The organism is Novosphingobium sp. SG919 (genome assembly GCF_012932495.1).
GTDB classification, from domain to species: Bacteria; Pseudomonadota; Alphaproteobacteria; order Sphingomonadales; family Sphingomonadaceae; genus Novosphingobium; species Novosphingobium rhizosphaerae.
Genome location: NZ_JABCNG010000003.1, coordinates 115,344 through 229,102 on the forward strand (window position 1 = coordinate 115,344; position 113,759 = coordinate 229,102).

Annotated in this window: 103 protein-coding genes, 2 tRNA genes and 1 riboswitch (2 of these 106 cut by a window edge); of the genes, 53 read left to right on the top strand and 52 right to left on the bottom strand. The window is 66.9% G+C overall.

Annotated elements, in window-relative coordinates; genetic code table 11:
• Positions 1–1,380, bottom strand: the 5' portion of a protein-coding gene (guaA, locus tag FHT19_RS13530) for a glutamine-hydrolyzing GMP synthase (protein ID WP_169475578.1). Its footprint begins 192 nt before the window's first position; only the first 1,380 of its 1,572 coding nucleotides appear in the window; it begins with the start codon at positions 1,378–1,380; its stop codon lies off the left edge, out of view.
• Positions 1,381–2,001: 621 nt separating this feature from the next.
• Here guaA and gluQRS point away from each other — a divergent pair.
• Genes gluQRS through FHT19_RS13555 form a run of 5 tightly spaced genes read left to right on the top strand, consistent with a single transcriptional unit; the run spans position 2,002 to position 4,936 of the window.
• Positions 2,002–2,862 (top strand): tRNA glutamyl-Q(34) synthetase GluQRS, encoded by an 861-nt coding sequence (gene gluQRS / locus FHT19_RS13535; protein ID WP_169475579.1) that lies wholly within the window; start codon positions 2,002–2,004, stop codon positions 2,860–2,862.
• Positions 2,859–3,092, top strand: coding sequence for an HIG1 domain-containing protein (locus tag FHT19_RS13540; RefSeq protein WP_168555918.1), 234 nt, complete (start codon positions 2,859–2,861; stop codon positions 3,090–3,092). Before gluQRS ends, FHT19_RS13540 begins: the two co-directional genes overlap by 4 nt.
• Before the next feature lie 18 nt (positions 3,093–3,110).
• Positions 3,111–3,671, top strand: a complete 561-nt coding sequence (locus FHT19_RS13545; protein ID WP_169475580.1) for a cob(I)yrinic acid a,c-diamide adenosyltransferase — start codon at positions 3,111–3,113, stop codon at positions 3,669–3,671.
• Between the two features lie 26 nt (positions 3,672–3,697).
• Entirely contained in the window at positions 3,698–4,567 is an 870-nt protein-coding gene (locus FHT19_RS13550; RefSeq protein WP_169475581.1) for a 3-hydroxyacyl-CoA dehydrogenase NAD-binding domain-containing protein, read from the top strand.
• A 48-nt stretch (positions 4,568–4,615) separates the two neighbouring features.
• On the top strand, positions 4,616–4,936 hold the full coding sequence (locus FHT19_RS13555) for a hypothetical protein (RefSeq protein ID WP_168555915.1): 321 nt from the start codon (positions 4,616–4,618) through the stop codon (positions 4,934–4,936).
• A gap of 19 nt (positions 4,937–4,955) precedes the next feature.
• On the opposite strand, the gene pgeF is transcribed toward FHT19_RS13555, so the two are convergent.
• Together pgeF and pepN are read right to left on the bottom strand one after the other, a co-directional pair.
• Entirely contained in the window at positions 4,956–5,729 is a 774-nt protein-coding gene (gene pgeF / locus FHT19_RS13560) for a peptidoglycan editing factor PgeF (RefSeq protein WP_169475582.1), read from the bottom strand.
• Positions 5,726–8,335: an aminopeptidase N gene (pepN, locus tag FHT19_RS13565; protein WP_169475583.1), complete on the bottom strand. Its 2,610-nt coding sequence runs from the start codon at positions 8,333–8,335 to the stop codon at positions 5,726–5,728. Before pepN ends, pgeF begins: the two co-directional genes overlap by 4 nt.
• A 126-nt stretch (positions 8,336–8,461) precedes the next feature.
• On the opposite strand from pepN, the gene FHT19_RS13570 reads away from it, so the two are divergent.
• Positions 8,462–9,331 carry an SDR family NAD(P)-dependent oxidoreductase gene (locus FHT19_RS13570; protein WP_169475584.1) on the top strand — a complete coding sequence of 290 codons (870 nt, stop codon included), beginning with the start codon at positions 8,462–8,464 and terminating at the stop codon, positions 9,329–9,331.
• On the opposite strand, the gene FHT19_RS13575 is transcribed toward FHT19_RS13570, so the two are convergent.
• Both FHT19_RS13575 and FHT19_RS13580 read right to left on the bottom strand, forming a co-directional pair.
• Entirely contained in the window at positions 9,241–10,164 is a 924-nt protein-coding gene (locus FHT19_RS13575) for a DMT family transporter (RefSeq protein ID WP_169475585.1), read from the bottom strand. The two genes, FHT19_RS13570 and FHT19_RS13575, sit on opposite strands and share 91 nt — an antisense overlap.
• Positions 10,161–11,177: a beta-eliminating lyase-related protein gene (locus tag FHT19_RS13580; RefSeq protein ID WP_169475586.1), complete on the bottom strand. Its 1,017-nt coding sequence runs from the start codon at positions 11,175–11,177 to the stop codon at positions 10,161–10,163. Before FHT19_RS13580 ends, FHT19_RS13575 begins: the two co-directional genes overlap by 4 nt.
• A gap of 87 nt (positions 11,178–11,264) precedes the next feature.
• On the opposite strand from FHT19_RS13580, the gene FHT19_RS13585 reads away from it, so the two are divergent.
• The gene (locus FHT19_RS13585) at positions 11,265–11,561 is read left to right on the top strand and encodes a GNAT family N-acetyltransferase (protein WP_248290460.1); all 297 of its coding nucleotides are present in this window, start codon (positions 11,265–11,267) and stop codon (positions 11,559–11,561) included.
• A 109-nt stretch (positions 11,562–11,670) separates the two neighbouring features.
• Here the strand turns inward: FHT19_RS13585 and FHT19_RS13590 are convergent.
• Positions 11,671–11,745: transfer RNA gene (locus FHT19_RS13590), tRNA-Thr, on the bottom strand.
• Here FHT19_RS13590 and FHT19_RS24770 point away from each other — a divergent pair.
• The 11 genes from FHT19_RS24770 (at position 11,718) to FHT19_RS13645 (ending at position 23,434) form a co-directional block, all read left to right on the top strand.
• Positions 11,718–12,089, top strand: a complete 372-nt coding sequence (locus FHT19_RS24770) for a hypothetical protein (protein WP_348981795.1) — start codon at positions 11,718–11,720, stop codon at positions 12,087–12,089. The genes FHT19_RS13590 and FHT19_RS24770 overlap by 28 nt on opposite strands.
• Before the next feature lie 88 nt (positions 12,090–12,177).
• On the top strand, positions 12,178–12,864 hold the full coding sequence (gene gpmA, locus FHT19_RS13600) for a 2,3-diphosphoglycerate-dependent phosphoglycerate mutase (RefSeq protein ID WP_169475588.1): 687 nt from the start codon (positions 12,178–12,180) through the stop codon (positions 12,862–12,864).
• A 33-nt stretch (positions 12,865–12,897) separates the two neighbouring features.
• On the top strand, positions 12,898–13,395 hold the full coding sequence (purE, locus tag FHT19_RS13605; RefSeq protein WP_168555906.1) for a 5-(carboxyamino)imidazole ribonucleotide mutase: 498 nt from the start codon (positions 12,898–12,900) through the stop codon (positions 13,393–13,395).
• Complete coding sequence (locus tag FHT19_RS13610) at positions 13,392–14,462, top strand: 5-(carboxyamino)imidazole ribonucleotide synthase (RefSeq protein ID WP_169475589.1); 1,071 nt, start codon at positions 13,392–13,394, stop codon at positions 14,460–14,462. The genes purE and FHT19_RS13610 overlap by 4 nt, the downstream gene beginning before the upstream one ends.
• A 3-nt stretch (positions 14,463–14,465) precedes the next feature.
• Positions 14,466–14,990 (top strand): dihydrofolate reductase, encoded by a 525-nt coding sequence (locus FHT19_RS13615; RefSeq protein ID WP_169475590.1) that lies wholly within the window; start codon positions 14,466–14,468, stop codon positions 14,988–14,990.
• Positions 14,987–15,916, top strand: coding sequence for a bifunctional riboflavin kinase/FAD synthetase (locus tag FHT19_RS13620; protein ID WP_179505976.1), 930 nt, complete (start codon positions 14,987–14,989; stop codon positions 15,914–15,916). Before FHT19_RS13615 ends, FHT19_RS13620 begins: the two co-directional genes overlap by 4 nt.
• A gap of 94 nt (positions 15,917–16,010) precedes the next feature.
• A complete protein-coding gene (locus tag FHT19_RS13625; RefSeq protein WP_169475591.1) occupies positions 16,011–17,048 on the top strand; it encodes a glycerophosphodiester phosphodiesterase family protein in 1,038 nt (345 codons plus the stop codon).
• 247 nt (positions 17,049–17,295) lie between these two features.
• A complete protein-coding gene (ileS, locus tag FHT19_RS13630) occupies positions 17,296–20,052 on the top strand; it encodes an isoleucine--tRNA ligase (protein WP_169475592.1) in 2,757 nt (918 codons plus the stop codon).
• Positions 20,053–20,087: 35 nt separating this feature from the next.
• Positions 20,088–20,567 carry a signal peptidase II gene (gene lspA, locus FHT19_RS13635; protein WP_168556104.1) on the top strand — a complete coding sequence of 160 codons (480 nt, stop codon included), beginning with the start codon at positions 20,088–20,090 and terminating at the stop codon, positions 20,565–20,567.
• Between the two features lie 3 nt (positions 20,568–20,570).
• The gene (locus FHT19_RS13640; protein ID WP_168555901.1) at positions 20,571–20,984 is read left to right on the top strand and encodes a DUF3035 domain-containing protein; all 414 of its coding nucleotides are present in this window, start codon (positions 20,571–20,573) and stop codon (positions 20,982–20,984) included.
• A gap of 398 nt (positions 20,985–21,382) precedes the next feature.
• Entirely contained in the window at positions 21,383–23,434 is a 2,052-nt protein-coding gene (locus FHT19_RS13645) for a TonB-dependent receptor (protein WP_168555900.1), read from the top strand.
• Positions 23,435–23,486: 52 nt separating this feature from the next.
• Here FHT19_RS13645 and FHT19_RS13650 read toward each other — a convergent pair whose 3' ends face one another.
• Positions 23,487–24,335 carry a class III extradiol ring-cleavage dioxygenase gene (locus tag FHT19_RS13650; protein WP_169475593.1) on the bottom strand — a complete coding sequence of 283 codons (849 nt, stop codon included), beginning with the start codon at positions 24,333–24,335 and terminating at the stop codon, positions 23,487–23,489.
• 392 nt (positions 24,336–24,727) lie between these two features.
• Here FHT19_RS13650 and FHT19_RS13655 point away from each other — a divergent pair, with 392 nt between their 5' ends.
• On the top strand, positions 24,728–28,093 hold the full coding sequence (locus tag FHT19_RS13655; RefSeq protein WP_168555898.1) for a glycosyltransferase: 3,366 nt from the start codon (positions 24,728–24,730) through the stop codon (positions 28,091–28,093).
• Between the two features lie 47 nt (positions 28,094–28,140).
• On the opposite strand, the gene FHT19_RS13660 is transcribed toward FHT19_RS13655, so the two are convergent.
• Positions 28,141–29,490 carry a HAMP domain-containing sensor histidine kinase gene (locus FHT19_RS13660; protein WP_248290461.1) on the bottom strand — a complete coding sequence of 450 codons (1,350 nt, stop codon included), beginning with the start codon at positions 29,488–29,490 and terminating at the stop codon, positions 28,141–28,143.
• A gap of 17 nt (positions 29,491–29,507) precedes the next feature.
• A complete protein-coding gene (locus FHT19_RS13665; protein ID WP_168555897.1) occupies positions 29,508–30,194 on the bottom strand; it encodes a response regulator transcription factor in 687 nt (228 codons plus the stop codon).
• A gap of 75 nt (positions 30,195–30,269) precedes the next feature.
• Here FHT19_RS13665 and FHT19_RS13670 point away from each other — a divergent pair, with 75 nt between their 5' ends.
• Positions 30,270–30,974: a virulence factor gene (locus FHT19_RS13670; protein ID WP_248290462.1), complete on the top strand. Its 705-nt coding sequence runs from the start codon at positions 30,270–30,272 to the stop codon at positions 30,972–30,974.
• A 56-nt stretch (positions 30,975–31,030) separates the two neighbouring features.
• Here the strand turns inward: FHT19_RS13670 and FHT19_RS13675 are convergent, their stop codons facing one another.
• Together FHT19_RS13675 and FHT19_RS13680 are read right to left on the bottom strand one after the other, a co-directional pair.
• Complete coding sequence (locus FHT19_RS13675; RefSeq protein ID WP_169475594.1) at positions 31,031–31,957, bottom strand: hypothetical protein; 927 nt, start codon at positions 31,955–31,957, stop codon at positions 31,031–31,033.
• Positions 31,954–32,736 (bottom strand): RNA polymerase sigma factor, encoded by a 783-nt coding sequence (locus FHT19_RS13680; protein WP_169475595.1) that lies wholly within the window; start codon positions 32,734–32,736, stop codon positions 31,954–31,956. Before FHT19_RS13680 ends, FHT19_RS13675 begins: the two co-directional genes overlap by 4 nt.
• Positions 32,737–32,988: 252 nt before the next feature.
• Here FHT19_RS13680 and FHT19_RS13685 point away from each other — a divergent pair, with 252 nt between their 5' ends.
• Complete coding sequence (locus FHT19_RS13685) at positions 32,989–36,132, top strand: autotransporter domain-containing protein (RefSeq protein ID WP_168555894.1); 3,144 nt, start codon at positions 32,989–32,991, stop codon at positions 36,130–36,132.
• Between the two features lie 259 nt (positions 36,133–36,391).
• Positions 36,392–36,568 carry a hypothetical protein gene (locus FHT19_RS13690; RefSeq protein WP_168555893.1) on the top strand — a complete coding sequence of 59 codons (177 nt, stop codon included), beginning with the start codon at positions 36,392–36,394 and terminating at the stop codon, positions 36,566–36,568.
• A 21-nt stretch (positions 36,569–36,589) separates the two neighbouring features.
• Here FHT19_RS13690 and FHT19_RS13695 read toward each other — a convergent pair whose 3' ends face one another.
• From FHT19_RS13695 to FHT19_RS13765, 15 genes are all read right to left on the bottom strand, one after another.
• Positions 36,590–37,516, bottom strand: coding sequence for a prephenate/arogenate dehydrogenase family protein (locus FHT19_RS13695; protein ID WP_169475596.1), 927 nt, complete (start codon positions 37,514–37,516; stop codon positions 36,590–36,592).
• Positions 37,513–38,655 carry a histidinol-phosphate transaminase gene (gene hisC, locus FHT19_RS13700; RefSeq protein WP_169475597.1) on the bottom strand — a complete coding sequence of 381 codons (1,143 nt, stop codon included), beginning with the start codon at positions 38,653–38,655 and terminating at the stop codon, positions 37,513–37,515. Before hisC ends, FHT19_RS13695 begins: the two co-directional genes overlap by 4 nt.
• Before the next feature lie 135 nt (positions 38,656–38,790).
• Positions 38,791–41,022 (bottom strand): EAL domain-containing protein, encoded by a 2,232-nt coding sequence (locus tag FHT19_RS13705; RefSeq protein WP_169475598.1) that lies wholly within the window; start codon positions 41,020–41,022, stop codon positions 38,791–38,793.
• A 283-nt stretch (positions 41,023–41,305) separates the two neighbouring features.
• The gene (locus FHT19_RS13710; protein ID WP_168555890.1) at positions 41,306–42,718 is read right to left on the bottom strand and encodes an ammonium transporter; all 1,413 of its coding nucleotides are present in this window, start codon (positions 42,716–42,718) and stop codon (positions 41,306–41,308) included.
• Positions 42,719–42,741: 23 nt separating this feature from the next.
• Positions 42,742–43,080 (bottom strand): P-II family nitrogen regulator, encoded by a 339-nt coding sequence (locus tag FHT19_RS13715; protein WP_168555889.1) that lies wholly within the window; start codon positions 43,078–43,080, stop codon positions 42,742–42,744.
• Between the two features lie 174 nt (positions 43,081–43,254).
• Positions 43,255–44,010: an endonuclease/exonuclease/phosphatase family protein gene (locus FHT19_RS13720; RefSeq protein ID WP_168555888.1), complete on the bottom strand. Its 756-nt coding sequence runs from the start codon at positions 44,008–44,010 to the stop codon at positions 43,255–43,257.
• A 17-nt stretch (positions 44,011–44,027) separates the two neighbouring features.
• On the bottom strand, positions 44,028–44,897 hold the full coding sequence (locus tag FHT19_RS13725) for an alpha/beta hydrolase (RefSeq protein ID WP_168555887.1): 870 nt from the start codon (positions 44,895–44,897) through the stop codon (positions 44,028–44,030).
• A 71-nt stretch (positions 44,898–44,968) separates the two neighbouring features.
• Positions 44,969–46,492, bottom strand: coding sequence for a peptide chain release factor 3 (locus FHT19_RS13730; protein WP_169475599.1), 1,524 nt, complete (start codon positions 46,490–46,492; stop codon positions 44,969–44,971).
• Between the two features lie 13 nt (positions 46,493–46,505).
• Positions 46,506–47,399 (bottom strand): aldose 1-epimerase family protein, encoded by an 894-nt coding sequence (locus FHT19_RS13735; protein ID WP_169475600.1) that lies wholly within the window; start codon positions 47,397–47,399, stop codon positions 46,506–46,508.
• A gap of 125 nt (positions 47,400–47,524) precedes the next feature.
• Positions 47,525–49,915: a phenylalanine--tRNA ligase subunit beta gene (gene pheT, locus FHT19_RS13740; protein ID WP_169475601.1), complete on the bottom strand. Its 2,391-nt coding sequence runs from the start codon at positions 49,913–49,915 to the stop codon at positions 47,525–47,527.
• Entirely contained in the window at positions 49,912–51,012 is a 1,101-nt protein-coding gene (pheS, locus tag FHT19_RS13745; RefSeq protein WP_169475602.1) for a phenylalanine--tRNA ligase subunit alpha, read from the bottom strand. The genes pheT and pheS overlap by 4 nt, the downstream gene beginning before the upstream one ends.
• A 240-nt stretch (positions 51,013–51,252) precedes the next feature.
• A complete protein-coding gene (rplT, locus tag FHT19_RS13750) occupies positions 51,253–51,615 on the bottom strand; it encodes a 50S ribosomal protein L20 (protein WP_022676504.1) in 363 nt (120 codons plus the stop codon).
• Between the two features lie 12 nt (positions 51,616–51,627).
• Entirely contained in the window at positions 51,628–51,831 is a 204-nt protein-coding gene (rpmI, locus tag FHT19_RS13755) for a 50S ribosomal protein L35 (protein ID WP_022676503.1), read from the bottom strand.
• Positions 51,832–52,010: 179 nt separating this feature from the next.
• Positions 52,011–52,916 (bottom strand): hypothetical protein, encoded by a 906-nt coding sequence (locus tag FHT19_RS13760; protein WP_169475603.1) that lies wholly within the window; start codon positions 52,914–52,916, stop codon positions 52,011–52,013.
• Between the two features lie 233 nt (positions 52,917–53,149).
• Positions 53,150–54,049, bottom strand: coding sequence for a homoserine O-succinyltransferase (locus FHT19_RS13765; RefSeq protein ID WP_168555881.1), 900 nt, complete (start codon positions 54,047–54,049; stop codon positions 53,150–53,152).
• A gap of 56 nt (positions 54,050–54,105) precedes the next feature.
• Positions 54,106–54,219, bottom strand: a riboswitch (SAM-I-IV-variant riboswitch).
• 160 nt (positions 54,220–54,379) lie between these two features.
• On the opposite strand from FHT19_RS13765, the gene FHT19_RS13770 reads away from it, so the two are divergent.
• Together FHT19_RS13770 and bfr are read left to right on the top strand one after the other, a co-directional pair.
• Positions 54,380–54,559, top strand: a complete 180-nt coding sequence (locus tag FHT19_RS13770; protein WP_022676501.1) for a bacterioferritin-associated ferredoxin — start codon at positions 54,380–54,382, stop codon at positions 54,557–54,559.
• A gap of 88 nt (positions 54,560–54,647) precedes the next feature.
• Positions 54,648–55,127: a bacterioferritin gene (gene bfr / locus FHT19_RS13775; protein ID WP_168555879.1), complete on the top strand. Its 480-nt coding sequence runs from the start codon at positions 54,648–54,650 to the stop codon at positions 55,125–55,127.
• A gap of 114 nt (positions 55,128–55,241) precedes the next feature.
• On the opposite strand, the gene FHT19_RS13780 is transcribed toward bfr, so the two are convergent.
• From FHT19_RS13780 to FHT19_RS13790, 3 genes are all read right to left on the bottom strand, one after another.
• Positions 55,242–56,525 (bottom strand): amidohydrolase family protein, encoded by a 1,284-nt coding sequence (locus tag FHT19_RS13780; protein WP_169475604.1) that lies wholly within the window; start codon positions 56,523–56,525, stop codon positions 55,242–55,244.
• Positions 56,526–56,611: 86 nt separating this feature from the next.
• On the bottom strand, positions 56,612–57,397 hold the full coding sequence (locus tag FHT19_RS13785) for an SDR family oxidoreductase (protein WP_169475605.1): 786 nt from the start codon (positions 57,395–57,397) through the stop codon (positions 56,612–56,614).
• Between the two features lie 26 nt (positions 57,398–57,423).
• A complete protein-coding gene (locus FHT19_RS13790) occupies positions 57,424–58,215 on the bottom strand; it encodes an inositol monophosphatase family protein (RefSeq protein ID WP_169475606.1) in 792 nt (263 codons plus the stop codon).
• Positions 58,216–58,353: 138 nt separating this feature from the next.
• On the opposite strand from FHT19_RS13790, the gene FHT19_RS13795 reads away from it, so the two are divergent.
• Entirely contained in the window at positions 58,354–59,298 is a 945-nt protein-coding gene (locus tag FHT19_RS13795) for an AraC family transcriptional regulator (RefSeq protein WP_168555875.1), read from the top strand.
• Between the two features lie 23 nt (positions 59,299–59,321).
• On the opposite strand, the gene FHT19_RS13800 is transcribed toward FHT19_RS13795, so the two are convergent.
• Both FHT19_RS13800 and FHT19_RS13805 read right to left on the bottom strand, forming a co-directional pair.
• Positions 59,322–61,817, bottom strand: coding sequence for a TonB-dependent receptor (locus FHT19_RS13800; protein ID WP_169475607.1), 2,496 nt, complete (start codon positions 61,815–61,817; stop codon positions 59,322–59,324).
• Between the two features lie 145 nt (positions 61,818–61,962).
• Positions 61,963–62,898: a ribose-phosphate pyrophosphokinase gene (locus tag FHT19_RS13805; RefSeq protein WP_022676495.1), complete on the bottom strand. Its 936-nt coding sequence runs from the start codon at positions 62,896–62,898 to the stop codon at positions 61,963–61,965.
• Positions 62,899–63,069: 171 nt separating this feature from the next.
• On the opposite strand from FHT19_RS13805, the gene FHT19_RS13810 reads away from it, so the two are divergent.
• Together FHT19_RS13810 and FHT19_RS13815 are read left to right on the top strand one after the other, a co-directional pair.
• Positions 63,070–64,737 (top strand): NAD+ synthase, encoded by a 1,668-nt coding sequence (locus FHT19_RS13810; protein WP_169475608.1) that lies wholly within the window; start codon positions 63,070–63,072, stop codon positions 64,735–64,737.
• A gap of 102 nt (positions 64,738–64,839) precedes the next feature.
• The gene (locus FHT19_RS13815; RefSeq protein WP_169475609.1) at positions 64,840–65,319 is read left to right on the top strand and encodes a hypothetical protein; all 480 of its coding nucleotides are present in this window, start codon (positions 64,840–64,842) and stop codon (positions 65,317–65,319) included.
• A gap of 111 nt (positions 65,320–65,430) precedes the next feature.
• On the opposite strand, the gene FHT19_RS13820 is transcribed toward FHT19_RS13815, so the two are convergent.
• Complete coding sequence (locus FHT19_RS13820; RefSeq protein WP_248290463.1) at positions 65,431–66,543, bottom strand: serine hydrolase; 1,113 nt, start codon at positions 66,541–66,543, stop codon at positions 65,431–65,433.
• Between the two features lie 91 nt (positions 66,544–66,634).
• On the opposite strand from FHT19_RS13820, the gene FHT19_RS13825 reads away from it, so the two are divergent.
• Positions 66,635–67,039 (top strand): hypothetical protein, encoded by a 405-nt coding sequence (locus tag FHT19_RS13825; protein ID WP_248290464.1) that lies wholly within the window; start codon positions 66,635–66,637, stop codon positions 67,037–67,039.
• On the opposite strand, the gene mnmA is transcribed toward FHT19_RS13825, so the two are convergent.
• Positions 67,036–68,178: a tRNA 2-thiouridine(34) synthase MnmA gene (mnmA, locus tag FHT19_RS13830; protein ID WP_248290493.1), complete on the bottom strand. Its 1,143-nt coding sequence runs from the start codon at positions 68,176–68,178 to the stop codon at positions 67,036–67,038. The genes FHT19_RS13825 and mnmA overlap by 4 nt on opposite strands.
• 543 nt (positions 68,179–68,721) lie before the next feature.
• On the opposite strand from mnmA, the gene FHT19_RS13835 reads away from it, so the two are divergent.
• From FHT19_RS13835 to FHT19_RS24280, 6 genes are all read left to right on the top strand, one after another.
• Complete coding sequence (locus tag FHT19_RS13835; RefSeq protein ID WP_110764137.1) at positions 68,722–69,021, top strand: DUF1153 domain-containing protein; 300 nt, start codon at positions 68,722–68,724, stop codon at positions 69,019–69,021.
• A gap of 598 nt (positions 69,022–69,619) precedes the next feature.
• Positions 69,620–70,810 carry an efflux RND transporter periplasmic adaptor subunit gene (locus FHT19_RS13840; protein WP_169475612.1) on the top strand — a complete coding sequence of 397 codons (1,191 nt, stop codon included), beginning with the start codon at positions 69,620–69,622 and terminating at the stop codon, positions 70,808–70,810.
• 47 nt (positions 70,811–70,857) lie between these two features.
• A complete protein-coding gene (locus FHT19_RS13845; RefSeq protein ID WP_168555868.1) occupies positions 70,858–74,037 on the top strand; it encodes an efflux RND transporter permease subunit in 3,180 nt (1,059 codons plus the stop codon).
• A 101-nt stretch (positions 74,038–74,138) separates the two neighbouring features.
• The gene (locus FHT19_RS13850; protein WP_168556099.1) at positions 74,139–75,329 is read left to right on the top strand and encodes a DUF445 domain-containing protein; all 1,191 of its coding nucleotides are present in this window, start codon (positions 74,139–74,141) and stop codon (positions 75,327–75,329) included.
• An 85-nt stretch (positions 75,330–75,414) separates the two neighbouring features.
• Positions 75,415–77,337 (top strand): 1-deoxy-D-xylulose-5-phosphate synthase, encoded by a 1,923-nt coding sequence (dxs, locus tag FHT19_RS13855; protein ID WP_169475798.1) that lies wholly within the window; start codon positions 75,415–75,417, stop codon positions 77,335–77,337.
• A 176-nt stretch (positions 77,338–77,513) separates the two neighbouring features.
• Positions 77,514–77,930, top strand: coding sequence for a hypothetical protein (locus tag FHT19_RS24280; protein ID WP_179505956.1), 417 nt, complete (start codon positions 77,514–77,516; stop codon positions 77,928–77,930).
• A 117-nt stretch (positions 77,931–78,047) separates the two neighbouring features.
• Here the strand turns inward: FHT19_RS24280 and FHT19_RS13865 are convergent.
• Positions 78,048–78,134 (bottom strand) — tRNA-Leu (locus tag FHT19_RS13865).
• A gap of 374 nt (positions 78,135–78,508) precedes the next feature.
• Entirely contained in the window at positions 78,509–78,790 is a 282-nt protein-coding gene (locus FHT19_RS13870) for an integration host factor subunit beta (RefSeq protein WP_022677879.1), read from the bottom strand.
• Between the two features lie 441 nt (positions 78,791–79,231).
• On the opposite strand from FHT19_RS13870, the gene FHT19_RS13875 reads away from it, so the two are divergent.
• From FHT19_RS13875 to FHT19_RS13885, 3 genes are all read left to right on the top strand, one after another.
• Positions 79,232–81,028, top strand: coding sequence for a peptide MFS transporter (locus FHT19_RS13875; RefSeq protein ID WP_169475613.1), 1,797 nt, complete (start codon positions 79,232–79,234; stop codon positions 81,026–81,028).
• Between the two features lie 167 nt (positions 81,029–81,195).
• Positions 81,196–81,879: an NnrU family protein gene (locus FHT19_RS13880; protein WP_169475614.1), complete on the top strand. Its 684-nt coding sequence runs from the start codon at positions 81,196–81,198 to the stop codon at positions 81,877–81,879.
• Between the two features lie 39 nt (positions 81,880–81,918).
• A complete protein-coding gene (locus FHT19_RS13885; RefSeq protein WP_169475615.1) occupies positions 81,919–82,464 on the top strand; it encodes a GNAT family N-acetyltransferase in 546 nt (181 codons plus the stop codon).
• On the opposite strand, the gene FHT19_RS13890 is transcribed toward FHT19_RS13885, so the two are convergent.
• From FHT19_RS13890 to FHT19_RS13935, 10 genes are read right to left on the bottom strand one after another with little or no spacing between them, the layout of a single operon-like run.
• On the bottom strand, positions 82,461–83,168 hold the full coding sequence (locus FHT19_RS13890; protein WP_169475616.1) for a ribonuclease T(2): 708 nt from the start codon (positions 83,166–83,168) through the stop codon (positions 82,461–82,463). The genes FHT19_RS13885 and FHT19_RS13890 overlap by 4 nt on opposite strands.
• Positions 83,169–83,179: 11 nt before the next feature.
• Positions 83,180–84,043, bottom strand: coding sequence for a carboxylating nicotinate-nucleotide diphosphorylase (gene nadC, locus FHT19_RS13895; RefSeq protein WP_169475617.1), 864 nt, complete (start codon positions 84,041–84,043; stop codon positions 83,180–83,182).
• 44 nt (positions 84,044–84,087) lie between these two features.
• Positions 84,088–84,453: an iron-sulfur cluster assembly accessory protein gene (locus FHT19_RS13900; RefSeq protein ID WP_168555861.1), complete on the bottom strand. Its 366-nt coding sequence runs from the start codon at positions 84,451–84,453 to the stop codon at positions 84,088–84,090.
• A 3-nt stretch (positions 84,454–84,456) separates the two neighbouring features.
• Entirely contained in the window at positions 84,457–84,939 is a 483-nt protein-coding gene (locus tag FHT19_RS13905; RefSeq protein ID WP_168555860.1) for an SUF system Fe-S cluster assembly protein, read from the bottom strand.
• Positions 84,936–86,156: a cysteine desulfurase gene (locus tag FHT19_RS13910; RefSeq protein ID WP_169475618.1), complete on the bottom strand. Its 1,221-nt coding sequence runs from the start codon at positions 86,154–86,156 to the stop codon at positions 84,936–84,938. Before FHT19_RS13910 ends, FHT19_RS13905 begins: the two co-directional genes overlap by 4 nt.
• The gene (locus FHT19_RS13915; protein WP_169475619.1) at positions 86,153–86,890 is read right to left on the bottom strand and encodes a SufD family Fe-S cluster assembly protein; all 738 of its coding nucleotides are present in this window, start codon (positions 86,888–86,890) and stop codon (positions 86,153–86,155) included. The genes FHT19_RS13910 and FHT19_RS13915 overlap by 4 nt, the downstream gene beginning before the upstream one ends.
• Entirely contained in the window at positions 86,887–87,627 is a 741-nt protein-coding gene (gene sufC / locus FHT19_RS13920) for a Fe-S cluster assembly ATPase SufC (RefSeq protein WP_169475620.1), read from the bottom strand. The genes FHT19_RS13915 and sufC overlap by 4 nt, the downstream gene beginning before the upstream one ends.
• Complete coding sequence (locus FHT19_RS13925) at positions 87,611–87,997, bottom strand: hypothetical protein (RefSeq protein ID WP_168555856.1); 387 nt, start codon at positions 87,995–87,997, stop codon at positions 87,611–87,613. The genes sufC and FHT19_RS13925 overlap by 17 nt, the downstream gene beginning before the upstream one ends.
• On the bottom strand, positions 87,994–89,502 hold the full coding sequence (sufB, locus tag FHT19_RS13930; RefSeq protein ID WP_169475621.1) for a Fe-S cluster assembly protein SufB: 1,509 nt from the start codon (positions 89,500–89,502) through the stop codon (positions 87,994–87,996). The genes FHT19_RS13925 and sufB overlap by 4 nt, the downstream gene beginning before the upstream one ends.
• Positions 89,499–90,014: an Rrf2 family transcriptional regulator gene (locus tag FHT19_RS13935; RefSeq protein WP_169475622.1), complete on the bottom strand. Its 516-nt coding sequence runs from the start codon at positions 90,012–90,014 to the stop codon at positions 89,499–89,501. Before FHT19_RS13935 ends, sufB begins: the two co-directional genes overlap by 4 nt.
• A 228-nt stretch (positions 90,015–90,242) precedes the next feature.
• Here FHT19_RS13935 and FHT19_RS13940 point away from each other — a divergent pair, with 228 nt between their 5' ends.
• From FHT19_RS13940 to FHT19_RS13990, 11 genes are all read left to right on the top strand, one after another.
• Positions 90,243–90,986: a sterol desaturase family protein gene (locus FHT19_RS13940; protein ID WP_168555853.1), complete on the top strand. Its 744-nt coding sequence runs from the start codon at positions 90,243–90,245 to the stop codon at positions 90,984–90,986.
• Positions 90,983–91,429, top strand: a complete 447-nt coding sequence (locus tag FHT19_RS13945; RefSeq protein WP_248290465.1) for a DUF2141 domain-containing protein — start codon at positions 90,983–90,985, stop codon at positions 91,427–91,429. Before FHT19_RS13940 ends, FHT19_RS13945 begins: the two co-directional genes overlap by 4 nt.
• Complete coding sequence (locus tag FHT19_RS13950; RefSeq protein ID WP_248290466.1) at positions 91,426–92,739, top strand: MFS transporter; 1,314 nt, start codon at positions 91,426–91,428, stop codon at positions 92,737–92,739. The genes FHT19_RS13945 and FHT19_RS13950 overlap by 4 nt, the downstream gene beginning before the upstream one ends.
• Positions 92,736–93,614 carry a CoA ester lyase gene (locus FHT19_RS13955; RefSeq protein ID WP_169475623.1) on the top strand — a complete coding sequence of 293 codons (879 nt, stop codon included), beginning with the start codon at positions 92,736–92,738 and terminating at the stop codon, positions 93,612–93,614. The genes FHT19_RS13950 and FHT19_RS13955 overlap by 4 nt, the downstream gene beginning before the upstream one ends.
• A gap of 128 nt (positions 93,615–93,742) precedes the next feature.
• A complete protein-coding gene (locus FHT19_RS13960; protein WP_169475624.1) occupies positions 93,743–95,317 on the top strand; it encodes a hypothetical protein in 1,575 nt (524 codons plus the stop codon).
• Between the two features lie 211 nt (positions 95,318–95,528).
• Positions 95,529–96,479 (top strand): alpha/beta hydrolase, encoded by a 951-nt coding sequence (locus tag FHT19_RS13965; RefSeq protein WP_169475625.1) that lies wholly within the window; start codon positions 95,529–95,531, stop codon positions 96,477–96,479.
• Positions 96,480–96,489: 10 nt separating this feature from the next.
• A complete protein-coding gene (locus tag FHT19_RS13970) occupies positions 96,490–97,869 on the top strand; it encodes a M48 family metalloprotease (RefSeq protein WP_169475626.1) in 1,380 nt (459 codons plus the stop codon).
• Positions 97,870–97,873: 4 nt separating this feature from the next.
• Entirely contained in the window at positions 97,874–98,707 is an 834-nt protein-coding gene (locus tag FHT19_RS13975; protein WP_169475627.1) for a DsbA family protein, read from the top strand.
• Positions 98,704–99,741 carry a hypothetical protein gene (locus FHT19_RS13980; RefSeq protein WP_169475628.1) on the top strand — a complete coding sequence of 346 codons (1,038 nt, stop codon included), beginning with the start codon at positions 98,704–98,706 and terminating at the stop codon, positions 99,739–99,741. Before FHT19_RS13975 ends, FHT19_RS13980 begins: the two co-directional genes overlap by 4 nt.
• A 12-nt stretch (positions 99,742–99,753) precedes the next feature.
• A complete protein-coding gene (locus tag FHT19_RS13985) occupies positions 99,754–100,944 on the top strand; it encodes a histidine kinase (RefSeq protein ID WP_168555846.1) in 1,191 nt (396 codons plus the stop codon).
• Between the two features lie 103 nt (positions 100,945–101,047).
• Complete coding sequence (locus tag FHT19_RS13990; protein WP_168555845.1) at positions 101,048–101,845, top strand: LytTR family DNA-binding domain-containing protein; 798 nt, start codon at positions 101,048–101,050, stop codon at positions 101,843–101,845.
• Between the two features lie 99 nt (positions 101,846–101,944).
• On the opposite strand, the gene queG is transcribed toward FHT19_RS13990, so the two are convergent.
• On the bottom strand, positions 101,945–103,033 hold the full coding sequence (gene queG / locus FHT19_RS13995; RefSeq protein ID WP_248290467.1) for a tRNA epoxyqueuosine(34) reductase QueG: 1,089 nt from the start codon (positions 103,031–103,033) through the stop codon (positions 101,945–101,947).
• Between the two features lie 60 nt (positions 103,034–103,093).
• Here queG and FHT19_RS14000 point away from each other — a divergent pair, with 60 nt between their 5' ends.
• The 4 genes from FHT19_RS14000 (at position 103,094) to FHT19_RS14015 (ending at position 106,984) form a co-directional block, all read left to right on the top strand.
• On the top strand, positions 103,094–104,050 hold the full coding sequence (locus FHT19_RS14000; RefSeq protein WP_169475800.1) for an ATP-binding cassette domain-containing protein: 957 nt from the start codon (positions 103,094–103,096) through the stop codon (positions 104,048–104,050).
• Positions 104,047–105,279: an ABC transporter permease gene (locus tag FHT19_RS14005; RefSeq protein ID WP_169475630.1), complete on the top strand. Its 1,233-nt coding sequence runs from the start codon at positions 104,047–104,049 to the stop codon at positions 105,277–105,279. The genes FHT19_RS14000 and FHT19_RS14005 overlap by 4 nt, the downstream gene beginning before the upstream one ends.
• Positions 105,280–105,407: 128 nt before the next feature.
• A complete protein-coding gene (gene msrB / locus FHT19_RS14010) occupies positions 105,408–105,935 on the top strand; it encodes a peptide-methionine (R)-S-oxide reductase MsrB (protein ID WP_248290468.1) in 528 nt (175 codons plus the stop codon).
• A 71-nt stretch (positions 105,936–106,006) separates the two neighbouring features.
• A complete protein-coding gene (locus FHT19_RS14015) occupies positions 106,007–106,984 on the top strand; it encodes an esterase-like activity of phytase family protein (protein WP_169475631.1) in 978 nt (325 codons plus the stop codon).
• Positions 106,985–107,063: 79 nt separating this feature from the next.
• On the opposite strand, the gene rpmB is transcribed toward FHT19_RS14015, so the two are convergent.
• Complete coding sequence (rpmB, locus tag FHT19_RS14020) at positions 107,064–107,354, bottom strand: 50S ribosomal protein L28 (RefSeq protein ID WP_168555840.1); 291 nt, start codon at positions 107,352–107,354, stop codon at positions 107,064–107,066.
• Positions 107,355–107,487: 133 nt separating this feature from the next.
• On the opposite strand from rpmB, the gene FHT19_RS14025 reads away from it, so the two are divergent.
• Positions 107,488–107,946, top strand: coding sequence for a nucleoside deaminase (locus FHT19_RS14025; protein WP_211184927.1), 459 nt, complete (start codon positions 107,488–107,490; stop codon positions 107,944–107,946).
• Between the two features lie 59 nt (positions 107,947–108,005).
• Here FHT19_RS14025 and metK read toward each other — a convergent pair whose 3' ends face one another.
• The 5 genes from metK to prfA all read right to left on the bottom strand — a co-directional run.
• Positions 108,006–109,223, bottom strand: a complete 1,218-nt coding sequence (metK, locus tag FHT19_RS14030) for a methionine adenosyltransferase (protein WP_169475632.1) — start codon at positions 109,221–109,223, stop codon at positions 108,006–108,008.
• 42 nt (positions 109,224–109,265) lie between these two features.
• On the bottom strand, positions 109,266–110,900 hold the full coding sequence (lnt, locus tag FHT19_RS14035) for an apolipoprotein N-acyltransferase (protein WP_348981794.1): 1,635 nt from the start codon (positions 110,898–110,900) through the stop codon (positions 109,266–109,268).
• A gap of 122 nt (positions 110,901–111,022) precedes the next feature.
• A complete protein-coding gene (locus FHT19_RS14040; protein WP_169475633.1) occupies positions 111,023–111,976 on the bottom strand; it encodes a DUF4167 domain-containing protein in 954 nt (317 codons plus the stop codon).
• A 209-nt stretch (positions 111,977–112,185) separates the two neighbouring features.
• Positions 112,186–113,064, bottom strand: a complete 879-nt coding sequence (gene prmC, locus FHT19_RS14045; protein WP_169475634.1) for a peptide chain release factor N(5)-glutamine methyltransferase — start codon at positions 113,062–113,064, stop codon at positions 112,186–112,188.
• Positions 113,057–113,759, bottom strand: the 3' portion of a protein-coding gene (prfA, locus tag FHT19_RS14050) for a peptide chain release factor 1 (protein ID WP_168555836.1). It continues 368 nt past the right edge of the window; the window shows 703 of its 1,071 coding nt (coding positions 369–1,071); its start codon lies off the right edge, out of view; its stop codon occupies positions 113,057–113,059. The genes prmC and prfA overlap by 8 nt, the downstream gene beginning before the upstream one ends.

The following is a 113,759-nucleotide window of genomic DNA, read 5'->3' on the forward strand; positions in this document are numbered from 1 at the left end:
ATCGCCCATCACGCCCACGGTGCGCACCGGCAGCAGCACGGCAAAGGCCTGCCAGATCGCGTCATAGAGCCCGGCGTTGCGGATCTCTTCCAGGTAGATCGCATCGGCCTTGCGCAGGATGTCGCAGCGCTCGCGCGTTACTTCGCCGGGGATGCGGATGGCGAGGCCCGGCCCCGGGAACGGGTGACGGCCTACGAAGATGTCCGGCAGGCCCAGTTCGCGGCCCAGCGCGCGCACTTCGTCCTTGAACAGTTCGCGCAAGGGCTCGACGAGCTTCATGTTCATGCGCTCGGGCAAGCCGCCCACGTTGTGGTGGCTCTTGATCGTCACCGAAGGCCCGCCGGTGAACGACACGCTTTCGATCACGTCGGGATAGAGCGTGCCCTGCGCCAGGAAATCGGCGCCGCCCACCTTGCGCGCTTCGGCCTCGAACACGTCGATGAAGGTCTTGCCGATGAACTTGCGCTTGGCCTCGGGGTCGGTCACCCCTTCCAGCCCTTTCAGGAAAAGCGTGGACACATCCACGTGAACCAGCGGAATGTGGTAGTGGTTGCGGAACAGCGACACCACCTGCTCCGCCTCGCCCAGGCGCATCAGGCCATGGTCGACGAACACGCAGGTCAGCTGGTCGCCGATCGCCTCGTGGATCAGCACGGCCGCCACGGCCGAATCGACCCCGCCGGAAAGGCCGCAGATCACGCGGGCATCGCCCACTTGCGCGCGGATTTCGGCAATCTTGGTCTTGCGGAATTCGGCCATCGTCCAATCGCCGGTGCAGCCGCAGACGTGGCGCACGAAATTGGCGATCAGCTTGCCGCCGTCGGGCGTGTGCACCACTTCGGGGTGGAACTGGGTGCCGTAATACTTCTTCTCGTCATTGGCGATCACCGCGAACGGCGCGCCGTCGGACACGGCCACGATGCGGAAACCGGGGGCGAACTGCGTCACCTTGTCGCCATGGCTCATCCACACCTGATGGCGTTCACCAGTGGTCCACAGCCCGTCGAACAGCACGCAAGGCTCGGTCACCGTCAGGAACGCGCGGCCGAATTCGCCCGAATCGCCCGGCTCCACTTTGCCGCCAAGCTGCTCGCTCATCACCTGCTGGCCATAGCAGATGCCCAGGATCGGCAGGCCGCTGTCGAACAGCACCTGCGGCGCGCGGGGGCTGCCATCGGCCGGCACGCTGGCGGGCGAACCCGACAGGATGATGCCCTTGGGCTTCATGCGGTGGAATGCCGCCTCGGCCTGGGTGAAGGGGGCGATTTCGGAATAGACGCCCGCCTCGCGCACGCGGCGTGCGATCAGCTGCGTCACCTGGCTGCCAAAATCGACGATCAGGATCGATTCGGGGGCCGATTCTTCGGGCTGGATAGTCATGGCTGGCCGATAAGGAAGGCGCGGGGAACTGTCCAGCACTTGGCGCAAATTCGCTGCGGGCCTGGCGCGCGTGGCACCAAAGTGGCGCAATGCCACGCAAGTGTTGCTGAATTACCACAAACTCCCCGGTTGCAACACATGAATTGCACTTATTGCAAGTGTAGATGCCAGGATCGCACTTGTAACAAAATCGGCTCGTCTTATGTGAGCCCCAGTTCGCGGCTCCGAGCCTTACCCTGCCGGCGCGACGGACTGAGAGGATCCTGCAAGGTTAAACAATAAACCTTGTTAATTCGCAGGAAATCAGGAGCATACCATGCGCAAGTTCGCAACCGTTATGCTGCCGCTCATCCTCGCTGCTGGTGTCAGCGGCGCGATGTTCACTGCCACGCTTGTCTAAGCGCTGGCGGCAGCACTGAAACATTTCGGGCCGGTCCTCTCAAGCGGCCGCGAAATGGTTTGAATACTTGTAATACCGCCACGCAGCGCGATGTCACCGCATCGCCGCGCGGCACGAAACGCCAAGCGGCGGTCCGGCGGGGCCGCCGTTTTGCGTTTTTGGCAATTGTGTCTTTCCAGATACACTTGTTCCTGAGAGGAAACCTTTTAGGCACCATCCTCATGATCGTGACGCGCTTTGCCCCCAGCCCCAACGGACCGCTGCACCTGGGCCACGCCTGGGCGGCGATCGTGGCGCACGATCGCGCACGGGCGGCAAGCGGCACATTCCTGCTGCGGATCGAGGATATCGACGGCGCGCGCAGCCGCCCGGAACTGGCCGAGGAATTCCGCGCCGATCTCGCCTGGCTGGGCCTGTCGTGGAAGGAAGTGACCCCGCAATCGCAGCGGGTGGAACGCTATCGCGCCGCCGCCGATGCCTTGCGCACGACGGGCCTGCTCTATCCCTGCCGCTGCACCCGCGCCGAAATTGCCGCCAATGCCACCGCGCAAGGGCCAGACGGCCCCCTCTATCCCGGCACCTGCCGCCTTCACCCCATCGAACCCGGCCCCGATGTCGCCTGGCGGCTGGACATGGCCCGCGCCATGGCGCTCGCCGGGCCGCTGGAATGGACCGACGAACGACGTGGGGTGCAGCAAGCGCGGCCCGAGCTGTTCGGAGACGTGGTGCTGTGGCGCAAGGATGCGCCGGCGTCGTATCACCTCGCCGCCACGGTGGACGATGCCGCCGATGGCGTCAGCGTGGTCACGCGCGGGATCGATCTGTTCCGTGCCAGCCATGTGCATCGCCTGCTCCAGGCGCTGCTCGGGCTGCCGGTGCCGCGCTGGCACCATCATGCCGTGCTGGTGGGCCCCGACGGGCGCAAGCTGGCCAAGCGGCGCGGCGCGGCGGGCCTGGCGGAGCGGCGGCAGAACGGCGAAGATGGCCCGGCGCTGGCCGCAGCGCTGCGTGCCGGTCGTTTTGATAGCAGTCTTTTTGACACTGGCATTTGCCTGGCAGACACCATAGACCTTGCACCATGACCTATGTGCTCGTGCCCTTGCTGATCGTGCTGATGGCGCTGACCGTGTGGTCGCTGCTGCGCGGTGTCGTCGCCTTCCTGCGCACCACGCGCGAGGGGCTGGAGCGCGGGGACGAAGGCATCCGCGACATGCAGCTCTTGCAGAACCGCATGATGTTCAACCGCATCAAGTTCCAGGGCCTGGCTATCGTGGTCGTGGTCGTGCTGCTGATGGTTGCCGGCAAGAACTGAACGGGTCCGTTCTATTTCATGGTCAAGCTGAACAAGATCTACACCCGCACGGGTGACGATGGCACGACCGGGCTGGTCGATGGCTCGCGCCGCGCCAAGCACGATGCGCGCATGGCCGCGATTGGCGAGGTTGACGAAGTGAACAGCGCGATCGGCTTGGCCGCGCTGGTCGTGCCGGCCGAGGCGGGCGCGGAATTGACCCGCATCCAGAACGACCTGTTCGACCTGGGCGCGGACCTCGCCACCCCCGGCAGCGATTTCGAACCCGGCGAAATGACGCTGCGCGTGGTGCCGGGCCAGGTGGACTGGCTCGAACACGCGATCGACGCGCGCAACGCCGCACTGCCGCCGCTCACCAGCTTCATCCTGCCCGGCGGCAGCGAAGCGGCCGCGCGCGTGCATCTGGCGCGCGCCATTGCCCGCCGCGCCGAACGCGCCGCCGTGGCCCTGGCCGCGCAAGAGCCGGTCAATCCCTCGGCCCTTGCCTATCTCAACCGGCTGTCGGACTATCTCTTCGTGCTGGCCCGCGCGCTCAATGCCGGGCGTGATCCCCTGTGGGTGCCGGGCGCCAGCCGCTAGACCAACTGAAGAAGGAATTTGCGGGCATGCAGACCGTTGCCGTGATCGGGGCCGGGCAGATGGGCGCGGGCATCGCGCAGGTCATGGCGCAGGCCGGGCTAGCCGTGCTGCTGGCCGACATGAATCTGGCCGCGGCGGAAAAGGGCCGCGACAAGATCGCCAAGGCGCTTGCCCGCCTGGTGGCCAAGGACAAGATCGCGGCCAGCGACGCCGACGCCATCGTCGCCCGCATCACCCCGATCGGCGATTATGCGCCGATGGCCGCTGCCGACCTGATCGTGGAAGCGGCAACCGAGCGCGAAGACATCAAGCAGGCGATCTTTGCTGCCGCGGGCCGGGTGCTGGCCCCCCACGCGATCCTGGCGAGCAACACCAGCTCGATCCCGATCACCCGCATGGCCGCCGGCTCGCCCGATCCGGCCCGCTTCATCGGGTTGCACTTCTTCAATCCGGTGCCGGTGATGAACCTGGTGGAAGTGATTCCGGGCCTGGCCACCTCGGCCGCCACGCTCGACGCGATGCGCGCGCTGGTCGGCCGGCTGAACAAGGAACTGGTGCTTTCGCAGGACGAGGCCGGCTTCATCGTCAACCGTGTGCTGATGCCGATGCTCAACGAGGCGGCTTTCGTGCTGGGCAGCGGCACGGCCAGCATCGCGGATATCGACAAGGCCTGCCGCCTGGGCCTCAACCACCCGATGGGGCCGCTGGAACTGGCCGATTTCATTGGCCTGGATACCTGCGTGGAAATCATCCGCGTGCTGCACACCAGCACCGGCGACAGCAAGTATCGCCCCGCCCCACTGCTGGTGAAGTATGTCGAGGCCGGCTGGCTCGGCCGCAAGACCGGACGCGGGTTCTACGATTACAGCGGCGAGGCCCCAGTTCCCACGCGGTAAGGAACAGGGGAGCCGCGCAGGCGTATCTTCTCCATAAGGAGATACGCCATGAGCAAGGACCTGCCCGACCTTCCCCCCGAAGCGCACAACCAGGAACAGGACGATGCGCCCAGCCAGGCGCAGACCCTGGCCGATGAAGCGCTGGGCCGCGCCACCGCCGTGCTGGGTTCTGCCGAAGACAGCGAGCGCGTTTCCGGCCAGGGAGACGAGGCCGGCTCCACCCCCGACCTGGTCGATCACATGAAGCAGATGGTCTCGTCCGGCCGGATCGACATGGGCGCCTACCGTGGCGAGCGCAACGACGACGACGAGGAAGGCGGCCTGGGCGAAGCGGGCATCGACGACGACACCCCGCGCGGCGCGGAATGATGCCGCGGCTGGCGAGGGATCAGTCCCCCGCCAGCCCGATCAGCGAGATTTCCCGGCCATAGCCCGGCTCGCCCGCATGGGTGGCGCGGCGGAACGAATAGAACCGGTCGGGCTGGGCGTACGTATCTTCGTCCAGCATGCCGACCACCCCCACCCCGAAGGCATGGAGGCGGTGCGCGACATAGCCGGGCAGATCGAACCACGCGTGGCCGGCCTTGCCGGCGCGGAAGAAGCGTTCGTTCTCTGCCGCCTGGGCCACGAAGCGAGCCTCGAACGCGGCATCCACTTCATAGCTTTTCTGGGCAATGCACGGGCCGACAATCGCCGCAATCGCGGCGCGATCAGCGCCCAAGGCTTCCATCGCTTCCACTGTCCGGTCGGTCACGCCATCGATTGCGCCGCGCCAGCCGGCGTGGGCCGCGCCGATCACCCCGGCGTGGGGATCGTGAAACAGCACCGGCGCGCAATCGGCGGTGAGGATGCCGAGCAAGAGGCCGGCCTGGCGCGTGACCAGGGCATCGGCGCGCGGGCGGTCCGCCTCGTTCCAGGCACTGTCCACCACCACCACGTCGGGCGAATGGATCTGATAGGCGCAGACCAGGGTTGCGCCGGGCAGCACCGCGTGGGCGGCGCGGCGGCGGTTTTCTGCCGTGGCGACGGGATCGTCCTCGCTGCCCCAGCCCACGTTGAGCCCGGCATGAATGCCCGTGGACACCCCGCCGCGCCGGCCAAGGAAGCCGTGCGCGGCGCCGGCCAGGGCCGGATGGGTGAGCACTTCGACTTCCACGCTCATGCTTCCAGGCTCTTGCCCACTTGCTCGCGCACGTCGCGCGACAGCTTGGGCGCGGCGGCAATGCGCTCCAGCTCTGCCCGCATGAGCGCGGCGCGGGCCGGCTCGATCCGCCGCCAGCGGCCGAGCGGCGCCACGAACCGCGCCGCGACATTGCCGTTGATCGGATCGAGCGCCAGGATCAGGTCGGCGATCAGGCGATAGCCCGCGCCATCGCCGGCGTGGAACGCTTGCGGGTTGGCGGCAAAGGCCATGTAAAGCGCGCGCACGCGATTGGGATTCGTCAGCGTGAAATCGCGGTGCCCGGCCAGCGCGCGCACATGATCGAGCGCCTTGGGATGGAGCGAGCCGGCCTGGAGCGAAAACCACTTGTCGATCACCAGCCGGTTATCGGCAAAACGATCGTGGAAGTCGGCCAGCGCCGCATCGCGTTCGGGCACGTCGAGCCCGCACAGCAACATCAGCGCGCCCTGGCGATCGGTCATGTTGTCGGCCGCGTCATACTGCGCCTTGGCTCGCTTGGCCGCCTGCGCGGGATCGGCTGCCGCCAGGTAGACCAGCGCCTGGGTCTTGAGCTTGCGCGCGCCGCGCGGCGCGGCATCGAGGCCATAGGGCACCGCGCTGCACCGATCGTGCAAGGCGCGCCAGGCATCGCCCAGTTCGCGGCCCAGCCAGGCCTTGAGTGCCTCGCGCTCGGCATGGACGCGTGCGGGATCGACGGGCGTGATCTGTTCGGCAAGGTACGCCTCGCCGGGCAGCATGACGAGTTCGCCGCGCATCAGATCATCCAGCGCGGGATCGGCCAGGATCGCGCCCAGCGCCCCGCCGATGGCGGTGCGGCCCGCCTCGCGTGCAGCATCGTCCAGCCGGCCTTCGACGGCCGCCACCAGATGCTGCACCACCAGTTGCTGCATCGCTTCATAGCGGGCAAAGGCATCATCGTCGTGCGCCGCCAGGAACACCAGGTCTGCCACGCTTTGCGGCGCGTTGATCGCCACCGGCGCGGAAAAGCCGCGATTGATCGAAAGCACCGGCGCGCTGGCGAACCCCTCGAACGTGAACTGCTGCGCCGCCTCGCTCAGCACGATCAGGTGCTCGCCGCCATGCGTGCCGCGCGCCGCATCGAACAGCGCGGTGCGCAGCGGGATCACCATCGGCTGCTTGACCGGCTGGCCGGGGGTAGGCGGCACAGTCTGCTGCAAGGCCAGGGTCACGGTGCCGCTGGCGGTATCGTGCGTCATCGCCACGTCCACCTGCGGGGTGCCGGCCTGCTCGTACCAGCGGCGGAACTGCTGGAGGTCCAGCCCGGCACCGTCCTCGATCGCCTTGACGAAATCCTCGCAGGTCGCCGCCTCGCCATCGTGGCGTTCGAAATAGAGGTCCGTGCCCGCGCGGAAGCGTTCGGGACCAGCCAGCACGGTCATCATGCGGATCACCTCGGCGCCCTTGTTATAGACGGTCGCGGTGTAGAAATTGCTGATTTCCTGATAGGAATCGGGGCGGATCGGATGGGCGAGCGGCCCGGAATCCTCAGGGAACTGGGCGCTGCGCAAGATGCGCACGTCCTCGATCCGCTTGACCGGGGCCGAGCCCTGGTCGGCCGAAAACTGCTGGTCGCGCAGCACGGTGAAGCCTTCCTTCAGGGAAAGCTGGAACCAGTCGCGGCAGGTGACGCGGTTGCCCGACCAGTTGTGGAAATATTCGTGGGCCACCACGCCTTCGACGCCATCGTAATCGCCATCGGTGGCGGTTTCCGGATCGGCCAGGATATAGCGGGTGTTGAAGATGTTCAGCCCCTTGTTCTCCATCGCCCCGGCGTTGAAATCGGAAACCGCGACGATGTTGAACAAGTCGAGATCGTATTCCCGGCCATAGACCTGCTCATCCCACGCCATCGAGGCGATCAGCGCGCGCATGGCGTGCATGGTGCGGGTTTCATCGCCTGCGCGCACCCAGATCGCCAGGTCTACCTTGCGACCCGAAACCGTGGTGAAGCTATCGCGCGTGGCGACGAGATCGCCCGCCACCAGGGCAAAGAGATAGGAAGGCTTGGGCCAGGGATCGTGCCAGATCGCCCAGTGGGTGCCGTCGTCTTCCTCGCCGCTGTCCATCGGGTTGCCGTTGGACAACAGCACCGGGAACGCCGCCTTGTCGGCCGTGAGCGTGACGGTGTAGCGGCTGAGCACGTCGGGACGGTCGGGGAAGAAGGTGATGCGGCGAAAGCCTTCCGCCTCGCACTGGGTGCAGAGCAGCCCGCCAGAGGCATAGAGCCCGGAAAGCTGGGTATTGGCGGTGGGATCGATCGTGGTCTCGATCGTCACCTGGTGCGCCTCGCCCGGCAGTTCGATCACCAGGTCGTCGCCATCCATGGTCCAGGCATTGTGCGGTTCGCCATCGACGGCCACGCTTTGCGCCACCAGCCCGTCGCCATTCAGGCGCAGCGGCCCGCCTTCCCCGGCCGCGTTGCGCTCCACATCCAGGGTGGCGGTAACCGCCGTGGCCGAAAGATCGAGCAGGAAATCCAGGGCGATATCGGGAACCAGCCAGGCGGGCGGGCGATAATCGGCGCGCTGGATCACGATGGGCGGCTGGCTGGCTGAATCCTTCATGCCCTAGACTTAGGAAGCCGCAGGCCTTGGGGCAATTGAGCAAATCCGAAACAGGGGATAATTGCCGGTTTTAAGCCCCTCCTCTTCGCAAGGAGGGGTTGGGGTGCTGGAGGCCCTGCGCAACGCATGACCGACGAACAAAGCGAACCGGGCCACCTGTTCATCTTCGGCATGGGCTATGCCGCCCAAGTGCTGGCCCATGCCTTGCGCGCGCGGGGCTGGCAGGTGACAGGCACCGGCCGCGCCGGCACGATCGACTTTGCCGATGCCGCCGCCGTCCACGCCGCGCTGGCGCGGGCGAGCCATGTGCTGTCCTCCGTCCCGCCCGCACGCGAAGGCGGCGATCCGGTACTGCAGGCCTATGGCCCGGCGCTCAACGCCTGGCCGGGGCAGTGGATCGGCTATTGGTCTTCCACCGGGGTCTATGGCGATGCGCGCGGCGCCTGGGTGGACGAGACTGCGCCGATCGGCGGCGGGCGCCGTTCTGCCCGCGTGGCGGCAGACCTGGCGTGGCAGGCATGGGATGCGCGCGTGCGGGTGCTGCGCCTGCCCGGCATCTATGGCCCGGGGCGCAGCGTGATCGACAAGCTGCGCGAGGGCACCGCGCACCGCATCATCGCGCGCGAGCAGGTGTTCAGCCGCATCCATGTGGACGACATTGCCGGCGCGACCCTGGCCGCCTTTGCCGGCCCGCCCGGCGTCTACAACCTGGCCGACGAGGAGCCCGCCAGCCAGAACGCCGTGGTGGAGGAAGCCGCCCGCCTCACCGGCCTGCCCCTGCCGCCGCTGCTCACCGCCGACGAAGCCGAGCTATCGCCGATGGCGCGCGGTTTCTATGCCGAAAGCCGCCGCGTGGCCGCCGGCAAGGCGCGGCGCCTGCTTGACTGGCGGCCGATCTATCCCACCTACCGCGAAGGATTGCGCGCCTTGAGCGCCATGACCAGCCCCACCATCGCCAGCGCCGAGCCGGCCACCGCCAGCAGCGACCAGCGATAATTCTCGAACACGGTGGACAGCGCCATCGCCACCACCGGCACGAGCACGCCGTTATAGGCCGCGCGACCCGCACCCATGTCTTTCAACAGCTGGAAATAGAGCGGGAACGTGATCACCGATCCCACCACGCTGAGATAGAGCACGCCGGAAACATAAGGCCAGCCCCAGTCGATCACCGGCGGCCCCGCCAGCGTCAGCGCGACCAGCCCGTCGATCAGCGCGCCAATCGTCATCGCCCAGGCCAGGATCGGCAGGATCGGCCGCGACCGCGCCGCGCCCGAGGCCTGCATGACATTGGCGACCGAGGCCGCCAGGATCGAGACCGTGACCAGCCCGATGCCCAGCCACGGCGCGGTGGTGGCCGGCGCCACGCGCACTTCGTGAACGACGAGCAGGGCAATCCCGGCAAGCGCCACGGCCGATCCCGCCCAGAAGCCGCGCGCCACCCGTTGTCCCAGGAACAGGTGCGCCAACATCGCATTGGGCACCATCAGCAGCGCATAGAGCACGGCGACCAGGCCAGAGGTGATGTGCTGCTCGGCCGGGTAGAGAAACTGGTAGTTGAGCGTGAAGTGAAACACGCCGATGCCCGCCGCCAGTTGCCAGCCCGGGCGATCCAGCATCAGCCGATCGCGGCGCAGCAGGGCCAGCACGAACGTGCCCAGCGCCGCCACGACAAAGCGATAGCAGACCGACCAGCTTGGCGGCACTGCGCCGGCCTGGCCCTTGATCACCAGCCAGGTGGAGCCCCAGATCAGCGCCACGGCCAGGAACGGGACGACCACGCGGGGCCGCCACAGCGTTTCGTCCGCGCTGGCGCTTGCCCCGCTCACAGGTTGCGAATCGCGCGGGCGAGCGCGGCGACATGGGCCGGATCGGTGTTCCACGCCGTGACCAGCCGCGCTGCGCCTGGCGTGCCGGCCGGCGCGGGCCAATCATAGAAGTCGAAGCCGGCGCTGCGCAGCGCGGTCTTTTCCACGTCCGACAAGGTGACGAACAGCTCGTTCGCCTCCACCGCGTGGAGCAGGCGCCCGGCGCATGACGCGGCCAGTTCCTGCGCGGCGGCATTGGCGGCGCGGGCATTTGCCAGCCACAAGTCATGCTCCAGCATGGCCAGGATCTGTGCCGCCAGATAGCGGCCCTTGGATTGCAGGTGGCCGGCGCGCTTGCGGCGGAAACGGATCGTGTCGGCCAGTTCCTCGTCGAACAGTACGATTGCCTCTGCCCCCAGCCCGCCGTTCTTGACGAAGCCAAAGCTCAGGGCATCGACCCCGGCCTGCGCGGTGAGCGCGGCCGGCTCGCAATCGAGGAACGCCACGGCATTGGCAAAGCGCGCGCCATCCATGTGCAGGCCAAGGCCGCGCGTGCGGGCCAGCGATCCGATCGCGGCCACCTCGTGCGGGCGATAGACCCGGCCATATTCGCTGGCCTGGGTGATCGAAATGGCATGGGGCTGCACCTGGTGCACGCCAGGGCGAATCGGATCGATCACGGCAGCGATGCTTTCGGGCGTGAGCAATGCACCATCGCCCTGGGCCAGGATCAGCTTGGCGCCGTGGGTGAAGAATCCCGGCGCGCCACCTTCGTCCATCTCGATATGCGCCTCGCGGTGGCAGACAACGGCGCCGTGCGGCGGCACCATCGCGCTCAACGCCAGGCAATTGGCCGCCGTGCCCGTGGCCACCCACAGCCCCACGCAGGGCGTGCCGAACAGCGTGGAAAACGCCTCTTCCAGCGACCGGCTCAGCGCATCGGCATCATAGGCGAAATCCGGCGCATCGGCCGCTTGCAGCGCGGCCCAGACGCGGGGGTGGACGGATGCGGCGTTGTCGGAGAAGAAATGCATGAAACCGCCCTGCCCGCGAAGGCGTTGTGCGGTCAAGCCACCCCTTTGCCTGGGACCTGCGGCAAGGGGGTTATCGGGAGAACCAGCTTGAGCGAGACCGTTTCGATCACCCATGAGGACCAGGGCAGCCACGGCGTCTATCACGCCGCGGTGGAAGGCGAAGCCGCGCAAGGCGTGCTGACCTGGCGCGAGGCGGCACCCGGCGTGGTCGTGGCCGATCACACCCTGGTGCCCGGCGCCATCGGCGGGCGCGGCGTGGCCGCCCGGCTAGTCGACGCGCTGGTGGCCGATGCCCGCGAACGCGGCTGGAAGATCGTGCCGGCGTGCAGCTATGTGGCGGCGCAGTTCCGTCGCCATCCCGAATGGGCCGACCTGCAGGCGTAAGGAGCCGGCTACTCCACCGCATCCTCGCCCCGGCCTGAGAGCCGGGGTCCCGCCTGCATGAGAGCGCGGGGTGACCAAGCGCTTTTGGATCGGGAGATCAGGCGGGAAATGGTGCTGCTGGGGAGGATTGAACTCCCGACCTCAGCCTTACCAAGGATGCGCTCTACCACTGAGCTACAGCAGCACACCATTTCCGCAAAAGCCCGGCACACAAGCACCGGCTTTTCCTCCAGCGGCGGGTGGCCGTCGGTGGAGGCGCGCTATTGGCCGCAGGCTTTGCCAAAGTCAAGCGGGGTTGCGGACAAAAAATTCCCACGGCAAAGAACCCTTGCCATGACCCTGTCGAAAACCCCGCCGCGATCCAACAGCCGTGAAGAGCGCCTTGCCCAGCGCCTGCGGGAGAATTTGCGCCGCCGCAAGGCGCAGGCCCGCGCCCTGAATGAAGCAGGCCAGGACGCGAGCGCAGAAGCGAGCGTGGAGCCCGGTGCGGACCCGGCAGCAGCCCCGCTTGGCGAAACGCAAGTTTAGGTCCGAAAAGCGGGAGTCGCCTTTCCAAATCGGCCCTGGCCCGCTAGGGGCCGCGTTCTCTTGTCCCTTCTTGCAGCAGGAAGCCTCGATGCCCCGTTTGATCCTGATTCGTCACGGCCAGTCGCAATGGAACCTGGAAAATCGCTTCACCGGCTGGTGGGACGTGGATGTGACCGAAAAGGGCGCGGCCGAGGCCTTTGCCGCCGGCCAGCTGCTCAAGGACAAGGGCGTGCTGCCCACCGTGGCGTTCACCTCGCTCCAGACCCGCGCGATCAAGACGCTGCACCTGGCGCTGGAAGCCGCCGGCCGCCTGTGGGTGCCGGAAACCAAGGATTGGCGCCTGAACGAGCGCCACTATGGTGGCCTCACCGGCCTGGACAAGGCCGAGACCGCCGCCAAGCATGGTGACGAGCAGGTCAAGGTGTGGCGCCGCAGCTTCGACATTCCGCCCCCCGTGCTGGAAGCGGGCAGCGCCTTCGATCTGGCCAGCGACCCGCGCTATGCCGGGATCGCCGTGCCCGCCACGGAAAGCCTCAAGGATACCATCGCCCGCGTGCTGCCGGCCTATGAGGAACTGATCGTGCCCGCGCTCAAGGCCGGGGAAACCGTGATCGTTTCGGCCCATGGCAATTCGCTGCGCGCGCTGGTCAAGCATCTTTCGGGCATTTCCGACGCCGATATCACCGGCCTGGAAATCCCCACCGGCCAGCCGATCGTCTATGAACTGGACGACAACCTGGCCGAAGTGGAACGCTATTACCTGTCGGAGCGCTGAGGCGCACACCGACGCCCGAAGGGGGAGTTTGGGATGAGTGAGAGTGCGGTGCCCGGCGCGCAGGTTGCCATCATCATGGGCAGCCAGTCCGACTGGGAAACGATGAAGAATGCCGCCGCCGTGCTGGAAAAGCTGGGGGTGGCGCACGAATGCCGCATCGTTTCGGCCCACCGCACCCCCGATCGGCTGGTGGACTTTGCCAAGACCGCGCACGTCGCCGGCTTCAAGGTGGTGATCGCCGGGGCCGGGGGCGCGGCGCACTTGCCCGGCATGGTCGCCTCGATGACGCATCTGCCCGTCCTGGGCGTGCCGGTGGAATCCAAGGCGCTCAAGGGCATGGATAGCCTGCTCTCGATCGTGCAGATGCCCGGCGGCATTCCCGTGGGCACGCTGGCGATCGGCGTGCCGGGCGCCACCAACGCCGGCATTCTCGCCGCCTCGATCCTGGCGACGACCGACGACGCGCTGGCCGCACGGCTGATCGCCTTCCGCCAGGCGCAGACCGACGCCGTGGCCGAGCGTCCGCAATGAGAACCTTTGCGCCGGGCGCCACCATCGGGATTCTGGGCGGCGGACAGCTGGGCCGGATGATGGCCATGGCCGCGGCGCAACTGGGCTATACCGCCCATGTCTATGCGCCCGAACCGCGCGGCGAATCCGTGGCCGCGCAAGTGAGCGCGGCCTATACCCAGGGCGCCTATGACGATGAAGCCGCACTGGCCGCCTTTGCGCGCCAAGTGGCTGTCGTCACCTATGAATTCGAGAATGTGGCCGCGGCGCCCTTGGCCGCGATCCTTCCCCATGCCGCGCTGTTTCCGCCCGCCCGCGCGCTGGAAGTGGCGCAGGACCGGGTGAACGAAAAGTCTTTCGTCGAAGGGCTGGGCGGCCGCCCGGCGCCGTGGATGGCGGTGGACGGGCCCGAAGACCTCGCCCGCGCGGTGGCCACGATCGGCGCGCCCGGCATTCTCAAGACCCGGCGCGATGGCTATGACGGCAAGGGCCAGTGGCGCATCATGGCGCCGGCCGATGCGGCAGGCATCGATCTGCCCGCCGTCCCGCTGATCTACGAAGGCTTCGTCCACTTCTTCGGCGAATTTTCGGTGATCCTGGTGCGCGGCCAGGATGGCCAGGTGCAATTCTGGGACTCGGCGCAGAACGAGCACGAGGGCGGCATCCTGGCGCGCTCCACCGTGCCGGCTCCGGCGCAGATCGCCGGCCAGGTGCCCGCGGCGCGCGCGCTCGCCGAAAAGGTCGCGCAGGCGCTCGATTACGTGGGCGTGCTGACGCTGGAATTCTTTGCCACGCACGATGGCCCGGTGTTCAACGAAATGGCGCCGCGCGTGCACAATTCGGGGCACTGGAGCATCGAAGGCGCGCTGGCCAGCCAGTTCGAGAACCATGTTCGCGCCATCCTGGGCCTGCCGCTGGGCAGCACGGGGCTGGTTACGGCGGGCGCCGTGATGGACAACCTGATCGGCGATGCGGCGCTGGCCTGGCCCGAACTGCTGGCCGATCCGGCGAACCACCTGCATCTCTATGGCAAGGCCGAAACGCGCCCCGGGCGCAAGATGGGCCACGTCACCCGGCTGGTGCGTTAAGCCATGGCCGCGTCGCTGTTCCTGATCGTGGCCCGCGGGGCAGACGGAACCATTGGCGATAAGGGCCGCCTGCCCTGGCACATTCCCGCCGATCTCAAGCGGTTCAAGGCGCTGACGATGGGCAAGCCGATGATCATGGGGCGCAAGACCTTCGAATCGCTGCCCGGCCTGCTGCCCGGCCGCCGCCACATCGTGCTCACCCGCGATGCCGCCTGGGCCGCGCCCGGCGCACAGGTGGTGCACAGCGTGGGCGCCGCGCTCGCTGCCGTGGCCGATGAAGCGCAGGCGGCAGTGATCGGCGGGGCCGAAATCCTCGCGCTGCTGGCCCCCCATGCCAGCCGTTACGAATTGACCGAAGTGGACGCCCGCGTGGGCGGAGACACGACGATGCCCTACCCTGGCCCGGAATGGCGCGAGGTGGCGCGCGAAAGCCACCCCGCCAGCGCGGACCATCCAGCCCCCATCCCGGCTTATGCCTTTGTCACGCTGGAACGGGTCCATCCCCTGGAAGAAAGCAGCAAGCCATGATCCGGCTTTATGCACGCGAGCGCGTGCCCGAAAACTGGCGCGGTGCCATCGTGGCGCTGGGCAATTTCGACGGGTTCCACCTGGGCCACCAGGCCGTGGTGGCCGAAGCCGTGCGCTGGGCGCGGGCCGAAGGGCGGCTGGTGATGATCGCCACGTTCGATCCGCACCCGGTCAGCCACTTCGATCCCAAGGCACCGCCTTTCCGCCTCACTTCGCTGGACCAGCGGCAGGAGCTGTTCGCTGCAGCCGGCGCCGATGCCATGCTGGTGTTCGAATTCGATGCCGCCCTGGCACAGACCAGCGCGCAGGATTTCGTGGGCCAGTTGCTGGCCGATCGCATCGGCGCGGCCGGGGTGGTGACGGGCGAGGATTTCACCTTTGGCAAGCAGCGCGGCGGCAACGTGGCCGTGCTGCGCGAACTGGGCCTGGCCCACGGCATGGCGGCGCGCGCGGTGGGCCCCGTGCTGCACGATGGCGCGGTGGTTTCCTCCAGCCGCGTGCGCGATGCGCTCAAGGCCGGCGATTGCGCCACGGCCACGGCCTTGCTCACCCGCCCCTTTGCCATTCGCGGCATTGTCCAGCATGGCGACAAGGTGGGCCGGACGATCAATTTTCCCACCGCGAACCTGTCGATGGGCAAGTACCTGCGCCCGGCCTATGGCATCTATGCCGTCAAGGGCCGGCTTTGCGACGAGCGCGAACTGCTGGGCGCGGCCAACGTGGGCATCCGCCCGACGTTCGATCCGCCCAAGGAACTGCTGGAGCCGCATTTCTTCGATTTCACCGGCGATCTCTATGGCCAGGAAATCGAAGTGAGCTTCCACCACTTCCTGCGTCCCGAAGCCAAGTTCGACAGCCTGGACGCACTGGTGGCACAGATGGCGCGCGATTGCCTGGAAGCGCGGCGGCTGTTGGAAAGCGCCTGATTTTCCATCCAAAATGGCGCGGAAAAGCCGCGCCGCGGTTGACACGGGCGTGCGCCTGGGCACGATCGGCCGGTTGATCCGGAAAGGAAACGGCATGATCTGGTTGCGCGGCGCCCTGTTCACCGGGGCGCTGGCCTTTCTGGTGCTTACCTTCGTCAATGCCAGCTGGCTGGTAACGGCGCCGCCGGGACGGCCGCGCCTGATCGCCAATGGCGGCATTGCCCAGGACTACCAGCCCGGCGGCCGCGCCGCGCCCTGCCCGGCGCGCGCCATCCTGCCGCCACTGCACGCGATTCTGGAAGACACCGCCCGCGCCGTGTTCACTGCGCGGCGCATGGGCGCCGATTACGTGGCGATCGACGTGGTGCGCACCGCCGACAACCACCTGGCGCTCTATCCCGATGCCGACCTGGGCTGCCGGACCGAGGCGACCGGCCCGGTTTCGCAGATGACCATGGCGCAATTGGCCAGGCTCGACGCCGGCCATGGCTATAGCGCCGATGGCGGCAAGACTTTCCCGCTGCGCGGCAAGGGGCGCGGTTTGATCCCCTCGCTCGACGAGATCCTGGCGGCCAATCCGATGGGCCGCTTTATTTATCGCTTTCCGGGCAACGACGTGGCCGCCGTGCCGCTGCTGATCGAAACGCTGGCGCGCAATGGCCACGACGCCAAGGCGCTGGGCGAGGGCTTTGCCGGCAACGCGGCGCTGGTTTCCGCCGTGAACAAGGCCCTGCCCGGCATCTGGACGATCGATCCCGCCAAGGGCCGCGCCTGCGCCAGCGACTATCGCTGGAAAGGCTGGACGTCGCTGGTGCCCGCCACGTGCCAGGGCGCGACGATGATCGCTGCGCTCGACAACGCGTTCACCCTGTGGGGCTGGCCCAACCGGGTGCAACAGCGGATCGAGGGCGTGGGCGGCCATGTCCTCGCCGTGGCGAGCGACGGCACGGGCGACAGCCTGGGTACGGGGCTGCGCCATGCGCGCGAACTGCCGCAAGTGCCCGCCGCGTTCCACGGCACCGTGCTGATCGACAATTTCTGGACCGTCGCCCCGGCCCTGCGCCCCGACATGGACGCCCGCACCAATGCCGAAGCCGTGGCCGCGCAGGAGCGCGACGACAGCACGCCGTGAATCCATCCCTTCGTCACCCCCCAAACCCCGCCTCACACCCTTCGTCACCCCGGGCTTGACCCGGGGTCCCGCTTCTTTCTGGCCGCCTTGCGCTGCGCATCGAAGAATAGCTGGACCCCGGATCAAGTCCGGGGTGACGTTGGATAGGGGGTGACGTTGGACAGGATGAGACGTGGGGCAAGGCTCTCACCACTTCCTGCATCCGGCATTTGCAGGAATCCCCAGCCGGCGCTAAGGCCCGCCGATCATGACCGAAACGCGCGACTATCGATCCACCGTCTTCCTGCCGAAGACCGATTTCCCGATGAAAGCCGGACTCCCGCAAAAGGAGCCAGGCATTCTCGCGCGCTGGCAGGATGAAGACATTTACGGCCAGCTGCGCGTCGCGCGCGCGGGCCGGGAAAAGTTCATCCTCCACGATGGCCCGCCCTATGCCAATGGCGACATGCACATCGGCCATGCCCTGAACCATATCCTCAAGGACATGGTGGTGCGCACCCAGACCCTGCTGGGCAAGGACGCGCCCTATGTGCCCGGCTGGGACTGCCACGGCCTGCCCATCGAGTGGAAGGTCGAGGAAGAGTACCGCAAGAAGAAGAAGAACAAGGACGAGGTTCCGCCGAAGGAATTCCGCGCCGAATGCCGCGCCTATGCCCAGAAGTGGGTGGACGTGCAGCGCGAGCAGTTGAAGCGCCTGGGCATCAACGCCGCCTGGGACCGGCCCTACCTGACCATGGATTTCCAGGCCGAAGCGACGATCGTGGGCGAACTGCTCAAGTTCGCCGAATCCGGTCAGCTCTATCGCGGCGCCAAGCCGGTGATGTGGAGCCCGGTGGAAAAGACCGCCCTGGCCGAAGCCGAAGTGGAATACGAGGACATCGTTTCCACCCAGATCGACGTGGCCTTTGAAATCACGGATTCGCCGGTCGAAGCGCTCAAGGGCGCCTATGCGGTGATCTGGACCACCACGCCGTGGACGATCCCGGTCAACCAGGCGCTCGCCTATGGGCCGGACGTTGATTACGTGCTGGTGCAGGCGGGCGACAAGCGCGTGCTGCTGGCCGCGCCACTGGCCGAGGCAGCCGCCGCGCGCTTTGGCGTCACGCTGGATGCCCCGCTGTGGAGCGGCAAAGGCGCAGACCTCGCCGGCACCGTGGCGCGCCACCCGATGCACGCGCTGGGCGGCTTCTTTGCCGACCCGCGCCCGCTGCTCGCGGGCGATTTCGTCACCACCGAATCGGGCACCGGCCTGGTCCACATGGCGCCCGACCATGGCGAGGACGACTTCGACTTGTGCAAGGCGCACGGGATCGAGCCCAAGTTCGCCGTGACCGCCGATGGCAAGTATCGCGAGGACTGGGGCTGGCTGGCCGGCCAGGGCAGCGTGATCAATCCCAAGTTCAACGCCCCCGATGGCCCGATCTGTTCGGCGCTGGCCGAAGTGGGTGCGCTGCTGGCTGCAAGCGCGGACTACAAGCATTCCTACCCGCACTCCTGGCGCTCCAAGGCCAAGGTCATCTTCCGCTGCACCCCGCAGTGGTTCGTGCCGATGGATCAGCAGCGCGACGATGGCAGTTTGCGCGAAAAGGCCGTCGCGGCCATCGCCGCCACGCGCTTCGTGCCGGAAAAGGGCCGCAACCGCATCGGCGCCATGGTGGAAGGGCGGCCCGACTGGGTGCTCTCGCGCCAGCGCGCCTGGGGCGTGCCGATCACCCTGTTCGTCAATCGCCAGACCGGCCAGTACTTGGCCGATCCGGAAGTGAATGCCCGCATCATCGCCGGCGTGATGGCCGAGGGCGTGGACGCCTGGGATGACGAGCGCGCGCAGCTCTACCTTGGCGAGAAGTACCAGGTGGACGATTACGAGCGGATCACCGACATTCTCGACGTGTGGTTCGATTCGGGTTCCACCCATGCCTTCGTGCTGGAATCGGGCCGCTGGCCCGAACTGCGCTGGCCGGCCGATCTCTATCTGGAAGGCAGCGACCAGCATCGCGGCTGGTTCCAGTCCTCGCTGCTCGAAGCCTGCGCCACGCGCGGCCGCGCGCCCTATGACGCCGTGCTCACCCACGGCTTCACCATGGACGCCAAGGGCCTGAAAATGTCCAAGTCGCTGGGCAACACGATCAGCCCGCTGGACCTGATGCGCGATTATGGCGCCGACATCTTGCGCCTGTGGGCCCTGTCGGTGGATTTCACCGAGGATCACCGCATCGGCAAGGAAATCCTGGCCGGCGTGGCCGACCAGTATCGCAAGCTGCGCAACACCTATCGCTACCTGCTCGGCGCGCTGGAAGGGTTCAGCGAAGACGAACGCGTGGCGCCTGATGCCATGCCCGAGCTGGAACGCTACATGCTGGCGCGCCTTGGCGGGCTGGATGCGACCCTGCGGCAGGCGGTGGCAGACTATGATTTCAATACGTATGTCCGCGCGCTGACGGAGTTCTGCAACGAAGACCTTTCGGCCTTCTTCTTCGATATCCGCAAGGACAGCCTCTATTGCGATGCGCCGGCCGACCCCAAGCGCCGCGCCTATCGCACCGTGCTCGACACGCTGTTCCATGCCCTGGTGCGCTATGGCGCGCCGGTCTTGGTCTTCACCGCCGAGGAAGTGTGGCAGAGCCGCTACGCCGGCGCGTCGGTCCACCTGCTGGAGTGGCCGGAACTGCCGGCAGTGCAGGCGGACCTGGCGCATTGGGAGCAATTGCGCGCCCTGCGCACCAGCGTGAACGAAGCGATCGAGCCGCTGCGCCGCGAAAAGGTGCTGGGCTCGGGCCTGGAAGCCAAGGTCACCGTGCCGGCCGATGCCCCGGAAGCCGAAGGCGGTCTGGCGGAACTGTTCATCACCGCGACAGTTTCGCGCGGGCAGGAGCTTTCCGTGACCCGAACCGATGACCACAAGTGCGGCCGTTGCTGGCGCCATCTGCCCGAAGTGCGCGAGGATGGCGCGCTGTGCTACCGCTGCGACAGCGTGGTGGCAGTGCTCGACGGGCAAACCGCGTGAGCCTGTTCACGCGCAATCGCCTGGCCGGCTTTGCTATGGCGCTGGGCACGTTCGGGTTGGACCGGGGGGTGAAAGCGTGGATCGCCGGGCCGCTGGCCCTGCCCGAACAAGGCGCGATCTACATCACCAGCTTCTTCAACTTGCGCTGGACGCAGAACCTGGGCGTGTCGCTCGGCCTGTTCAGCGCCAATTCCAGCGAAGGCAAGCTGGCCCTGCTGGCCATGACCGGGCTGATCGCGCTGGGCGTGGTGATCTGGATGCTGCGCGAAAAGGCGCTCGGCGAACTCACTGGCCTCGCCCTCGTGCTCGGCGGGGCGATGGGCAACATCTATGACCGCTTCACCCGCGGCTATGTTATCGATTATGCCGACCTTCATTTCGGCGAATTTCGGCCTTTTTTGATTTTCAACCTTGCCGACGCGGCAATCACGCTGGGTGTGCTGATCCTGCTTGCCCGTTCGCTGTTTTCGCGCGAAAAGCCCGCTTCGGGCAGCCCCAGCCCCACGGAGATCTAAGTAATGCGCAAAGCCGCCGCCCTTGCCTTTCTCGTTTCGGCCGGGAGCCTTCTGGCTGCGTGCAGTTCCAGCAGCTCGCTGTTCAACCACGTGCGCCCGGACGAATTCGCCGTCAGCCGCCAGGCGCCGCTGGTCGTGCCGCCCGATTTCGCGCTGACCCCGCCCAACCCCGGCGCCCCGCGCCCGCAGGATGTCGATTCGTCGAAGCAGGCGCTCGATGCCCTGTTCGGCGGCCCGGCGCCGCGCAGCGCGGTGGAAACCGACACGCTGGGCAAGGCCGGCGCTTCGGCAGCCGGCATTCGCAGCACCGTGGGCGATCCGCAGACCACCACCGTGGCCAAGGGCGCGCAGGTGAAGGATATCCTCTCCGCGCCGCAGGGCGATGGCCAGGAAGCGCGCGCCTCGATTCCGGGCTGATCGCGCCAGCGCCTGCATGTGAAAAGGGCCTGCAGAGATTGCGGGCCTTTTTCTTTGCTCTTCTCGCAACGTCACCCCGGACTTGATCCGGGGTGAAGATGGCAGGAAGGGTGGGTGCCCTGCCCGTTCGGCGATCTTCACCAAGCCCCCAAGCCCAAGCACTTTTTCGCCCTGCTTCATCCTGCGTTCAGGTGAAACATGGCCAGAAAGCGCCCGCGTCCCGGCGCTTGCCGGGCCTCATCATGAAATGTTATATCGTTCCCGAACAAGGGAACGAGCGCGGCGGAGAGGCCAACGAATACGACGCCCGCAGCCGTTGCGGGCGCTGCGACAATGCGTGTCCTTGGGCCATCCCCCCGAAAGCCCATGGCGCGAACAAGGTTATGGAGGAGATTTCGATGCGTTCCATCCTGATGCTGGGATCAGCGGTCCTGGCCCTGGCGCCCGCCGCTGCCTGGGCCAATGCGCCGGCCCCCGCCGATAGCGGCGCCAACGCCGCAGCCGATGCCAGCGAGGCAGGTTCGGACGGCACCGGGTCGGGCAGCAGCAGCCCGATCATCGTCACCGCCACGCCGTTTGGCCACCTGATCGACGACACGCCCACCGTTTCCGCGCGCGTCGATGCCGACCAGATTTCCCGCGCCGGCGGCTCCAGCATTGCCGATTCGCTGCGCGACGTGCCGGGCGTTTCGGCAACCGGATTTGCCTCTGGCGCCAGCCGCCCGATCATTCGCGGCATGGACAGCAACCGCGTCCGCCTGCTCGAAGACGGCACCTCCAGCTCCGACGTGTCGGACATCGGCCCCGACCACGGCATCCCCATCGATCCGCTCTCGGCCCGCTCGATCGAAGTGGTGCGCGGCGCGGCCACGCTGCGCTATGGCAGCCAGGCGATCGGCGGCGTGGTCAACACGATCAACAACCGCGTGCCGATGAGCTTGCCGACCGAAGCGCTCTCGGCCGAAGCCAGCACCAGCTACACCACGGTGAACAAGGGCGTGGAAACCGCGGCGCTGGTCGATACCAAGACCGGGCAGCTGGCGCTGCACGCCGACGGGTTCTGGCGCACCACCGACAACTATGACACCCCGCTGGGCACCCAGCAGAACTCCTGGTTCAACGGCTGGGGCGGATCGGTGGGTGGGTCCTATTTCCTGCCCGGCGACAAGAGCCACGTGGGCCTGGCGGTGACGCACTATGACGCGCGCTACGGCATTCCCAGCGACACCACCTATATCGACATGCGCCAGACCAAGGTGATGAGCCGCAACAGCTTTGCGCTGGATTCGGGCCTGCTCAAGACCTTCACGCTCGACGGCAGCTATGGCGATTACCAGCATCAGGAAAAGAATCCCGATGGCTCGGTCAACACCACGTTCAAGAACAAGGAATGGAACGGGCGCGGCGAACTGCTGCTCAACGCCGTGGGGCCGGTGCGCAACACCGCGCTGGGCGTGGAATACCAGCACCGCGATTTCTCGGCCATCGGCGAAGACAGCAGCTACCTGAACCCGGCGACCAGCCAGAACATTGCCGGCTACCTGTTCACCGAAATCCAGTTGGCCGATCCGCTGCATGTCGAAGCCAGCGGCCGCGTGGAGCACGTTCGCATCACCGGCACCCCGGCGGACGACGCGTTCACGGTGCGCAAGTACACGCCCGTCAGCGGCGCCATCGGCCTGCTCTACACCCCGGTGCAGGCGGTCAAGCTGGGCCTCAACTTCTCCAGCACCGGCCGCGCCCCGGCGCTGACCGAACTGTTTGCCCGCGGCGCCCACGATGGCCCGCAGACCTTCGAAACCGGCGATCCCAACCTCAAGGTAGAGCGCGCCAATTCGCTCGAAGGCAGCCTGCGCGTGCGCCAGGGCGGCTTCAGCTTCACCGGCTCGGCCTATTACACCTGGTACAAGAACTATATCTATGGCGACCTGACGGGGCGCACCTGCGACGATGATGGCGTGTGCACTGCCAGCACCGATGGCGAACTGCGCGAGCTGTTCTATCGCCAGCAAGGCGCCAAGTTCCGCGGCCTGGAAGCGGAAATGAGCCAGGAACTGGTCAAGACCGACCAAGGCACGTTCACCGCCAAGGTGCTGGGCGACTATACCCGCGCCACGCTCGACAGCGGCAGCAACGTGCCGCGCATCCCGCCCTATCGCGTGGGCGGCGGCTTTGCCTGGGCGGGCAAGACGATCGATGCCGGGATCATGTTCAGCCACTATGGCCGGCAGGACAAGGCAGGCGATTTCGACACGCCCACCGATGGCTACAACAACCTCAACGTCAACGTGGCGTTCCGCCCGTTCAAGAGCCATCCGGGCATCGAACTGGCCATCGTTGGCCAGAACCTGACCGACGATACCCAGCGCCTGGCCACCGCGCTCAACAAGGACCTGGTGGTGATGCCGGGCCGTTCGGTGCGCTTCGTGCTCAAGGCCGCAACGTTCTGATGTGCCGGAGCCCGGTCGGCATGGGTTTTCCCAAGCCGGCCGGGCCCACCCATTACGCTTTCAACAATTGCCCGACCTTGTCGAACGGGCTGGGCGCGGTGCCCGCGCCAAAGCGATAGCTCGATGCGGTGAGCGCCCCGCGCAAGTCGTTTTCCGAATAGACGCAGACGCCAGGATCGGCCCCGGCCGCGCCGACCGCCACCATCAATGGAATCAGGTGATCTTCGCGCGGGTGGCAGATTCGCGCGGCGGGGGCCTTGTCCCATTGCAGCAGGGCGGCCGCGCGCGCCTCTGGCGCCAGGTCCAGCAGCGTGTGGCGCAGCCAGGCATCGAATGCAGCCGAAGGGGCCGCAGCCGCAGCGCTGAACTGGCGCAAGTTGTGATAACTGAACCCCGAACCCACGATCAGCACGCCCTCGTCGCGCAAGGGCGCCAGGGCACGGCCCAGCGCCAGGTGCGCGGCCACGTCGTAATCGGCACGCAGCGACAGGCTGAGCACCGGGATGTCCGCCTCCGGCCAGATCGGCTGGAGCATCGAGAACGTGCCATGATCGAACCCACGCGCGGGATCGCGGCCCACCGGAATGCCCGCCGCCGCCGCCAGCGCGATCACCTCCTCGGCCAGGTCCGGCGCGCCCGGCGCGGGATAGCGGATGTGATAGGTGTGTTCGGGAAAGCCGAAATAGTCATAGACCATGCCCGGCTGCGCCGCGGTGGACACGGTAAAGCCGGGTTCCTCCCAATGCCCCGAAACCACCAATACCGCACGCGGGCGGGCGGGCAACTGCGCGGGAAGCGCCTTGAGCGAGGCTTCCAGCCAGGCAAAGCCATCGCGGAACGGGCCATCGAGCCAAGGCCAGGGCCCGCCACCGTGCGAGAGGAAGAAAACCGGCTGCTGCATAGGAAACCATCCTTTCCCGTCCTATTTAAGGATTGTCGGGGCTTGTGACAGCAGGCAAAAGCCTGTGCATCTTGTTGGGGCAATTCGAACACCGGGTTCACACGCACCATACGGGCGCACGGGGGAAACGGCACCATGGCCAAACCGTAATGATTTGATCACGCCCCCGGCAGACCGGAAAGGCTAGACCGCTTTTCGACGGTGAGCAGCTCTGGATCCGCGACGTGACGGTCCCCTGTTCCGGTTCCGCTCTGGGCTGCTCACCGTCACCCCTGCCGCTTCGCGCAGGCGCCGCTTTCCCGATCTGACGGTTTCCCGGTCGCTGACAACGCGCAGAAGGCTTTTGCCCTTCCCGGCGGCTCCACAACCTTTGCAGTTCGGAAAAACCGGCCGTGCCACGCCCCATCTTCTTCGATCCCACCGGCCAGCGCCGCCGCTGGACTCGTCGCCTTGCCTTTGCCGTGCTGGCCGTGCTGGTGGCGATGTGCGTGATCTTTGCCACCACGGTGGCCACCGTCACCCCGCGTGAGCCGCTGGCATTTGCCCAGGAACGCCTGGCGCCGCTGCCGCTGAAAACCCAGGTCAGCCGCCTGTCGCACCGCCTGGCCGCGCTGTTCGGCCACCGCGCGGTGGTGCCGGCGCGGGTTCAGGCCGCCCCCATCACGATCGGTTTCTACCAGGCGCAAAGCGATGAAAGCGCCGGGGCGCTGCAGCGCCACGTCGGCCAGATCGACTGGGTGGCCCCCACGCTCATGGGGCTCGATCATGCCGGCCACCTGACGGTGACCGACGATGCGCCGATGCGCCGGATCATCGCCGGATCGCTGCGCCGCCCGCTGGTGGTGCCGGTGTTGCAGAACGTGAGCGATGCGGCCGGCTGGGACGGCGCGGGCACGGCTGCCGTGCTGAACAACCCGGCGCGCCGCCTGGCGCTGGCCAATGCGGTGGACGCCGCGCTCGACAAGTCGGGCGATGCCGGGGTGATGATCGATTTCGAAAGCCTGCCCCAGGGCGCGTTGCCCGGCCTGCACCAGTTTGCCGCCGACCTGCACGCGCGCCTGGCGCCCAAGCATCGCCTGGTCTCGATCACCATGCCGGTCGATGATGAAAACTGGCACCCGCGCGCCTTTGCCGACGTGGCCGACAAGATCGTGCTGATGGCTTATGACGAACATTGGCAAGGCGGCCAATCCGGCCCGATCGCCTCCAATCCGTGGTTCATCGGCCGTGTTTCCGCCGCGCTCAAGGGCGTTCCCGCCGGCAAGGCGGTGGTCGCGCTCGGCAGCTATGGCTATGACTGGCATGAAGGCCATGCCGATGCGCTGACCGTGGAAGAAGCCTGGCTGGCCGCGCACGACAGCGGCACCACGCCGGGCTGGGACAAGGCCAGCGGCAATGTCGGCTTTGCCTATGACGACGATGCCGATACCGCCGATGGCACGCCTGCCGTGCGCCACGACGTGTGGCTGCTCGATGCCGCCACCAGCTGGAACCAGATGCTGATGCTGCGCCAGCTGGGCGTGGGTTCGGTGGCGCTGTGGCGGCTGGGTTCGGAAGACCCCGGCTTCTGGCCCGTGCTGCAGGCCTGGCACGGCGGGGCCAAGACCCTGCCCGACATTTCGCGCATTACCCAAAGCAGCAACGTGGACGTGGAAGGCAACGGCGAAATCCTGCGCATCGATGCCACTCCCACGCCCGGCACCCGCTCGCTCGATACCGACCATCGCCTCGGCCTCGTCACGGACGAACGCTATGTCACGCTGCCCACGCCCTATGTCGTGCGCCGCACCGGGGATCGGCCCAAGCTGGTCGCGCTGACCTTCGACGATGGCCCCGATCCGACCTGGACGCCGCAGATCCTCTCGATCCTGGAGAAATACCACGTGCCCGGCACGTTCTTCGTGATCGGCGAAAACGGGGTGGCCAACCGTGGCCTGCTGCAACGCATGGTGGCCGACGGCGACGAGATCGGCAACCACAGCTATACCCACCCCAACATGGCCAACAGCACCCCGGCCGGGATCAAGCTGGAACTCAATGCCACGCAGCGCCTGATAGAGGCCTATACCGGCCGCTCCACCCGCCTGTTCCGCGCGCCCTATTTCGGAGACGCCGAGCCGACCACGGCCGACGAACTCGATCCCGCGCTGATCGCCCAGAAGCAGGGTTATACGATCGTCGGCCTCCACGCCGACCCGGGCGACTGGATGCGCCGCCCGGCCGACCAGGTGGTGCAGCTCACCGTCAGCGCGGTGGATGGCGGCAATGCCGATCGTTCCGCCAATGTGATCCTGCTGCACGATGGCGGCGGCAACCGTTCGCAGACCGTGGCCGCGCTGCCCCGGATCATCGAACAGTTGCAGGCCCAGGGCTATCGCTTCGTGCCGGTGTCCACGCTGGCAGGCATGAAGCGCGATGACGTGATGCCCGTGGTCAAGGGCTGGGACCTCGTCGCCGTGCAGCTCGACATCGGCATCTTTGCCGTGCTCGCCGCCGCGCTCGCCACGCTGAACTGGACGTTCTTCTTCGCCATCGCGCTCGGCACCCTGCGCGCCTTGGGGCTAACCGGCCTGGCGCTGTTCCCGCAGCGCCGCGTCGACCTGCCCTGGCTGAACCGTGCGCCCGACGTGCCGCCCTACCAGCCGCGCGTGACGGTGATCATTCCCGCCTACAACGAAGAGCGGGTGATCGAGGCTTCAGTCCACCGCATCCTGGCCAGCACCTATCCCGCGCTCAGCGTGATCGTGGCCGACGACGGATCGAAGGACGCAACCAGCCAAATCGTGACCGACGCGTTCGGCGGCGATCCGCGCGTGACGCTGATGACCCTGGTCAACGGCGGCAAGGCCAGCGCGCTCAACCGGGCGCTCGCCGCCGCCGATGGCGAGATCATCGTGGCGCTCGATGCCGATACCCAGTTCGAACCCGAAACCATCGGCAAGCTGGTGCGCTGGTTCGAAAAGCCGGAAATCGGCGCCGTGGCGGGCAACGCCAAGGTGGGCAACCGCGTCAACCTCGTCACCCGCTGGCAGGCGGTGGAATATGTGACGGCGCAGAACATCGAACGCCGCGCCCTCACCCGCTTCGACGCGATCATGGTCGTGCCCGGCGCGGTGGGAGCCTGGCGGCGCGAGGCGCTGAACGACGTCGGCGGCTATCCCGAAGACACCCTGGCCGAAGACCAGGACCTGACCATCGCGATCCAGCGCCATGGCTGGAAAGTGGCCTATGACGAAGACGCCGTGGCCTGGACCGAAGCGCCCGAAACCCTGCGCGCGCTGGGCAAGCAACGCTTCCGTTGGGCATTCGGCACGCTGCAATGCCTGTGGAAGCACCGCGCCGTGGTGGCGCAGCAGCGCCCCTCGGGCCTGGCCTTCATCGGCATTCCCCAGGCCTGGCTGTTCCAGATCGCCTTTGCCATCGCCTCGCCGCTGATCGACCTGGCGCTGGGCATCTCGATCGTGGGCACGATCGTGCGGGTGATCCAGCATGGCTGGGCCCAGACCCAGACCGACGTGCTGCGCATGGGTGTCTATTGGCTGGGCTTCACGCTGATCGACCTGGCCTGCGGGCTGGTCGCCTTCCGGCTCGACGTGCGCGAAAAGCGGCTGCCCGCGTTCCTCCTGCTCAGCCAGCGCTTCGTCTATCGCCAGCTGATGTACGGCGTGGTGATCCGCGCGGTCAGCGCCGCGCTCGCGGGCCTGGGCATCGGCTGGGGCAAGCTGGAACGCACCGGGCGGGTGAATACAGGGTCCTGAACCGAGGCCCCTCCACCAGCCAGCGGCGGGGGTGGAGGGGCTGGTCCCTAAGCCGGCACGTGCAGCGTCACCGCCAGCCCGCCACCGGGCGCTTCATCCAGTTCCAGGCGCCCCCGGTGCAGCCGCGCCACGGCGTTGACCATCGACAGGCCCAGGCCCCCACCCGGACGGGTGCGCGCGTTGTCGAGCCGCACGAAGCGCTCGACCACGCGAGGGCGGTCTTCGGGGGCGATGCCGGGGCCATTGTCGGCTACGGCCAGGGTGGCTTCGCCATCCGCCGCGCGGGTGCGCACAGTGATCGCGTTTCCGCCGTATTTCAGCGCGTTGTCGATGGCGTTGGCCAGCGCGCGCGAGATCAACTCGCGATCGGCCATGACCCAGGCCGGCGCCAGATCAAGCGCCAAGGTCACGCCCGATTGTTCGGCCAGGGGTTCATAGAGTTCGACCATGTCGGCCGCCACGGCCGCCAGATCGAGCGCCACGCGGCGGTCTTGCACCGCGCCGCCTTCGAGGCGGCTGATTTCCAGCGCGGTTTCCAACATGGCGCGCAGGCCATCGGCATCGGCGCGCGCGGCCTGGAGCGCTTCGATCGCGCCCGGCTCGTCCACGCGGGCAAGCGCGGTGTCGATCGCCGCGGAAAGCCGCGTGACCGGCGAGCGCAGATCGTGCGCCAATGCGCCCGAAACCGCCCCCAGTTCGGCCACCAGCGTGGCAATGCGCTCGGCCATCTGGTTCATCTGCAGGCGCAAATGGTCGAACCCGTCGCCGCTTTCCCCTTCTGCCAGGCGCATGCCGAAATTGCCGGCCGCCAGTTCCTCGGCCGCCTTGGCGATTTCGTGGGTGCGGCGGCTGATCGCCAGGCCCAGGACCACCGCGCTGACCAGCGCCAGCGCCACGGCCACGGCAATGGTCAACCCGATCGCGGCGGCAAAGGCCAGGTTGAAGCGCCGCTCGCTCGCCCCCATCAACCCCACGGTCAGCCGCGCGCCGTCGGGCAAAGTGCTGGCCAGCACCAGCGCTTCCTGGTCGTTGGCGCTATCCCCGCGGCGCACCAGCACCGGTTGCGGGCGCGGGCCCGGCGCGATCGACGGCACGAAATCGATATTGCTCGTCACCGTCGCGCGCGCGCCGCCCGTCAGCGTCACGAAGACGCCGGGATCGGCCACGCTGCCGCGCTGGTCGCGAATGAAATCGTCCAGCGAATCGCGCCCGCCGCTGTAGAACGCGGCCAGCAGATCGTCGCGCACGTCGATCACCTGGTCTTCGCGATCGGCGCGCACCACGTCCAGCATCTGGGTGCGCAGGAAAAAGATCGCCGCCGCGCTCGACAGCAATTGCAGCACGAACACCGCCGCGACCAGGCGCAGCATGGTGGGCGAAAGCGGGCGCTGGCGCATGGCCCGGGCGAGCATGGTCAATCGGCAGCCATGCGATAGCCCGCGCCGCGCACGGTGTGGAACAGGGCCTGCTCCTCGCCATCGTCGATCTTGCGGCGCAGGCGGCTGATATGCACGTCGATCACATTGGTGCCTGGGTCGAAATGATAGTCCCACACCGCTTCGAGCAGCATGGTGCGGGTGACCACCTCGCCCTGGTGCAGCAACATGTATTCGAGCAGGCGGAACTCGCGCGGTTGGAGCGTGATCTTGCGCGGCCCCCGCTTCACCTGGCGGGTCAGCCGGTCCAGCTCCAGATCGGCGCAGCGCAGCACGGTGTCCTGCGCCTTTTGCCGCCCGGTGCCGCGCCGCATCAGCGCCTGGACCCGCGCCATCAATTCGGCGAACGAGAACGGCTTGCCCAGGTAATCGTCGGCCCCGGCGGTAAGCCCGGCAACGCGATCGTCGGTGCTGCCCAGCGCGGAAAGCACGATCACCGGGGTTTCCACTTCGGCCGCGCGCAGCGCCTTGAGCACGGCCAGGCCATCCATGCCCGGCAGCATGCGATCGAGCACGACCACGTCGAACTGGCTGTCGGTGGCCAGGAACAGCCCGTCCCGGCCATTGTCGGCGCGGTCGACGGTAAAGCCTTCCTCGGCAAAGCCGCGCGCAATGTAGTCCCCGATCTGGGGATCGTCTTCAACCAGCAGAATGCGTCCGGCCACGTGCGACTTTCCATGACAACGAGTTAATCTTGCCCCCACTGCCCGGACAGGGCGCAGGGATCATGCCGGTGCATCATGGCTATTGGCTTTCTTGGTCGCAAGCTGTTTGCCCTTGCTGCCGCGCTGCCCGCAGTGGCCGGCGGCACGATGGCGGCTGGCGGCTATTTCGATCGCCAGGCCGTGCTCTATCGCGGGCCGCTCGGCCCGCCGCGCCACGATCTGGTGGTGGTCTATTTTTCGGGCGACATGGGCCTGGCGCTGGGCGCGGGCGGCGGCACGATCGCGGCGTTGCGCGATCGCGGCCTGCCGGTCGTTACGGTCAATTCGCCCGCGCTGTTCGGCGTGGGCCGCGACCGCGCCTTTGTCGATGCCCTGGTGGCCGATACCATGCGCCAGGCCCTGGCGCGCAGCCACGCGGCCCATATCGCCTTGATCGGCGCGGCATTCGGCGCCGGCGTGCTCGATACCGGGCTGGGCGCGGTGCCGGCCGATCTGCGCGCACGGATCGCCTCGGTCGTGCTGGTCGCGCCGGCGCGGACGGTCTATTTCCAGGCCAATCCCGGCGGCCTGTTCCATCCCGGCGCGCCGGACAGCGATCCGCGCCGCACCGTTCGGCTGCTGCACGGCCTGCCCGTGACCTGCATTTTCGAGAACGACAGCACCGACAGCCTGTGCCGCACCACCCAGTTGGACGGAGCGCGCCGCGTGCCGCTGGGCAATCACCGCCTGGCCCAGATCAGCGCCGATGCCGCGCTCCACCCACCCCAGCCGATGCACTGAACGGTGCAAGGCGTGGCGAAGTCAGAGGAACGATTTCAAGCGCAGGGCCGCGCTTGTCAGGGCAACGAGGGCCCAGCCGGCATGTGTCCGGGCATGGACTGCATCGTGCCGGGAATGGCGCTGCCTGGCCCCATGCCGCCCGGAACCCCGCCGATGCCGCCGCTATAGCCATAGCCCTGCGGCAGGAACGGCCCCATCGCGCCGCGCGTGGGGCCCAGCGTCGGGCCCATCTGGCCGGGCTGGTCCGGCCCCGGATCGGGCGATTGCGCGGCCAGCTTGGTTCGATCGGGCGCTGCCGGGGGCAGCACCGGATCGGGATCGCTGGTATCGGCCGGGGGCGAGGCGAGCGGCGAAGGCAGGGCCGGGGCCGCGTTGGCCGCCAACGCGGCAGGCTGGGCGCGGCCACCCGGTGCGGCGGCGGCGGGTGCCGCAGCCGTGGCGGAAGCCTGGGTACGGGCTGGTGCGGTTGGCGCCGCGCTGGCCACCAGGGCGGGCGCCGCCGCGCCGGCATCGGCCGGTGCGCCTTGCGGCGCGCTTTGGAAAGGAGAGCCGAACAGGGCCACCGCGGCGATGCTGGCCGCCAAGGCGCCGATACCGGTGCCGCCCAGCATCAGCAGCGCGCCGCGCCAGGCCGAAAGCCGCGTTGCCATGGGGCGCCGGCCGCCATGGTCGGTGCCGCCGACCACGCGCAGCGGCACGACCTGTCCACGCGCGCGCGCCACGCCGGGCATGGTGCCGGGCACGGCCGCATGAAGCGCCATATCGCCAAGTTCGTGGCCTGCGCCGGCAAGCTGCGGGCGCAACGGCACCTCGCGCAGGATTCGCGCGGCAAGGCCGGCCGGCAGGGCCGGCGCATCGTGAAGGGAAAGAAGCTGGTCGAACGCGGCGTCAGACATGCGATCGGACGCACGAACGGGAGCCGCATCGCGCCCGGTCGCAAGATCCTGGCCGGGATCGGCCACGCAGGGAAGCTTGCCGGTCACGCGTGCGCGCCGGCGCCCGGATTGGCCGAGGCATCGGCCACGGCGGCCGCACCCACAAAAGCCACGTCACGGCATGTGACGTCGCGCGCCTCTAGCAGTTCCCGCATCTGCCGCCTCGCCCTGAACAACAGCGACTCCATCGCCTTGATATTAAGATCAAGCACTTGGGCCGCAAGTGCATTGGAGAAGTTCTCGTAATAGCACAAGACCAGCGCGGCGCGATAGCGTTCCGGCAGATCCGCGAGGGCAGCTGCCACTTGCGCGCAGGCCTGGCGCTGCTCGATCATGCGATCGGCCAACGGGGCCTGGTCGGCGCAGTCGGGCAGGTCGTCGGTCACCACCACGCGGAAGCGCCGCTTGCGATCGAAACACAGGTTCATCGCCACGCGGTGCAGCCAGCCGATCAGGCCCGCGCCGGTGGGATACCAGCGCGGCGCGTTCTGCCACATGCGGGCAAAACAGTCCTGCACCACGTCCTCGGCCTCGTGCCCGTCGCCCAGCATGCGCGCGGCAACGCGATAGAGCGCCGCGGCATGGCGCTCCACCAGCACGGCAAACGAGGCCTGGCATCCTTGGCCCACGCGCGCCATCAGCGCCACGTCGTCCACCCGTGCCAGATCGAGGCCGGCCACGCCGATGGCGCTGCCGTCCAGCACATAGGCGGCTGACGCGGCCCTGCCGACGTGTTGATGATCGGTGACTGGCCCTGTCGAAAGAGGACCAGGGGCGTCGTCGCCCAAGGCAAGGGCATCGCCCTGCACGTCACCGCAAAAGGTCATGCGGTCCACCCGTCGCGCACGATGGTTGCTCCGTCCATTCCCTTGTCCCGATGCCCTGCTGCATCGTACCATCTGAACGCCATATTTACGATCACCAAAATTCTCTGAACATTTCTTCATCTTCGCTTGCGACGGATAGTGGTTTCGGCGCATTTCAGGCACTGGTAAAGCCGGCCGGCCCCGGATATGAAGCCCCCAATGATGCCACCGGCCTGCCCCTGCTGGCCCTTTTGCCCAACGAGACGAGAGCCCATGCAGCGCCTCCCCAAGATTCGTTTTCTTTCCTCCGCCGCCCCGCTGGCGATTCCCGTCGCCCTGCTGGCGGGCGCAACCCCCGCGCTTGCCGATACCACGGTCAGCACCAGCACGCTGACCCCGCTCACCACGTCCTCGGCCGGCAACGTCACCGTTGCCAGCGGCGGCGCGATCAAGCTGGCCAGTGGCAGCGCCACGGCCGTGACGGTCGATTCCTCCAAGACGGTCAACGTCAACTCGGGCGGGTCGCTCACGCTCAGCGGCTACAGCAACAGCGCGGGCATCGCCGTCAGCTCGGGCGTGACCACCACGATCACCAATGCCGGCACGATCTCCCTCACCGAAGACTACACGCCCGACGTGCTGGGCAACAGCTCGGTCGTCGATGGCTCGGTCTCGCAGCTCACCGGCCGCTATGGCATCCACATCCTGTCGGGCAGCGCCACCACGGCGACGATTTCCAACAGCGGCACGATCTCGGTCGAAGGCAACAATTCCGGCGGCATCGTCGTCGATTCGGACCTGACCGGCTCGATCACCAACACCGGCACGATCAGCGTCAAGGGTGACAGCTCGGTGGGCATCGAGACCGGCAACGTGACCGGCAACCTCAACATCGGCGGAACCGTCTCGGTGATCGGCCAGGGCGCGCAGGCCGTGGTCGTGAACGGCAACGTGACCGGCACGGTGAAGATCGACGGCGCGATGAGCCAGGCGGTCAGCTACACCGCCGACGATTCCACCACGCAGTATCTCTCGCCCTCCGCGCTCAGCAGCGGCAAGGCTGCGGTACAGGTTTCGGGCAATGTCACCGGCGGCGTGATCGTCACCGTGGCATCGAGCAGCGGCAGCACCACCGAAACCACCGGCTCGATCCAGTCCTATGGCACCAGCCCGGCGCTGCTGATCGGCGGCACCAGCAACACCACGATCGGTTCGGTCACGGCCACCACCGGCACCTATTCGGTGGCGATCGACGGCAGCGTGGGCGCTTCGGCCTATTATAGCGGGCTCAGCTCCTATGGCGTGGTGCTGGGCGGCCAGGGCGGCACCGTCACCCTTTCGAACGGCATCGGCGTCTATGGCACGGTTTCGGCCACCACGGTCAACAGCGATGCCACCGCGATCCTGATCAATTCGGGCGTCACGGCCACTTCGCTGTATAACGAAGGCACGATCAAGGCGACGGCGAGCGAGGTTTCCACCGGCAACCTCTATGGCATCCGCGATCTCTCGGGCACGCTGACCACGGTCAACAACACCGGCTTCATCACCGTGAGCGGCGCCACCACCGGCAAGAACGCGGCGATCGACCTTTCGGCCAACACCAGCGGCGTGACGATCACGCAGTACCTCAACAGCACCGACGCGGCGAGCCAGAAGACCGACAAGGCCGCCTCGGGCTATGACGTGGACACCGCCACCGTCTACACCGCGATCACCGGCGACATCTATACCGGCAGCGGCAACGACACGGTGGACATCGAATCTGGCAAGGTGACCGGCGACGCCTACCTGGGCGCGGGCAACGACACCGTGAAGCTGGCCGACGACGCCAAGTGGATCGGCGATATCGATTTCGGCACCGGCACGGCCACCATGTCGATGGCCGGCAATTCGCGCTTCACCGGCGAACTGATCCTCAATGACCAGGTCGGCACGCTGACCCTGGCCGATTCGGCGATCTGGAAGGGCACGATCAGCGGCGGTTCGCAGCTGGGCGTGACGGTCAACGGCGGCTCGTTCGGCGCCAACAGCACCGACACCACCACGATCAACAGCCTCACGGTCAATTCCGGCGGCACGCTGGGCGTCTATGTCGATGGCACCACCGGCACCGCGTCGAAGCTGGTGGCCAACACGGTGACCTTCAACAGCGGCTCCAAGATCGGCGTGACGATCTCCTCGTTCGCCAACGCGGCCGGGACTTATGACATCGTGTCGGCCGGCACGCTGACCGGCGGCAGCAATGTCACCACCAGCTCGCTTTCGCTGCCGATCCTGTTCAAGGGTTCGATCACCCAGTCGGGCAACGACCTGGAACTGACCCTGGCGCGCAAGACCGCCACCGAGCTGGGCCTCACGTCGCCCCAGGCCGCTGCCTATGACGCGATCATCGGCAATGCGGCCAGCTACAGCACGCTGGAATCCAGCCTGCTGCAGATGACCACGACCAGCGCGATGCAGAGCCAGTTCAACGAACTGCTGCCCGACTATGCCGGCGGCGCGTTCGACTTCGTCACCCGCGGTTCGCGCCAGGCGGCGCTGCACGTGGCCGACGATTCGTCGCTGTTCACCATCAGCAACACCGGCATGTGGCTGGAGCCGCTCTACTTCCGTGCCAGCAAGCACGACGGGGATTCGATCGGCTACAGCCTGAGCGGCGGTGGTGTCTCGCTCGGCCTCGAACGCGCCACGTCGCTGGGCAACATCGGCGCCTACTTCGATTGGACCAGCGGCACGGTGAACAACCACAACCAGCAGTCGCTGGGCGTGAACAACATCGAAATCAACGCCTTCTGGCGCAAGGCATTCGGCAAGCTCTACACCTTCGCCCGCGTCGGCTATGGCCGCTCGTCCTACAAGCTTGACCGCACCTTCACCGGCACGGTCGATTCTTCGGACATCACCTACACCGCGCACGGCGGCTGGAAGGGCCACTCGATCTCGGCCACCGGCGGCTTCACCTACGACTTCAATCTGAGCGACACGTTCAAGATCAAGCCCAAGGCGAGCATCGAGTACTTCCGCCTCAAGGAAAACGGCTACCAGGAAACCGGTACCGACGCGATCATCCTGCTGGTGCGCGGCCGCACCAGCACCGCCGTCAACGCCACCACCACCCTGGGCTTTGCCTGGAGCCGTGGCCCCAGCAGCTACGAAGGGCGCCCCTTCACCGTGGAAGCCGACTTCGGCCGCCGCAGCCACCTTTCGGGCGACCTGGGCCAGACCACGGCGATCTTCGGCTCGGGCCAGTCCTTCACGCTCACCCCGGAAAACCAGAGCTCGGCCTGGATCGGCTCGGTCGGCATTCTCCAGGGCGGCCTGGACTACACCTGGAAGATCTCGGCCGGGGCGGAAAAGCCGACCAACGGCGGCATTGCTCCCAACGTACGCGCTTCGCTCAGCATCGCGCTCTAAAGCGCGATGACAAAAAGTGGGCACCGGTTTTTGTCAAAAAATCGCGCGACAACAAATATCTAGAGTGTGAAGGCGTTTCAACGAAACGTCATCACACTCTGAGCCCGGACGCGAAAACAGAAAAAGGGGCGGCAACCACGCGGTTGCCGCCCCTTTTTGCTGGGCCTGCCGATTTGGCGGGCAGGGCGCGGGGCCGGGACGCGGAGCGAAAGCGGCGCTGCCGCGTTGCAGAACAAACAGATCTGCAACAGGAGCCTAGATGGAAGATCCCCGCAACTTGCCGCCCGAACGCCGCTCCCGCCGCTTTGCCCGCGCCGGCCTGGTGGTTGCCATCATCGTGGTCCTGACGATCGTGGGCGTGTTCGTGGGGCGCAACATCTGGCACGCCCGCGTGATGGATCAGGAACAGCACACCGGCGTTGCCAACGACGCATAAGGGCAAGCCAGGCCGCCGGCCTCAAGGCTGGTCGGCAACGCCATGGTCACGGCCAAAGTCTGGCCGGGCGTCATCCTGGCCCATCGCAATGATCGAGCGGCGAATGGCGCGGGTGCGGGTGAAATGGTCGAACAGCGCCGCGCCATCGCCCTTGCGGATGGCTTTTTGCAGTTCGGTCAGGTCTTCGGTAAAGACTTGCAGCATCGTCAGCACCGCATCGCGATTGTGCAGGAACACGTCGCGCCACATCGTCGGGTCGGACGCGGCGATGCGGGTGAAATCGCGAAACCCGCCGGCCGAGTATTTGATGACCTCGCTCTGCGTCACTTCTTCCAGATCAGACGCGGTGCCCACGATCGTGTAGGCAATGAGGTGGGGCAAGTGGCTGGTGACGGCCAGCACCAGATCGTGGTGGGCGGCGTCCATCATCTCCACTTTCGCGCCGAGCGCCTCCCAGAAGGCGGAAACGGCGGTGACGGCAGCGGGATCGGCGTCGTCGGGCGGTGTCAGGATACACCAGCGCCCCACGAACAGCGTGGCAAAGCCGGCGTCCGGGCCACTCTGCTCGGTCCCGGCCACGGGGTGCGCCGGCACGATCGTGGCGCCAGGCAGCGCCTCGCCCAGCGCCTTGAGCACGCTGGCCTTGCTCGATCCCACATCGCTGACCACGCATGCCGCGGGCAGATAGGGTGCAACGGCGGCCGCCGCCGCTGCCATCGCGCCCACCGGCACGCAGAACACCACCAGGTCGGCATCGGCCACGGCCTCGGCCGGGCTTTGCGCAATGGTCGTGGCGAGGCCGATCTGCGCCGCGCGGGCACGCACTGCCGGATCGGCATCATAGCCGGTGACCACCACGCCCGGCACGCGCGCGCGCGCCGCCAGGGCAACCGATCCGCCCAGCAGCCCCAGGCCGATTACCGCGATGCGCGCGAACGGCAGGCTCATTGCCCGGCGCGTTCGGGCTGGGCCTGGACCATCGCGCGCAGTGCACCGGCGATCGCGTCCATCTGCTCGGGCGTGCCGATGGTGATGCGCAGGCACTGCGGCAAGCCCTGGCCGGGCAGCCAGCGGGTGATATAGCCCGCGTCCATCAGCCCGAGATAGGCGGCCTCTGCGGTGAGCGCGCCGGAAAACTCGATCAGCACGAAATTGGCCTGGCTCGGCAAGGGGCGCAGGCCGTGGTTGCCCAGCGCTTCGAGCGCGGCGACAAAGCGCGCGCGCTCGCCCCGGTTATGCGCGGCAGAGGCCTGGACGAAAGCCTGGTCCGCCACGGCCGCCAGCCCCATCGCCTGGCCGGTGAGCGAGACATTGAACGGCCCGCGAATGCGGTTGAGCATGTCGACCACGTCCGCCGGGCCGGTGGCCCAGCCGATGCGTTCACCCGCCAGGCCATAGATCTTGGAAAAGGTGCGCGTGACCAGCACGTTGGGCGCGCTGCGCGCCAGATCGAGCGCCCCGTCGTCATCCTCTGCCGCAACATATTCGGCATAGGCCTGGTCCACCACCAGCAAGACATCGCCCGGAAGCCCGGCATGGAGCCGCGCCAGCTCGTCCCGCCCGATATAGCTGCCCGTGGGATTGTTGGGATTGGCCAGGAACACCACGCGCGTGCGCGGGGTTACCGCGGCCAGCAATGCGTCGACATCGGTGCCGTAATCCACGTCCGCCGCTTCCACCGGCGTGGCGCCGCATCGCCGCGCGGCAATGGGATAGACCGAAAAGCCATAGCGCACGAACAGCACTTCATCGCCCACCCCGGCATAGGCCTGGGCGGCGATGTGCAGCAGTTCGTCAGAGCCCGTGCCCATGACCACGCGCGCCGGATCGAGCCCGTGCAGCGCGGCCAACGCGGCGCGCAGGTCCTTGCTGTCGGGATCGGGATAGAGCGCGGCATTGGCCACCGCGCCGCGCGCCGCCACCGCCGCCGCGCTGGTGCCCAGCGGGTTCTCGTTGGCCGACAGCTTGATCAGCGGCTGGCCATCCGCACCCGTCGATTTGCCCGGCACATAGGCATGGATCGCCTTGATCCAGGCCTTGGGCTGCGGGCGGGCGGCGGTGCTTACGGGCGCGATCTGGTCGGTCATGATGGGGATGGGCTTTACGCCAAGCCCCGCGCAATTCAAGCGGCGCAGCGTTTCTGGCCGAAACTTGCGTTTCGGCGTTGGGGGAGCGGGCCGGTGCCGCAACCCTGGATTTCGGCATGCCGAAATCCAGGCAAACTAAGCAGCCTCGTTCCACGCCAGCCCGGCGCCGTTCCAGTCGGTCGCCATGGCAAAGGCCGGCATCGTCACTTTGGCGTTGGGGCCACGGTTGATCTGCATCGGCCCGCCCGGCCCGGCGCCCAGCGTCAGGCCGGCGGCCGAAAGCTGATAGGGCGAGACGCGATAGCGCGTGCACAGGCCGCCATTGCCGTCGCTCACCAGTTCCTGCTCGAATTCCAGGCCCTGCTGGTGGCCCTGGCTACGCCGTACCTTGGCCACCACCAGTTGCCCGTCGCCCAGGTCGAGCACGAACGGCGTTTCCAGCGGCACTTCGAGCAGCCCCTCGATCAGCGCGCCCGACATCGAGAGGTTGCGCAGCACCACGGGATAATAGTGATCCTCGTGCACCACGCCCACGCGGCGGAACATCGCCTGCCGCTGGTGGCGCTGGCGCGCCGGGCCCGAGGGCTCGATGATCCAGTCACCCCCGCCCAGCGCCTGGGTGAACGCGGCGTTGGCGAGCGGGTGGCTGTAGATGAAGCCCTGGACGTGGCCGACGCTCAAGGCTTTCATCAGGTCGAACTGGTCGAAGCTTTCCACCCCTTCGGCGGTGGTTTCCATGTCCAGCGCCTGGGCCAGGGCGACGATCGCGGTGATGATCGCGCGGTTGCGGCTGCCCGGTTGGGTGGCCCCGCGCACGAACGACTGGTCGATCTTGATCTTGTCGAACGGCGCGCTTTTCAGATAGCCGAGCGAGGAATAGCCGGTGCCGAAATCATCGAGCGCCAGGCGCACGCCCAGGCCTTTCAAGGCCTTGAACCGCGCGTCGGTAAGGCCGCCTTCCTCCAGGAACACCCCTTCGGTGATTTCCAGCTCCAGCCGCTGGGGATCGAGCCCCGATTGGGCCAGGGCCGAAGCGACGATCATCGGGAAATTCTCGTCGGCAAACTGAACCGGCGAGACATTGACCGCCACGCGCAACGGGGCACCCCAAGTGGCCGCATCGGCGCAGGCCGTGCGCAGCACCCATTCGCCCAGCGCACGGATCAGGTTGCATTCCTCGGCAATGGGAATGAACCGCGACGGGGAAATCTGCCCGTGTTCGGGATGGTTCCAGCGCAGCAGCGCTTCCACCCCGATTACCTGGTTGGTCTGCGCCTTGACGATGGGCTGATAGTGCAGGTCAAACTGGCCTTGCGCCAGGGCATCGTGAAGGTCTTCCTCCAAGGTCTTGCGATCCTCGGCCGCCTTGAGCAGATCGCTGGAAAAGAACCGGAAGCGCCCGCGCCCGCTGCCCTTGGCGGCATAGAGCGCCAGATCGGCGCTGCGCACCAGTTCGTCGGCGGCGGCCCCGTCGAACGGCGCGATCGCCACCCCGATCGAGGCCCCGATCAGGCAGCGGCTGCCTTCGATGAGATAGGGTTGCGACAAGTCCTCGATCAGCGCTTCGGCCAATTCGCCCAGGCGGCCGCGATCTTCGACATCGGGCAGGATGATCTGGAATTCGTCGCCGCCCAGGCGGCAGACCCGGCTGGCATCGCCCACCAGCCGCACCAGCCGATCGGCCACCTGCTTGAGCAGCGCATCACCGGCGGCATGGCCCAGCGTGTCGTTGACCTGCTTGAAGCGGTCGAGGTCGATCAGCATCGTGGCACAGGGACGCTTGGCCGCCGCCAGCGCGGCAATCTTGCGCGCCAGCATCAGGTTCATGTGGCGCCGGTTGGCAAGGCCGGTCAGCGAATCGTGCAGCGCCAGGTGGCTGCTTTCCTCGGCATGGCGGCGCTGGTCGCTGATATCGGCGCAATGGCCATGGAAGCCGGCAAACACGCCCTTGCGATGGATCGCCTCTCCCGAAAGCGACCACCAGCGCGGTAGCGCGGTATCGCCGCTGCGCACGGTCAGGCGCTCGAACCGGGTGCGGCGCGCCAGCACGAAGCGCAAGGATCGCTCGGTGCCCCCCGCATTGGCCCCGCCTTCGCCGGTCCCCTCTTCATGCTGGAACAAGTCAAGCAGGGTGCGGCCCAGTGGATCGCCATCGGTGCCCAGCACGGCGCGTGCGGCGGGAGAGAGATAGGTCAGCCGGCCATCGGCATCGCACGACCAGAACGCGCCCAGCCCCAGCGATTCATAAGCCTGGCACAAGGCGGCGGCCTGTTCGGGCAACAGGCCCGCTGCAGCGCCATCGGCATTGCGTGCCAGCCCATCGCCTGTGTTGCCAGGCCTGCCCCAGGCCATGCGCCGGATCACCATTCGAATCTCCGCCCGAGACACGTTCTCGCTACGGTGTTCTACGATGGGACAATTTCGCGAACGTTAACTTTGCAAAGTGCCAGCGGGCGTCCGTCAAACTTCCATAACAATCGGCCGGAAAACAAAAAAGAAGGCCGGAAGCTTGCGCTTCCGGATGCGGGTAAAAAGAAGCCCGGAAGCTTGCGCTTCCGGGCCAGGTCGTTCGCAGGAGGAACATGGTTTGGCGGAGGAGGGGGAGAGAGGGAGAGGATCAGGCCCCCCACCCCGCCAAGCTGGTGAAAACTTAGCCGTTGTAGGCGCGTTCGCCGTGTTCGGAGATGTCGAGGCCTTCGCGCTCGGCTTCTTCGGTCGGACGCAGGCCGATCGTCTTGTCCAGAGCGATGAACAGGATCGCCGAGACACCGCCCGAGAGCACCAGGGTGAGGACCACGGCCTTCACCTGGGTGATGATCTGGCCGACCAGGTTGTAGTCGCCGGCCTTGGCGGGGAACACGGTGTAGTCGATCCAGCCCTGGCCACCCAGGCGCGGGTCGGCGACGATGGCGGTGCCGATGGCGCCGACGATCCCGCCGATGCAGTGCACGCCGAACACGTCGAGCGTGTCGTCATACTTGAGGGCGTTCTTCACGGTGGTGACGAAGAAGAAGCAGATCGGCGAGACGACGAGGCCCAGGACAATGGCGCCCATCGGGGCGGCATAGCCGGCAGCCGGGGTGATGGCGACGAGGCCGGCGACGGCACCCGAGGCAGCACCCAGCATCGAGGGCTTGCCGTGCTTGATCTGCTCGACGATCGACCAGGAGACGGCGGCAGCGGCCGTGGCGACGAACGTGTTGATGAAAGCGAGCGCGGTGGCAGCGTTGGATTCAAGGCCCGAACCGGCGTTGAAACCGAACCAGCCCACCCACAGCAGCGAGGCGCCGATCATGGTCATGGTCAGCGAGTGCGGCGGGGTGGCTTCCTTGCCAAAGCCCAGGCGCTTGCCGATCACGAGGCAGCCGACGAGGCCAGCGATACCCGCGTTGATGTGCACCACGGTGCCGCCGGCAAAGTCCAGGCCGCCCCAGCCATAGATCAGGCCGGCGTCAGACGTGTTGTCCGACAGGAAGTCGGGACCGGCGAAGTACCACACCATGTGGGCCATCGGGAAATAGACGAGCGTGAGCCACAGGACCGTGAAGATCATCAGCGGCGTGAACTTCACGCGCTCGGCAAAGGCGCCCACGATCAGCGCCGGCGTGATGCAGGCGAAGGTCATCTGGAAGATGACGTAGACATATTCGGGCAGGTAGACGTTGTTGGAGAACGTCGCTGCGTAAGTCGAGGTGGAAACACCCGCAAGGAACATCTTCGAAAAGCCGCCGACATAGGGCGAGCCGCCGGTGAAGGCCATCGAGTAGCCCCAGCAGACCCAGCACAGCGCCGCGACCGAAACGATCATCAGCACCTGCATCAGCACCGAAAGCATGTTCTTGGTGCGCACCAGGCCGCCGTAGAACAGCGCCAGGGCGGGAATGCTCATCATCAGCACCAGAGCGGCCGAGACCAGCATCCAGGCGACGTCACCCTTGTTGACCATGGTGGCCATCTGTTCGGCCGTGGGGGCCTTGATCGGCCCGGCTTGCGCAAAGGCGGCAGAGGCCATGCCGAGGCTGAGCCCGGCTGCCGTCATGCCACTGATCATCTTGCGGATCATATGGTTTCCCCTCTTCTCGGAAGTCACAGCGCCGGCTCGCCGCTTTCACCGGTGCGAATGCGCACCGCCGAAGCGAGATCGAGCACGAAAATCTTGCCGTCGCCGATGGCCTCGGTGCTGGCAGTTTGCTGGATGGTCTCGACGATCTGCGCTGCCATGTCATCGCTGGCAGCGATTTCGAGCTTCACCTTGGGCAGCATGTTCGTGGAGTATTCGGCGCCGCGGTAGATCTCGGTCTGGCCTTTCTGACGGCCAAAACCCTTCACTTCCGACACCGTCATCCCAGCAACGCCCAGGCCCGACAGCGCTTCACGCACTTCGTCGAGCTTGAACGGCTTGATGATGGCGATGATGAATTTCATTCATGCCCCCTTTCACGGCCTCAACCATCCGGTTCGGAACCGGCATGAATGTTAAAGCAAGGGGCGTGCCAAATCAGTTTCCTTACGGAATCAGCGATTCACGGAAACCATATCCATTGTCGAGCGTTTGCCGTGCGCTCGATTCTTGTGCAGCGCAAAGAATCTGCCCAATTTTTAGGCAGGGTTTAGACGCAGCCGCGCCCAGACGGGTAGATGGTCCGATGCCTGCTGCGCCAAGGCGCTGTGATGCACGCCGGTGGCTTCCACCACCCAGTCGTGGCTCACCACGATGCGATCGAGCTGGCCCAGCGGGCGCCGCGCAGGAAAGCTGCGCCCGGGCGTGAGCACATCGAGATCGGTGGAAAACGCCTGGAGCGCCCCGCCGCGCGGCGCCCATTCGTTGAAATCGCCCATCAGCACGCGCGGACCCTGCCCGGCGGCGGCGCAGGCCACGCGCACCTGCTGGCGCCGGCGCAGGCCGGAAAGATCAAGGTGCATGCCGATCACCCGCACGCCCTGCCCACCCCAATCGAGATCCACCGCCACGGCGCCGCGTGGTTCCAGCGTGGGCAGGGGCACGGGCTGGCACGCGGTCACCACCAGATCGCGCCGCACCAGGATGACATTGCCGTGCCAGCCCAGGCTTCCGGCACGGCGCGCACGATCGATCACGCCGGGGGCCACTGCGCGCCATGGACTGCCGTGGGCCAGCAGCGCCGGCGGGATCACCCCTTCGCGCGTGCCGAACCGGCGGTCTGCCTCTTGCAGGGCAATCACGTCGGCGCCCAACTCGTGCAGCACCATGAGAATGCGCTCGGGATCGCAGCGGCGATCCGCGCCAACGCCCTTGTGGATATTGTAGCTGGCAAAGACCAGCGACCGCCCGGCTTGCGATGCAGCGCCCGCCTGCGATCCAGCGCCCGACGACATCGGTGTGTCCCGCGCGGTCAGAGAAAGTCCCGCAGCGTGGCGACGAAGCGATCGAACTGGTCGTGGTGCAGCCAGTGCCCGGCGTTGGCGAATTCCACCGCCTCGGCATTGCGGAAATGGGCGATGCGCCCGTCGCGCACCGGGTTGCCGGCCCAGGAATCCGCGCCGTTGAGCAGCAAGGTGGGGCTGGTGATCGCTTCCCAGAGCTCGTGCTTGCGATCCTGCGAGATATCATAGGGGTGTTCGATGTGGACGTAGGGATCGAACTTCCAGGTGAATGTGCCATCCTCGTTGCGGTTGATGCCGTGGATGGTGAGGTGCCGGGCCTGGGCATCGTTGATATAGGGGTTCTGCGCCTTCATACGCGCGATCGCCGCCTCGATGGTGGGATAGCGGCGCGGCAGGCGGCCGGCGGCCTTGCGCTTTTCGGCAATATAGTCGCGGATGCGGCGGGCGAAGGGCACGCCGCGCATGCGCGCTTCCCAATCGGGGGTGGGGAAGATGCCCTCGATCGCCACCAGCTTGCGCACGTCTTCGGGAAACAGCCCGGCATAACGCAGCGCCACGGCCGCCCCCATCGAATGGGCCACGATGGTCACGGGCGCCAGGCCCAGCTGGTGGATCAGTTGCGCCACGTCATAGACCATGTCCATGATGCGATAGTTGCCGTCCGATGCCCATTCGCTGTCGCCATGGCCACGATGATCGAGCGCGATCACGTGCCAGTCCTCGCGCAGGGCCTCCGCCGTCCAGTCCCAGCTGCGGCAATGGTCGCGCCCGCCGTGAATCAGCAGCAGCGGCGGCTTTTCCGCATTGCCCCAGTCCACATAGTGGAGCCGCAGGCGCTGCGAGATGAAGGTGTTCGAGGTCGGTCCGAGCAGATTCATGATTTCCACCCTGCCCATGCTGCACTGCGCTGGCAAGAGCGTGGCGCCCCATGTCATGGGGTAGCCCGAAATTACCTTTCCTTGGTGGCGCTGAACGTCAGGTCCGGGTTGCGTTCCTGCTGATAGCTCACGTCCCAGGCCGAGCGGGCCATGAACACGGGATCGCCGTCGCGGTCCTTGGCCAGGTTCGACAGGTTGAAATCGGCAAAGCCGCGCAAGGCTTCGGGCGTGCCTTTCAGCCAGCGCGCCGTGTCGAAGGGCGAAGGTTCGAGCACGGCTTCCACCTTGTATTCCGCTTCCAGCCGGCTGATCAGCACGTCGAGCTGAAGCTGGCCGACCACGCCGACGATCCATTGCGAGCCGATTTCCGGGTAGAACACCTGGATCACACCCTCTTCCGACAGATCGTCGAGCGCCTTGCGCAACTGCTTGGTCTTGGTGGGATCCTTCAGCACCACGCGGCGCAGGATTTCGGGCGCGAAGTTGGGCAGGCCGGTAAAGCGCACGTCGTTGCGTTCGGAAAGCGTGTCGCCCACCCGCAAGGTGCCGTGGTTGGGAATGCCGATGATGTCGCCCGCTTCGGCGCTATCGGCAATCTCGCGGTCCTGGGCAAAGAACAGGATCGGCGAATGCACCGCGATCGGCTTGCCCAGACCCGAGGGCACCAGCTTCATGCCGCGCTTGAACGTGCCCGAAACCATGCGCATGAACGCAATGCGGTCGCGGTGCTGCGGGTCCATGTTGGCCTGCACCTTGAACACGAAGCCGGTCACGTCGGCGCGGCTCGGCTCGATCGTGCCCTGGTCGCTGGCCTGGGGGCGCGGCGGCGGGGCATAGCGATCGATCGCCGCGATCAGCTCGGCAACGCCAAAGTTCTTGAGCGCCGATCCGAAATAGACCGGGGTCAGGTCGCCATGGCGATAGGCTTCCAGGTCGAACTTGGGATAGCCTTCGCGGCCCAGTTCGATCTCTTCGGCAAATTCATCGGGAATGGCGCCGGCAGCGGGATCGCGCCGACCCAGGAATTCGCGGCTGTCGCCTTCGGGGCGGGCAATGGTTTCGCTGGCAAAGTCATAGACGCCTTCGAACACGCCGCCCATGCCCACCGGCCAGCTCATCGGCGCGACATCGAGCGCCAGGGCATCGGCCACTTCATCAAGCGTTTCGAACACCGGGCGGCCTTCGCGGTCCACCTTGTTGACGAAGGTGATGATCGGCACCGAGCGCATGCGGCACACTTCGAACAGCTTGCGGGTCTGCGGCTCGATGCCCTTGGCCGCGTCGATCACCATGATCGCCGAATCGACGGCCGTCAGCGTGCGATAGGTGTCTTCGGAAAAGTCTTCGTGGCCCGGCGTATCGAGCAGGTTGAAGACGGTGCCGTCCTTCTGGAACGTCATGACCGAGGACGTGACCGAGATCCCGCGCTGCTGCTCGATCTTCATCCAGTCAGACCGCGCGCGCCGCGCCTGCCCACGGGCCTTGACCTCACCGGCCAGGTGGATGGCCCCGCCTTGCAGCAGGAGCTTTTCGGTCAGCGTGGTCTTGCCCGCGTCGGGGTGGGAAATGATGGCGAAGGTGCGGCGATTGGACATAACGTCCCCGCCCCTAGCCGCCGCGAACGGTCACGTCCATGCGGAAGCTGCGGCTCTCGCCTGGCGCGAGCAGGACGATGCCGGGCTTGTCCGCAATGTCGCCGGCAAAGCCTTCCGGATCGGCATGGCCGGCCCAGGGCTCGATGCAGATGTAGTTGGCGCCCGGCACCTGCCACAGGCCGAGCATCGTGGTATCGGGAAACGCCACGTCGAGCGCCGGACCGCCTTCCACGCCATAGGTCAGCGCACGGCTGGCCAGGTCGGTCCACACCACCGCGTCGGCCACGAACAGCCCCTCGCGCAGCGGCAGGATGCGGCCGCGCACCGGGCTGGCAAAGCCCTTGTCGAGCATCAGCCCGCTGTCCTTGCGCACGCGGCGGATCGGCGCCGGTTCGTCCTTGGTGAAGACCAGGCGGTGCGCGTGCTTGTCGGTGCTGCCCGGCAGCGGCCAGGCGAAGGCAGGGTGATAGCCGAAACTGAACGGCAGCGTTTCATTCCCCGGATTGCCGACCGTGGCCGTCATCGCCAGCGTCGCGCCTTCCACGGCAAAGGCCATTTCCAGCACGAAGGCAAAGGGATAGACTTCACGCGTGGCGTCGCTGTCCTGCAACCGGAAATGCGCGGTGGCGCCATCGTGGGCCACCAGTTCGAACGTGGAGCGCCGGGCAAAGCCATGGCGCGGCAGGGCATAGGCCTGGCTATCATGGCGCAGGGTGTCATCTGCCAGCGAGCCGACCACCGGAAACAGCAGCGGGGCATGCCCGCTCCAGAACGCGGGATCGGCGTCGGTCATCCATTGCGCCCCGGCCCGATCGGTGAGCGACCACAGCTCTGCCCCCAGCGGGTTGATCGCGGCGGTCAGCGTGTCGGACGCAATCGTGACGAGTTCGGGCTGGGTTTCGCTCATGGCCGCACGGTATGGCCAGAGCGCGCGCTCTTCGCAAGTGCGGTATGGGGTGCGGGGGTGGGATGAAGAATTCCCACGCCCCACCCGCCGTTCGGGCTGAGCTTGTCGCAGCCCCCAAGCCCGGCCTAGCCGCGCAGGGTGGCGCCCTGCTTGGCCGCAGCGGCCACGATCTTGTCGGAAATCGCCTTGAGGGCGGCTTCGTCGAAGCTCTTGTCGCCGGGCTGGAGCGTCACCTCGATGGCAAGGCTCTTTTGCCCTTCCGGCACGCCCTGACCCCGGAAATCGTCGAACACGCGCGCCGCCACGATGCTGGCCTTGTCAGCGCCCTTCACGCTGCGCAGCAGATCGCCGGCGGGCACCTTGGCATCGACCAGGAAGGCGAAATCGCGGGTCACGGCCTGGAGCGCGGGCGGGGCAAAGTGCGGGCGGGCAAAACCGCTGGCAACCTTCTTGGCCGGGACGCGATCGAGGAACAGTTCGACCACGGCTACGGGCACGTCGAGGCCAAAAGCCTTGGCCGTCGCGGGATGGATCATGCCCAGCCGCGCCAGAACCTGCTTGGGGCCAAGGCGCAGCGTGGCCGATTGGCCGGGGTGGAACTGCGGCCCCGCCTCACCCATCACTTGCAGGTTTTCCACCGGCGCGCCGGCCTGGGCCAGCAGCGCGAGCGCCTCGGCCTTGGCATCGAACGCATCGAAGGCCTGCGCCTTGCCCGTGGCCCAGCCGCGCGGGGTGCGTTCACCGGCCAGCACGACAGCCAGGCTCAGCCGCTCGTCGCTGCTGCCATCGTCGGCGCGCAGATAGCGGCGGCCGATTTCGAACAGGCGCACGCTGGATGCACCCCGATCGAGATTGCGGCGCGCCGCCGCCAGCAGGCCGGGCAGCAGCGAAGGCCGCATGGCCTTGAGGTCTTCCGAAATCGGATTGGCCAGCGTCCACACGAATTGCCCATCGGCAAAGTGTTCGGCCTGGGCCTGGGGCAGGAACGACCAGGTCACCGCCTCGTGAGCCCCTCGCGCCGCAGCCGCGCGGCGCAGGCGGCGTTCGAGCAGTTGCACCGGCGTGGCCGTGGGCCGCGCCACGCCATCGGCGCGGGGCAGCGGGGTGGACGGCACGGCATCGAGGCCGTGGACGCGGATCACTTCCTCGACCAGATCGGCCGGGCCGGCAATGTCCGGGCGCCAGCTGGGCACGGTGACGGTCCAGTCTTCATCCACGGCAAAGCCGAGCGCGGTGAGGATGCGCTTCTGCTCGCTCTGCGCCACGGCAATGCCGCCGAGCTGGCCGGCCAGCGCCGGATCATAGGCCAGGGTGTGCGGCGCCAACGGCGGCGTGCCCACGCGCGAGACTTCGCTGGCCGTGCCGCCGCAGATTTCGAGAATCAGCTGGGTCAGCAGGTCCATGCCGGTGTCCAGGAACGCGGGATCGACTCCGCGCTCGAACCGGCCGCGCGCGTCGCTGGCCAGCGCCAGGGCCTGGCCGGTGCGGGCGATATGTGCCGGATCGAAATAGGCGACTTCGAGCAGCACGTCGGTGGTCGTGTCGGCGCAGCCCGAATGCTCACCCCCCATGATGCCGCCAATGTCGTGTACGCCAGCATCGTCGGCAATCACGGTCATGAACGGCTGGAGTGCGTATTCCTTGCCGTTGAGCGCCAGCACGGTTTCGCGTTCACGCGCCTTTCGCGCGGTGACGGCGCCGGTCAGCTTGGCGAGGTCATAGGCATGGGCCGGGCGGCCATAGCCAAGCATCACGTAGTTCGTGATGTCCACCAGCGCCGAGATCGGCCGCTGGCCGGCGGCCTTGAGCCGGTCTTGCAGCCATTGCGGCGAAGGGCCGTTCTGCACGCCCTTGATCACGCGACCGTAAAACGCCGGGCAACCTTCTGCGTCCTCGATGCGGACTTCGACAGGGCACGGGCCTTCACCCGCCACAGGCGCCACATCGATGGCACGCAAAGTGCCGATGCCGGCCGCCGCCAGATCGCGGGCAATGCCATAAACGCCCATGCAATCGGGGCGGTTGGGCGTGATTGCCACGTCGAACACCGGATCGGAGCCGATGTAGTCGGCAAACGACTGGCCCAGCGCGGTATCGGCGGGCAATTCGATGATGCCGTCGTGTTCCTCGCCCAGGCCCAGTTCACGCGTGGAGCACATCATGCCGTTGGATTCGACACCGCGGATCGCGCTTTTGCGCAGTTCCATGCCGTTGGCCGGCACCACCGCGCCGGGTAGCCCGAGCACGCCGACTAGGCCGGCGCGCGCATTGGGCGCGCCGCAGACCACCTGGAGCGGCTGGCCATCACCCAGATCGACGCTGAGCACCTGGAGCTTGTCGGCCTGCGGATGCTTTTCGGCGGTGAGCACGCGGGCGACGCGAAAGCTGCTGAGCGCGGCCGAGGCATCGGTCACGCTTTCGATTTCCAGGCCCAGGCTGGTGAGCTTTTCGGCAATCTCGGTGGCGCTTGCTTGCGTATCGAGCAGGGCCTTGAGCCACGACAGGGAAAACTTCACGGCTTCACTCCAACACCGCCCGAAAGGGTGGGCACATCGAGCGCCCCAAATCCATAGTGGCCCAGCCAGCGGGCATCGCCATCGAAGAACGCGCGCAAGTCATCCAGGCCATACTTGAGCATGGCCAGGCGATCGACGCCGGTGCCAAAGGCAAAGCCCTGCCATTCATCGGGGTCCAGCCCGCCGAATTCGATGACCTTGCGGTTGACCATGCCGGAGCCCAGGACTTCCATCCAGCCGCCGCCCGGCGCATCGCCGCTGCCCCCCACCACGCGCTTGCCGTTCACCAGGGTATAGCCCACGTCCACTTCCACCGAAGGCTCGGTGAACGGGAAATAGCTGGGGCGCAGGCGCAGGACGATGTCGTCGCGCTCGAAGAACGCCTTGAGGAAGGTTTCCAGCGTCCACTTGAGGTGCCCCAGGTGAATGCCCTTGTCGATCACCAGGCCTTCGATCTGGTGGAACATCGGGGTGTGCGTGGCATCACTGTCAGACCGATAGACGCGGCCCGGCGCGATGATGCGCAAGGGCGCACCCTGCTTGAGCATGGCACGGATCTGCACCGGCGAGGTGTGCGTGCGCAGCAGCATGTCGCGCCCCTGCGCATCCTTGTCGGGGAAGTAGAACGTGTCGTGCATGGCGCGCGCGGGATGCGTTTCGGGCATGTTGAGCGCGGTGAAATTGTGCCAGTCGTCTTCGATTTCCGGGCCGCTGGCGACGGCAAAGCCCATGTCGGCAAAGATTTCGGCCAGCTCGTCCATGACTTGCGAAACCGGGTGGACCGAGCCACGCGGCGCTTCGGGCGCGGGCAGCGAGAGGTCCACCGCCTCGGCCGCCAGGCGCGCTTCCAGGGCGGCGCTTTCCAGCGCGGCCTTGCGTTCCGCCAGCGCGGCGGTGACCGCTTCGCGCAGGGCGTGGATCTGCGGGCCACGGGCCTGGCGTTCCTCGGGGCTCATCTGGCCCATGGTCTTGAGCAGGGCGGAAACCCAGCCCTGCTTGCCCAGGGCAGCAACACGGATCGCCTCCACGGCGTCAAGCGTGGTGGCCGCCGCGATGGCGCCGAGGGTTTGCGCCTGCTGTTGGTCTAGCTGTTCCATACGCGCCTGCCGCTAGCGCTTTGCGGGGCGGAAGGGAAGATGGGTTGCGTGGGCAAGAGGCCCTGCGCGTAACATGCCCTCCCCCAACCCCTCCCGCAGGCGGGAGGGGAGTTTGGCCGCTCTCCCCCTCCCGCTTGCGGGAGGGGGTCGGGGGGAGGGCATGTTCGCGAAAACCCCAACAGAAAAAGGCGCCCGCCCCGGTGAGGGCGAGCGCCTTTCAAACTGTATCGCTTAAGGCGATCAGGCGGCCGGAAGGGCTGCCTTGGCCTGGGCGATCACGGCTGCGAACACGCCGCCTTCGTTCATGGCGAGATCCGCCATGGCCTTGCGATCGAGTTCGATGCCAGCCAGCTTGGTGCCGTGGATGAACTGCGAATAGGTCAGGCCTTCGGCGCGGACGGCCGCGTTGATGCGCTGGATCCACAGGGCGCGGAAGGTCCGCTTCTTGACCTTGCGGTCGCGGTACGCATACTGGCCAGCCTTTTCAACGGCTTGGCGGGCAACGCGGATCGTATTCTTGCGACGGCCGCGGTAACCCTTGGCCTGGTCGAGAATGCGCTTGTGCTTGGCACGCGTGGTGGTGCCGCGCTTGATACGGGACATGGATCAGCCTCCTCAGTTCAGCCCGTAGGGCGCCCACTTCTTGATCACCTTCGCGTCAGCGTCGGAGATCACGTCGGTGCCGCGGTTCTGGCGGATGTACTTGGCGTTGTGGCTGATCAGGCGGTGACGCTTGCCGGCCACGCCGTGCTTCACCTTGCCCGTAGCGGTAAGCTTGAAGCGCTTCTTCACACCGCTCTTGGTCTTGAGCTTGGGCATTTTCGTCTCCTTGTTCGACGCGGTGTACCTGCCGTGGCAGCCCTATGTGGCCAGGCAGGAACGCAGGTCCGCGTGGATTGAAGGGGCGGCCCTTAACGAGGGAGGGCCGGTTTGGCAACTTGATTCGGGGGCCTTGGTCCTTGCAACGTCGGACTCCCCGCCAATCGGCCCATCGCCGTTCAATCGGTCGAAGGCATCGTGACCGGGCGCGCCTGTGGGCGGAACCATAGAGTGCCGCAGGCCGCATCGCGCGCCTGGCGCCGGGTCTTTTCATCGCTGCCCTGGGTGGATGTGAGCAAAGGCAGACCCGAACAGGCATTGTTGGCAATGCGGAACAGGGCATCGAAAGCGGTGGGATCGACGGCGCCGATCCCCAGTGGCCCCCGATCCGTGCTGTCGAACAGGGATTTGGTATCGATGTTTAGACATTCTGCAGACACGGCCCGTTCCACGGTCATCGGCTTGCTGGCGCTATCTTCGCAACCCTTTTGGATGGCCACGGCCTCCAGCCCCGAGCGGAAGCTGCCATTGGCATAGTGCAGGCCGACAGCGAGCGATTTCAATGCCTTCAATGCCTTGAATGCAGCGCCCACGACATCGCCATTGGCTACGGCAGTGAGGAACGCCCGCGCTCGATCGGCCGGCAACGCGGCCACCACCACCTTGATCAGGCTAGCTTCGACCAGCGGCAATTCGCTTTCGAAATTGGTGGCATAGCCCGTGCAGGCCTGCAGATTTGCCACATCGTTGACCACCGCATCGGCGGCTGCCGCGCCGCCACCTGCGACCGCTTTGGCTGCCGAGGCTGCCGGTCCCACAACGTGGCAAGGCGTATTGGCCGCTGCGGGCGCCTGATAAAGATTGGCAGCGGCAAAATCGATTTCCCGTGCTGCGCTGGCAAGGTAATTGGCAAAGGCATCGGCATCTTCCACCCGCACGGTGGACTGGCCCATGCGCGCCGCCATGGCCAGCACGATAGCCGCGCGGAGTAGGACGAGCTGCTTGTTATCGCGCGCGCGAAAACTGTGCCGATCAAGCGCCTTGGCCGGATAGCCACCGTTGCCATGGAGATCATCCAACACCATGGAACAGCCAGAAGTGGCAAGAAGACTGCAAGCAGCAACAGCGGAAACAATCCTGCGCATGGCCCCACTCCGTCCAAAAGACAATCGACGCGACCAGCGAGTTTTTGTTCAATTAATACTAAGCCATATAACCGCAGGCATCAAGTGGACGCGGCAAAACAGCCACAATGGCGCCTTATACCCTATTTAGATGATCACGCCCTATTCAACCAAGATCATGATCTTTGACGTCATCAACCACCGATATCGGCCAGATCGAACGGCGTGGTCTGGTAGACTTCGTTGATCCAGTTGCCGAACAGCTGGTGGCCATGGGTGCGCCAGGTGTTGCGAGGCAACTGGGCCGGGTTGTTGTCGGGATAATAGTGCCGGGGCACGATGCGCTCGCCATCGCGGCGGTATTCGGTGTCGAGCGTGAGCGTATCGTATTCCAGGTGGTTGAACATGTGCAGCGCGCGGCGTGCCGGATCGTCGACCAGGCAAGGGCCGACCTCCTCGCTGTCGAGCAGCACGGTGAGGCCGGCGCCCAGGTCTTCCCGGCGCACTTCGCTCCAGCGTGAGACGGGCACGGGCACCAGGTCCGACATGCCGCGCAGCCAGGGGCTGGCCGGCGCGCGGTTCACATGGGGAAACACGCCATGGGCCTTGGCGCCCAGTTGATGCTTGGGCACGCCGTGGAAGTGGGCGAGCGCGGCCATCGCGCCCCAGCAGATCGTCAGCAGGCGATGGCAGTGAGTCTGGCTCCAGTCGAAGATCTGGCGCAACTCGTCCCAATAGGTCACTTCGCCATAGTCCATGGTTTCCACCGGCGCCCCGGTAACGATCAGGCCGTCGAAGCGCTCGGCGCGCACGTCGGTGAACGGGCGATAGAATTCGGCGATGTGCCCGGCCGAGGTGGTCTTGCTGACATGGCCCGAGAGGCGCACCAGCTGCAGCTCGATCTGCAGCGGCGTGGCGCCGAGCAGGCGGGCGATCTGGGTTTCGGTGGTGATCTTGTCGGGCATCAGGTTGAGCAGCGCGATGCGCAGCGGGCGGATATCCTGCCGCGCGGCCTCGGTCTCGCCCATGACGATCACGCCCTCGGCTTCGAGCGTACGGCGGGCGGGGAGGTTGTCGGCAATCCTGATCGGCACGGGGCAAGTCTTTCCTGGGCAGTGAACTGCATCGAAACCGGGAAAGACGCCTGGGGCTTGCTCCGCTTGGTTGCCGGATCGGCCACATCCTCCCCGTTGGGGGAGCGCCACCTTGCCCGGAAACCGGCAGGTTGGCGTTGGGGCGTCGCCCCCAACTCTCGATGCTTGGCCGTGCATGTAGCGGCGGGGCGAGCGCTTTGCAAGGCGGCCCGCAAAGCCCCGCACCCTGCCGCAATCCTGCGTTTACCCCTTGCTCATGAGAATGAATCGCATTACTCTGCGAATCATTCTCATGAGCGAGAGACCCTCAGAGCGAGAGATACGGGCGTCATGTACATCTGCATCTGCAATGCCATTCGGGAAAAGGACCTGCGCCAGGCCGCCCGCTGCCACGCGCGCGGCGATGCCGAAGCGCTGTATGGCACGCTGGGCTGCCAGGCGCAGTGCCGCCAGTGCCTGGACGATGCCGACGACGTGGTGGCCGACGAGCGCGCCTGCGCCATGGCCTGATGCGCCCACGCGCATAATCTGCGGATTGCCCGCCAGCCTGGTCTGGCCTAGCCTGCCTTCCGGTTCAACGGCATAGGAAGGTCTGGCCATGAAGGGCGATGCCAAGGTCATCGAGTTCCTGAACAAGGCACTGTTCAACGAACTGACCGCGATCAACCAGTATTGGCTGCACTATCGCCTGCTGTCGCACTGGGGCGTGAAGAAGCTGGCCGAGTTCGAGCGGCACGAATCCATCGACGAAATGAAGCATGCCGACATGCTTGCCGACCGCATCCTGTTCCTGGACGGCCTGCCCAATTTCCAGGCGCTGGGCCGGTTGAAAGTGGGCGAATCGGTGGAGGAAGTGCTCAAGGCCGATCTGGCGCTGGAGTATGAGGCCGTGCCCGTGCTCAAGGACGGGATCGCCCATGCCGAAACCGTGCGCGATTATGTGAGCCGCGACTTGTTCCAGAAGATCCTGGAAAGCGAGGAAGAGCATATCGACACGCTGGAAACCCAGCTCGACCTGATCAAGCAGATGGGCATCCAGAACTACATCCAGTTGAACAGCCAGCCGCCTGAGGAGTGATTTTTCCGGGCTGGCTGGGGAAACGTGCCCTCCCCCAGCCCCTCCCGCACGCGGGAGGGGAGTTTAGAAAGTCCCCCTCCCGCGTGCGGGAGGGGTTAGGGGAGGGCTTGTTGCTTACTGCGCGGCCTTCACCACTTCGCCGCCCTTCATCACGAACGCCACGTGCTCCAGCGTGCGCACGTCGGCCAGCGGATCGCCATCGACGGCGATCAGATCGCCATAGCGCCCGGTGGCGATCGCGCCGACGTCCGCCGTGCGGTCCAGCGCTTCGGCGGCGCTCTTGGTGGCGGCCTGGATCGCCTCGATCGGGGTCATGCCCCATTCCACCATCTTGGCGAACTGGCGCGCGTTGTAGCCGTTGGGATAGACGCCGCCGTCGGTGCCGAACAGCAGCTTGACCCCGGCGGCATGAGCGGCGCGGAAAGTTTCGCGCTGCTTGCGGCCGATCATCTTTTCCTTGGCCAGGCTTTCGGCAAAGACGCCGTTCTTCTCGCCTTCGGCCAGGATATAGTCGTCGTTGTAGATATCCATGTCGAGCCAGGCGCCCTTGGCCTTGGCCAGCTTGAAGCTTTCCTCGTCGGCAAGGCTGGCGTGCTCGATCGTGTCGATGCCAGCGCGCAGCGCATCGTTGATGCCGGCGGTGCCGTGGGCGTGGGCGGCCACGCGCATGCCCAGCATATGCGCTTCGTCGGCCACGGCCTTCAATTCCTCAAAACTCATCTGCTGGGCGCCGACCGAATCGGTTTTGGAAAAGACCCCGCCGGTGGCGCAGATCTTGATCACTTCGGCGCCATACTTGCGCACTTTGCGGACCAAGGCGCGGAATTCGTCGGGCGTGTTGGCAATCTGCGGCGAAGGCACGGTGATCGAGGGCGGGAATTCGGTGGAATCGCAATGGCCGCCGGTGGCGCCCAGGGCATAGGTCGCCGGCACGATGCGCGGGCCGGGGACATAGCCCATCTCGATGCCCTGCTTGATCGCGACGTCGTCGTAATTGGCCGAACCGACGTTGCGCACGGTGGTAAAGCCGGCTTCCACCGTCTTCTTGGCATTGGCGACGCCGACGACAGTGCCGAAGTTATCGGTGAACTCCAGCCCGCGATAGCCACCGAGCGTGGGGTCGCTGGTCAGGTGGACATGCATGTCGATCAGGCCGGGCAGCAGCGTGCGCGGCCCCAGGTCGATCACTTCGGCCCCGGCCGGAACCGCGTCGCCCGCCTTGCCCACGGCCGTGATGCGGCCATCGGTGACCACCACCTGCGCGCCATCAACGCGCTTGCCCGCCAGCACGTCGATCATATGGGCGGCACGCACCACCACGGTCTTGGCCTGGGCCGTGCCAGCCACCAATGCGACCAGCGCGGCCGCTCCCAGCGCCACGCTCTTTATCGTTTTCATGAACCATCCTCTTCTTCAGGGGGATGGCGGCAAAGTTGCATGCGCAACGATATTGAACAAGTGTCTAATCGACCGCGATCATGCGATCATTCGGCGTAGATCATCTTCCGGGTCATGCCGCCGTCCACCACGATCTGCTGCCCGGTGACAAAGCCCGCGTCGGCGCTGGCCAACCAGGCAATGGTCGCGGCGATATCGTGCACCGTGCCGACGCGGCCGACGGGATGCTGCGCCTCGTCGATCGGGCGATGATCGCCATCGTGGGCGCGGTCGGCGCGTTGCCAGGGGCCGGTCTCGATCCAGCCGGGCAGCACGGCATTGACGCGCACTTGCGGCCCCAGGCCCACGGCCATGGCATGGGTAAGCGCGCAAAGCCCGCCCTTGGCCGCGGCATAGGCGTAAGTATCGGGTTCGCTCTGCAAAGCGCGGGTAGACGCGATATTGACCACGCTGGCACCGCTGCGCCGCCGCAGCAGCGGCAGGGCGGCCCGGCTGCACAGGAACGCGGCGGTGAGCGAGGCATCAATCCAGCGCTGCCAATCGGCCAAGGCCAGGTCTTCGAGCGGGCCGCAATCGGGATTGGCAATGCCGGCGTTGTTGACCAGGCAATCGATGCCCTGCGCTGCCCATTGCGCGATGCGGGCAAAGGCGCGCGCCACGGCCTTTTCCCGGCCGACGTCGCAGGTGATCGTTAAACCCTGGCCGCGCGGCAGCATGGCGGCCAGTTCCTTGAGCGCAGCGGCATCGCGATCGAGCCCGATCACGCGCCAGCCGAGCGCGGCAAAGTGCAGGGCGGTGCCCCGGCCGATGCCGGCGCCTGCCCCGGTGATCACGATAGTGGGCGCGGCGGAAGTCGAGGATGCAGCGGTCATGCCGGGCACAACGCGGCAGGCCGCGATCAGTGCCGGTGGCTGTGGCCGGCGGCCAGCGCCTCGATCGCGTCGTCCAGCCGCGCCGGATCGCCCAGCGCCAGGACATGGCCTTCCGAACCGATGTGCAGCGGATCGCCGTTCCAATCGGCCATGGTGCCGCCCGCGCCTTCCACCACGGGCACCAGCGCGGCCCAGTCGTGCAGCTTGAGCCCGGCCTCGCACACGATGTCGAGTTGGCCTGTGGCGAGCATGGCGTAGTTGTAGCAATCGCCGCCCATCACCATGCGGCGGTAATCGGTCTGGCCGGCCAGGGCCATGAAGTGATCGCCTTCATGCTGGCTGAAATAGTGCGGGCCGGTGGTGGCGATGGTCGCTTCCGACAATTCGCGGCAGGGCCGGGTTTTCACGACCTGACCATTGAGCGTGGTGGGCTTGCCCGAAGACCCCACCCAGCGTTCGCCGGCAATCGGCTGGTCGATCACGCCCAGGACCGGAAAGCCATCGACCAAGAGCGCGATCAGGGTGCCGAACAGCGCCCGCCCGGCGAGGAAACCGGCCGTACCATCGATCGGATCGAGCACCCAGCTGCGCCCGGACGTGCCCTGGGTGGTGCCAAATTCCTCACCAATTACCGTGTCTTGCGGGCGTTCGGCGGCCAGGATGGCACGCATCGCTTCTTCGGCGGCGCGATCAGCCAGCGTCACCGGGGTGGCATCCCCCTTGCGTTCTGCAGCAACGCTGCGGAAATAAGGGCGAATCGCAGCGCCGGCGGCTTCGGCAAGGCGGTGGGCCAGGGCAATGTCGTCATCGAGCTTCATGGACCTGTGCTTTGCCGATAGCGCCGATCCGGTCAAGCAGGCGCTCCTATTTCCGGATAAGGGGCATAGTTCAAAAATTTTGCATTTCCGAACAGCAGGCAAGAGGGCAAGGACGGCTTGCGCAGGGGGTGAGCAGAAATGAACCGCAATATCAGGCCGGGCGTGGACCGGGCGATTGCGCCGGCCGCCGGGGTGACTCGTCAGGGCCAACCCCTGTCCTACAGCCGCGCGCCGGCGCCCGATCTCGCGCCGTGGATCGGCCGGTTCTATGTCACCGTGGTCGATGCCCCCGCCAATTATGCCCTGCAATGCGGGCTGCTGGCCGATACGGCGTGCATCCGCGTGCAATTGCGCGGCGCCTGGACGGCGCAAACCCGCGATGGGCCCTGTGCCCTGGGCCGGGCAGCGCTGGTCTTCGGGCCCAACAGCAAGCGCATGGCCGTGGGCGTGACCGGCAGTTTCACCAGCGTGGGTGCCGTGGTGCGCCCGGGCGCCGGCTATGCCCTGACGCGCCTGCCCGAAGCGGACCTGGCCGACCGGTTTACCACCATCGATCGCCTGGGGCTGGACCCGGCGCGCTGGCTCGACATGTTCGATCCTGCCGCCACGCCCGAAGCGTGGTGCCAGGCGATGGAGCAGGAACTGCGCGCCATGATCAACTGGCGTGGCGCGCCCGAGCCCGACCCGGTGACCGCCCGGTTCGAAGCCGCGGCGCTGGCCAACCCTTCGATCGGCGTGGCTGAGTTTGCCGCGCAATGCGGGATCGAGCAGCGCCGGCTGGAACGCATCGTGCGGCGCGATTTCGGCCTGACGCCCAAGCAGGTGCTGCGCCGCGCCCGGGCGCTCGACATGGCCAGCCACCTGCGCGGCGTGGCCGACGATGCCGAGGCCGAAACCCTGGCCCTGCGCTATTACGATCAGAGCCACCTGATCCGCGAATTCACCGCCATGTTCGGCATGTCGCCCCGCCAGTTCGTGGACCTGGCGCAACCGCTGATGACGCTGTCGCTGGAAACGCGCCAGGCGCGCCGCCTGGAAACGACCGAGCGGATCGCGCCGGGCGGTATCCGCCCCTGGCAATGAGCGCCCCGCGCGCGGCAGGTGCGTTACAGGCTTAGGCGCAGCGAGGCGCTGATCGTGCGCCCGGTGAGCAGGCGCCCGCGCACCACGCCGCTGCTGGGCACCGTGGCATCGTCGATCGAGGTCAGCGCCAGCACGTCGAACAGGTTCGCCGCGTTGAGAGAGACGGCGAGGCGATCGGTGACATTGGCCTGCACGAAGGCATTGGTGGTGACATAACCGGGCATTTTCAGGATATTGCTATCCTGGGCATAGCTGCTGGTGGTGCCGATGAAGGCCGCGCCGAGATTGAACCGGTCGAACGTGACCTGGGGCATGGCCTGGAAGATCACGCTGGCCAGGTGGCGCGGGCGCTTGCCGTTGACAGTGGGATCGATGAAATCCTCCACGATCCGCGCGTCGGTATAGGTTGCCCCGCCGGTCAGGCTGAACATGCCGCGCCGCACGCCGGCTTCGAATTCCAGCCCTTGCGCCTTGTAGCGGCGGGCGATGGCCACGCCGGTGGAGGTGTTGACGTTGGTATCCTGGCTGCGCACGCTGAACCCGGTGAGGTTGACCGTCACGCCGCTCTGGCGGAATTTGAAGCCCAGTTCGGCCTGGCGCACCGGATCGTAGACAGCCTGGGGAATGGCCAGGGCGCCGGTGGCGGTATCGATCGCCGAGGTGAAGAGCAGGCGATCGGCATTGGCGCGCGCGCCGCGGCTGTAGCGCCCAAACACCGAGAATGCCTGGGCGACGCGGTAGTTTACCCCCACCGACCACGACAGGTAGTGATAGTCATAATGCACCGGCGCCGGGCTATCGAGCGGGGTATAGCCCACTTTCTGTTCGGGCAGGGAAATCAGCCCGTCACCGTTCATGTCGCGGCTGATCGTGCCGATGCGGCCGCCGCCCAGGTCAGACCCCATGACCTGGCCGCGCGCGCTGCCGAAATCATAGCGGAGGCTGCCGCCCAACGCCAACTTGCCGATGCGGTAATTGGCTGAACCGTACAGCGCCTGGACCGCGTAATCGACGCTCATCGTGCGGCGCTGGGTGCCGTTGTTGAGCGCATAGTTATAGGCATAGATGCCGTTCTGGGTGACGGCCTGGCCGCCGGCATTGGTCACGTTGAGCAGCGCGGCCTGGCCATCGCCACGCACTTCTGAAACCACCTCGGCCCAGCGCAGCGCGGTGTGGACCGCCTGGCGCGAGGCATAGAAGCCGCCGGTGAGCGTGAGATCGCCCGACCCGACGCGATAGATCTTGCTGGCGCGCAGATCGTTGACCAGGCTGCCCAGGTCTTCCTGCGGGCGGATGCGCAAGTTGAGCACGGCAATCAGGCCATTGCCGTTGAGCGCCGCCGGGTCGGCAATCGCCTCGCCGGCATGCGGGCCATTGGCATAGGACAGCGTGGCCCCCGCCCCGCCCAGCTTGGTCAGCCCGGCGGCGGCGGTGTAGAGCGTGCTGGAAAAGGGCCCGTACAGCCCGCCCGAGCGGCTGGCGACGCGGAAGCGGTCGGTCACCGTCCAGCCATCGAGATCCACCTGCGCTTCCAGGCCCAGTGCCTTTTCCTTGACCCGCTGCCCCTGGCGCAAGTCTTCGCTCACCGGATTGTTGTTTTCATCCAGCATGGTGATCGACTGGAGATAGGTGGTCGAGAGCGTATCACGCGTGGGATTGAACCCCGCCACCGCGACCAGGCCAGGGCTTTCGGCCGTGCCCGTCACGCGCAGCGGCACCGAATCATAGAACGGCGAGCGATCGTCGAGCAGCTTGGCGTAGAGGCGGACATAGCCGCCATCGAACGTGCGGGTGACGTTGAATTTGAGCTGCCCGCCACGCTGGCCTTCAAAGCCGATGCGGCGCGGCCCCTCGCCCTGGCGCCAGAACCCGCCGATGTGGAAGCGGGTGTTTTCACCCACCGGGCCGCCATATTCGAAATCGGCGCGGCGCTGTTCATAGTTGATGCCGCTGGTCAGCATCAACGTGCCGCCCGCGCGCTCGCCCGTGGCAGAGATGAAATTGATGATCCCGCCGGGCGAATTGGAGGCAAAGGTGGAGGCCGAGCCGCCGCGGATCGATTCCACCTGCGCCAGGTTGAGATCGGCGCGCAGGAACGTGTCGGAGCTGGCGCCGATGATATCGCCAAATTCCATCACCGGCAGGCCGTCTTCCTGCAACTGCACGAACTTGCCCCCGGTGGAGACCACCGGCAGGCCGCGGATCGAGATGTTGGCAATGCTTTCGCCGTTGGGCGCTTCGGAAAAGACACCCGGCAGCGCGCGCAGCAGTTCGCCGATCGAGCGCGGCGCCAGGCGCAGGATATCGGCCTGGTGCAGCGCGCTGGTGGACGTGGCGCTGTCGAGCCGGTCACGCCCCTTGGCAACGCCGGTCGTGACCATGTCGGACGATGCCGGGGTGGGCGCGGTCGCTGGCGCGGCACCGGCCGGATCGGGTGCGGCGAGGGCCGAGGCGCTGGCCAGTGCGGGCAGCGCGCAGGCAAGGCGAAGCAGCAGGGAAAGGGGCAGGCGCTTGGTCATGGTTCTCACTCGCAAACCGTGTGGATTTGCGAGCGAGGGCTAAACGAACCTGGCTAATTCCGACCGACCGGGCCTTGCGGGAAGGCCCTTAGGACATCCCGCGTTGGCCGTGCCATCCACCACGACATCGTGGTGGATCACACAATCAGTCGAACAAGCTGGAGACCGAGCTTTCGTCGGCGATGCGGCGGATCGCCTCGCCGATCAGCGGCGCGATGGTGAGGATGCGGATGCTGTCGCAATCCTTGGTCGCTTCGGTGGGCAGGATGGTGTCGGTGATCACCAGTTCCTTGAGCGCCGAATTGCCCACGCGGGCCACCGCAGCGCCCGAGAGCACGCCGTGGGTGATGTAGGCGGCAACCCCAGCAGCGCCGGCATCCATCAGCGCCTGCGCCGCGTTGCACAGCGTGCCGCCCGAATCGATGATATCGTCGATCAGGATGCACATGCGACCCTTCACGTCGCCGATGATGTTCATCACTTCGGACTGGCCGGGGCGATCGCGGCGCTTGTCGACGATCGCCAGCGGCGCGTTGTCCAGCCGCTTGGCCAGCGCGCGGGCGCGGACCACGCCGCCCACGTCGGGCGAAACGACCATCAGTTCCTGGCCGCCGTAGCGGGTCTGGATATCGGCCGCCATGACCGGGGCGGCGAACAGGTTGTCGGTGGGAATATCGAAGAAGCCCTGGATCTGCCCGGCGTGCAGATCGACCGCGAGCACGCGATCGGCGCCCGCCGTGGTGATCAGGTTGGCGACCAGCTTGGCCGAAATCGGCGTGCGCGGCCCGGGCTTGCGATCCTGGCGGGCATAGCCGAAGTAGGGCACCACCGCGGTGATCCGCTTGGCCGAGGCGCGGCGCAGGGCATCGATGCAGATCAACAGTTCGAGCAGGTTGTCGTTGGCGGGATAGCTGGTGGATTGCACCAGGAAGACATCCTCGCCGCGCACGTTTTCGTGGATTTCCACGAAGACTTCCTCGTCGGCAAAGCGACGAACCGAAGCGTCGGTCAGCGGCAGTTCCAGATAGGCCGCAATGGCGCGGGCCAGCGGCAGGTTGCCGTTGCCGGACATGATCTTCATGGCGTTTCCCTCGAGTCTTTCGGTGATCCTGATCCTGGCGCCGCCCTTAGCCCAAGATGACAGTTTTGCAACGCCTGTGCGCCCCATCCGCCCCGCGGCCGCGCCGGTTTTGCGCCTTCCGGGGCACAGCCCCCCTTGCCCGCCACCGGCCAAGCCGCCTAGGGTTTGGCCATGGCCGACAAACTGATCATCACGCTTGCGCAACTCAACCAAAGGGTTGGCGACCTTGCCGCCAATGCCGCCGCCATGCTGGAGGCACGGGCAAAGGCATCGGGCAGCGACCTGATCGTCTTTCCCGAAATGCAGTTGATCGGCTATCCGCCCGAAGACCTGATCCTGAAACCCGCGTTGATCGCGCGCGCGGCAGTGGAACTGGAAAAGCTGGCCACGGCCACCGCCGATGGCGGCCCGGCGATGCTGGTCGGCTCGGTCTTCGTGCGCGACGGGGCGCTGCACAATGGCGTGGCCCTGCTCGATGGCGGGGCAGTGGTGGCGACGCGCTTCAAGTACGAACTGCCCAACTATGGCACGTTCGATGAAAAGCGCCTGTTCCTGCCCGGCCCCCTGCCCGAGCCGGTGCCGTTCCGCGGCGCAATGCTGGGCCTGCCGATCTGCGAGGACATCTGGCACCCCGACGTGTGCCGCCATCTGGCGCAATTGGGCGCGGAAATCTTCCTCTGCGTCAACGGCAGCCCCTATGAAATCGACAAGGACGTGCTGCGCATCGATGGCGTGGCCAAGCGCCGCGCGATCGATACCGGCATCCCGCTGGCCTATGTCAACCGCGTGGGCGGGCAGGACGAAGTGGTGTTCGACGGCGCCAGCTTCGTCGTCGGCCCCGAAGGCGCGCTGTGGGCGCAACTGCCGGAATGGGAAGAAGCCGTGGTCGACACGGTGTGGAACAAGGTGCCTTTCGGCAACGGCCACCGCTGGCGCTGCGAGGCGGGCGACGTGGCCGAACCGACCGAGCACCCTGAAGACATCTATTGCGCCATGGTCATGGCCCTGCGCGACTATGTGAACAAGAACCGGTTTCCCGGCGTGATCCTGGGCCTTTCGGGCGGGATCGATTCCGCGCTCTGCGCCGCCATCGCGGTGGATGCGCTGGGCGCCGATCGGGTCTGGTGCGTGATGCTGCCCAGCCGCTATACCAGCCAGGAAAGCCTGGACGACGCGGCCGGCTGCGCGCAGATGCTGGGCGTGCGGCTCGATACCGTGCCGATCGGCCCGGCGGTCGATGGCTTTACCGATATGCTCAGCCCCCTGTTTGCCGGCCGCGATCCCGATCTCACCGAAGAAAACCTGCAGTCGCGCATTCGCGGCACCACCTTGATGGCGCTGTCCAACAAGTTCGGGCCGATGCTGGTGACCACCGGCAACAAGAGCGAGATGAGCGTGGGCTATGCCACGATCTATGGCGACATGAACGGCGGCTACAACCCGTTGAAGGACGCCTACAAGACCACGGTGTTCGCCCTCTCGCGCTGGCGCAACGAACACCGCCCGCGCATCGGCCTGGGCCCGCAAGGCCCGGTCATGCCCGAACGGATCATCACCAAGCCGCCCAGCGCCGAACTGCGCCCCGACCAGAAGGACGAGGATTCGCTGCCGCCCTACGACGTGCTCGACGCGATCCTGCTGGGGCTGGTGGAGCACGAGAAGAGCGTGGCGCAGATCACCGCCGAAGGGCACGAGCGCGCCACGGTGGAACGGATCGAGCGGCTGCTGCACCTGGCCGAATACAAGCGCCGCCAGGCGCCGCCGGGGGTGAAACTGGGCAGCCGCAATTTCGGCCGCGACCGGCGCTACCCTATTACCCAAGGGTTCCGCACGGCCTGACCGGGGCAGGGCACGGCTGGCAGTTATTGCGAATGATTATCATTGACGGGATGTGGACGCAGGCATAGTCTGATTTGCGAATCGATCGCAAGAAAGGCTGTCATGTCCGCACCCCACGCCCAGCGCGGCCCCGTTTCGCCCGACACTGCACCGGCCACCTCGGCTCGCCATGCGGCGATCGTGGCATCGCTTGCCCGCCCCCAGGACGTGCGCGCCCTGTCGCTCACCGCCTTGCACGTGGTGATGGCCATGCGCCTTTCCGCCATGTTCGAGCGCGTGGGCCGCGATCCCGTGCCAGACTTGGCCCAACGCTATCGCAGCGTGGAAGCGGCGGCGGCCGTGCATGCCCTGGTGCGCCGGGTGATCCGCACCTGGCCCGAACGCTTTCTGGTCAACCGCCCGTGCCAACTGGTGATGACGCCCGACGAGGCCACGCTGGCGGCGATGACCCGCCATGCCCTGGCCGGTGACAGCGACGGCTTTGCCGAATTGCTGCGCGGCTTCGTCCGGGCAGACCGGCTCGACGGCCTCTATCATGCCACCCAACACGCGGCCGCGCTGCTGTCAGGACGCAGCGTGTAACCGTGTGCCCGTTCCGGGCCGGCAGCCGCCGGCATTCCTGGCGCCCCGCTCCTGCCGAAGGGGGTGCCGGCCGCCGGCCCGGAACGGGCAAATCTTCAGCGAACACGTCCCCTAGCGCGCCGGCCCACTGGCAAACAGGCTGACGATATCGCGCAGGCGGCCCATCAGCGCTGCATCGCCACCGGGCGGCGTCGCGCCCAGGCGCACCACCACCAGCTTGCGCGCCGGGGCCACCAGCACGGCCTGGCCGCCATCGCCCAGCGCGGCCAGCATGTCGCGCGGACCGGCTTGCGGAAACAGGCGCGCATCGCCCGTGGTGGGCGTGCGATTCAGCCACACACCCGCGCCATATTGCTTTTCGCGCGGGCTCGGGCTGACCATGAAATCGATCCATTGCCGCGGCACCAGTTGCGCGCCGTGGACCGCACCGCGATTGCGCAGGAATTCGCCAAACCGCACGAAATCGCGCGCCGTGGCATCGACCATCGCCCCGCCGTTCATGGTGCCGCGCGCATCATAGCTTGGCACGATGCCGCGCATCAGCACGGGTTCGAACAGGCGCGTGCGCAAGTAGTCGGCCACGGCGCGGCGGCGCGCATCGGCGTCTCCGGCGGGGGCGAGCACGCGCGCGGCCAGGTCCGCCAGGATGATTCCACTGGCTGCATCGTCCTGGAACCGCGCGCCCGGTTCGGCGGCGAGCGGCTGGTCTTCGGCGGCGCCGGCCATGTCGTCGCGCCCGGCACCGAACAGCATGCGCGCTTCGTCGCCCGGCTCCTCGCGCAGGCCCGAGCGCATTTGCAGCAGGTGCCGCAGCGTGATTTCGCCGCGCGGATCGCCGGGCCGCTGCCAGGCCGGCACCGGCGCGGTTTCATTCAGGCGCAACCGCCCATCGGACACCAGCATGCCGATCATCACCGCCGTGATCGAGCGGGCAATGCCGCCACCGGCAAAGCGGGTATTCTCGTGATAACCGGGGGCATAGCGTTCGGCGATGATGCGCCCGGCGCGCATCACGATCACCGCGCGGGTTTCACCCAGTTGCCTATCGCCCCCGGCCTCCTGCCCCGCAGTGTCGGCAAACAGCCCGTCCACCGCGCGAGCCAGGCTTTCGCGGTTGACGCCGGGATCGTCCACCACGGCGGCAAGCGCCTGGGGCGAGAGCGGCGCTTGCGCGGGTGGACTGGACGAACAGGCGAACAAGGCTGGTGCAAGCGCCAGCGGCACGATATGGGCCAGCCACCGGCGGGCACAGGGTATACGGAATCGCGGGGGGCTCTGCATGGTTGCCCCGGTCTTTCCACCAGATCGAATGCACATGGCAACCACCAAGCCTTCTTCTTCCCCGAATGATCCGCTCCATTATGGTGCCCCGCCACCTGGGCGCCCCCCTGCGCGGCGCTGGGCCTGGCGTGGATTGGGCCTGCTGATCGGTCTGGCGCTGGGGCTGGGCGTGGTCTTCGTATCGTTTGTCTGGCGACCGGCCCGCGAAAACGCGCGAATCGAAGCGGCCCGCGCGGCACGGCTGGCCTGTTCGTGCCGCTATGTGGGCGGGCGCGCGCTGGGCGACTGCGACAAGGACATGCCCAAGGGGCGCTTTCCGGTGTCATTGGCCGAAGACGCCGGCGCCCACACGGTGACCGCCAGCGTGCCGCTCGCCGCCGCGCAGACCGCCACTTATCGCGAAGGCTGGGGCTGCCAGTTGCAACCCTGGCGGGATTAAATGGAAATGGCCTCGGCAGGCTCCGTGCCGTCGATCCATCCGCCGCCGATCACGCGATCCCCGGCATAGAGCACCGCCGCCTGGCCCGGCGCCACGCCATATTCGGGCGCGGCAAAGCGCAGCGTGGTGGCCGCGCCATCGCCGAAGGGGCCGTCGAGCACGACCGGCACAGGCTTGGCCAGCGAGCGCACCTTGGCAGTCAGCGGCTCATCCGTGGGCAGCGGGCCGATGCGGTTGGTTTCAATCACGCGCGCGGCCGCCACGCCGAGCAGACGGCGCGGGCCGACCAGCACGCGGGCAGCGGCGGCATCCAGGCCCACGACATAGAGCGGTTCGGGCTGGCCGCCGATTTCCAACCCGCGTCGCTGGCCCACGGTATAGTGGATCACGCCCTGGTGCTGGCCCAGCACCTCGCCGGTCTGGGCATGGACGATCGTGCCTGGCCGCCCGCCTTCGGGGCGCACGCTGCGCACGATCTTGGCGTAATCGCCATCGGGCACGAAGCAGATGTCCTGGCTGTCGGGCTTGGCGGCCACGGCGAGGCCCATGGCCTGCGCCAACGCGCGCACTTGCGGCTTGGGCATGCCGCCCAGCGGGAAACGCAGGAACTCGAGCTGTTCCTGCGTGGTGCCATAGAGAAAATAGCTCTGGTCGCGTGCCGGATCGGCGGCGCGATGCAGTTGCGCGCCGGTGGGCGTGGCCACGCGGCGCACATAGTGCCCGGTGGCCAGGCAATCGGCGCCCAGTTCGCGCGCCATCGCCAGCAGATCGGTGAACTTGGGCCCCATGTTGCAGCGGATGCAGGGAATCGGCGTGCGCCCGGCCAGGTAATCGTCGGCAAAGCGTTCGACCACGTCCTCGCGAAAGCGCGATTCGTGATCGAAGACATAGTGGGCGATGCCCAGCCGATCGGCCACGGCGCGGGCATCGCGGATGTCATCGCCCGCACAGCAGGCGCCCTTGCGCCCCGTGGCGGCACCGTAATCATATAATTGCAGCGTGATACCAATAACTTCCGCGCCGCTCGCGGCCGCCAGCCCGGCCACGACCGAGCTATCCACGCCGCCCGACATGGCCACCACGATGCGCCGCGCCGAGGCAGGGGTCGCCAGGTCGAACAACGCCAGCGGATCGGCCAGGTCACCAAAATCGGGCACGGAATGCGGGATCGCGGAAGGGGGAATACAATGCGCCATGGGGCGCCCATAGGCGCTTTTCCCACGGGTTTCAGCGCAAAAATGGCACGCATGGGGGCAAGGCCACTGGGCAATTGGTTAATTTTTTGTAAAGAGCCGTTTTACACTCCTTTATCCCTATTGGGCCTATGTCGGGTCCATGGACTTGGGTTTCGACGATCTGCGCGGCCTGGTGGGCGCCGAATCGGCAGGAGTGCTGCGCGAGCTGCACTGGGCCGAATTCTGTGCCCGGCTGGAAGCCGCACAGGACCTGCGACGGGTGTCGCGGGATGCTGCACTGGCAATGCCAGGCGGCACGGGCCTCGGCAGCTTCCATCGGGTCGCAGCCTGGATGTTGCACGGGGCAGGACATCACAGAGTAGGTCATGAAGATCTTGTTAACCCAACCTCTTCAGCGAATGGCAAAATGGAGGGAAGCACAACGGTGATGAAGCCAAACAGGCCGTCCCCCCCGCGCAAAGGCGCAGCTGACCGACGAGAAGTGCCATGATCGAAAACCAGAAAATCAGGCCGGCGCAGGTTATTGGCCCCTTGGGTGAACCCCTGACGCTTGACAGCCTGCCCCCCGCCAACACCACCCGCTGGGTGGTGCGGCGCAAGGCAGAAGTGGTGGCCGCCGTGAACGGCGGGCTGCTGACCATCGACGAGGCCTGCGAACGCTATGGCCTTACCCTGGAAGAATTCGCCTCATGGCAGCGCGCGGTGGACCGTTCGGGCATGCAGGGCCTGCGGGTCACCCGTATCCAGCACTATCGCGACCTTTACGAGCGCCAGCTCAAGTATTGATCACGCGCCTGCCCCGGCCCCCGTGCGGCCGGCCACGCATGCGCGACACCGCCATCCACGGTGCGGCCGTCCGGGGCAACCCGGGCGGCCGTTTTGGCATGCGCGGGCAGCCGGATCGGCTGGCTCGGACCGCGCGGCCATTGCTGCCCCGCACGCGCGATGTTGCAACCGCACCAAAATGGCGGCGATATTTTTATCAATGGCATGGCCCAGTCCTGTTGGGGCCAGACGTTGTTTGTCGAGCCGTGATTGCAACTGGTCGTTGCGCCAGCTAATAGCGGGGTAAATACTGGCAAGGTAAGGAACCTTCGGATGTTGCGCGGTTCGCGCCGATGTCCGCAAGGCGGGGGCCATGTCGGCAACCGGGGCCGGCGACCGGCGTGCATGGCAACCGCATCGTGCCGGTTGCAGCGCTGGTTCCGTCGCAATCGGGCCATCCGTTGCGATGGCGTGCAGCCGGGTTTCCGGCCGCACGCGCTTGATTGAGGTTGGGACTACACCGCACGTCCCACCGCTGCGCCTGGCGTGGCGGCGGGACGAGCACAGGGGATCGTGGCCAGGGCCACGCGGCGCCATCACGGTTGCCGCGCGGGGCCTGATGGCCGGGGAGGCAATTCTGCTGGACAAGACGCAAGACATGAACAGCCTGGCCGATATGCCGGCCACCCGGGGCAATCGGCTGCGCGGCCTTGCCATCGGGGCCGGGCTTGTCGTGCTGCTGGCGCTCGCCTGGTGGTTGATGCACCGCAACGGCGGGGCCGAGGTTGCCGCCGATGCACAGTCCCAGGCCCAGACCGTCACGGTCGTGGCGCCGGGGCAGCAGACGGTCGACGCCACGGTGGTGGCCAGCGGCGTGATCGCGGCCAAGCGCGAAATGCCCGTGGGCATCGCCGGTGAAGGGGGCCGCGTGGTGAGCGTGCTGGTCGATGCGGGCACCTGGGTGCACGCCGGCCAGGTGCTGGCCGTGGTCGATCGCTCGGTCCAGGTGCAGCAGGTGGCCAGCCAGGCAGCCGGGGTGGAAGTGCAGGAAGCCAACGCCCGGATCGCCCAGAGCAATCTCGATCGCGCGCTCAAGCTGGTGGCCAAGGGCTTCATCTCCAAGGCAGACATCGACCAGTTGACCGCGACCCGCGATGCCGCCGTGGCGCAAGTGCGCGTGGCCCGCGCCACGCTGGGCCAGTTGCGCGCCAACACCGCCCGGCTCAACATCGTCGCCCCGGCCGACGGCCTGGTGCTGACGCGTGGCGTGGAACCGGGTCAGATCGTGAGCTCGGGCAGCGGCACGCTGTTCCGCATGGCCAAGGATGGCGAACTGGAAATGCAGGCGCGCCTGGCCGAAGTGGATCTGGCGCGCATGCACGAAGGCGTGACCGCCCAGGTCAATCCGGTCGGCACGACGCAGAGCTTTCCCGGCACGGTGTGGCAGGTTGCCCCCACCATCGATCCCACCACGCGCGAAGGCATTGCCCGCATCGCGTTGCGCTATGATCCCGCGCTGCGGCCCGGCGGCTTTGCCAGCGCCACGATCCGCAGCGGCACGACAACCGCGCCGATCCTGCCCGAAACCGCGATCCTGAGCGATCAGAACGGCAGCTTCGTCTATGTGCTCGACAGCGCCAACAAGGTGACGCGCCGCGCGGTGAAGATCGGCGACGTGAACGCCAAGGGCATCGTCGTGCGCGAAGGGCTGACCGGCAACGAACGCGTGGTGCTGCGCGCGGGCGGCTTCCTCAATCCCGGTGACACGGTGCGACCGGTGCTGGCCGGTTCCGCGGCCCCAGCCCAGTAATCCCGGCGCACTGATCGCAGCCCATCAATCGGACCAGGGGAACGGCCATGAACTTTCGCAATCTCTCGGCCTGGTCGATTCGCAACCCGGTCGTTCCCATCGTGCTGTTCCTGGGGCTGACCCTGGCGGGCCTGGTCTCCTTCATGCTGATGAAGGTGCAGGACCAGCCCGATATCGAATTCCCGCTGGTGATCGTGTCGATCAGCCAGCCCGGCGCCGCGCCGACCGAAATCGAAACCCAGATCACCCAGCGCGTGGAATCGGCCGTGCGCACGATTTCGGGGGTGGACACGATCACCTCCACTGCATCGGAAGGCGCGAGCCAGACGATGGTGCAGTTCAAGATCGGCACCGATATCTATGGCGCGGTGGCCGAAGTGAAGAACGCGGTGGACCAGGTGCGCGGCGACCTGCCCGACGGCATCCTGGAACCGCAAGTGTTCAAGGCGGAAACCTCGTCGGACCCGATCGCCTATTGGGCGGTTTCGGCCGACGACATGACGATCGAGCAGTTGTCGTGGTTCGTGGACGACACCATCGCCAAGCGGCTGTTGGCCATTCCCGGCATGGCCGAAGTGAAGCGCGCCGGCGGCGTGACGCGCGAGATTGCCGTCACGCTCGATCCCATGCGGATGAAATCGTTCGGCGTCACCGCGATCCAGGTCAACAACGCCCTGCGCGCGGTCAATCTCAACGCCGCGGGCGGCAAGGCCGAAGTGGCCGGGGCGCGCCAGTCGGTGCGCGTGCTGGGCAATGCCCATTCGGCGTTCGACCTTGGCCAGACGCAGATCTCGCTTTCGGCGGGCCGCGTCATCCGCCTGTCCGACGTCGCCGACGTGCGCGACAGCTTCAGCGAAATCACCTCGATCGCCAAGTTCAACGGCAAGCCGGTGGTGACGTTCAGCATCGCCCGTGCGCGCGGCGAATCCGATGTCAGCGTCTATGACGAGACGGTCAAGGAACTGGCCAAGATTTCGGCCGAGCAGGGCCACAAGATCCGCTTCACCCGGCTGTTCACCAGCGTGAACTATACCAAGCAGCAGTACCACACCTCGATGTCCTCGATGGTCGAAGGCGCGGTGCTGGCGGTGATCGTGGTGTTCTTCTTCCTGCGCGATTGGCGGGCCACGTTCGTTTCGGCCATCGCCATTCCGCTTTCGGCCATTCCCACCTTTGCCGTGATGCACCTGATGGGCTTCACGCTCAACACCATGTCGCTGCTGGCCCTGGGGCTGGTGGCGGGCGTGCTGGTGGACGATGCCATCGTGGAAATCGAGAACATCGTGCGGCACATCCGCATGGGCAAGACACCGTTCCAGGCCTCGATCGACGCGGCCGACGAAATCGGCCTGGCCGTGGTGGCCACCACGTTCTCGATCGTCGCGGTGTTCCTGCCGGTGGGCCTGATGCCCGGCATTTCGGGCCAGTTCTTCAAGAACTTCGGCCTGACCGTGGTGGTGGCCGTGCTGTTCTCGCTGCTTGTGGCGCGCATGATCACGCCCATGGTCGCGGCCTATTTCCTCAAGCGGGACCAGCGCGACATTCCCCACGGCGAAGGCCCGTGGATGGACCGCTACATGGCCGTGCTGCGCTGGTCGCTCGATACCAGCAAGGCGGCCGCCTATCGCGCGCTGCATCCGCGCCGCCGGGTGCGCGCCCGGCTGCGCGACCACCGCTTGTGGATGATGGGCATCGGCCTGGGAGCGCTGCTGCTGACGGGCGCGATGTTCTTGGTCATCCCCACCCAGTTCTTCCCCGATACCGACAGCGATTTCTCGCAGATCAACGTGGAAATGGTGCCCGGCACCACGATCGAGCAGACGGCTGCAAAGCTCGACGAAGTCTATGCCCTGATCAAGAACGAGCCCGAAATCGACGTGGCGCTGGAGCGTATCACCGAAGGCAGCGGGCGCATCATCATGACCCTGCGCAAGGACCGCGCGCGCACCAGCCTGCAATTCCAGCGTGAATTGACGCCGCGCCTGCAACATATCGCCGACGCGCGCGTGACGTTCCAGGATCAGAACGGCGGGGGCGGCAGCAGCGGTTCGGGCCGGCCGATCAGCATTATGCTTTCGGGCTCCGATCCCGACCTCTTGCAGCGCACGGCGCAGACCCTGGTGCAGCAGATGAGCGGACTCAAGCAAGTGGTCGCGCCGCGCATCAGCGCCGACTTGCGCCGCCCGGAAATCGTCATCACCCCGCACCTCGATCTGGCCGCCTCGCTGGGCGTGACCACCCAGGCGCTGAGCCAGACGATCCGCATCGCCACGCAGGGCGAGATCGACATGAACAGCGCCAAGTTCTCGCTGTCGGATCGCCAGGTGCCGATCCGGGTGAAGCTGCCGATCGATTCGCGCCGCGATCTCACCACGATCGAGAACATGCCGGTGCAGACCTCCACCGGCGGTTCGGTGCCGCTGGCGCGCGTGGCCAGCATCGGCTTCGGCTCGGGCCCGACCACGATCCAGCGCTACAACCAGAACCACCGCATCTTCGTGGGGGCAGACCTGCCGCCGGGCGTGGTGAAAAGCACGGCGACGGATGCCATTGCCAAGCTGCCGATCATGCAGGACCTGCCCACCGGCGTGTCCAACGCCCCGGCTGGCGAAGACCGCTGGCAGCAGGAAATGCTGGCCAACTTCTTCATCGCGCTGGCCACGGGCGTGCTGCTGGTGTTCTCGGTGCTGGTGCTGCTCTACCACCGTTTCGTTTCGCCGCTGGTGAACATGGGTTCGCTGTTCCTGGCGCCTTTGGGCGGGCTGCTGCTGCTCGGCTTCGTGGGCCAGGCACTGAGCCTGCCGGTGTTCATCGGCGTGCTGATGCTGTTCGGGATCGTGGCCAAGAACTCCATCCTGCTGATCGACTTTGCGATCGAGGAAATGACGACGGGCAAGGACAAGCTGCACGCCATCACCGAAGCCGGGCACAAGCGCGCGCAGCCGATCATCATGACCACGGTGGCAATGATCGCGGGCATGGTGCCCACGGCGATTTCCGTGGGCGGCGATGCCGGCTGGCGCGCGCCGATGGGCACCGTGGTGATCGGCGGCCTCGCCTTGTCCACCTTGCTGACACTGCTGATCGTGCCCGCCGGCTTCAGCCTGGCCGATGGCCTGGAAAAGCGCCTGGGCCCTTGGCTTGCCCGCCACGTGCTGACCAGCGAACCACGCAAGCCCCCCGTTGCCGGGAACCTCGCCGCGCATGAGGCATTCCCGGCGGAGTGACCATTGCTTCCCGCCGCGCGGCCCGTCCCTTCAGGCCCCTGTTCCCGTCGGTCGACCGGGCGCGCACCACGCGCCTGGTGGCGACGGGGCTGCTGGTGGCCATGGCGGGGCTGTTCGTGCTGGCGCGCACGATGCTTGCCGCGCCTGGTGCGGCGCCGGCCTGGGGTTACCTGCGCGCCTTTGCCGAAGCGGCGATGGTGGGCGGCCTGGCCGACTGGTTTGCCGTCACCGCGCTGTTTCGCCACCCGCTGGGCCTGCCGATCCCGCACACCGCGATCATCCCTGAAAACAAGGATCGCATCGCGGATTCGCTGGCGGGTTTCCTGCAATCCAATTTCCTCACGCCCCAGGTGGTGGCCCGCCGTATGGCCGGGCTGGACGTGGCGGGTGCAGCCGGCGCGTTCCTGACCGCCCCGAAGACCGGCGGGGAGCAAGGCCGCCTGGCGGCGGGCGCGGCCAGCCTGGCCGCCGATATCCTCGAATCGCTCGATCGGGAAAAGCTGGGTGGCATGGCCAAGCAGGCGCTGCGCCAACAGATCGACCGGATCGACCTGGCCCCACTGCTGGGCCAGATGCTGCAGGCGATGATCGCCGATGGGCGGCACGTGCCGTTGATCGAGGCCCTGCTGGGCAAGACCGCGCAGACCCTGGAAGCCAACGAAGCGCTGCTGCGCAACCTGATCCACGATCGCGCCAATGCCCTGGTGCGGCTGGTCAAGCTGGACGAGCGCCTGGCCAACACGATCCTGGACGGCATCTACAAGCTGCTTGCCGAAGCCGTCGTGCATCCCGACCACCCGCTGCGCATCAAGATCGTGGAAGGGCTGGAGCAGCTGGCGCACGACCTTGTGGCCGATCCGGCGATGGGTGCCCGGGTGGCGCAGATGAAAGCCGAATTGCTCGACAATCCAGCCTTTACCGACTGGCTCGACGCCTTGTGGGAACGCGCGCGGGGCGGCTTGCTGGCGGCGGTGCGCGGCGGCGCTGGCGGCGCGCTGTCTGGTCAGGTTGGCGTGGCACTGGCCGATCTGGGCCGCGCGTTGCAGACCGACGGGCGCCTCGCCTTGCTGGTCAATCGTTTTGCCCGGCGCACCCTGGTGGGGATCGTCAGCCGCTATGGCGGGCAGATCGTGCGCCTGGTTTCCGAAACCATCCGTCGCTGGGACGCACGCACCGTGACCGCGCGGATCGAAGGGGCGGTGGGCCGCGACCTGCAGTTCATCCGCATCAACGGCACGCTGGTGGGCGGATTGGTGGGCCTGGCGCTGCACGCGCTCGATCGCGCGCTGTGACCATGAACTGCTTGTTTCCACGCCCCTTGGTGCGAACCATAGGGGTTTTCTCGACAGGGCGGAACAAGGGGTGTAAGGCGCGATGATGACCGCAATTCCGGCCACGCCTCTGCTCGACACCGTCGATACCCCCGCCGACCTGCGCCGCCTGGCCCCGGGCCAGTTGCGCCAATTGGCAGACGAACTGCGCGCCGAAATGATTTCGGCCGTGGGGCAGACCGGTGGCCACCTGGGTTCCGGCCTGGGCGTGGTGGAACTGACCACCGCGATCCACTACGTGTTCAACACGCCCGAAGACCGGCTGGTGTGGGACGTGGGGCACCAGGCCTATCCGCACAAGATCCTCACCGGCCGCCGCAGCCGCATCCGCACGCTGCGCCAGGGCGGCGGGCTTTCCGGCTTCACCAAGCGCAGCGAAAGCGAATACGATCCGTTCGGCACCGCCCACAGCTCCACGTCGATCTCGGCGGCGCTGGGCTTTGCCGTGGCCAACAAGCTGGCGGGCAAGCCGGGCAAGGCGATTGCCGTGATCGGCGATGGCGCGATGAGCGCGGGCATGGCCTACGAGGCGATGAACAACGCCGAGGCTGCTGGCAACCGCCTGATCGTCATCCTCAACGACAACGACATGTCGATCGCGCCGCCGGTGGGCGGGCTTTCGGGCTATCTCGCGCGGCTGGTATCGTCGCGGCCCTTCCTGGAGCTGCGCGAACTGGCCAAGAAGCTGTCGCGCCGCCTGCCCCGCCCGCTGCATCAGGCCGCCAAGAAGACCGACGAATTTGCCCGCGGCATGGCCATGGGCGGCACCCTGTTCGAGGAACTGGGCTTCTACTATGTCGGCCCGATCGACGGGCACAACCTGGACCAGCTGATCCCGGTTCTGGAAAACGTGCGCGACGCGGCCGAGGGGCCGTGCCTGGTCCACGTCGTCACGCAAAAGGGCAAGGGCTATGCCCCGGCCGAGGCCGCGGCCGACAAGTATCACGGCGTGCAGAAGTTCGACGTGATCACCGGCGAACAGGTGAAAAGCGCGGGCGGCCCGCCCAGCTATACCAACGTCTTTGCCCAGGCCCTGATGGCCGAGGCCCAGACCGATCCCACGGTCTGCGCGATCACCGCCGCGATGCCTTCGGGCACGGGGCTGGACAAGTTCGCCAAGGCCTTTCCCGATCGCCTGTTCGATGTGGGCATTGCCGAACAGCATGCCGTGACCTTTGCCGCCGGCCTTGCCGCGCAAGGGATGCGGCCGTTCTGCGCGATCTATTCCACGTTCCTGCAGCGCGCCTATGACCAGGTGGTCCACGACGTGGCAATCCAGAACCTGCCCGTGCGCTTTGCCATCGACCGCGCCGGGCTGGTGGGGGCCGACGGCGCCACCCACGCCGGCTCGTTCGACGTCACGTACCTGGCCAGCCTGCCCAACCTGGTGGTGATGGCCGCGGCGGACGAGGCGGAGCTGGTGCACATGGTGCACACCGCCGCGGCCCACGATTCCGGCCCGATCGCGTTCCGCTATCCGCGCGGCAATGGCGTGGGCGTGGCGCTGCCCACCGTTCCCGAAGTGCTGCCGATCGGCAAGGGCCGCGTGGTGCGCGAAGGCAGCAAGGTGGCGATCCTCTCGCTCGGCACCCGCCTGGCCGAAGCGCTCAAGGCGGCAGACCAACTCGATGCGCGCGGCCTGTCCACCACCGTCGCAGACCTGCGCTTCGTCAAGCCGCTGGACGATGACCTGATCCGCCGCCTGATTGCCACGCACGAAGTGGTGATCACGATCGAGGAAGGCGCGATCGGCGGCCTGGGTGCCCATGTGCTGACCATGGCCAGCGACGAAGGGCTGACCGATACGGGCCTGAAAATCCGCACCATGCGCCTGCCGGACGTGTTCCAGGATCACGATTCGCCCGAGAAGCAGTACGACCAAGCCGGCCTCAACGCCCCGCACATCGTCGATACCGTGCTCAAGGCCCTGCGCCACAACAGCGCCGGCGTGCAGGAAGCGCGCGCCTGAGAGCGCGGGCGACGGGCAAGACACGCTTCCGTTCCCGCCAGCGGCGACAGCGTCACTCAGGACTTGATCCGGGGTTGCGCGGTCGCTGAGGCGAGCATTCGGCGCGGCTGGCGCCGGCTTTCCCCACAGTGCCAGCGCTTGCTTGCCAAGGCCGCAGCCATCGGCACATGACGGCAATGGCTACCGTATTTGTGCTTCATCATGTTCGTCAGGATGACGTGTTCGGCGATGATGCCAAGCTCATCGGCGTCTACACAACCGATGCTGGCGCAAAGAATGCGCAATCACGGCTAGCGATGCAGCCCGGATTTCGAGAATATCCCGCCGGATTTCATATCGACGAATATCCGCTCGACAAGGACCACTGGACCGAAGGATTTGTCACCACGACCCGCATCAACATGCCGCTGGAGCATGAAGCCACGGAAAATTGGGCTATGGTCCTCGTGCAAGACCTTCACGACGGTCGATACGAGGTTCTTGGCCCTATGCCGAAGGACGAACACTGGCGCTTCCGCCCCGGCTCCATCGTGCGGTGTGAGACGGTGATCGAGAACGGCGAAGAGTGTTTGGTGGCCTCTTCCATGGCATGAGCCGCTCCGGCCATTTTTGGCGCTATCCCCCTGATCAAGTCTGGAGTGACGTGATGAGTGGGACGCAAGAGTCGTTCTCCGCCCACGCCTGGCCACTTCGACGCCACCGATGGTAGATGGTGCGGGCGGCCGGACTTGAACCGGCATGGGCAAAGCCCGACGGATTTTAAGTCCGTTGCGTCTGACCAATTTCGCCACGCCCGCACGCAGCCACGGCTATAGGAGGCTGGCCTTGCCCCGCCAAGAGGCCAGGCAAAAAAGCGCACGGGCGACATCGGCCCATTTGGGAAAAGTCGTGCTCAAGGAACCGGTTGGCTGCGCGAAACGGGATCGCACACAACCCGGTTTTTGAATGGCAGGCAGCGCCATCGCAACGGCGAAAACGCTGCCTGCCCCCCCCCTGTAACGGCGCTGCCGTGCCCCTGGCAACGCCGCTGCTAGACGCTGTCGGCGTTCAACGGAACGCCATCAGCCTCTATTTCTTGGCTGAAGTGCAATGGATCGGCGAAAACAAATTCCCCGTTTTCGCCATCGCACGCTGTGCAGGCGTGCGATCGTTGTCATCGCACTGTGGCAGATCACTCGGCGTTGAGCCGGATCCGCATCTCCTTGCCTGGCTTGAAATAGGGCACGCGCTTGCCCGGCACGTCAACGGATTCGCCGGTGCGCGGGTTGCGGCCCTTGCGGGCATCGCGTTCACGCGTGGAAAAGGCGCCAAAACCGCGCAGTTCCACCCGTCCGCCATCGGCCAACCGCCCGGCGATTTCGTCGAAGAAGACATCGACCACGCGTTCGATCTCTTCGGCGCGAAGGCCGGGACTATCTTTGGCCAGAGCTTGCAGCAATTCGGAACGTATCATGTCACTCCCCCTTCATCGATGCCCCCCGGCACCGTTTGAAGTCCCTTTTGCGCCTATAGACCCCCGTCGAGGCGCAGTGACCCTTGTGCCAGACGTCGGACAAGTGTTCAACTTATCGAAGGTTCATAAATTGCCGAGAAATTCGCCTAAAATGGGGCATTTAGGCCGATCGTTGCAGAATTTTTTCACGGCCGCCCCGTCAGGCACGGCGCAGACCGGCCTGGGCACGGCGCGTGCGGGTTGATTTCGGCGCAGCCGGCCGGCGCGAAACGATCATGCAGCCTGTGCCCGCAGCGGCGCACATTCGTTGCAAAGCGGGGCAGCGACACAAATAGCGCCTTTCCAAAGCGCACAATCCGGTTAGTTTCCGGCGAAACTGAACTGGCCCCCGCCTGGCGATCCGCATTCGCAGGCGGGGCTTTTCATGGAGCGCATCCACGCATGACCGAGGCGACCCCGCCCCAATCCCCGTCGGCCAATGCCGCCCATGGCGACACCGGCTGGTTTGGCCATCCGCGCCAACTGGCCCGCCTGTTCACCACCGAAATGTGGGAACGCTTCGGCTTTTACGGCATGCGGGCGCTGCTCACGCTGTACCTGACTAAGCATTTCCTGTTCAGCGACAGCACCACCAACGGCCTCTATGGCGGTTTTGCCGCGCTGGTCTATCTCACACCGCTGGTCGGCGGGCTGATCGCCGACCGCGTGCTCGGGTCCAAGCGTTCGGTCAAATATGGCGCGATCATGATGTCGCTGGGCTATTTCGTGCTGTGCTTTGGCGGCGAAACCGCCAAGCCGCACGCCGAAATCGCCGGCCAGCGCTATGACGTGGTGGCCGATAACGTGGTGGACCGCCCCACGGCCAGCGGCCTGGAAAAGCGCTATGTCGTCATCGCCGGCGAGAAATTGCAGATTAAGGGCAATGCCGATGGCAGCGTGGCCTTGTTGGCGGCCGATGGCCACGTGGCGCGCACCGTGCCGGGCAACGAGTTTGCCACCAGCGGCACGCGGTCTTCGTTCTATGTCCTGCTGATGCTGCTGGGCCTGTCGCTGGTGGCGGTGGGCAACGGCTTCTTCAAGCCCAACCTCGCCACGGTGGTGGGCGAACTCTATGCACCGGGAGACCGACGACGCGACGCGGGCTTCACCATCTTCTACATGGGCATCAACCTGGGATCGCTGTTTTCGCAGATCCTGTGCCCCTGGCTGGCCGATGCGGTGGGCTGGTGGGCCGGGTTCGGCCTGGCAGCCGTGGGCATGGCGGTGGCCTGGGCGCTGATCCAGTTCGATGGCGGGCGCCTGTCCGGCTATGGCGAGCCGCCGGCGCGCAGCGGGCGTGACCTGGCGCCGCTGATCTATGTCGGTGGCGTGGTCGCCGTGGGCGCGGTGATCCTGCTGTTCCAGAACCTGCTGGACGCCCGGCCCGTGGCCGCCGGATCGAGCCTGTGGGCTTATATCCTGGCGCTGCCGCTGCTGGGCAAGATCCTGTTCGCCAGCTTCCTGATCGGCGTGCCGGCTATCCTGGTCTATGCCTGGCGCACCGGCAACCGGGCGGAATTCGAAATGATGGTGGCGGCCATGGTGCTGACCACGTTCAACACCGTGTTCTGGACCCTGTTCGAACAGGCCGGTTCCTCGCTCACCCTGTTTGCCGATCGCAACACCGATCTTTCGGTGTTCGGCTTGTTCAGCATTTCGGCCGGGCAGACGCAGTTCTTCAACGCGCTGTTCATCGTCACCCTGGCGCCGCTGCTGACGATCCTGTGGGGCAAGCTCGCCGCGCGCGGGCTGGAGCCGTCGATCCCGGTCAAGTTCGGCGTGGCGCTGGCCGGCGTTGGCGCAGGCTTCCTGTTCCTGGTGTGGGGCACGCGCTTTGCCGGGGCCGATTTCAAGGTTTCGGTGTGGTGGCTGGCGGGCCTCTACCTCATCCACTCGGTGGCCGAACTGTGCATTTCGCCCGTGGGCATGAGCATGATCACCAAGCTGTCGCTGGCGCGCATCGTCGGGCTGATGATGGGCGTGTGGTATCTTTCGATCGCGATGGCACAATATGTCGGCGGAATCGTTGCGCAGGTGGCAAGCGTAGAAACCGTAGGGGGAGAGGTTACCAATCTCAAACTGAGCCTCGATACCTATACCAGCGTTTTCAACGTGATCGGCTGGTTTGCCGTCGGCATCGGCGTCATTCTGCTGCTGTTGTCCGGCGTGCTGCGCAAGTTGATGCACGGCGTGCGCTAAACAAGGATGGGCCCAGATTTGCACCGATTTGGAGGTAACCGTCCCTGAAAAGGACGCACTGCTGGTACGTTGGCAGGCTATGCTTGTCGGGAGAAGATGGTAAACAATTGTTAGGCAGTGTTGCGGCGTGCCAGGGCGGCTGCAATGCGGGTTTGACGGAGCTTGTCTTGTTCGAATCACACTTACCATTGGCCCTGGCGATGCTGTTCTTTGCCGGGACTCACTGGATACTGTCACACCCGCTGCGCAAACCCGCGATCAAGTCCTTGGGCCTGAACGGCTTTAGGGCGGTCTATTCGATCGTCGCGGTCGTCGCCCTGGCCTTGGTGCTGATCGCGCACGATCGCACGCCCGATGGGCCGATGCTGTGGGATGGCTATGCCACCCTGCCGTGGCTGGTCGCCTCGCTGCTCAGCTTTACCGCCACCGCGCTGCTGCTCGCCTCGTTCTCGCGCAATCCCGCATTGGCGCCGCGCAACATGAACGGGCTGTCCACCGCGCTGCCGCAGGGCGTGTTCCGCGTGACGCGCCACCCGATGATGTTCGCCATCGCGCTGTGGGGCGTGTCGCACTTGTTCATTGCCCCCAGCCTGCGCTCGCTGCTGCTCAACGGCGGGCTGGCATTGATGGCGGTGGGTGGCGCCCGCGCCCAGGATACCAAGTTCCAGTCGCTCTATGACAAGGAATGGCGCATCTGGTCGCGCCGCTCGCCGTTCTGGCCCGATCTGCGCCACCTGGGTGGCCTGGGCTGGGCCTGGGGCGGGGCGCTGATCGCCTGGGGGCTGATCACCGCGCTGCACTGGCTCCTGGCTGGCATTCCGGCCGGACCCTGGCGCTTTTTCGACGCCTGATCCCTTCACTTAGATCAGGCGATCGGGCAGGCTTGCGCCATGGAAACCGATCCCCAACCTGCCCTGCTGACCGAGCGCCTGGCGCTCTGGCACCCCCACCCCCGTGACCATGCCGGCCTTGTGGACCTGCTGGCGCCCGAGGCCGTGCGCCGCCACCTGGGCAACCGCCCGACCGGGGCGGTGGAGGAATTCCAGCGCCTGCTGCGCAATGCCGGTTCCTGGGCGCTCTATGGCTATGGCATTTTCACCTGCCGCCGGCGTGATGACGATGCGGTGGTCGGCATCGCCGGGGTGTTCCATTCCTGGCGCGGCTTTGGCGAGGGGCTGGACGACGTGCCCGAAGCCGGTTGGATCTTTGCCGAATCCTGCTGGGGCCAGGGCCTGGCGCGCGAAGCCATGGCCGCCGCACTGGACTGGTTCGACCAGGCCCACGGCCCGCGCCGCGTGGCCTGCATGATCGATGGCGACAATGCGCCGTCGCTCGCGCTGGCAGCCCGGCTGGGCTTTGTCGCTTACGCCGAGCAACCCGATCCTGGCCGGGATGTGCCGCTGCTTCTGCTGGAACGGAATACCGGCGCGGCTTAGCGCTTGATCCGCCAGATGCGCAGCAGACTGCCATCGTCCAGCCCTGCACCGTCACACGCCTTGGGCCGGTCTGCGGTATCGGAGCAGAGCTGCACTTCCTGCAACCAGCCGCCCGAATTGGCGTTGATGCGGATCGATTCGGGCGTGAGCCGCGGATTGCGGGCGATGAACGCGCGGCGCAAGTCGCCCGCGGTCAGCACGCGGCGGCGCGACAGGCCTTCCATATCGGGCAGGTGCAGCGCGGCCAGGCGGCGCGCGCCTTGCGCGAAATAGGCTTCGGGCGTGGGGGCCATGCAACTGCCGTGCTTGGCCCATTCGTGCGCCAGCAGGCGGGCCGATGGCGTCATGCACAAGGACCGGCGCAGGGTTTCCGCGCTGGGCACCGTGGCCGGGCACCATTGTGGCCACTGCCCGGGCAGGCCATCGGGCCACAGGCCATGGAGCACGAAGCCGAAACGGCCCAGGCTGCCATCGCATTGCGTGCCGCCGACGCTGTCACCCACATGGTTGCGGCAGAACTGCGGCGACCACGACAGCGCCAGCGTGGTGCCGGTCGTCGGCCCGGTGCGGCGCGGCCCGTCGGGCGCAGGCAGCGGCTCTGGCGCGATACGCGGGGGCAGGCGGCACGAGGGCGCCTCGGCCGCCAAGGTGGCAGGCGGCAGCGCCAGGACCAGAGCAGTGGCAAGCAGCGGCCATTTCTTCATCGCGGCACCTGTCAAAGCGGGGAGAAATCGAGGCCGATATCCGCCGCCGGCGCGCTTTGCGTGAGGCGACCGACCGAGACATAGTCCACGCCCGAGGCGGCGATCGCGCCGATCGTATCGAGCCGCACCCCGCCCGAAGCCTCGGTCGGCACGCGGCCCGCGACAAGCGCCACGGCCTGGCGCAAGAGATCAGGCCCCATGTTGTCGAGCAGCAGGCGCGTGGCGCCGGCGGCCAGGGCCGGTTCGATCTGGTCGAGATGATCGACTTCACAGATCACGTCCTTCACCCCGGCAGCCAGGGCGCGGCGCACCGCCTCGGCCACGCCGCCGGCCACCAGCACGTGGTTGTCCTTGATCATCGCCGCATCCCACAGGCCCATGCGGTGGTTGTGCCCGCCGCCGGTACGCACGGCATACTTTTCCAGGTGGCGGAAGCCGGGAATGGTCTTGCGCGTATCGAGCAGGCGGGCCTTGGTCTGCCCCATGGCATCGACGTATTCACGGGTGAGCGTGGCCACGCCCGACAAGTGCTGCACGGTGTTGAGCGCCGAGCGTTCGGCGGTGAGCATGGCGCGGGCATGGCCCGACAGGCGCATCAGCGCCGTGCCGGGCGCCACGCGCGCACCTTCGGCCACCAGGATATCGATCTCCATCGCCGGATCGAGTGCGCGAAAGAATGCGGCGGCAATCGGCAAGCCGCAGACGGTGATGGCGTCGCGGCTGTCCATCACCCCGGCAAAGCGGGCATCAGCGGGGATCACGCTTTCGCTCGTGACGTCAGTGCCGCCACCGGGCAGGCCATGGCCCAGGTCTTCGGCCAACGTGGCCTGGACGAACGCGGCGAGGTCGAACCCCGGAATGGTGAATTGGCTCATGCGCGGGGCTTTACCGGCTCGCGCCGGGGGTGCCAACGCGCAATTTAAATGGTGAAGCTTTCGCCGCAGCCACAAGTGCCCTTGGCATTGGGGTTATTGAACACGAAGCCGGCCTGGAAATCGTCTTCCACCCAGTCCATCGTGCTGCCGATCAGATAGAGCACCGAGGCGCCATCGATGAACAGCGTGCCGCCGGGGGTTTCGATGCGCTCGTCCAGCGGGTTGGCGGTGTTCACGTAATCCACCGAATAGGCGAGGCCCGAGCAGCCCCGGCGCGGGGTGGAGAGCTTGACGCCGATGGAATCGGCCGGGGCGCTGGCCATCAGCGTGGCAATGCGCGCCTGCGCCGAGGGCGTGAGCAGTACCGCAGCAGGGCGTTCGCGGCGGGTGCGGGTAATGGTTTCGGTCATGGCTTAGAGCATCCCGAGTTCGAGCTTGGCTTCATCGCTCATCTTTTGCGGGTCCCACGGCGGGTCCCATACCAGGTTCACTTCGGCATCGCGCACGCCGGGCACGGCGCCCACGCGCAGTTCCACTTCGCCCGGCATGGATTCGGCCACCGGGCAATGCGGGGTGGTGAGCGTCATGGTCACGGCCACGTGCCCGTCGTCGGCCACGTCCACGCCATAGATCAGGCCCAGGTCATAGATATTGACCGGGATTTCCGGGTCGAAGATGTCGCGCAGCGCGGCAACCACGCCGTCATAGATTTCGCCACCCGGCTCGCCCGGCTTCACGCCTTGCGGCTTTTCCGCCAGGAAGCCCGACAGATAGTCGCGCTTGCGCTCGGCCGGCGCTTCGGGCGCAGGCTCGGGAATGTCGTCCACGTGCGCGCGGCGCGGCGGGTTGACGGCGTCGACTTCCTCGACGGTGAAGCGGGGGGTATCGGCGCTCATCCGAAAATCCTCAAGGTTCGCTCGATGCCGCGCACCAGGGCGGCAACATCGCTTTCGTCGCTGTAGATGCCAAAGCTGGCGCGGGCCGTGGCCGGCACGCCCAGGTGTTCCATCAGGGGCTGGGCGCAGTGGTGGCCGGCGCGGATCGCCACGCCTTCCTCGTCCAATATGGTGCCGAGGTCGTGCGGATGCACCCCCTCGATCACGAAACTGACAGCGCCGGCTGCATCGTCCGGCCCGAACAGGCGCACGCTGTTCAACCCGCGCAAGGCATCGCGCGTGGCGCGCACCAGTGCGGTTTCGTGCGCCTGGATGGCCGCAAGGCCCACGCCCTGTACAAAATCCACCGCCACGCCCAGGCCGATCGCCTCGACAATGGCCGGCGTGCCCGCCTCGAACCGCTGCGGCGCGGGGGCAAAAGTGGTGCCGGCAAACGAGACGCGATCGATCATCGCGCCGCCGCCCTGCCACGGCGGCATGGCCGCGAGCAGGTCTGCCTTGCCATAGAGCGCGCCAATGCCGGTCGGGCCATAGAGCTTGTGCCCGGAAAAGGCATAGAAATCGACGTCGAGCGCCTTCACGTCCACCGTCAGCCGCGCCACGGCCTGGCAGCCATCGAGCAGGATCTTGGCGCCCACGGCATGGGCCAGGGCCACCGCGCGCTGGGCATCGAGCACGCTGCCCAGCACGTTGGACACGTGGGCAAAGGCCACCAGCTTGTGCGCCGGGGTAAGCATGGCTTCCGCCGCGTCGAGATCGATCTTGCCATCTTCGGTCAGCGGGCAGACGTCGATGGCAATGCCGGTGCGCTGCGCCAGCAATTGCCAGGGCACGATGTTGGAATGGTGTTCCAGCGTCGAGAGCAGCACGCGGTCGCCGGCCTTGAGATTGGCCAGGCCCCAGGTCTGCGCGACCAGGTTGATCGCCTCGGTCGCGCCGCGGGTGAAGACGATCTCGCCCTCGTCCGCGCCGATCAGGCCGGCCACCTTGCGCCGCGCGGCTTCGAAGCCCAGCGTCATTTCCGCCGAGCGGGTGTAAACCCCGCGATGCACCGTGGCATAGTCCACGCCGATGGCGCGGGTGACCGCGTCGATCACTACGCGCGGCTTTTGCGCGGTGGCGCCGGTATCGAGATAGTGCCAGCGCGAGCCGTCGGGATTGACCAGGCCCGGCCATTCGTCAGCCTGGGTCAGCGGTGCTGTGGCAAGCGTGCTCACAGCAGGCCTCCCAGCGCCTGGAGTGCGGCCTGCGTCAGCACCTCTTCCTCGGGCGCATCGACGAAGGCTTCGGCGATGAAGGCCTGGAGCATCAGCTTCTTGGCCTCTGCCGGTGGCAACCCGCGCGATTGCAGGTAGAACAGGCCCTGCGCGTCCAGCTCGCCCACGGCGCAGCCATGCGCGCACTTCACGTCGTCGGCATAGATTTCCAGTTCCGGCCGGGCATTGGCCGTGGCCGTGCGATCGAGCAGCATGGCGCGGATCGACTGTTCGCCATCGGTGCCCACCGCCCCGCGATCCACCACCACGCGGCCCAGGTATGTGCCGGTGGCATGGCCCGCCAGGACCGAGCGCACCACCTGGCTGGACTGCGCGTCCGGCTCGGCATGGACAACCTCGGTCACGATTTCCAGCGTCTGGTCGCCGCCGCCCAGTTGCGCCGCACCCAGATGGAACTTCGCGCCCTTGGCCAGCCGCACGGTCACCGCGATGCGGCCATAGGCGCCACCGGCATTGAGCAGGCGCAGGTCATAGCTGGCGCCCTCGCCCAGCGTGATCGCCAGGTCGCGCGCCGCCGGGGCATCGCCCGCCAGGACCACCGAGAGACTGCCGCTCTCGCCCGCCGCCACGTCCACCGCCTCGGCCGGCAAGGGCCAGAGCGTGGCGAGCGCGGCAAGATCCGCATAGCGGAACGCCTCGTCCGCTTTCGTGGGAAGGAGCGCGGCGGTGGTCACGCCACCGCCTCGTAGCCATGCTGTTCAAGCTCGTGCGCCAGTTCCGCCCCGCCCGAGCGGACGATGCGCCCGCCGGCCAGCACGTGGACGAAATCGGGCTTCACGTAATCGAGCAGGCGCTGGTAATGCGTGATCAGCAGCACGGCCTTGTCGGGCTTGCGCATGATCGCGTTGATCCCTTCGCCGCAGATGCGCAGCGCGTCGATATCCAGGCCCGAATCGGTTTCATCCAGGATCGCCAGCTTGGGATCGAGAATGCCCATCTGGACCATTTCCGCGCGCTTCTTCTCGCCGCCGGAAAAGCCCACGTTCACCGGGCGCTTGAGCATGTCCATGTCCATGCGCAACAGATCGGCCTTCTCGCGTGCCAGCTTGAGGAAGGCGCCGCCCGACAGCGGTTCCTCGCCGCGCTGCTTGCGCTGCGCGTTGAGCGCCTCGCGCAGGAATTGCAGGTTGGACACGCCGGGGATTTCCACCGGATACTGGAAACCCAGGAACAGCCCGGCCGCCGCGCGCTCGTGCGGGTCCATGGCGAGCAGGTCCTGCCCGTCGAACGTGGCGCTGCCGCCGGTCACTGCATAGCCGGGGCGCCCGCCCAGGGTATAGGCCAGGGTCGATTTGCCGGCGCCGTTCGGCCCCATGATCGCGTGGATCTCACCCGCGTTGATCGTGAGCGAAAGCCCCTTGAGAATGGCCTTGCCGGCGATTTCGTTGGAAAGGTCACTTATCGTCAGCATTGCGTTTTCCGCTCGAGCAATTGGCAAGGAAGTCGGCGCGAACCTCGTCGAACAGGTCGCGCCACGATTTTTCGATGGCCTTCACGTCGTCCAGCTCTTTCTGCCGGGCGTCGATCTGGGCCAGGGCATTGGCCGTGGTGGCCGCGCCGCTGGGGGTGCCGGAAATCTGGACATCGAGCAGCGCGGCGCGTTCCTGCGCGATCGCACGCTGCTCGGCATAGGCGGCGGCGGCAAACTGGGTGCGGCGGTGCGGCTCGTCGGTCGCCATCGCGCGCATCGCCTGCTTGTCGCACTTCTGCACCGCCGCCAGTGCCGGGGCACTGTCGGGCGCGGTCACCGTGGCCAGGGCCATGACCAGCAGCGCGCTCATCCCACGCTGCCTTCCAGGCTGATGCCCAGGAGCTTCTGCGCTTCCACAGCAAATTCCATGGGCAGCTGCTGCAGCACTTCCTTGGCAAAGCCGTTGACGATCAGCGCCACGGCCTGTTCCTGGTCCAGCCCGCGCTGCATGGCATAGAACAGCTGATCATCGCTGATCTTGCTCGTCGTCGCCTCGTGCTCGATCGTGGCCGAAGGGTTGCGCACTTCGATATAGGGCACGGTGTGCGCGCCGCATTCCGCGCCCAGCAACAGGCTGTCGCACTGGGTGAAATTGCGCACGCCCTCGGCCTGCGGGGCCACGCGCACCAGGCCGCGGTAGGTATTGTTGGACTTGCCCGCGCTGATCCCTTTGGACACGATGGTCGAGCGGCTGCGCTTGCCGTTGTGGATCATCTTGGTGCCGGTATCGGCCTGCTGGTAATTGTTGGTGACGGCCACGGAATAGAATTCGCCCACCGAATCCTCGCCGTTCAAGACGCAGCTGGGATACTTCCACGTCACGGCAGAGCCGGTTTCCACCTGGGTCCACGAAACCTTGGACCGCGCGCCCTGGCACAGCGCGCGCTTGGTCACGAAGTTGTAGATCCCGCCCTTGCCCTGCGCATCGCCGGGATACCAGTTCTGCACGGTGGAATACTTGATTTCCGCATCATCGAGCGCGACCAGTTCGACCACGGCGGCGTGGAGCTGGTTCTCGTCGCGCTGGGGCGCGGTGCAGCCTTCCAGGTACGAGACATAGGCGCCCTTGTCGGCCACGATCAGGGTGCGTTCGAACTGACCGGTGTTTTCCGCGTTGATGCGGAAATAGGTCGACAGCTCCATCGGGCAGCGCACGCCTTCGGGAATGTAGACGAAGGTGCCGTCGGAAAAGACCGCGCAGTTCAAGGCCGCGAAATAGTTGTCGTGCATCGGCACGACCTTGCCCAGCCAGCGCCGCACCAGATCGGGAAACTCGCGGATCGCCTCGCTGATCGAGCGGAAGATGACGCCGGCCGCTTCCAGTTCCTTGCGGAACGTGGTGGCCACCGAGACGCTGTCGAACACCGCGTCCACCGCCACGCGGCGCGCGCCTTCCACCCCGGCCAGCACTTCCTGCTCGGCCAGCGGAATGCCCAGCTTTTCATAGACGCGCAGGATTTCGGGATCGACTTCGTCCAAGGACTTGGGCCCATCCTTCTTCTTGGGCGCGGCCCAATAGTAGGCTTCCTGATAATCGATCGGCGGGATGTTCAGCTTGGCCCAGTCGGGCATGGGCATGGTCAGCCAGTGGCGATAGGCCTTGAGCCGCCATTCCAGCATCCACTCCGGCTCGTCCTTCTTGGCCGAAATGAAGCGCACGGTGTCTTCGGACAGGCCCTTGGGGCCATATTCCTGCTCGATGTCCGAAGACCAGCCGTGTTCGTACTCGGCCACGCGGGCCGCAGCATCGCGCGCGGCCTGATCCTTTACAGGCTCGTCCTTTACCGGCGTGTCGTTCAGGGTTTCATCGGTCATGCGGGCAACTCGGCAGGAATGGGGGTGACGGCCAGGGTGGTGGCCGCCGACGGGACGGCCAGCTGGCCCGATTGCGCCCCTTTAGGAGACTGAGCAGGCCGGGCAAGCTGTACCAGCGACACACCCGAAAGCGCGGCGCGCAGCGCTGCGTCCACCGCCGGCCAGTGCGGCCGGACAGCGCAGGCCGCTTCGAGCGTGCAATCGCTGCGCCCATGCCCGCTGCAGGCGGCCATGGCAATCGGCCCTTCCACCGCCTCGACAATGTCGGCCAGGCTGATCGCAGCGGCCGGACGCGCCAGCTTGAGCCCGCCACGCGCGCCGCGCACGGACTTGAGCAGGCCGGCAGCGGCCATCTTGCTCACCAGTTTTTGCACGGTGGGCGCGGGCAGGCCGGTTTCGGTGGCCAGGCGCTGGGCCGAAAGCAGCGGCGTATCGGCACTATGGCAGCCGCAATGGCGCGCGGCGGCGCACATCATGACAACGGCATAGTCAGCCATGCTCGACAATCGCATCGCACCTGCTCGCTCAATAGGGGGCGGCCCAAAGCTGCCCTGCGGAACGCGAAAGGCCAAATCAGACCGAATCGCTCCGGTTATCTAGGCGCGCCTCCCCCCGCTTGCAAGGCAGGCCGGCCAGAGCGTGTCGAATCGTTTTGCGATTGCGAAAAAGCTGGGCAGCACCCGCCCGGCTTGGCATAGGGGCGCTGGAAAATGTCCGGCCTCGTGCCACCCAGGAAAACCATGAACGGTCCTCCACTTGCCGCGCTGCTGCTTTCGGCGCTCGCCATGACTGCGATCGTCGCGGTGCGTTATGTGGCGGCAAGCGGGCTGTTCGCCTGGATCACGCAGCGGCGCCTGCCCGGCCACTATGCCGGCCTGGAGGCACAGATCCGCCGCGAGATCGGCTGGAGCCTGGCTTCGGCGGCAATCTATGGCGTGCCAGCCGGCGTCATCGCCTGGGGCTGGCAACAGCACGGTTGGACGCGGATCTATGCCGATCCCAATGCCTATCCGCTGTGGTGGATGCCGGTTTCGGTGCTGGTCTATCTGTTTGCCCACGACACCTGGTTCTATTGGACGCATCGCTGGATGCACCGGCCCAAGGTGTTTCGCCGCGTCCACGCCATCCACCATGCCAGCCGCCCGCCCACGGCCTGGGCGGCAATGAACTTTCATCCGGTGGAAGCGGCCGTGGTCGGCCTGTTCATTCCCGCGCTGGTCTTCGTGGTGCCGATCCAGGCGGGCATGCTGGCCACCGTGCTGGTGGTCATGACCGTGATGGGCGTGACCAACCACATGGGCTGGGAAGTGTTTCCGGGCTGGCTGGTTCATTCCCGGGCAGGGAAGTGGTTGATAACGGCAAGCCACCATCATCAGCATCACGAGCGCTATCGGTGCAATTACGGCCTCTATTTTCGCGTGTGGGACAGGCTTTGCGGCACGGACGCCGGGCTGGCGGGCTGGCCGGAAAGGGCGGCACGGTGAAGCGGCGGGCTTGGCGTTGGGCCGCGCTGGGCATGGTGGCGTTGGGCCAGGGCGGGGCCGCCCTGCCCGAACGCACCACCGTGCTGGTCGATGTGGTGGGCCTGCGTTCGCACAAGGGGCTGATCCAGGCGTGCCTGACGGCCGATCCGATCACCTTTCCCGATTGCGAGAAGGACCCCCAGGCGCTGCACCAGACCGTGCCGGCGGCCGGAAACGATGTGGTGGCGTTCCAGCACGTGCTGCCCGGCCGCTATGCCGTCGCGCTGTTCCACGATGAAAACGCCAATGGCCGGCTCGACAAGATGTTGATGATGCCGCGCGAAGGCTTTGGCTTTTCCCGCGATGCGCCGATCCGCTTTGGCCCGCCACGCTTTTCCGCCGCCGCCTTTACCCTGGGCGAGACGCAACTGACCACTTCGATCCGCATGCGCTATCTGCTTTGACCGAGACTGCCCCCTCCCTGCCCAAGACCGGCCAGCCCGAGACCGGCCAGCCCAAGACCGGCGGCGCGCTGGCGCCCTTCGGCTATCCCGCGTTCCGCGCGATCTGGACGGCCAACCTGGTGTCCAACCTGGGTTCCACCATCCAGGCCGCCGCGGCCGCCTGGTTGATGACCGAACTCACGCGCAGCCATGTGCTGATCGCACTGGTCCAGGCTTCGTCCACCCTGCCGATCCTGCTGCTGGGCCTGCTGGCGGGCGGGATTGCCGACAATTTCGACCGGCGCCGGGTGATGATCTGGGCGCAAAGCGCGATGCTGGTGGTGTCGGCCGTCCTGGCGGTGCTGGGCTATCGCGGGATGCTGGGGCCGCTTTCGTTGCTGGTGCTGACGCTGATGGTGGGCATGGGTACGGCGATCAACCAGCCGGCCTGGCAGGCCTCGGTCCGGCTCCAGGTGGGCAAGGCCGATCTGCCCCAGGCCATCGCCCTCAACGCCATGTCGGCCAATCTGGCGCGCAGCGCGGGGCCGGCGCTGGGCGGGATGATGATCTCGATCCTGAGCGTAAGCGCCGCCTTTGCCGCCAATGCCCTGTCGTACATCGGCATGCTGGTGGTGCTGGCGCGCTGGCGGCCCGAAGCGCGCGCACCGCAGCGCCAGCCGATGCTGGCCTCGATCAAGGTGGGCGTGGCGTTCTGCGCCGGGTCCGTCCCGATCCGCAAGGTGCTGCTGCGCGGCGCGATGTTCGGTTTTGGCGCCAGCGCGTTCCAGGCGCTGATGCCGGCCGTGGCGCACGATACGCTGGCCGGCACCGAGCTGGACTATGGCCTGATGCTCGGCTCGTTCGGGGTCGGCTCGATCGTCAACGCGCTGTGGGTCACGCGGGCGCGCCGCCGCTTTGGCGCCGAAGCGATCGTGTCGGGCGCGACGGTGGTGTTCCTGGGGGCGCTGCTGCTGCTGGCCCAGGCCACCACGCTGGCCGCGGCGATCGTGGCCGGCTTCGTGGCCGGATCGGGCTGGGTCGCGGCGATGACCAGCCTCAACGTTGCCATGCAATTGCGTTCGCCCGAGGCGATCCTGGGGCGCTGCCTCTCGCTCTACCAGGCAATCACGTTCGGCTCGATGGCGCTGGGCGCCTGGGCCTGGGGCTGGATCGCCGACCAGCGCGGCCTGGCCTTTGCCTTGCATGCCGCCGCTGCCTGGCTCGCGCTCAACCTCGTGCTGCGCCTGTTCGTGCCGATGCCCGCGCGCGAGGAGGGCCGCGTCGATACCGTCAAGGAACCGGTTCCTTCGCCAAGGGTGAAACCCGCATGACCGACGATACCCGCCCGCTGCGCTCTGCACTCTACATGCCGGCCAGCAACGAACGCGCCATGGCCAAGGCACGCGCGCTCGATTGCGATGCCGTGGTGCTCGACCTGGAAGACGCGGTGGCACCCCACGCCAAGCAGGCGGCCCGCGCCGCGCTGGTGGAACAGGCGCAGGCGGGTGGCTTTGGCCACCGCCGCCTGATCGCGCGGTGCAATGGCATCGATACGCCCTGGGGGCATGACGATCTGGCTGCGCTGGCCCCAGCCTCGCTCGATGCCGTGCTGGTGCCCAAGGTGCAGGACGCGGCCGATATCGTGGCGCTTTCCGCCGCGATGGACCGCGCCGGCTTTGCCGCCCCCGTGCAGTTGTGGGTGATGATCGAAACCCCGCGCGCGGCCCTGGCGGTGGAGCGCATTGCCGATTGCGCCGCCACCACGCGGCTGGCCGGCATGGTGCTGGGCCTCAACGACCTGGCCAAGGACACCGGCATGGCGCAGGCGCCGGGGCGGGACGCCTTCGTGCCGCTGCTGGCGCAATGCGTGCTGGCCGCGCGCGCCAATGGCCTGGTCGCGCTCGACGGGGTGTGCAACGCGATCGAGGATCTTTCCTTGCTGGAAGCCGAATGTGCCCAGGCCCGTGCCTTTGGCTTTGACGGCAAGACCTTGATCCATCCCGCGCAACTGCCCGTGGCCAACCGCGTGTTTGCCCCTGGCGCCGATGAACTGGCCCAGGCGCAGGCCATCGTGGCGGCCTTTGCCGATCCGGCCAACGCCGGGGTGGGCACGCTGCGGGTGAACGGCAAGATGGCCGAATTGCTCCACCGCGACATGGCCGAGCGGCTGATCGCGCGCGCCGCGGCGATCGCTGCACGCGGATGACGGCGGCCGGGCCGCGTCTTTGCCTTTTGCCGATATTTTTGCGCGGTTTGCCATTGGCGCAACTTAATCGCTTCTTCACCATGTTGCGCCAAAAGGGTCGGCAAGGAGCATGACGAAGGGCCTTGGCGATGGACAGCATGCGCGGATTTGCCGACGGACCGGCCCATGTGGGCCTGTTCGGCAACGGCGATCCCGACGATGATTTGCAAGACGGCGATCTGCCAGACGGCTATCTGGACGACCTGACCGAGCCGCTGCCGCCGCTCCTGGGCGCAGACGAGCGACGGATGCAGGTGCGCGCCTACAATTTCTGGGCGAGCATGCTGGGCGATGCGCGCCTGCCGCTGGCTGGCCCGCTGCTCGCCGGCCACCTGCCTGATTTTGCCGACCATTCCGTGCTGCTGCATTTCGATGCCGGCCTGGAAGAGGGGGGCCTGGAAGACCCGGCCATCGCCTATGTCGGCAGCGCGCTGCTGGCCGATTGCGAGGATGCAGGGCCGCTCTTGCGGTTGAGCCAGGTGCCCGGCCGCTCGATCCTGTCGCGCATCACCGACCACTACATGCAGATCGTGGCCAACGAGGCGCCGATCGGGTTCGAGGCGGAATTTGCCAACCAGCGCGGCCGCACCATCCTCTATCGTGGCATCCTGCTGCCGTTTTCGACCAGCGGTGACACGCTCGATTACATCTATGGCGTGATCAACTGGAAGGAACTGGCCGACCAGGCCACGACCAACGAACTCATGGCCGAAATCGGCCTGGTGCTGGGTGAGAAGAAGCCGCGCCGCAAGGCGGTGACCGCGCTGCGTCCCGATCATGGCGGCGCCGGCCACGCCGCGCCCGATCTGCCGCTGCCCGCCTTTGCCGATCCGGCCCTGCGCGGCGACGGGGATGGCGAGGAAAGCTGGGGCGCGCTGGCCGATTCGCTGGGCCAGTGGGCCGATGGCCCGCTGCGCGCGCGCGACCCGCACGATCTTTCCCCCGATGACGCCGGCCAATCGGCCGGTCTGGACGCGCTGGACCTGGGCGATATCGCGCTGGAAATCCTGCCGGCACTCGATCCGCTGGCCGCCGGCGACCTTGCGCCGCTGCGCGACGAGCACGAGCCCGAAAGCCTGGCCGATTGGCTGGCCAGCGCCCGCGCCATGGCGGATCTGGCCGTGGGCAGCGAGGATCGCACCCGCCAGGCGCTCTATGCCGCGATCGGCCGCGCCTGGGACTTTGCCCTGGCGGCAGAAGCAGAGCCCGAGGACTTTGCCGCGCTGGTGGCCGGCGCCGGCCTTGCCATGCAGGCGCGCGCGCCGCTGATCCCGGTGGTCAAGCTGGTGTTCGGCGCGCAGCACGACAAGACGCGGCTGACCGAATATGCGACGGCCCTGGCCCATGCGCACCGGCTGGGCCTGTCGCGCGGGGAACTGGGCGCGTTCCTGGCGCAAACGCCGGGCGGCCTCAAGGGCGTGGTGGCGGCCGAACGCCGCCTGCGCCGGGCCGAGGAAGGCCAGGCCCGCATCGATCCGCGCGCCGCGCTGGAAGCGAGCTTGCGCACCCTGCCGCCGCGCAGCCTAGACGACATTCCCGCCGATGGCCGCGAATTTTCGCTCGTCATGGTGCGGCGCATGCCCGATGGGCGGTTGGCCGTGCTGGGCGAAGTGCTGGACGACGAACCCTTGCTCGAACGTGCCGCCCGCCGCCTGATGAACTAGGGTGTGTTGAGATTTAGCCCACGGTGGGCTGCGAACGGCCGCTTTTCGCGCTTCCGGTACTCACGTGCCAAAAGTACGCTGCGTTCCGGGTCACGAAAATCAGCCATTCTCGCTCCACCCTGGCCTAGGTCGTGAACTCATAAATCTCAACACATCCTAAGGCGGCGATCATCACGGGAACCGCCACCTTGGCGGCTGAGTTTGCAAGGCGATGAGTTTGTCTCGATGGATCGTGGGCCTGGCTGCCGCTGGCATTGCCGGCCATGCCCTTTACCGCCGCGCGCTGGCGCGCAACCCCGTGGCCGTGCTCGATGCTGCCGACCTGGCCCTGACTCTGGCCAAGCAGGGCGGGCAGAGCGGCGTGGAGCGCGTGGCCCGCGCCCGCTATGGCCCCGATCCGCACCAGCAACTTGAGGTATTCGCGCCACCCGGCACGCCACGCAACGCGCGGCTGCCGGTGGTGGTGTTCATCCACGGCGGCGCCTGGAACAGCGGGCGGCCGCAGGACTATCGCTTCATCGCGCGCAGCCTGATCGCGGCCACGGCGCCGCAGGGCTGCATGGTCGTGCTGGCGGGCTATCGCCTGCTGCCGCAGGGCCGCTGGCCGGTGATGCTGGCCGATGGGGCGCGGGCGCTGCGCTGGGTGGCCGATCATGCCGCCACGCTGGGTGGCGATCCGCAGCGCGTGGTGCTGATGGGCCATTCGGCCGGGGCCTATAATGCGCTGGCCCTGGCGCTCGACAAGCGCTGGCTGGCCGACGAGGGGCTTGACGCCGACGCCCTGGCCGGGGCGATCGGCCTGGCCACGCCGGCCGATTTCCTGCCGTTGGACGACCCCGCCTCCATCGCCACGTTTGGCCATTGCGGCGATCTGGCCCAGACCCAGCCGATCAACCATGTTCACGCCGGGGCGCCGCCCCTGCTGCTGGTGCATGGCGCCGACGATCCGCGCGTGCGGCCGCGCAACAGCCTGGCCCTGGCCGCCGCGATGACCGCCGCCGGCCAGCCGACACAAGCCCTCGTGCTCGATGGTGTCGATCATGAGCGGCTGATCATGGCCTTTGCCAAGCCCTTTGCCCGCGAAACCCGCCCGCTAGAGGCGGTCGCCGCTTTCATCGCCAAGGTTTGCGCTTCACCACCGGTTCATTCCGCGCCACAATAACCGCATTGTGATGCGCGCCCTCTCTTTCGCCCCGCTACGCCGCCGCCTGGCGGGCGTCTGTTCCGCCGTGGCCGTCCTGGCGCTTTCGGCCCAGCCGGTCATGGCGCAGGAAGTCCTGCGCGATGCCGAAACCGAGGCGCTGTTCCGCGACATGTCGGCCCCGCTGATCAAGGCGGCCGGGCTCGATCCGCGCAATGTCGATATCGTGCTGCTCAACGATGGCTCGATCAACGCTTTCGTCGCCGGGGGCCAGGCGGTCTATCTCCATTCCGGGCTGATCGGCGCGGCCGACAATATCAACGAAGTGCAGGGCGTGGTGGCGCACGAGTTGGGCCACATCACCGGTGGCCACGTGATCAGCACGGCCGGGTCCAAGCCCGCCACGGGCATTACCCTGCTTTCGCTGCTCCTGGGCGGGCTGGCGGCGGCGGCGGGATCGGCCGACGCTGGCCTGGGCGTGTTCATGGCCGGGCAGCAGGCGGCACTCGGCAGCTACCTGGCGTTCAGCCGCGCGCAGGAATCACAGGCCGATGCCGCCGGCGCGCAGTTCCTGTCCAAGGCGGGGATTTCCGGGCGTGGCTCGCTCGATTTCTTCAAGAAGCTGCAGAACCAGGAATTCCGCTATGGCTTCACCCGCAATGCCGACGCCGAGTTCTATTCCACCCACCCGATGACCGCCGACCGCCTGACCACGCTGCAGGATACCTACGAACACGATCCGGCCTGGAACACGCCGATGGACCCGCAGTTGCAGGCGCGGTTCGTGCGGGTGAAGGCAAAGCTCTATGGCTATCTGGCCGAGCCGCAGGATACCCTGCGCGCCTATCCCGACTACCTCCAGGATGCGCCGGCGCACTATGCGCGCGCCTATGCCTATCACAAGGAAGCGCTGATGGACAAAGCGCTGGCCGAGGTGGATGCCATGCTGCGCCAGCTGCCCGACGATCCCTATGCGCTGGAGCTCAAGGGCCAGGTCCTGCTCGAATCCGGCCAGCCGGCCGACGCCATTCCCCCCTTGCGCCGTGCCACGCAGCTTACCGGCAACAACCCGCTGATCGCCACCACGTTTGGCCACGCCCTGCTGGCGACCGAGGACAAGGCCAATTTTGCCGAAGCCGAACGCGTGCTCAAGGCCGCCGTGGCCAAGGATCGCGAAAATCCGTTTGCATGGTATCAGCTTGGCGTGGTCTACGAGGCCGAAGGGGATACCCCCCGTGCCCGCCTGACCAGTGCCGAGCAGCAATTGATGCAGATGCAGTTGCCCGAAGCGGCGCGCAGTGCCCAGGCGGCCGAGGATGGCTTGCCCAAGGGCAGCCCCGACTGGCTGCGCGCGCAAGACATTGCCATGTCGGCCCAGGCCATGATGGAACGGCAAAGGAAGAAAAAGTAAGCCGATGACTGCTGCTGCCGAACGCCGTTCCTTCCTGATCCTGCTCGTGCTGGTGGCATTGGTGGCCGCCGGCCTTGCCTGGTGGGTTGCTTCCAGCCGCCAGCACGATGCCCTTGCGTCGGCACAGGCAGGCGGGGGGATGAACGAAGCGCAACTGGCCAAGGCCCTGGCCGATGCCGGGATCGACGGCAAGGAGCGCGTGGCACTGGAAGGGCTGGTGCGCCAGACCCTGCTCGATCATCCCGAAATCCTGAGCGAAGTGGCCGGCCGGCTGGAAGCGCGCGAGGCGGCCAGCCGTGTTGCCGCCTTGCGTGGCGCGTTGGAAACGCCGTTTCCCGGCGCCGTGCTGGGCAATCCGCAGGGCCGCGTGACCTTGGTGGAATTCACCGATTTTGCCTGCACCTATTGCCGCGGCAGCGTGGCCGACGTGGAAGCGCTGATCGCCGCCAATCCCGATCTCAAAGTGGTGGTGCGCGAACTGCCGATCATTTCGGCGCAGAGCGTGCCGGCCGCACGCATGGGCCTGGCCGCTGCCGCCCAGGGCAAGTATCCGGCGTTTCACAAGGCCATGTTCAGTGGCGAGCGGCCCAGCGCGGAAAGCATTTCTGCCGCCGCGGGCAAGGCCGGCCTTGATGCCGCCGCTGCCAATGCCTTTGCCGCACGGCCCGAAACGCTCAAGGAACTGCAACGCAACGTGGACCTGTCGCGCCAGCTGGGCGTGAGCGGCACGCCCGCCTGGGTCGCCGGAGACCAGTTGCTGAGCGGCGCGGTGGGCCGCGAAAAGCTGCAGCAGGCAATCGATGCCGCGCGCAATGGCGACAAGGCCCAAGGCGCATGATCGCCGGGCGGGCCCTGGCGGCGCCACTGGCGCTTGCGCTTGCACTGCCTGCCCTGTCGCTTGCCCCGCCCCCCGCCCGTGCCCAAGCGGCCGCCACGCTGCAGCCGATCGATGAAGTGCAGCGGGACGACATCATCGTGCAGACCATCGGATGGAACCTGGCCCATGCCAATGCCCGGTTCTGCGCGCGCGTGGCGCCGGGCATCGGGGTGATGCTGCAGGACGCGCGCACGTTCGATGATCCCGCCCTGGCGCGCCAGGTCTATGGCCTTTCTGGCGATATCGGCGTTGGTGCCCTGGCGGCCGACGGCCCGGCCCATGCCGCCGGCCTGCCGCTCAACGCCACGATCACGGCCGTGGGCAGCCTTGCCGTCGCCAGCCTGCCGGTGCCGCGCCAGGGCAAGTGGGATCGCCTGTTTGCCCTGCAGGATGCCCTGGAAAAGGATGTGGCGCGCGATGGCCGCGTGGTCCTGGCCCTGGCGCAAGGCAAGACCATGACGATCCCCGGCGCGCCGGTATGCCAGGTGCGCTTCCTGATGGACGACAGCAAAGGCAATGCCGGCGCCAACCGCGATGTGGTGCGCATCGGCCGCCCCATGGCCGAAGTGGCCAAGTGGGACGAGACGGAAATCGCCGCGTTGATGGCGCACGAGCTGGCCCATGCCGTGCTCGATCACCAGACCTGGCTGGAACAGGGCGGCAGCACGCGCAAGACCGAGCGCGAGGCCGATCGCCTCTCGGTGTGGTTGCTGCACAACGCCGGCTATGACCCGGCCGCCGCCATGGCATGGATGCGCCGCATCGGGCCACGCTATGAAATCCTCTTCATCGCCTCGCCCGATCACGGCAGCTGGCGCACCCGCGTGCGCGACATGACCGCCGAGATCGCCACGATGAAGGCCGCCACGGCCAATGCCGCGCAGGCCGACTGGCCCCGCCTGTTCCGCCGCGAAGAGGGCGCCCCGGCGATGCCCGTTCCCGCCGCGCCCGCGATGGACAAGCCCCCCATGGCGCTGCAGCCCCAGCCGCGCTAAAGCGATATGGTCATGGCCATGCTGCCGCTTCGTCCCACGCCGTTCTTCGGCAACAAGAACCGCGCGTTCTGGCGGCTCCAGTTCGTTGGCTGGGGCGGCGCCATGCTGCTGCGCGCGATGTCCAGCCTGGCCAATGCCCAGCCCTGGTCATTCCTGCTGATCGTGCTGATCGCCTCGATCACCGGCTTTTCGATCTCGTCGATCCTGTCGGTGATCTATCGCGCGCTGATCAACCGGCGCCCGATCATCACCTGGGGCGCCACGGCGCTGGTCCTGGCGGTGGCAGTGGGGCTCTATGCCTTCATCGATGCCTGGGTGATCAGCCTCTATCGCCCAGGCAGCGACGCGGGCTTTGCCCAGCTGTTCCTGGGCGTGTTCTATATCGACCTCACGCTGCTGGGCGCGTGGTCGGCGCTCTATTACGCGATCAATTTCTACATCCAGGTGGAAGAGCAGAACGACCAGCTGCTCTATCTGGAGGCGCAGGCGACCTCGGCCCAGCTGGCCATGTTGCGCTACCAGCTCAACCCGCACTTTCTGTTCAACACGCTCAATTCGATTTCCACGCTGGTGCTGTTGAAACAGACCGAGCCGGCCAATGCCATGCTCAGCCGGCTGTCCTCGTTCCTGCGCTATACCCTGATCAACGAGCCGACGGGCCGGGTGACGGTGGCGCAGGAAGTGGAGACGCTCAAGCTCTACCTCGACATCGAGCTGATGCGCTTCGAGGAGCGGTTGCGCACCGAATTCCGCATCGACGATGCCGCCCGCGCCGCGCTGATGCCTTCGCTGCTGCTGCAGCCGCTGGTGGAAAACGCCATCAAGTATGCGGTCAGCCCGCTCGAGGATGGTGCCCAGATCACCATTTCCGCGCAACTCGTCGGCCCCATGCTGCGAGTCACCGTGTCGGACACCGGGCCGGGCTTGCCAGCGGGCACCGATCCATCGACGCTGTTCGGCGTGCACAGCGACTCTGCCGATAGCGCCCACGCACCGGGCTATCCGGTTTCCACAGGCGTTGGCCTGCCCAACATCCGCGATCGCCTGGCCCAGGCCTATGGCAGCCAGCAACGCTTCGACGTGGGCAACCGGCCGGAGGGCGGCTTTGCCGTGACCATCGAATTGCCGTTCGAAGCCAAGGAAGAGGCCGCAACGCCCGGGCAATCCCAACTGGCCCAGGCGGCCAGGCTGGTCAGGGCGTGACCGGGCGCATGCGACGCTCTCGGGAACTTTTCGAGCTTGTCGCATTTGTCACGCGGGGGCAAAAAAACCACAACAGGGCAGACGCTCCAGGCAAAGGTAGCAAATGACCATCCGCACGATCCTCGTCGACGACGAGAAACTCGCCATCCAAGGCCTCCAGCTGCGTCTCCAGGCCTTCCCCGATGTCGAGGTGATCGACACCTGTTCCAACGGTCGCGAAGCGATCCGCAAGATCAAGACCGAAAAGCCGGACCTCGTCTTTCTCGATATCCAGATGCCCGGCTTCGACGGGTTCAGCGTGGTCAAGGGCGTGATGGAAATCGATCCGCCGCTCTTCGTTTTCGTCACCGCCTATTCCGAACATGCCTTGAAGGCGTTCGAGGCCAACGCGGTGGACTACCTGCTCAAGCCGGTGGAGGAAGACCGCCTGGCCGATGCGCTGGACCGGGCGCGCACGCGCCTGGCGGAAAAGCGCGGGCTGGAGGAAGTGGAAAAGCTCAAGACCGTGCTGGCCGAAGTGGCGCCCGATGCCATGCCGGAATTGGAAGACGACGGCGAAGTGGCCGCCGGCCGTTTTGAAAAGCTGATCAACATCAAGGATCGCGGCCAGATCTTCCGCGTCGATGTCGACACGATCGAACGGATCGAGGCGGCGGGCGACTATATGTGCATCTACACCGGCGACAATTCGCTGATCCTGCGCGAAACGATGAAGGACCTGGAGCGCCGGCTCGACCCGCGCGTCTTCCAGCGCGTCCACCGCTCCAAGATCGTCAACCTGGACCAGGTGCGCCAGGTGCGCCCGCACACCAATGGCGAATGCTTCCTGGTGCTCGAATCGGGCGCCGAAGTGAAGGTGAGCCGCTCCTACCGCGACGTGGTGGCCCGCTTCGTCCACTGACGGCACGCGCCGACCATTCCATCCTCGCCTCCGTCATCCCGGGCTTGACCCGGGATCCCGCTTTCTTTGTTCGACGGCGATAAGAAGCGGGACCCCGGGTCAAGCCCGGGGTGACGATCGCCGTTCGGATGCTTGGTCGTCTAGCCGCGCCAGCGCCCACTGCGCGGCTTCGGCCACGACCGGATCGGGATCATCGAGCAGCGCGCGCACCGGGCCGATCAGACGCGGGTCGCCGCTGTTGCCGGCCGCATAGAGGCAGTTGCGCACCATGCGGTTGCGGCCGATGCGCTTGATCGGCGATCCGGCAAAGACCTGGCGGAACGTGGCATCGTCCAGCGCCAGCAGTTCCGCCAAGCGCGGCGCCACAAGCTCGGCGCGGGGCAGGAACGCGCGGTTGTCCGCCGCCGCCTTGGCAAAGCGGTTCCACGGGCACACCGCCAGGCAATCGTCGCAGCCATAGATGCGGTTGCCCAGCGCGGCGCGGAATTCCTCGGCAATCGGCCCTTTGTGCTCGATGGTGAGGTAGGAAATGCACGCCCGCGCATCGAGCTGATAGGGCGCGGGGAATGCGCCGGTGGGGCAGGCATCCTGGCAGGCGGTGCAACTGCCGCAGCGATCCTGGTGCGGCGCATCGGGCACGAGATCGAGCGTGGTATAGATCGCCCCCAGGAACAGCCACGAGCCATGCCGGCGGCTGACCAGGTTGGTGTGCTTGCCCTGCCAGCCCAGCCCCGCCACCTGCCCCAGCGGCTTTTCCATCACTGGCGCGGTATCGACGAAGACTTTGACTTCCGCGCCCGGCTCTTCGGCCACCAGCCAGCGCGCCAGCGCTTTCAACGTGCGCTTGACCACGTCGTGATAGTCCACCCCTTGGGCATAGACCGAAATGCGCCCGCGATCGGCCACTTCGGCCAGGGCCAGCGGATCGTGCGCGGGGGCATAGCTCATGCCCAGCGCGATCACGCTTTGCGCCTGGGGCCACAGCGATTGCGGCCCCTGGCGCTGCTCGGCTCGCGTCTCCATCCACTCCATGCTGGCGTGCCGCCCTTCGGCGAGCCATTGGTGCAGCCGCGCCGCGCGCGCCGGATCGTCCGTGGCCGGCGCGATGCCGCACGTGGCAAAGCCCAGCCGCAACGCTTCCTCGCGCAGGCGCTGTTCCAAAGGCGCAGAAGGGGGGGCTTTAACCAAGTATTCCGTCTCTTGTGTGCTAGAGGGTGGGACAGTGAGAAGGGGCATGGCGCGGCAATGATGATTGGGCAAGCGGGCGATTGGGCGATCGAGGCGCAGGGCCTGATCAAGCGGTTCGACGGGTTCACCGCCGTCGATGGCGTGGACATCCGCGTGCCGCGCGGCGCGATCTATGGCATTCTCGGCCCCAATGGCGCGGGCAAGACCACCACGCTGCGCATGCTGCTGGGCATCATCGATCCCGATTCGGGCCTGCGCCGCGTGCTCGGCTGCGAACGCCCGACGCAAGTGGCCCGCCGCATCGGCTACCTGCCCGAAGAGCGCGGGCTCTACCCCGCGATGAAAGCGACCGAGGCCATCGCCTTCCTCGCCGCGCTGCGCGGGGTGCCGCTCAAGACCGGGCGGGCGCGGGCGCGCGAGCTGCTGGAGGAACATGGCCTGAGCTATGCCGCCGACCGGCAGATCCGCCAATTGTCCAAGGGCATGGCGCAGCAGGTACAATTGCTGGGCACGCTGGTGCACCAGCCCGAACTGGTGGTGTTCGACGAGCCTTTCTCAGGGCTGGACGCGCTCAACCAGGGCAAGCTGGAAAAGATGATTCGGGGCCTCGCCGAACGCGGCACCACGGTGATCTTTTCCACCCACGTCATCGCCCATGCCGAGCGCCTGTGCGACCAGGTGGCGATCATCGCCGGGGGCAAGGTGCCGTTCGCCGGGCTGGTGGACGACGCACGCGACCGGCTGCGCCCGCAAGTGCGGCTGGAAACCCGCGCACGCGACGGCGCCTGGCGCGCCGCCCTCCCTGCTGACGCGCGCAGCGAAGGCGCATTCTGGCATTTCACCCTGCCCGAAAGCGGCGTGGAGCCCTTGCTGCGCGCCTTGATCGAAGGGGAGGCGGGCATTCTCTCGCTCTCGATCGAGCGGCCCGGGCTGCACGATGCCTTTGTCGCCATTGCCGGGGAGGCGGCCGCCCGCGCCCTGGAAGAAAATGCGCAGATGCCGGAGGCCGTGCGATGATCCCTGAAAAGCTGCGCGCCGCCTGGGTGATCGCCCGCCGCGATTTCGTGGCGGTGATCTGGTCCAAGAGCTTCGTGTTCTTCCTGCTGGGGCCGCTGTTCCCGATCATCGTGGGCGGCATGGCCGGGGCCATCGGCGCCCAGGTGCAGAAAGACCTCGATCACCCGCAAGTGGGCATCGCCCTGCCGGCGGATGAAGCGGCGCGGATGATCGAGGCGCATCGCGCCCTGGCCGATGCCATGCCGGGCGACGTGCCCGATTTCGTGGTGCTCGACGCGCCATGGGGCGGCCGCACTTATGACGCCCGCGCGGCGCTCGCCGGCCATCGCGGCCCTGGCGGCAAGGTTGATGGGCAACTGGCGGCCGTGGTTTCGGGCAGCCTGGCGCACCCGGTCCTCACCGCCACGCCCGAACGCGCGCGCATGTGGCAGGGCATGATCGCGCTGTTTGCCGCCCGTGCGCAAAGCCTGGCGCCCGCGTCGCTGCCGCCAGTGGCGGTGGACGAAGTGGCCACCAGCGTGGCCAAGGTGCAAAGCGGGCAGGTGACGACCGCGCAGGCCGGGCAAGTGCTGCTGTTCCTGCTCACCATGCTGCTGGCAGGTATGGTCCTGTCCAACCTGGTGGAGGAAAAGGCCAACAAGATCATCGAGGTCCTGGCCGCCTCGATCCCCATGGACGCCTTGTTCCTTGGCAAGCTGTTTGCCATGCTCGGCGTGAGCCTGGTGGGCATGGCCGTGTGGGGTTCGGCCTGGGGCACGCTTTTGGCGCTGGGCATGAAATCGCTGCCGACGCTGGCTGCTCCGGCGGTGGGCTGGCCGTTGTTCTTCGTGCTCGGCTTCCTCTATTTTGCCATGGCCTATCTGCTGCTTGGCTCGCTGTTCCTGTCGATCGGCGGGATGGCCACCACCGTGCGCGAAGTGCAGACGCTGTCTATGCCGGTCACCATGCTGCAATTGATGGTGTTCTTCTTTGCCAGCTATGCCCTGGCGCGGCCGGGTACCTGGGTGGATTGGGCCGCGCTGGCCTTTCCGCTGTCTTCCCCCTTTGCCATGCTGGCCCGCGCCGCGCGCGAGCCGGCGATCTGGCCGCATCTGGTGGCATTGGGCTGGCAGGCGCTGTGCGTGGTGCTGATCGTGCGCATGGGCGCGCAACTGTTCCGCCGCACGGTGATGAAGTCCGGGCCCGCCAAGGGGCGCAAGGCGCGCAAGGGTCTCCTTGCCAAAGGCTGACAGCCTCGCTCAGCCTGGGTTCAGCCGGCGTGCGCATAACTCGTCTTGTCTCGCGGGCAGGCATTGCCCCCCGCACTGCCCGCGAGACCATCTTGCACCGGTTGCCCGCCAGCCCGATATAGGCGCCTATGGTGATGACTGAAGGCCTTGCCCCTCCCGCCTCCCGTCCATCGCGCCGCCGCCTGTTGGGCTGGCTGGGCGCCGGACTTGTGATGCCGATGGCCGGCGCCTGCCGCGCCCGGCCTGCGCCGTCCGGCCCCAAGGACGTGTTTCCGGTGCAGCACAGCGAGGCGGAATGGCGCCGCCTGCTCACCCCGGAACAGTTCTACATCCTGCGCGAAGCGGGCACCGAGCGGCCGTTTTCCTCAAGCCTGCTGAACGAGCATCGCAAGGGCACTTTTGCCTGCGCGGCCGACAAGCAACCGCTGTTCGCTTCTGCCACCAAGTTCGAAAGCGGCACCGGCTGGCCCAGCTTCTGGAAGCCCCTGCCCGGCGCGGTGGGCCTGCGTTCCGACACAACGCTCGGCATGGAGCGCACCGAAGTCTATTGCCGCCGTTGCGGCGGGCACTTGGGCCACGTGTTCGACGATGGCCCGCCGCCCACCGGCAAGCGCTATTGCATGAACGGCAAGGGCATGGTGTTCCTACCTACCTGATGGGGCGGGCCTGATGGGGCGGGCCTGATAGGGCTTCCCCCCCTTGGCCATCCGTGCCAAGGCCGCTGGCGATGCGCCGTATCGCCCTTTTCCTGTTGATCCTGGCCCTGGTGCCGGCGATCTATGTGCGCCAACACCTGCCGCCGCCCAGCCCCTATCGTCCGGTAATCTATCACGATTTGCTGCCGGGCCTGCGCGCGGCCGGCCACGATCCGCGCTATGGTGCGCTCACCCTGACAGGTGCCTGGCAACTGACCAGCGCCAATCCCGATTTCGGCAACTTCTCTGCCCTTGCGGTGCGCTCTTCGGGTGATCTGCTGGCGGTGAGCGACCGCAACGCGGTGATGGTGTTCAGCCGCCCGGATCGACCGGGGCCCCGGCACACCTGGCAGCGCGACACGATCCGCCAGGCCTGGCGCGGCCAGGAAATCGATACCGACAGCGAATCGGTTTCGGTCGATCCGCGCAGCGGCAACGTGCTGATCGGCTATGAAGGCACCCCGCGCTTCCACCAGTTCAGCGCCGATTTCACCCACGATCGCAAGATTGCCGCGCCGGTGTTGATGGAATGGCCCAACAACCAGGGGCCCGAATCGCTGCGCCAGCTTGCCGACGGCCGCACCGTGGCGATCGGCGAAGTCTATGCCCACTGGTGGTCGCGCCGGCGCCATACCGGGCTGATCTGGCCCGGCCTGCCCCGCCCGAACCAGGCACCCGCGCGATTCGAACTGATCATGCCCGAAGGCTATCGCCCGGTGGAACTGGCCCAGGCGCCCAACGGGCGGCTCTTGGTGCTGGGCCGCAAGTTCACCTTGGGCGGATTTCGCACGGTGGTGACGCTGGTGGCCGATCCCCGCGCGATTCGCCCCGGCGCGCAGGTGGAAGCGCAGCCGATCGCGTGGATCGACGATCCCCGCATTCGCGACAATTACGAAGGCATGGTCGCCACGCCCGAGGCCGATGGCAGCACCGCGATCTGGCTGATTTCCGACAGCAACCAGATGGTGTGGCTGCAACGCACCCTGCTGCTCAAGCTGAAGCTCTCATAAGGGCGGGCCCGTGCCGCCAACGCAACAAAAAAGGCCGGGGAAGAACCCCGGCCCCTTTTGAGCATCGATGCGCAGCCGATCAGGCGGCGGCAGCGACAGCCTTGACCAGCTCGCGCTTCACCTTGAGGGCGCGGGCGCTGAGCTTGTCGCTGTCCTGCTTGAGCAGCCAGTTGTCGAGGCCGCCGTTGTGCTCAACCGAGCGCAGGCCGTGGGTCGACACGCGGAACTTGAAGCTGCGATCCAGCTTTTCCGACATCAGCGTGACGTTCTGGAGATTGGGGAGGAACACGCGCTTGGTCTTGTTGTTGGCGTGGCTCACGTTGTGACCGATCTGGCGGCCCTTACCGGTCAGTTCGCAAATGCGCGACATGGCTAAAAACTCGCTTCGTGTTCTGGTGATCTATCTGGAAGCTGGGGCCATTATCGAATCCGTCGGCGAAGTCAAGGATTCGTGGCACCTTCATGCCTTGTTCGGCCCAGAATGTGTGTTAGGCGGATGCACGATGACCCGTTGGCCCCTGCCCGAACCCATGAAACTGGCGCTGGAACAGGCCCATGCGGCCGCCTTGCACGGCGAAGTGCCGATCGGCGCGGTGATCGTCAAGGGTGGCGAGGTGATCGCCGCCGCGCACAATCGCCCACGCGAATTGCACGATCCCACCGCCCATGCCGAAATGCTGGCGATTCGCGCGGCAGCGGCCGCGCTGGGCCAGGAACGGCTGGACGGATGCGATCTGTGGGTCACGCTCGAACCCTGCCCGATGTGCGCCGGCGCGATTGCCCATGCCCGGCTGGCCCGCGTCTATTACGCCGCGCCCGATCCCAAGGGCGGCGCGGTGGAACACGGGCCGCGGCTGTTCGACCAACCCACCTGCCTGCATCGCCCCGAAATCTATCCCGGCCTGGGCGAGGCGGAAAGCGCTACGCTGCTGCGCGACTTCTTCCGCGCGCGGCGGGGATAGGAAAATGGCCCCGGAACGCGTCCGGGGCCATCTGCTTTTCAAAGCTGGGGCGGGAGACCTCAGGCGAGCGCGGCCTTCAGGTCGTCCACCAGGTCGGTGCGCTCCCAGGGGAACAGGTCGCCATCGGGCTTGCGGCCAAAGTGGCCATAGGCCGCCGTGACGCCATAGATCGGCTTGTTGAGCGACAGGCCCACGCGGATGCCGCGCGGGGTCAACCCGCCCAGGCGCTGCTTGGCCACCAGTTCCACCGCGCGTTCCAGCGTGGCATCGTCTACCGCGCCGGTGCCGTGGGTATCGACATAGAGCGAGAGCGGCTGCGACACGCCGATGGCATAGGCCACCTGGATGGTGCAGCGCTTGGCCAGGCCCGCCGCCACGATGTTCTTGGCGATATAGCGCGTCACATAGGCGGCCGAACGGTCGACCTTCGTCGGATCCTTGCCCGAAAACGCGCCGCCACCGTGGGGCGAGGCGCCGCCATAGGTATCGACGATGATCTTGCGGCCGGTGAGGCCGGCGTCGCCATCCGGGCCGCCGATCTCGAAGCTGCCGGTGGGATTGATGTGATAGACCGTCTGGTCCGACAGCAGCTCGGCCGGGATCACCGCGGCCACGGCCTGCTTCACCCAGGCCTTCAGCTCGGCATCCTTGGCGCCTTCGTCATAGCCCGGCTTGTGCTGGGTGGACACGACGATGGCCGTGGCGGCCGCCGGGCGGCCATCCTGGAAGCGCAGGGTTACCTGGCTCTTGGCATCGGGTTCCAGGAACGGAGCGGCGCCGGAATGGCGATCGTCGGCCAGGCGCTGCAGGATCTTGTGGCTGTAATCCAGCGTGGCCGGCATCAGGTCGGGCGTCTCGTCGCAGGCAAAGCCGAACATGATGCCCTGGTCGCCGGCGCCTTCGTCCTTGTTTTCGCCCGCGTCCACGCCTTGCGCGATATGCGCCGATTGCGCGTGCAGGTTGTTTTCAAAGCGGAAGGTCTGCCAGTGGAATCCTTCCTGCTCATACCCGATGCGCTTGACCGTGGCGCGCACCACCGCTTCCACTTCCTCGCGCACGCCGGGCGCCCATTCGCCGCTGGTGTCCATGATGCCGCGGCCGCGGATTTCGCCGGCCAGCACCACCAGGTTGGTGGTGGTCAGCGTTTCGCAGGCGATGCGCGCCTCGGGGTCCTTGCTCAGGAACAGGTCGACGATGGCGTCGCTGATCTGGTCCGCGACCTTGTCGGGATGGCCTTCGGAGACGCTTTCGGAAGTGAACAGGTAATCGCTGCGCATGGGCAAAGGGTCCGATATAAAGCAATCTTTATGTGCCGCCTCCTAGCGCGGGCGGCGCCGCGAGGCAACCAGCCCCGCCAAAAGAAGACCTGCGGCCCACAAAAGCGGCAATGTATTGCCCATTCGCGCAAACGGGGTAGGGGCCAACGCGGGTGGCACCAGCCCATCGATGCGGCTGGCCACGTGGCGCGGGATGAAGGCACGCACGCCGCCGCGCGCATCGATCACCGCCGAAATGCCGTTGGTGGTGGAACGCAGCACCGGCAAGCCTTCCTCGATCGCGCGCAACCGTGCCTGGGCCAGGTGCTGCGGCGGGCCCCAGGCGCCGAACCAGCCATCGTTCGACGGATTGAACAGCACGGCGGGGCGGTTCGCGCGGTCGATCACCTGGCCGGAAAAGACGATTTCATAGCAGATCTGCACACCCACGCGCGGCAGGCCCTGGCCCGAAAGATCGAGCGTGCGCGGCCCAGGCCCTGACCAATAATCGAAATCGCCTGCCACCAGGCGTGAGAGGCCGAGCGGTGTGAGCAGGCCGCGCATCGGCAGATATTCGCCATAAGGCACCAGGTGCGCCTTGGCATAATGCCCGCGGATCGCGCCCTGGCTGTCGATCGCGGTCACCACGTTCCAGGCGCCCACCGGCATCGCGGCGGGTGCCGGATTGGGCTTGAACGCCAAGTCTACCGCGCCGGTCAGCAACAGCGCGCCCGGCCCGACCACGCGGCCCATCCGCGCGCGGGCCAGCAGCGGATCGCCGGCAAAGGTGGTGGCGGCATACCAGGCCGCCGGATAGCCGGTCTGGAGGTAATCGGGCACGCCGCTTTCGGGCCACAGCACCAGGCGCCGCTGGCCATAGACGCGCGGCAGGCTGAGCGCGGCGGCGCGCTGGAACTGCGCTTCATAGCGGGTGGGATCGTTGATCTCATCCTGGCCGATGTTCGGCTGGACCAGCGTGAACGGCACGGTGCCCGCCCCCTGCTGCCCGCCCAGCGGCAACAGGAACAGCGCCACCGGCAGGGCGAAGTGCGCGCCGGCCAGGGCCCAGCGCCGCTGCACCCCGGCGCGCAGGGCAAACAGCCATTGCCCCGCCAGCAGCACCACCACCCCCGACAAGGCATACGTGCCCAGCCAAGGCAGCACGCGCGCCAGGCCAGGCCGATCGAACCCGCCCAGCGCCGTGGCCGCCAGCGGATTCCATGGGAAACCGGTGCAGACCCAGCCGCGTGCCCATTCGGTCACGATCCACAAGGCCGCCAGCGTGGGCACCGGCGCCAGGCGCCAGCGCCGCCCCAGCCACCACGCCAGCAGCGTGGCAGCGGCCGGAAACAGCGCGAGATAGACCGCCAGCAGCAGCACCGCGATCCAGCCCAGCCAGGCCGGCATCTGCGCCTGATAAGTGAAAGCCGTGGCGATCCAGCCGTTTCCGGTGGAAAAATGGCCCCAGCCCCACAGCCAGCCCACCAACAGGGCATGGAACGGCGTGCGCGCCCGCTGCATCCGCGCGGCCAGCACGGCCAGCGCCAGCAGGGTGAGCGGCCACCATCCCAGCGGGGCAAAGCCCAGCGCCCCCAGCGCGCCCGCCACCACCAGCATGATCGCTTCGCCACGGCGGGACAGGGGATCATCACCCAGCGCAAGCAGCGCGGCGAAACGGGAGCGGAGCCAGGCGTTCATCGTGCCGTTCTATGCGGTGGCCCGGCGGCCAGGGCAAGCGCGGCCGCGGCAGAGCGTTGCGACCACGAAAAAAGGCGCCCGGGCTGCGGGCGCCTTTCTATCGTACGGCCATGCCGAAAGGATCAGCCTTCGGCGCTTTCGGGCAGCGGGTTCTTGCGCGGGCGGCCACGGCGCTTGGGCGCGGGGGCCGCTTCGCTGGCCGGCTCGGCCACCGAGGCTTCGGGCGCGCGCGTTTCGGCCACGGTGGGTTGCGGGGCGGGTTGCGGGGCCGCTTCCACAGCCGGTTCGCTGCGCACGCCGATCGCGGGCGGCAGGCTGGACGGATCGAGCCCTTCGGCCGGCGCGGCGCGGCGCGGGCGGCGTTCGGTGCGGGCACGGGGCCCACGCGGGCTGCGGCTTTCGCGGATGAAGGGGTTGTCGGTCACGTCGATCACCGGCTCGCCCTCGTCGGCGCGGACGCCTTCAAGCGGCACCGGCTGGTCGATCGGCGCTGCGCCTTCGGCCGGGGCCTGCTGCGCGCGGCGGTCTTCGAAGCGGCGGCGGCCATTGCCTTCGCGATCCTGGCGCTCGGCACGCTCCGGGCGTTCCGCGCGTTCGGGCCGTTCGCTGCGCTCTGCCCGCTCTGCCCGTTCGGGACGCTCGGCACGTTCCGGGCGTTCGGTCCGCTCGGGGCGATCCTGGCGCTCGGTGTTGCGGGCTTCGCGGTCCTCGCGGCGGACATACGGCCGATCGAAAGCGGGAAAATCGCCTTCGATCGAGAAATCCATGCCGTCATCCTCGGGCTCGCCCTCGGTCCAGCGTTCGCCATTGCCGCTATGGCGCTGGCGCGCTTCTTCCTGGCGCAGCCGGGTATCGGCAATCACGCGGAAATAGTGATCGGCAAACTGCAGATAGTATTCGGCCTGGACACGATCCCCGTTGAGGTGGGCATCCTGCGCCATCTTGCGATACTTTTCGAGCAGCTGGGGCGCATTGCCCCGCGCGCGGCTGTCGATTCGATTGAGCTGCTGGCCGCCACCTTGCGGACGATTGTTACCGCGGCCGCGCCGGCGGTTGTTCCCACGATTGTTGTTCAACTCAGGCACGTCCTTGTTTGGGGCGGCTGTCGGTATCTTGTGCTGATCCTGTCGCCGCGCAACCCTCCGCCACGCGCCCGCAACGCACGGGTGCGCAGATTCCCAGCATCTGCCAGCCGGAAGCCCCTGCAAGAGGGCCGATGCGGGTGCAAATGGTGGAGCTGGCCGGGACGGGAAGCCTTCATCCGTCGCCCTGCCTGCTGGCACAATTAGTGATCGCTTGCGGGCTTGCCAAGCGAAATATTGTGGCAAAACGTCATTTCCACAGCCCTGTCACGCCCGGCGAGATCGGGATGCACCCGCGCCGCCAGGCCATGGGCCTGCGCCAGGGCGACCACGGCCGCGCCTTGTTGCCAGCCGATCTCCACCACCGCAACGCCGCCTGGCGCCAGGAGTTCAGGCAGTTGCGGCACCAGCACGGCATAATCGGCCATGCCGTCGGCCCCGGCAAACAGGGCGCTGGCCGGTTCGAAATCGCGCACGCCGGGCTCGAGCGGGGCCTCGTCTTCCACATAGGGCGGGTTGGCCAGGATCAGGTCGAACCGGCCCAGCGCGGCGGCCCAGCCAGGGCGGGTCCAGTCGCCCGGCTGCATGCGCGCGCGCGCGTCCAGCCCCAGGCGCAGCGCATTGCCCGCTGCCACCACCCGCGCCGCATCCGATCGCTCGATCCCCGTGCCCACCGCCTGCGGCCAGATCGACAGCGCCGCCAGCAACAGCGCGCCAGAGCCGGTGCCGAGATCGAGAATGCGCGCCGGCGGGCGGCCTTCCAGTGCGCGCTGCGCCAACTCGATCAAGGTCTCGCTATCCCCGCGCGGGATCAGCACCGCCGGATTGACCGCCAGTTCCAGCCCATAGAATTCCTGGGTGCCCACGATATAGGGCACCGGCTCGTGGCATGTCCGCCGCGCAACCAGCGCGGCAAAACCGGCCGGCTCGGGTGCATCCATGTGGCGCAGCAGCACGTCGGTGCGGGTGCAACCCAGGGCATGGGCCATCAACACCTCGGCATCGAGCCGCGCGGTGTCGCTGCTGGGTGCAAGGGTCTGCGCGGCCTGGAACAGCGCCTGGCGGACGGTTGGATCAGTCATCCATCGCGGCCAGGCGCTTGGCCTGGTCTTCGGCGGTAAGCGCATCGATCAGTTCGCCCAAGCCCGGGCCGGCGAGCACTTCGGGCAGGCGGTGCAGCGTCAGGTTGATGCGGTGATCGGTCACGCGGCCTTGCGGGAAATTGTAGGTGCGGATGCGTTCCGAACGGTCGCCCGAGCCGACCAGCGCGCGGCGGGCTTCGGCTTCGGCGCCCTGGGCCTGTTCGCGGCGCAAGTCATAGAGCCGGGTGCGCAGCACCTGCATCGCCTTGGCCTTGTTCTTGTGCTGGCTGCGTTCGTCCTGCTGTGTCACCACCAGGCCGGTGGGCAGGTGGGTGATGCGCACCGCCGAATCGGTGGTGTTGACGTGCTGGCCGCCTGCGCCGCTGGCGCGGTAGATGTCGATCTTGATGTCCTTGTCCTCGATCGCCACGTCCACTTCATCGGCTTCGGGCAGGACGGCGACGGTGGCGGCGCTGGTATGGATGCGCCCGCCGCTTTCGGTCACCGGCACGCGCTGCACGCGGTGCACCCCGCTTTCGAACTTGAGCCGTGCGAACACGCCCTGGCCGGCGACATGGGCGATCACTTCCTTGAAGCCGCCCAGTTCGCTGGCATTGGCGCTGATCACTTCAACCTTCCAGCCCTGCTCGGCGGCAAAGCGTTCGTACATGCGGAACAGGTCTGCCGCGAACAGC

What these genes read in the sequence shown, in the direction of transcription:
- gluQRS (WP_169475579.1), top strand. Translation starts at nt 2,002, where the DNA reads ATGATCGTGACGCGCTTTGCCCCCAGCCCCAACGGACCGCTGCACCTG.
- FHT19_RS13540 (WP_168555918.1), top strand. Translation starts at nt 2,859, where the DNA reads ATGACCTATGTGCTCGTGCCCTTGCTGATCGTGCTGATGGCGCTGACC.
- FHT19_RS13545 (WP_169475580.1), top strand. Translation starts at nt 3,111, where the DNA reads ATGGTCAAGCTGAACAAGATCTACACCCGCACGGGTGACGATGGCACG.
- FHT19_RS13550 (WP_169475581.1), top strand. Translation starts at nt 3,698, where the DNA reads ATGCAGACCGTTGCCGTGATCGGGGCCGGGCAGATGGGCGCGGGCATC.
- FHT19_RS13555 (WP_168555915.1), top strand. Translation starts at nt 4,616, where the DNA reads ATGAGCAAGGACCTGCCCGACCTTCCCCCCGAAGCGCACAACCAGGAA.
- pgeF (WP_169475582.1), bottom strand. Translation starts at nt 5,729, where the DNA reads ATGAGCGTGGAAGTCGAAGTGCTCACCCATCCGGCCCTGGCCGGCGCC.
- pepN (WP_169475583.1), bottom strand. Translation starts at nt 8,335, where the DNA reads ATGAAGGATTCAGCCAGCCAGCCGCCCATCGTGATCCAGCGCGCCGAT.
- FHT19_RS13570 (WP_169475584.1), top strand. Translation starts at nt 8,462, where the DNA reads ATGACCGACGAACAAAGCGAACCGGGCCACCTGTTCATCTTCGGCATG.
- FHT19_RS13580 (WP_169475586.1), bottom strand. Translation starts at nt 11,177, where the DNA reads ATGCATTTCTTCTCCGACAACGCCGCATCCGTCCACCCCCGCGTCTGG.
- FHT19_RS24770 (WP_348981795.1), top strand. Translation starts at nt 11,718, where the DNA reads ATGCGCTCTACCACTGAGCTACAGCAGCACACCATTTCCGCAAAAGCC.
- gpmA (WP_169475588.1), top strand. Translation starts at nt 12,178, where the DNA reads ATGCCCCGTTTGATCCTGATTCGTCACGGCCAGTCGCAATGGAACCTG.
- purE (WP_168555906.1), top strand. Translation starts at nt 12,898, where the DNA reads ATGAGTGAGAGTGCGGTGCCCGGCGCGCAGGTTGCCATCATCATGGGC.
- FHT19_RS13610 (WP_169475589.1), top strand. Translation starts at nt 13,392, where the DNA reads ATGAGAACCTTTGCGCCGGGCGCCACCATCGGGATTCTGGGCGGCGGA.
- FHT19_RS13615 (WP_169475590.1), top strand. Translation starts at nt 14,466, where the DNA reads ATGGCCGCGTCGCTGTTCCTGATCGTGGCCCGCGGGGCAGACGGAACC.
- FHT19_RS13620 (WP_179505976.1), top strand. Translation starts at nt 14,987, where the DNA reads ATGATCCGGCTTTATGCACGCGAGCGCGTGCCCGAAAACTGGCGCGGT.
- FHT19_RS13625 (WP_169475591.1), top strand. Translation starts at nt 16,011, where the DNA reads ATGATCTGGTTGCGCGGCGCCCTGTTCACCGGGGCGCTGGCCTTTCTG.
- ileS (WP_169475592.1), top strand. Translation starts at nt 17,296, where the DNA reads ATGACCGAAACGCGCGACTATCGATCCACCGTCTTCCTGCCGAAGACC.
- lspA (WP_168556104.1), top strand. Translation starts at nt 20,088, where the DNA reads ATGGCGCTGGGCACGTTCGGGTTGGACCGGGGGGTGAAAGCGTGGATC.
- FHT19_RS13640 (WP_168555901.1), top strand. Translation starts at nt 20,571, where the DNA reads ATGCGCAAAGCCGCCGCCCTTGCCTTTCTCGTTTCGGCCGGGAGCCTT.
- FHT19_RS13645 (WP_168555900.1), top strand. Translation starts at nt 21,383, where the DNA reads ATGCGTTCCATCCTGATGCTGGGATCAGCGGTCCTGGCCCTGGCGCCC.
- FHT19_RS13650 (WP_169475593.1), bottom strand. Translation starts at nt 24,335, where the DNA reads ATGCAGCAGCCGGTTTTCTTCCTCTCGCACGGTGGCGGGCCCTGGCCT.
- FHT19_RS13660 (WP_248290461.1), bottom strand. Translation starts at nt 29,490, where the DNA reads ATGCGCCAGCGCCCGCTTTCGCCCACCATGCTGCGCCTGGTCGCGGCG.
- FHT19_RS13670 (WP_248290462.1), top strand. Translation starts at nt 30,270, where the DNA reads ATGGCTATTGGCTTTCTTGGTCGCAAGCTGTTTGCCCTTGCTGCCGCG.
- FHT19_RS13680 (WP_169475595.1), bottom strand. Translation starts at nt 32,736, where the DNA reads ATGACCTTTTGCGGTGACGTGCAGGGCGATGCCCTTGCCTTGGGCGAC.
- FHT19_RS13685 (WP_168555894.1), top strand. Translation starts at nt 32,989, where the DNA reads ATGCAGCGCCTCCCCAAGATTCGTTTTCTTTCCTCCGCCGCCCCGCTG.
- FHT19_RS13690 (WP_168555893.1), top strand. Translation starts at nt 36,392, where the DNA reads ATGGAAGATCCCCGCAACTTGCCGCCCGAACGCCGCTCCCGCCGCTTT.
- FHT19_RS13695 (WP_169475596.1), bottom strand. Translation starts at nt 37,516, where the DNA reads ATGAGCCTGCCGTTCGCGCGCATCGCGGTAATCGGCCTGGGGCTGCTG.
- hisC (WP_169475597.1), bottom strand. Translation starts at nt 38,655, where the DNA reads ATGACCGACCAGATCGCGCCCGTAAGCACCGCCGCCCGCCCGCAGCCC.
- FHT19_RS13705 (WP_169475598.1), bottom strand. Translation starts at nt 41,022, where the DNA reads ATGGTGATCCGGCGCATGGCCTGGGGCAGGCCTGGCAACACAGGCGAT.
- FHT19_RS13710 (WP_168555890.1), bottom strand. Translation starts at nt 42,718, where the DNA reads ATGATCCGCAAGATGATCAGTGGCATGACGGCAGCCGGGCTCAGCCTC.
- FHT19_RS13715 (WP_168555889.1), bottom strand. Translation starts at nt 43,080, where the DNA reads ATGAAATTCATCATCGCCATCATCAAGCCGTTCAAGCTCGACGAAGTG.
- FHT19_RS13720 (WP_168555888.1), bottom strand. Translation starts at nt 44,010, where the DNA reads ATGTCGTCGGGCGCTGGATCGCAGGCGGGCGCTGCATCGCAAGCCGGG.
- FHT19_RS13725 (WP_168555887.1), bottom strand. Translation starts at nt 44,897, where the DNA reads ATGAATCTGCTCGGACCGACCTCGAACACCTTCATCTCGCAGCGCCTG.
- FHT19_RS13730 (WP_169475599.1), bottom strand. Translation starts at nt 46,492, where the DNA reads ATGTCCAATCGCCGCACCTTCGCCATCATTTCCCACCCCGACGCGGGC.
- FHT19_RS13735 (WP_169475600.1), bottom strand. Translation starts at nt 47,399, where the DNA reads ATGAGCGAAACCCAGCCCGAACTCGTCACGATTGCGTCCGACACGCTG.
- pheS (WP_169475602.1), bottom strand. Translation starts at nt 51,012, where the DNA reads ATGGAACAGCTAGACCAACAGCAGGCGCAAACCCTCGGCGCCATCGCG.
- rplT (WP_022676504.1), bottom strand. Translation starts at nt 51,615, where the DNA reads ATGTCCCGTATCAAGCGCGGCACCACCACGCGTGCCAAGCACAAGCGC.
- rpmI (WP_022676503.1), bottom strand. Translation starts at nt 51,831, where the DNA reads ATGCCCAAGCTCAAGACCAAGAGCGGTGTGAAGAAGCGCTTCAAGCTT.
- FHT19_RS13760 (WP_169475603.1), bottom strand. Translation starts at nt 52,916, where the DNA reads ATGGTGTTGGATGATCTCCATGGCAACGGTGGCTATCCGGCCAAGGCG.
- FHT19_RS13770 (WP_022676501.1), top strand. Translation starts at nt 54,380, where the DNA reads ATGTACATCTGCATCTGCAATGCCATTCGGGAAAAGGACCTGCGCCAG.
- bfr (WP_168555879.1), top strand. Translation starts at nt 54,648, where the DNA reads ATGAAGGGCGATGCCAAGGTCATCGAGTTCCTGAACAAGGCACTGTTC.
- FHT19_RS13780 (WP_169475604.1), bottom strand. Translation starts at nt 56,525, where the DNA reads ATGAAAACGATAAAGAGCGTGGCGCTGGGAGCGGCCGCGCTGGTCGCA.
- FHT19_RS13785 (WP_169475605.1), bottom strand. Translation starts at nt 57,397, where the DNA reads ATGACCGCTGCATCCTCGACTTCCGCCGCGCCCACTATCGTGATCACC.
- FHT19_RS13790 (WP_169475606.1), bottom strand. Translation starts at nt 58,215, where the DNA reads ATGAAGCTCGATGACGACATTGCCCTGGCCCACCGCCTTGCCGAAGCC.
- FHT19_RS13795 (WP_168555875.1), top strand. Translation starts at nt 58,354, where the DNA reads ATGAACCGCAATATCAGGCCGGGCGTGGACCGGGCGATTGCGCCGGCC.
- FHT19_RS13800 (WP_169475607.1), bottom strand. Translation starts at nt 61,817, where the DNA reads ATGACCAAGCGCCTGCCCCTTTCCCTGCTGCTTCGCCTTGCCTGCGCG.
- FHT19_RS13805 (WP_022676495.1), bottom strand. Translation starts at nt 62,898, where the DNA reads ATGAAGATCATGTCCGGCAACGGCAACCTGCCGCTGGCCCGCGCCATT.
- FHT19_RS13810 (WP_169475608.1), top strand. Translation starts at nt 63,070, where the DNA reads ATGGCCGACAAACTGATCATCACGCTTGCGCAACTCAACCAAAGGGTT.
- FHT19_RS13815 (WP_169475609.1), top strand. Translation starts at nt 64,840, where the DNA reads ATGTCCGCACCCCACGCCCAGCGCGGCCCCGTTTCGCCCGACACTGCA.
- FHT19_RS13825 (WP_248290464.1), top strand. Translation starts at nt 66,635, where the DNA reads ATGGCAACCACCAAGCCTTCTTCTTCCCCGAATGATCCGCTCCATTAT.
- FHT19_RS13835 (WP_110764137.1), top strand. Translation starts at nt 68,722, where the DNA reads ATGATCGAAAACCAGAAAATCAGGCCGGCGCAGGTTATTGGCCCCTTG.
- FHT19_RS13840 (WP_169475612.1), top strand. Translation starts at nt 69,620, where the DNA reads ATGGCCGGGGAGGCAATTCTGCTGGACAAGACGCAAGACATGAACAGC.
- FHT19_RS13845 (WP_168555868.1), top strand. Translation starts at nt 70,858, where the DNA reads ATGAACTTTCGCAATCTCTCGGCCTGGTCGATTCGCAACCCGGTCGTT.
- FHT19_RS13850 (WP_168556099.1), top strand. Translation starts at nt 74,139, where the DNA reads ATGGCGGGGCTGTTCGTGCTGGCGCGCACGATGCTTGCCGCGCCTGGT.
- dxs (WP_169475798.1), top strand. Translation starts at nt 75,415, where the DNA reads ATGACCGCAATTCCGGCCACGCCTCTGCTCGACACCGTCGATACCCCC.
- FHT19_RS24280 (WP_179505956.1), top strand. Translation starts at nt 77,514, where the DNA reads ATGGCTACCGTATTTGTGCTTCATCATGTTCGTCAGGATGACGTGTTC.
- FHT19_RS13870 (WP_022677879.1), bottom strand. Translation starts at nt 78,790, where the DNA reads ATGATACGTTCCGAATTGCTGCAAGCTCTGGCCAAAGATAGTCCCGGC.
- FHT19_RS13875 (WP_169475613.1), top strand. Translation starts at nt 79,232, where the DNA reads ATGACCGAGGCGACCCCGCCCCAATCCCCGTCGGCCAATGCCGCCCAT.
- FHT19_RS13885 (WP_169475615.1), top strand. Translation starts at nt 81,919, where the DNA reads ATGGAAACCGATCCCCAACCTGCCCTGCTGACCGAGCGCCTGGCGCTC.
- FHT19_RS13890 (WP_169475616.1), bottom strand. Translation starts at nt 83,168, where the DNA reads ATGAAGAAATGGCCGCTGCTTGCCACTGCTCTGGTCCTGGCGCTGCCG.
- nadC (WP_169475617.1), bottom strand. Translation starts at nt 84,043, where the DNA reads ATGAGCCAATTCACCATTCCGGGGTTCGACCTCGCCGCGTTCGTCCAG.
- FHT19_RS13900 (WP_168555861.1), bottom strand. Translation starts at nt 84,453, where the DNA reads ATGACCGAAACCATTACCCGCACCCGCCGCGAACGCCCTGCTGCGGTA.
- FHT19_RS13905 (WP_168555860.1), bottom strand. Translation starts at nt 84,939, where the DNA reads ATGAGCGCCGATACCCCCCGCTTCACCGTCGAGGAAGTCGACGCCGTC.
- sufC (WP_169475620.1), bottom strand. Translation starts at nt 87,627, where the DNA reads ATGCTGACGATAAGTGACCTTTCCAACGAAATCGCCGGCAAGGCCATT.
- FHT19_RS13925 (WP_168555856.1), bottom strand. Translation starts at nt 87,997, where the DNA reads ATGAGCGCGCTGCTGGTCATGGCCCTGGCCACGGTGACCGCGCCCGAC.
- sufB (WP_169475621.1), bottom strand. Translation starts at nt 89,502, where the DNA reads ATGACCGATGAAACCCTGAACGACACGCCGGTAAAGGACGAGCCTGTA.
- FHT19_RS13935 (WP_169475622.1), bottom strand. Translation starts at nt 90,014, where the DNA reads ATGCGATTGTCGAGCATGGCTGACTATGCCGTTGTCATGATGTGCGCC.
- FHT19_RS13940 (WP_168555853.1), top strand. Translation starts at nt 90,243, where the DNA reads ATGAACGGTCCTCCACTTGCCGCGCTGCTGCTTTCGGCGCTCGCCATG.
- FHT19_RS13955 (WP_169475623.1), top strand. Translation starts at nt 92,736, where the DNA reads ATGACCGACGATACCCGCCCGCTGCGCTCTGCACTCTACATGCCGGCC.
- FHT19_RS13960 (WP_169475624.1), top strand. Translation starts at nt 93,743, where the DNA reads ATGGACAGCATGCGCGGATTTGCCGACGGACCGGCCCATGTGGGCCTG.
- FHT19_RS13965 (WP_169475625.1), top strand. Translation starts at nt 95,529, where the DNA reads ATGAGTTTGTCTCGATGGATCGTGGGCCTGGCTGCCGCTGGCATTGCC.
- FHT19_RS13970 (WP_169475626.1), top strand. Translation starts at nt 96,490, where the DNA reads ATGCGCGCCCTCTCTTTCGCCCCGCTACGCCGCCGCCTGGCGGGCGTC.
- FHT19_RS13975 (WP_169475627.1), top strand. Translation starts at nt 97,874, where the DNA reads ATGACTGCTGCTGCCGAACGCCGTTCCTTCCTGATCCTGCTCGTGCTG.
- FHT19_RS13980 (WP_169475628.1), top strand. Translation starts at nt 98,704, where the DNA reads ATGATCGCCGGGCGGGCCCTGGCGGCGCCACTGGCGCTTGCGCTTGCA.
- FHT19_RS13985 (WP_168555846.1), top strand. Translation starts at nt 99,754, where the DNA reads ATGGCCATGCTGCCGCTTCGTCCCACGCCGTTCTTCGGCAACAAGAAC.
- FHT19_RS13990 (WP_168555845.1), top strand. Translation starts at nt 101,048, where the DNA reads ATGACCATCCGCACGATCCTCGTCGACGACGAGAAACTCGCCATCCAA.
- FHT19_RS14000 (WP_169475800.1), top strand. Translation starts at nt 103,094, where the DNA reads ATGATTGGGCAAGCGGGCGATTGGGCGATCGAGGCGCAGGGCCTGATC.
- FHT19_RS14005 (WP_169475630.1), top strand. Translation starts at nt 104,047, where the DNA reads ATGATCCCTGAAAAGCTGCGCGCCGCCTGGGTGATCGCCCGCCGCGAT.
- msrB (WP_248290468.1), top strand. Translation starts at nt 105,408, where the DNA reads ATGGTGATGACTGAAGGCCTTGCCCCTCCCGCCTCCCGTCCATCGCGC.
- FHT19_RS14015 (WP_169475631.1), top strand. Translation starts at nt 106,007, where the DNA reads ATGCGCCGTATCGCCCTTTTCCTGTTGATCCTGGCCCTGGTGCCGGCG.
- rpmB (WP_168555840.1), bottom strand. Translation starts at nt 107,354, where the DNA reads ATGTCGCGCATTTGCGAACTGACCGGTAAGGGCCGCCAGATCGGTCAC.
- FHT19_RS14025 (WP_211184927.1), top strand. Translation starts at nt 107,488, where the DNA reads ATGACCCGTTGGCCCCTGCCCGAACCCATGAAACTGGCGCTGGAACAG.
- metK (WP_169475632.1), bottom strand. Translation starts at nt 109,223, where the DNA reads ATGCGCAGCGATTACCTGTTCACTTCCGAAAGCGTCTCCGAAGGCCAT.
- lnt (WP_348981794.1), bottom strand. Translation starts at nt 110,900, where the DNA reads ATGAACGCCTGGCTCCGCTCCCGTTTCGCCGCGCTGCTTGCGCTGGGT.
- prmC (WP_169475634.1), bottom strand. Translation starts at nt 113,064, where the DNA reads ATGACTGATCCAACCGTCCGCCAGGCGCTGTTCCAGGCCGCGCAGACC.